Annotated in this window: 72 protein-coding genes and 1 pseudogene; 50 read left to right on the top strand and 23 right to left on the bottom strand. The window is 41.4% G+C overall.

The window, feature by feature from the left end; translation table 11 throughout:
- The first annotated feature begins 4 nt into the window (after positions 1-4).
- The 4 genes from AC5JL8_RS09330 to glgA all read left to right on the top strand — a co-directional run bounded on the left by AC5JL8_RS09330 (position 5) and on the right by glgA (position 3,755).
- The gene (locus AC5JL8_RS09330; RefSeq protein ID WP_495879571.1) at positions 5-403 is read left to right on the top strand and encodes a hypothetical protein; all 399 of its coding nucleotides are present in this window, start codon (positions 5-7) and stop codon (positions 401-403) included.
- A gap of 82 nt (positions 404-485) precedes the next feature.
- Positions 486-908, top strand: a complete 423-nt coding sequence (locus AC5JL8_RS09325) for a lysozyme inhibitor LprI family protein (protein WP_495879493.1) — start codon at positions 486-488, stop codon at positions 906-908.
- 162 nt (positions 909-1,070) lie between these two features.
- Complete coding sequence (gene hemC, locus AC5JL8_RS09320; protein ID WP_495879492.1) at positions 1,071-2,042, top strand: hydroxymethylbilane synthase; 972 nt, start codon at positions 1,071-1,073, stop codon at positions 2,040-2,042.
- Between the two features lie 270 nt (positions 2,043-2,312).
- On the top strand, positions 2,313-3,755 hold the full coding sequence (glgA, locus tag AC5JL8_RS09315; RefSeq protein ID WP_495879491.1) for a glycogen synthase GlgA: 1,443 nt from the start codon (positions 2,313-2,315) through the stop codon (positions 3,753-3,755).
- Between the two features lie 16 nt (positions 3,756-3,771).
- On the opposite strand, the gene AC5JL8_RS09310 is transcribed toward glgA, so the two are convergent.
- Entirely contained in the window at positions 3,772-4,611 is an 840-nt protein-coding gene (locus AC5JL8_RS09310) for a response regulator transcription factor (RefSeq protein WP_495879490.1), read from the bottom strand.
- Positions 4,612-4,764: 153 nt separating this feature from the next.
- Positions 4,765-6,741 carry a scytonemin biosynthesis sensor histidine kinase gene (locus AC5JL8_RS09305; RefSeq protein WP_495879489.1) on the bottom strand — a complete coding sequence of 659 codons (1,977 nt, stop codon included), beginning with the start codon at positions 6,739-6,741 and terminating at the stop codon, positions 4,765-4,767.
- 736 nt (positions 6,742-7,477) lie between these two features.
- On the opposite strand from AC5JL8_RS09305, the gene AC5JL8_RS09300 reads away from it, so the two are divergent.
- The 21 genes from AC5JL8_RS09300 to AC5JL8_RS09200 all read left to right on the top strand — a co-directional run bounded on the left by AC5JL8_RS09300 (position 7,478) and on the right by AC5JL8_RS09200 (position 35,690).
- Positions 7,478-7,672, top strand: coding sequence for a hypothetical protein (locus AC5JL8_RS09300; RefSeq protein WP_495879488.1), 195 nt, complete (start codon positions 7,478-7,480; stop codon positions 7,670-7,672).
- 198 nt (positions 7,673-7,870) lie between these two features.
- The gene (scyA, locus tag AC5JL8_RS09295) at positions 7,871-9,718 is read left to right on the top strand and encodes a scytonemin biosynthesis protein ScyA (RefSeq protein ID WP_495879487.1); all 1,848 of its coding nucleotides are present in this window, start codon (positions 7,871-7,873) and stop codon (positions 9,716-9,718) included.
- 330 nt (positions 9,719-10,048) lie between these two features.
- Positions 10,049-11,110: a tryptophan dehydrogenase ScyB gene (gene scyB / locus AC5JL8_RS09290; protein WP_495879486.1), complete on the top strand. Its 1,062-nt coding sequence runs from the start codon at positions 10,049-10,051 to the stop codon at positions 11,108-11,110.
- Positions 11,111-11,160: 50 nt separating this feature from the next.
- A complete protein-coding gene (gene scyC / locus AC5JL8_RS09285; protein ID WP_495879485.1) occupies positions 11,161-12,129 on the top strand; it encodes a scytonemin biosynthesis cyclase/decarboxylase ScyC in 969 nt (322 codons plus the stop codon).
- A gap of 186 nt (positions 12,130-12,315) precedes the next feature.
- Positions 12,316-13,620, top strand: coding sequence for a ScyD/ScyE family protein (locus tag AC5JL8_RS09280; RefSeq protein WP_495879484.1), 1,305 nt, complete (start codon positions 12,316-12,318; stop codon positions 13,618-13,620).
- A 93-nt stretch (positions 13,621-13,713) separates the two neighbouring features.
- Positions 13,714-15,048, top strand: a complete 1,335-nt coding sequence (locus AC5JL8_RS09275; protein ID WP_495879483.1) for a ScyD/ScyE family protein — start codon at positions 13,714-13,716, stop codon at positions 15,046-15,048.
- 247 nt (positions 15,049-15,295) lie between these two features.
- Complete coding sequence (scyF, locus tag AC5JL8_RS09270) at positions 15,296-16,444, top strand: scytonemin biosynthesis PEP-CTERM protein ScyF (RefSeq protein ID WP_495879482.1); 1,149 nt, start codon at positions 15,296-15,298, stop codon at positions 16,442-16,444.
- 44 nt (positions 16,445-16,488) lie between these two features.
- On the top strand, positions 16,489-17,526 hold the full coding sequence (gene tyrA / locus AC5JL8_RS09265; protein ID WP_495879481.1) for a bifunctional chorismate mutase/prephenate dehydrogenase: 1,038 nt from the start codon (positions 16,489-16,491) through the stop codon (positions 17,524-17,526).
- Between the two features lie 15 nt (positions 17,527-17,541).
- Positions 17,542-18,189 (top strand): DsbA family oxidoreductase, encoded by a 648-nt coding sequence (locus AC5JL8_RS09260; RefSeq protein ID WP_495879480.1) that lies wholly within the window; start codon positions 17,542-17,544, stop codon positions 18,187-18,189.
- Entirely contained in the window at positions 18,183-19,448 is a 1,266-nt protein-coding gene (locus AC5JL8_RS09255) for a 3-dehydroquinate synthase (RefSeq protein WP_495879479.1), read from the top strand. The genes AC5JL8_RS09260 and AC5JL8_RS09255 overlap by 7 nt, the downstream gene beginning before the upstream one ends.
- A gap of 762 nt (positions 19,449-20,210) precedes the next feature.
- Entirely contained in the window at positions 20,211-22,436 is a 2,226-nt protein-coding gene (locus tag AC5JL8_RS09250; RefSeq protein WP_495879478.1) for an anthranilate synthase, read from the top strand.
- A gap of 127 nt (positions 22,437-22,563) precedes the next feature.
- Entirely contained in the window at positions 22,564-23,421 is an 858-nt protein-coding gene (gene trpC / locus AC5JL8_RS09245) for an indole-3-glycerol phosphate synthase TrpC (protein ID WP_495879477.1), read from the top strand.
- A gap of 319 nt (positions 23,422-23,740) precedes the next feature.
- Positions 23,741-24,694: a zinc-dependent alcohol dehydrogenase family protein gene (locus AC5JL8_RS09240; protein WP_495879476.1), complete on the top strand. Its 954-nt coding sequence runs from the start codon at positions 23,741-23,743 to the stop codon at positions 24,692-24,694.
- Between the two features lie 512 nt (positions 24,695-25,206).
- Entirely contained in the window at positions 25,207-26,034 is an 828-nt protein-coding gene (gene trpA / locus AC5JL8_RS09235; RefSeq protein ID WP_495879475.1) for a tryptophan synthase subunit alpha, read from the top strand.
- A gap of 51 nt (positions 26,035-26,085) precedes the next feature.
- Positions 26,086-27,399, top strand: a complete 1,314-nt coding sequence (locus AC5JL8_RS09230; protein ID WP_495879474.1) for a tyrosinase family protein — start codon at positions 26,086-26,088, stop codon at positions 27,397-27,399.
- A gap of 28 nt (positions 27,400-27,427) precedes the next feature.
- Entirely contained in the window at positions 27,428-28,669 is a 1,242-nt protein-coding gene (gene trpB, locus AC5JL8_RS09225) for a tryptophan synthase subunit beta (protein ID WP_495879473.1), read from the top strand.
- A gap of 6 nt (positions 28,670-28,675) precedes the next feature.
- A complete protein-coding gene (trpD, locus tag AC5JL8_RS09220; RefSeq protein WP_495879472.1) occupies positions 28,676-29,851 on the top strand; it encodes an anthranilate phosphoribosyltransferase in 1,176 nt (391 codons plus the stop codon).
- A 36-nt stretch (positions 29,852-29,887) separates the two neighbouring features.
- Positions 29,888-30,952, top strand: a complete 1,065-nt coding sequence (gene aroF / locus AC5JL8_RS09215; RefSeq protein WP_495879471.1) for a 3-deoxy-7-phosphoheptulonate synthase — start codon at positions 29,888-29,890, stop codon at positions 30,950-30,952.
- Between the two features lie 951 nt (positions 30,953-31,903).
- Positions 31,904-32,677 (top strand): hypothetical protein, encoded by a 774-nt coding sequence (locus AC5JL8_RS09210; RefSeq protein WP_495879470.1) that lies wholly within the window; start codon positions 31,904-31,906, stop codon positions 32,675-32,677.
- Between the two features lie 572 nt (positions 32,678-33,249).
- Complete coding sequence (locus AC5JL8_RS09205; RefSeq protein WP_495879570.1) at positions 33,250-33,612, top strand: allene oxide cyclase barrel-like domain-containing protein; 363 nt, start codon at positions 33,250-33,252, stop codon at positions 33,610-33,612.
- A gap of 608 nt (positions 33,613-34,220) precedes the next feature.
- A complete protein-coding gene (locus AC5JL8_RS09200; RefSeq protein ID WP_495879469.1) occupies positions 34,221-35,690 on the top strand; it encodes a PEP-CTERM sorting domain-containing protein in 1,470 nt (489 codons plus the stop codon).
- Between the two features lie 181 nt (positions 35,691-35,871).
- Here the strand turns inward: AC5JL8_RS09200 and wecB are convergent, their stop codons facing one another.
- Together wecB and AC5JL8_RS09190 are read right to left on the bottom strand one after the other, a co-directional pair.
- The gene (gene wecB, locus AC5JL8_RS09195; protein ID WP_495879468.1) at positions 35,872-36,987 is read right to left on the bottom strand and encodes a non-hydrolyzing UDP-N-acetylglucosamine 2-epimerase; all 1,116 of its coding nucleotides are present in this window, start codon (positions 36,985-36,987) and stop codon (positions 35,872-35,874) included.
- A 151-nt stretch (positions 36,988-37,138) separates the two neighbouring features.
- On the bottom strand, positions 37,139-37,513 hold the full coding sequence (locus tag AC5JL8_RS09190) for a hypothetical protein (RefSeq protein ID WP_495879467.1): 375 nt from the start codon (positions 37,511-37,513) through the stop codon (positions 37,139-37,141).
- A gap of 722 nt (positions 37,514-38,235) precedes the next feature.
- Here AC5JL8_RS09190 and AC5JL8_RS09185 point away from each other — a divergent pair.
- A complete protein-coding gene (locus AC5JL8_RS09185; RefSeq protein WP_495879466.1) occupies positions 38,236-39,549 on the top strand; it encodes a type IV pilus twitching motility protein PilT in 1,314 nt (437 codons plus the stop codon).
- Positions 39,550-39,740: 191 nt separating this feature from the next.
- On the top strand, positions 39,741-40,511 hold the full coding sequence (locus AC5JL8_RS09180) for a circadian clock KaiB family protein (RefSeq protein ID WP_495879465.1): 771 nt from the start codon (positions 39,741-39,743) through the stop codon (positions 40,509-40,511).
- Positions 40,512-40,614: 103 nt separating this feature from the next.
- Here the strand turns inward: AC5JL8_RS09180 and AC5JL8_RS09175 are convergent, their stop codons facing one another.
- The 7 genes and pseudogenes from AC5JL8_RS09175 to AC5JL8_RS09145 form a co-directional block, all read right to left on the bottom strand.
- Positions 40,615-41,796, bottom strand: coding sequence for an endo-1,4-beta-xylanase (locus AC5JL8_RS09175; RefSeq protein ID WP_495879464.1), 1,182 nt, complete (start codon positions 41,794-41,796; stop codon positions 40,615-40,617).
- Complete coding sequence (locus tag AC5JL8_RS09170) at positions 41,780-42,880, bottom strand: glycosyltransferase family 4 protein (protein ID WP_495879463.1); 1,101 nt, start codon at positions 42,878-42,880, stop codon at positions 41,780-41,782. The genes AC5JL8_RS09175 and AC5JL8_RS09170 overlap by 17 nt, the downstream gene beginning before the upstream one ends.
- A 60-nt stretch (positions 42,881-42,940) precedes the next feature.
- On the bottom strand, positions 42,941-44,218 hold the full coding sequence (locus AC5JL8_RS09165) for an O-antigen ligase family protein (protein ID WP_495879462.1): 1,278 nt from the start codon (positions 44,216-44,218) through the stop codon (positions 42,941-42,943).
- Between the two features lie 51 nt (positions 44,219-44,269).
- Positions 44,270-45,385: a glycosyltransferase family 4 protein gene (locus tag AC5JL8_RS09160; RefSeq protein WP_495879461.1), complete on the bottom strand. Its 1,116-nt coding sequence runs from the start codon at positions 45,383-45,385 to the stop codon at positions 44,270-44,272.
- A 24-nt stretch (positions 45,386-45,409) separates the two neighbouring features.
- Entirely contained in the window at positions 45,410-46,507 is a 1,098-nt protein-coding gene (locus AC5JL8_RS09155) for a glycosyltransferase (RefSeq protein ID WP_495879460.1), read from the bottom strand.
- 76 nt (positions 46,508-46,583) lie between these two features.
- Complete coding sequence (locus AC5JL8_RS09150; RefSeq protein ID WP_495879459.1) at positions 46,584-48,023, bottom strand: flippase; 1,440 nt, start codon at positions 48,021-48,023, stop codon at positions 46,584-46,586.
- An 11-nt stretch (positions 48,024-48,034) separates the two neighbouring features.
- Positions 48,035-48,458: pseudogene (locus AC5JL8_RS09145) on the bottom strand (glycosyltransferase family 2 protein).
- Between the two features lie 554 nt (positions 48,459-49,012).
- Here AC5JL8_RS09145 and AC5JL8_RS09140 point away from each other — a divergent pair.
- The 3 genes from AC5JL8_RS09140 (at position 49,013) to AC5JL8_RS09130 (ending at position 51,162) form a co-directional block, all read left to right on the top strand.
- Positions 49,013-49,750 carry a class I SAM-dependent methyltransferase gene (locus AC5JL8_RS09140; protein WP_495879458.1) on the top strand — a complete coding sequence of 246 codons (738 nt, stop codon included), beginning with the start codon at positions 49,013-49,015 and terminating at the stop codon, positions 49,748-49,750.
- A gap of 297 nt (positions 49,751-50,047) precedes the next feature.
- The gene (locus tag AC5JL8_RS09135; RefSeq protein WP_495879457.1) at positions 50,048-50,185 is read left to right on the top strand and encodes a hypothetical protein; all 138 of its coding nucleotides are present in this window, start codon (positions 50,048-50,050) and stop codon (positions 50,183-50,185) included.
- 131 nt (positions 50,186-50,316) lie between these two features.
- The gene (locus tag AC5JL8_RS09130; RefSeq protein ID WP_495879456.1) at positions 50,317-51,162 is read left to right on the top strand and encodes a WecB/TagA/CpsF family glycosyltransferase; all 846 of its coding nucleotides are present in this window, start codon (positions 50,317-50,319) and stop codon (positions 51,160-51,162) included.
- A gap of 379 nt (positions 51,163-51,541) precedes the next feature.
- Here the strand turns inward: AC5JL8_RS09130 and AC5JL8_RS09125 are convergent, their stop codons facing one another.
- Complete coding sequence (locus AC5JL8_RS09125; RefSeq protein WP_495879455.1) at positions 51,542-52,579, bottom strand: hemerythrin domain-containing protein; 1,038 nt, start codon at positions 52,577-52,579, stop codon at positions 51,542-51,544.
- 402 nt (positions 52,580-52,981) lie between these two features.
- A complete protein-coding gene (locus AC5JL8_RS09120) occupies positions 52,982-53,974 on the bottom strand; it encodes a phosphotransferase family protein (protein ID WP_495879454.1) in 993 nt (330 codons plus the stop codon).
- 49 nt (positions 53,975-54,023) lie between these two features.
- Between AC5JL8_RS09120 and AC5JL8_RS09115 the strand changes: the two genes are divergently transcribed.
- The 5 genes from AC5JL8_RS09115 (at position 54,024) to AC5JL8_RS09095 (ending at position 59,740) form a co-directional block, all read left to right on the top strand.
- The gene (locus AC5JL8_RS09115) at positions 54,024-54,740 is read left to right on the top strand and encodes an SGNH/GDSL hydrolase family protein (RefSeq protein WP_495879453.1); all 717 of its coding nucleotides are present in this window, start codon (positions 54,024-54,026) and stop codon (positions 54,738-54,740) included.
- A 138-nt stretch (positions 54,741-54,878) separates the two neighbouring features.
- Positions 54,879-55,085 carry a high light inducible protein gene (locus AC5JL8_RS09110; protein WP_495879452.1) on the top strand — a complete coding sequence of 69 codons (207 nt, stop codon included), beginning with the start codon at positions 54,879-54,881 and terminating at the stop codon, positions 55,083-55,085.
- 88 nt (positions 55,086-55,173) lie between these two features.
- Positions 55,174-55,629 carry a DUF4383 domain-containing protein gene (locus tag AC5JL8_RS09105; RefSeq protein WP_495879451.1) on the top strand — a complete coding sequence of 152 codons (456 nt, stop codon included), beginning with the start codon at positions 55,174-55,176 and terminating at the stop codon, positions 55,627-55,629.
- Between the two features lie 350 nt (positions 55,630-55,979).
- The gene (locus AC5JL8_RS09100; RefSeq protein ID WP_495879450.1) at positions 55,980-59,258 is read left to right on the top strand and encodes a non-ribosomal peptide synthetase; all 3,279 of its coding nucleotides are present in this window, start codon (positions 55,980-55,982) and stop codon (positions 59,256-59,258) included.
- Positions 59,259-59,467: 209 nt separating this feature from the next.
- The gene (locus tag AC5JL8_RS09095) at positions 59,468-59,740 is read left to right on the top strand and encodes a SemiSWEET family sugar transporter (protein WP_495879449.1); all 273 of its coding nucleotides are present in this window, start codon (positions 59,468-59,470) and stop codon (positions 59,738-59,740) included.
- A gap of 37 nt (positions 59,741-59,777) precedes the next feature.
- Here the strand turns inward: AC5JL8_RS09095 and AC5JL8_RS09090 are convergent, their stop codons facing one another.
- A complete protein-coding gene (locus tag AC5JL8_RS09090) occupies positions 59,778-60,896 on the bottom strand; it encodes an alpha/beta fold hydrolase (RefSeq protein ID WP_495879448.1) in 1,119 nt (372 codons plus the stop codon).
- 168 nt (positions 60,897-61,064) lie between these two features.
- Between AC5JL8_RS09090 and AC5JL8_RS09085 the strand changes: the two genes are divergently transcribed.
- The 9 genes from AC5JL8_RS09085 to AC5JL8_RS09045 all read left to right on the top strand — a co-directional run bounded on the left by AC5JL8_RS09085 (position 61,065) and on the right by AC5JL8_RS09045 (position 73,708).
- Positions 61,065-65,771 (top strand): amino acid adenylation domain-containing protein, encoded by a 4,707-nt coding sequence (locus tag AC5JL8_RS09085; protein ID WP_495879447.1) that lies wholly within the window; start codon positions 61,065-61,067, stop codon positions 65,769-65,771.
- Positions 65,772-66,215: 444 nt separating this feature from the next.
- Complete coding sequence (locus AC5JL8_RS09080; protein WP_495879446.1) at positions 66,216-66,932, top strand: Mo-dependent nitrogenase C-terminal domain-containing protein; 717 nt, start codon at positions 66,216-66,218, stop codon at positions 66,930-66,932.
- A gap of 133 nt (positions 66,933-67,065) precedes the next feature.
- Positions 67,066-68,094, top strand: coding sequence for a GTPase ObgE (obgE, locus tag AC5JL8_RS09075; RefSeq protein WP_495879445.1), 1,029 nt, complete (start codon positions 67,066-67,068; stop codon positions 68,092-68,094).
- Between the two features lie 158 nt (positions 68,095-68,252).
- Positions 68,253-68,522 carry a DUF2171 domain-containing protein gene (locus AC5JL8_RS09070; RefSeq protein ID WP_495879444.1) on the top strand — a complete coding sequence of 90 codons (270 nt, stop codon included), beginning with the start codon at positions 68,253-68,255 and terminating at the stop codon, positions 68,520-68,522.
- A 57-nt stretch (positions 68,523-68,579) separates the two neighbouring features.
- A complete protein-coding gene (locus AC5JL8_RS09065) occupies positions 68,580-68,702 on the top strand; it encodes a hypothetical protein (protein ID WP_495879443.1) in 123 nt (40 codons plus the stop codon).
- A 507-nt stretch (positions 68,703-69,209) separates the two neighbouring features.
- Positions 69,210-70,745: a glycosyltransferase gene (locus AC5JL8_RS09060; protein ID WP_495879442.1), complete on the top strand. Its 1,536-nt coding sequence runs from the start codon at positions 69,210-69,212 to the stop codon at positions 70,743-70,745.
- A gap of 153 nt (positions 70,746-70,898) precedes the next feature.
- A complete protein-coding gene (locus AC5JL8_RS09055; protein WP_495879441.1) occupies positions 70,899-72,020 on the top strand; it encodes a carboxylate-amine ligase in 1,122 nt (373 codons plus the stop codon).
- A gap of 13 nt (positions 72,021-72,033) precedes the next feature.
- Positions 72,034-72,819 (top strand): SAM hydrolase/SAM-dependent halogenase family protein, encoded by a 786-nt coding sequence (locus AC5JL8_RS09050; protein WP_495879440.1) that lies wholly within the window; start codon positions 72,034-72,036, stop codon positions 72,817-72,819.
- A gap of 337 nt (positions 72,820-73,156) precedes the next feature.
- Positions 73,157-73,708, top strand: a complete 552-nt coding sequence (locus AC5JL8_RS09045; protein ID WP_495879439.1) for a cysteine hydrolase family protein — start codon at positions 73,157-73,159, stop codon at positions 73,706-73,708.
- A 213-nt stretch (positions 73,709-73,921) separates the two neighbouring features.
- On the opposite strand, the gene AC5JL8_RS09040 is transcribed toward AC5JL8_RS09045, so the two are convergent.
- Positions 73,922-75,049: an acyltransferase family protein gene (locus tag AC5JL8_RS09040; protein ID WP_495879438.1), complete on the bottom strand. Its 1,128-nt coding sequence runs from the start codon at positions 75,047-75,049 to the stop codon at positions 73,922-73,924.
- 140 nt (positions 75,050-75,189) lie between these two features.
- On the opposite strand from AC5JL8_RS09040, the gene AC5JL8_RS09035 reads away from it, so the two are divergent.
- The gene (locus AC5JL8_RS09035; protein ID WP_495879437.1) at positions 75,190-75,651 is read left to right on the top strand and encodes a peroxiredoxin; all 462 of its coding nucleotides are present in this window, start codon (positions 75,190-75,192) and stop codon (positions 75,649-75,651) included.
- 92 nt (positions 75,652-75,743) lie between these two features.
- On the opposite strand, the gene hpf is transcribed toward AC5JL8_RS09035, so the two are convergent.
- A complete protein-coding gene (gene hpf, locus AC5JL8_RS09030; RefSeq protein ID WP_495879436.1) occupies positions 75,744-76,409 on the bottom strand; it encodes a ribosome hibernation-promoting factor, HPF/YfiA family in 666 nt (221 codons plus the stop codon).
- 636 nt (positions 76,410-77,045) lie between these two features.
- Between hpf and lipB the strand changes: the two genes are divergently transcribed.
- Positions 77,046-77,693, top strand: coding sequence for a lipoyl(octanoyl) transferase LipB (gene lipB / locus AC5JL8_RS09025; protein ID WP_495879435.1), 648 nt, complete (start codon positions 77,046-77,048; stop codon positions 77,691-77,693).
- A gap of 34 nt (positions 77,694-77,727) precedes the next feature.
- On the opposite strand, the gene AC5JL8_RS09020 is transcribed toward lipB, so the two are convergent.
- From AC5JL8_RS09020 to AC5JL8_RS09005, 4 genes are all read right to left on the bottom strand, one after another.
- The gene (locus tag AC5JL8_RS09020; RefSeq protein WP_495879434.1) at positions 77,728-78,990 is read right to left on the bottom strand and encodes a hypothetical protein; all 1,263 of its coding nucleotides are present in this window, start codon (positions 78,988-78,990) and stop codon (positions 77,728-77,730) included.
- A 310-nt stretch (positions 78,991-79,300) separates the two neighbouring features.
- Positions 79,301-80,968, bottom strand: a complete 1,668-nt coding sequence (locus AC5JL8_RS09015; protein WP_495879433.1) for an FAD-dependent oxidoreductase — start codon at positions 80,966-80,968, stop codon at positions 79,301-79,303.
- Positions 80,969-81,215: 247 nt separating this feature from the next.
- Entirely contained in the window at positions 81,216-81,485 is a 270-nt protein-coding gene (locus tag AC5JL8_RS09010; RefSeq protein ID WP_495879432.1) for a hypothetical protein, read from the bottom strand.
- 520 nt (positions 81,486-82,005) lie between these two features.
- Positions 82,006-83,262 carry a DegT/DnrJ/EryC1/StrS family aminotransferase gene (locus AC5JL8_RS09005; protein ID WP_495879431.1) on the bottom strand — a complete coding sequence of 419 codons (1,257 nt, stop codon included), beginning with the start codon at positions 83,260-83,262 and terminating at the stop codon, positions 82,006-82,008.
- 586 nt (positions 83,263-83,848) lie between these two features.
- Between AC5JL8_RS09005 and AC5JL8_RS09000 the strand changes: the two genes are divergently transcribed.
- Positions 83,849-84,049, top strand: a complete 201-nt coding sequence (locus tag AC5JL8_RS09000) for a hypothetical protein (RefSeq protein ID WP_495879569.1) — start codon at positions 83,849-83,851, stop codon at positions 84,047-84,049.
- A gap of 15 nt (positions 84,050-84,064) precedes the next feature.
- Here AC5JL8_RS09000 and AC5JL8_RS08995 read toward each other — a convergent pair whose 3' ends face one another.
- Complete coding sequence (locus AC5JL8_RS08995; protein WP_495879430.1) at positions 84,065-84,826, bottom strand: amino acid ABC transporter ATP-binding protein; 762 nt, start codon at positions 84,824-84,826, stop codon at positions 84,065-84,067.
- A 95-nt stretch (positions 84,827-84,921) separates the two neighbouring features.
- On the opposite strand from AC5JL8_RS08995, the gene AC5JL8_RS08990 reads away from it, so the two are divergent.
- Positions 84,922-86,424: an ABC transporter permease subunit gene (locus AC5JL8_RS08990; RefSeq protein ID WP_495879429.1), complete on the top strand. Its 1,503-nt coding sequence runs from the start codon at positions 84,922-84,924 to the stop codon at positions 86,422-86,424.
- 285 nt (positions 86,425-86,709) lie between these two features.
- On the opposite strand, the gene AC5JL8_RS08985 is transcribed toward AC5JL8_RS08990, so the two are convergent.
- Complete coding sequence (locus AC5JL8_RS08985) at positions 86,710-87,450, bottom strand: type I restriction enzyme HsdR N-terminal domain-containing protein (RefSeq protein WP_495879428.1); 741 nt, start codon at positions 87,448-87,450, stop codon at positions 86,710-86,712.
- Positions 87,451-87,621: 171 nt separating this feature from the next.
- Complete coding sequence (locus AC5JL8_RS08980) at positions 87,622-89,634, bottom strand: hypothetical protein (RefSeq protein WP_495879427.1); 2,013 nt, start codon at positions 89,632-89,634, stop codon at positions 87,622-87,624.
- A 261-nt stretch (positions 89,635-89,895) separates the two neighbouring features.
- Here AC5JL8_RS08980 and AC5JL8_RS08975 point away from each other — a divergent pair, with 261 nt between their 5' ends.
- On the top strand, positions 89,896-90,969 hold the full coding sequence (locus AC5JL8_RS08975) for a DMT family transporter (protein WP_495879426.1): 1,074 nt from the start codon (positions 89,896-89,898) through the stop codon (positions 90,967-90,969).
- 169 nt (positions 90,970-91,138) lie between these two features.
- Positions 91,139-92,233 carry a peptidoglycan-binding protein gene (locus AC5JL8_RS08970; protein ID WP_495879425.1) on the top strand — a complete coding sequence of 365 codons (1,095 nt, stop codon included), beginning with the start codon at positions 91,139-91,141 and terminating at the stop codon, positions 92,231-92,233.
- Positions 92,234-92,333 lie beyond the last annotated feature (100 nt).

Genomic DNA, 92,333 nt, shown 5'->3' with positions numbered 1-92,333 from the left:
TGCGATTGTATCGAGTGACAATTCAATTGCATCGACTGACAATGCGATTGTATCGAGTGACAATTCAATTGCATCGACTGACAATGCGATTGTATCGAGTGACAATTCAATTGCATCGACTGACAATGCGATTGTATCGGGTGACAATTCAATTGCATCGACTAACAATGCCATTGCATCGGGTGACAATTCAATTGCATCGACTGACAATGCGATTGTATCGAGTGACAATTCAATTGCATCGGCTGACAATGCGATTGTATCGGGTGACAATGCTATTGCATCGCCTTGCAAAAATTATAAGAGTGCGATCACACACCCGACATATCGCCGCAAGCTAGAAGCCTGGAGCTTTGTTCAATTAGCCGCACCATTCTATGGTGATGGCGAGATTTCGGGATAATGAGAGATTTAAATCCAGCTTATTTCAGTGCGATCGCATCCTCAATACCCAACGGACAAGAATCTGGTAGGATGCAATTATTATGAATAACTTATTACTTACTTCTTTGAGTATTCTTGCCCTCAGCAGTTTGTCTATTGCTGCTGTGGCAATGGCAAGCACAACACCGGAAACTACAAAGATACACTTAGCGCAAAAGTTCAACTGTAATAACGCTCAAACTCAAGTAGAAATCAATCGATGCGCTCAGTTGTCTTATCAGAATACTGATAAAAAATTGAATCAAGTTTATAAACAACTTCTACCAACTTTATCTAGTTCTAGAAAACAGAAATTAATTAATGCACAGCAAGCATGGATTAAGTTTCGAGATACTAATTGTGAGTTTGAAAGAAGTCAATATGAGGGTGGAAGTGTTGCACCTACTATTTATTTTGGTTGCCTAGAACAGACTACACAACAGCGTACCCAGCAGTTACAGCAATATCTCAAACCCGACCCTTAAGAGAACTGCTACCCGGTACTCCTGTAGTTACAAAAATGTTAATAAATGTAAATAATAAACAGAATAAACTTTATGTGAATTCGGCAATTACAACCCGGTAAGTCACTCACTGCGGTAGTCTAGATGAAAGTGAATTTATCGCCCGGTTTGACATATTGTTTTATGACTTCAGTTATTTCCAGCCCCGCACGCACAATTCGCATCGGTTCTCGTAAAAGCCAACTCGCCCTAGTTCAGACCTACTGGGTACGAGAGCAACTTCAAAAAAGCTTTCCTGATGTTTGTTTTGAAGTCCATACCATGTCTACCCAAGGCGACAAAATCCTGGATGTAGCATTAGCCAAAATTGGTGATAAAGGATTATTTACCAAAGAACTAGAAGTGGGAATGCTCAATCAGGAGATTGACTTTGCGGTTCATTCCCTCAAGGATTTGCCAACGAATTTACCACCAGGGTTAACTCTAGCAGCAATTACAGAGCGAGAAAACCCAGCAGATGCATTGGTGCTGCATGAAAAGTACAAAGGTCAGCAAATTGATACCCTACCAGAGGGTGCAGTAATTGGCACATCTTCTCTGCGGCGATTAGCACAGTTACGCCATAAATTTCCCCACTTTACTTTTAAAGATGTGCGGGGAAACTTGAATACACGTATGGCAAAATTAGATGCAGGCGAATATGATGCCTTGATTTTGGCAGTAGCAGGGTTAGAAAGATTGGGAATGAGCGATCGCGTTCATCAAATCCTACCCAAGGAAGTTTCTCTGCACGCCGTTGGTCAAGGAGCATTGGGTATAGAATGCCGTGCTGATGATACCGAATTGATATCCTTGCTCAAAGCTATTGAGCATCCTCAAACACGCGATCGCTGTCTCGCTGAAAGAGCTTTTTTACGGGATCTTGAAGGCGGTTGTCAAGTACCTATTGGTGTAAATACTGAAATTAACGATGAAGAGTTAACATTAACGGGTATAGTCGCTAGTGTAGATGGCAAAAAACTGGTCAAAGATAGCGTCACAGGCAAAGCCAGTAACGCCGAACAGCTAGGTACAGAACTAGCTAATCTCATGCGCCAACAGGGAGCGCAGGAAATTTTGGATCAAATCTTTACCGAAATCCAACGGGGTGCATAAGGGATTGGGGATTAGGTACTGGGTACTGGGGATTGGGGACTGGGTACTGAGGACTGGGGGACAAGGGGATAAGGAGAGAAATTCTTATTGTTCACGACTCAGCACTCAGCACTCAGGACTCACAACTCACGACTGTTTTGGTAACCAGATGTGATTAGATCAGAATTGATTGCCGTTGCACAAAAGTGTGCCAAGTATGTTTGGTCACGTTTGCTGCGATCGTGAGGTGACATTGACAATATTCGCAGAATCGGGGGAATAAAATTTACCATGCGGATTCTATTTGTAGCAGCAGAGGCAGCTCCCGTTGCAAAAGTTGGAGGGATGGGTGATGTTGTGGGAGCATTGCCCAAAATCTTGCGAAAAATGGGGCATGATGTGCGGATATTCTTGCCTTACTATGGCTTTCTACCAGACAAAATGGAGATTCCTCAAGAACCCATCTGGCGGGGATATGCCATGTTCCAGGATTTTGCAGTTTATGAAAGCATTCTGCCTGGTACAGATGTTCCTTTGTACTTATTTGGACATCCAGCTTTTCTCCCCCGCCGCATTTATTCTGGAGAAGATGAAGACTGGCGGTTCACTTTGTTTGCCAATGGTGCGGCTGAGTTTTGCTGGAATTACTGGAAGCCAGAAATAGTCCACTGTCATGATTGGCATACTGGCATGATTCCTGTGTGGATGCACCAAGATCCAGATATTATGAGCGTTTTTACTATTCATAACCTGGCTTATCAAGGGCCTTGGCGTTGGTATTTGGAGAAAATTACTTGGTGTCCTTGGTATATGCAAGGTCATAACACCATGGCAGCGGCAGTGCAATATGCCGATAGGGTAAATACAGTTTCCCCGACTTATGCCGAGCAAATTAAAACACCCGCTTACGGTGAAACGTTAGAAGGTTTGCTATCTTTCATTAGCGGTAAGTTATCTGGGATTATTAACGGCATAGATACCGAAGTTTATAACCCAGCAGATGACAAATATATCGCCCAAACCTTTACTACCGAATCCCTAGACAAACGCAGAGCTAACAAAATTGCCCTACAAGAAGAAGTGGGGTTAGAAGTTAACTCTAATGCCTTTTTAATTGGGATGGTAACACGGTTAGTAGAACAAAAGGGTCTGGATTTGGTGTTGCAAATTTTAGATCGCTTCTTGGCTTATACTGATGCCCAATTTGTATTACTGGGAACAGGCGATCGCTACTACGAAAGCCAAATGTGGCAGTTGGCATCCCGCTATCCTGGACGCATGGCTAGTTACCTACTGTATAACGATGCCCTGTCTCGTCGCATTTACGCCGGTACTGATGCTTTTTTGATGCCTAGCCGTTTTGAACCCTGTGGTATTAGCCAAATGATGGCTTTGCGTTACGGTTCTGTACCGATTGTGCGTCGTACAGGCGGATTAGTTGATACTGTATCGCACCATGATCCAGTTAACGAAGCAGGCACTGGTTATTGCTTTGACCGTTATGAACCGCTAGATCTGTTTACCTGTATGATTCGCGCTTGGGAAGGCTTCCGCTTTAAACCTCAATGGGGCGAGTTGCAAAAACGCGGTATGAACCAAGACTTCAGTTGGTATCAATCTGCCAAGCAATACGTCAAACTGTACAGAAATATGGTCGGCTTGCCAGAGGAAGAAGAACCTACACCAGAACCAGAGCTAGTGTTAAGTGAAGCGGTAGCTAATAGCAAATCCTGAGATGCTTTTAGCACTTCTAGCATGGTTGCGGCTGTTTTTCTACCATAATTTGATGCTGTTTGCGCCAAGCATGGGGAGGTAAACCGTGATGTTGGCGGAACTGGCGGGAAAAATGAGACACATCTTGATAGCCCAATGCTTTAGCAATTTGCTCGACTGTCTGGTTACTATTGTCGAGTTGAAGCAAGAAACGGGCTTCCGCCATCCGCCGTTTGACAATCCAGTTGTTGACAGTATCTCCTGTCTGCTTTGATACTCTGTTAGTTAAATAAGCAGGCGAATATCCAACTGCCTCAGCCACATCACATAGAGTAATTCCTTCGTCATAGTGCTTTTCGATAAAGTCGAAAACTTCTTTTAATTGGGGAATACTGGGAAAAATCGACTCAGACGGGACAGTTGGTGCAATTTGATTAGCAATTACTGGTTTAGGTGTTGTCTGGAATTTAGTAGCCCACCAGTATTCGATAGTAGCTTGCTTTTGCAACCGGGTAGCGATCGCAGCAAGCAATTCGTCTAGCGTAGAAGGTTTAGTAAGAAAGTCATCAGCTCCCAACTCCATACCTTTGCGAACAGATGCCTTAGCGTCGCTGCCAGTGAGAAAAATGAAAGGTATGATTGCTGTCAGGGGTTCTTGGCGCAGCTGAGTGAGAACGCTGTAACCATCTATATCGGGCATCAAAATATCGCAAATTACTAAGTCGGGTAAATGCTCTTGTGCTAGCTGGATACCAGCAATACCGTTTTCAGCACCTATCGTGTCGAACCCTTCAGCCTCCAGTCCACATAAGAAGAGATTGCGGGTAATAGCATCATCTTCAATTACGAGAATTTTTTTTGGCGATTCGTACATCATTGTTTATATCACTAGAATGTTCGGCAGGAAATGGTTAGCAAGCTCTGTACTGAGAGTTAATTATGGCGATGAGATGAATTATTTCCTTCTAACAGTTATCATTGTTGAGTTTATTAACAAATGAATACTTATAAATCACACTCTGGTACTGTTTTATGTGACTGATGGCAGCATCACAGTAAAGGTTGTGCCTACACCAACTTCACTCTCCACACTAACTTGACCGCCATGCAAGTCCACAAGGGTTTTGATAATCGATAACCCTAGTCCAGTACCGGGTACATGGTCGATATTTGTGCCTCGATAAAATGGTTCAAATATTCGTTGTTGTTCCTCTACGGGAATCCCAATACCGCTGTCTTTGACTTGGAAAATTACTTTTTCATTTTCAATAGAAAGTGTAAAATCAATTGCACTACGATTTAACGAATACTTAATTGCATTTTCGAGCAAGTTCTTGAGAATCGGCTCTAGCAGCTTTTTATCTATGCAGGCTGTTAAACTTTGCGCTTCACTAACAAAATTAATTTGGTTGTGCCTACTGCTCATCTGCATTTGCGCCACTAAACCATCGCAGAACTGAACTAACTCAAGGGGTTTTGGCTCAAAATTTATTTTTGCTGATTCTGCCTTGGCAAATAACAGAATATCATCCAATAGATGGCTAATCTGTTCGACACCTGCTTGAATATGATCGAGTAAGGGTAGTATTTTTTCTTCCGTCCATTCGTCGATATGCCGTTTTAATAAGCTATTAGAGAATGAAACAATATTCAGTGGCGTGCGGAATTGATGGCAGACCATAGAAAGGAAACGCGCTTTGAGTTCGCTGAGTTGTTTTGCTTGTTTTAAAGCCTGGATAAGCTCCGATTCTGCATGTTTATAATCGGTGATATCAATACCTGAGATCAGTTCAACGGGTTTTCCCCCAAAATCCAGCCCGTCGTTAAGGATTGTTACCGCGCAAGCTAGCCAACGCTCCGCGCCATTTTTTGTCAGGATAGAAATTTCTTGGTATTCAAAGTTAGTTCCTTCACTCTGGCGACTTCCCAGCCTGCGTTTTTTGCTCTTGATTAATCGACGAATATCAAAACTAGTTAGTAGTTCTTTTCTGGTATAGCCAGTGAGTAGCTCCACAGCCGGATTTATGTAGCAAAGTCGCGTGCCTTGAATCAAGAAAGTGCTAGCGTCTGTCGTTTCTGCCAAAGTCCGAAATCTCGTTTCGTTTAAGCGTAGTGCTTCCTCAGTCTGTTTGGACTCAGTAATGTCCCAAATGCTCCACACTCTGCCAATAATTTTTTCACCAAGCCATTGAGGTTTAGAGTAGTGTGCGAAGAATCTTCCATCCTTTAACTCCAGAATGTCGTAACTCTCGAAATCAGATTCGCTAGAGACTTCCCATAAAAGTCGGCTAAAGGCTTCTGGCTCTTTAAGTTGGGTTTCAAAAAAAGTTTTACATCGAGGACATTTCTTGGAGAGGATCAAAGACTCTGGAATCTGCCACATATCCAAAAATTTCTGATTAACGCTGAGAATATCTCCTTCAAAGCTAACTGCAATGATCCCGTTGGCAGTAGATTCCAAAGTAGAGCGAAGTAGAGACAGAGATGTTTCCAGTTCTGCCTCCTTCGCCTTGAGTGTAGAAACTTCCTGTTGCAAATGGACTTTAGTATCTCTTAATTCATCAGTCCATTTTTGTACGCTCATCTCTACAACTTCATTACCCTTCTCCCGAATAAAGGCACAGCAAAACTTCCTACCCTGGTGTTCTATATAAGTGAGTGATACTTCCGCCAGAAATATTCGCTGTCCCTTTGTGCGATAACGTGATTTAAAGGTAAGTAAATTTCCTGTGCCGCTTGTCACTAGCGTTTGCCATTTCTCTGACCAATTGTGTAGCGCAAAGTCTAGATCTATGTCACTCAGCGTCATGGATAGTAATTCTTCACGGGAATACTCGCTCATGAAGCAGGTTGCGTTATTTACGTAGATAAACTGCGCGTTTGCTCCTAAACAAAAGGCTGCTTCTACGGAATGATTAATTAGAAAATAAGCAAATTCTAACTCCGCTTCTGACTGCATCGCCAATTGAGATTTGGATTGAATTAATGGATACCCCTCACAATTCATATCCCTAATTGCTCCCTATAATAAGTAGGCAACCTAGCCATTTATGAGCTAATAATCACAAATTTAACTAACCTTTAATTTGCTAATTAACTTTAATTTAATAAAGTTAATTAGCAAATTAAAAAAAGTTTACTAATAGTTGGATTGATTATTATTTTACCAACAAATACTGAATGATCTACCTTAAAGTTTAAAGTTTAGATGAAGCTGTTGGTGATAATTATTAATTTAAACAGATTTTAAAAATAAGGAAAACAAAAAATAGAGTATACAATTTTTTTACCTGTAATTATTGCCAGATAAAGGTTTTAACTTATTAATTTTTAGCTAAACAATATATTTGATTAAGAGAAGATTAAGGTATCTATCTATGACAAGTAAACTTTTAATTAACAATGTAAATACATTTCTCCTATTAACTCTAACTTAAATGTACTGGTAATTTTTCGTTCATTAATCTAAAGTATTAACTTTTATTAAGTCCTTCTCAGGAATTTAACTATAAAGCAATCTGCTGTGCCATCTACCAGAAGGAATAGATTTTATTTGAAGTTATCTTGAAGATTTGCCGTAAGAATGTATTTAAAAATACATCAAGTCAAGTAAATTCTTGTATTGCGCTGAGTCATCTATCATACGAAAGAAATTTAATTAAAAGATTATGCGTAGATTGCTTATGTATCTATCAAAAGACATAGTAATGTTGAATAATATATATGTTTTTCAACATAAATAATTGACTGAAAAATATAGAACAGCGATACAGATTACCCCGGATCGCCAGGTATCAATTTCCAATATTGGCGAAGTAGCTAGTGTAGCGATCGCAACAAAAGACAAAAACGAAAAAATTGATATTCCCATCAAAAGATTTTTCATTGCTAATGGGTCTTTATCTCTTCTATTCTGCTTGTTAGAAGCACATTCTTGATTGTATTGCTTATTTTGTAAAGTTTTTGGTACTAGTCTCACAAACAGCAATCGCAAGTAATCAAATATCTCAACTGTTGACTAAGCTCGTTCATAACCGAGAAAGCCACAAAATATTTCGTGCTAATGCTAAATAGCACAATAGTTAAATTTTAACATCAAGAGCCTTTGTGCAAGTTTCTGGAATTATGTGAAAGCAATGAGTCAAAAATCTACTGGTTCAAACTCTCCTCTAATCACCACCGATCAATATAGGGAATTGTCACCGAACAGCTATATAGAATCTGCAAATGGCAATTCCCATCAACTTAACGGAACAGCCCCAACACTTTCAGTTGCAGATGCAGCTGCCCAAATGCTGGAAGAGTTAGGAGTGGGCTACGCTTTTGGCGTCGCGGGAGGTGCGATGGCCAGCCTTTGGAATGCGCTGTCGAATAGCACCATGCAGGTGCTGAACTTCCGCCATGAAGCGGGAGCCGCTTTTGCCGCAGTCGAAGCATACTTTGCTAGTGGTCGTCCAACTGTAGTGTTTACCACAGCAGGGCCAGGTATCACCAACGCCCTCACCGGGTTGTTTGCTGCCCGTGGAGAAGGTGCAAAAGTGATTCTGCTGTCAGCTTGCACCTCAGCACCACAACGCGGACGTGGGGCGATTCAAGAAACCAGCTCCTACACATTGCCCAGTGGCGGTATTTTTACCTCAGGTGCGCTATTCAACTATGCAATCACCGTGGAATCTGCTGCTCAACTACCGCAGATTTTTCGCAAACTGGCTCTGGCGTTAGCTCAACCAGGAGGATTTGTTGCCCATATCAGCATTCCCACTGGTGTGCAAACAAGTTTAGCTGATGATATATCCTTGCCTAAACTCGATATTTCTTACCCAGCGATCGCACCTCACAAAGAAGCGATCGCCAAATCTGTAGAGTTACTATCTTCTGGGCCTTTTGCTATCTGGCTTGGTTTTGGCGCTCGTAACGCAGCAGACGAGATTCGTCAACTCGCTGAAAAAACAGGGGCAGCAGTGATGTGTTCACCCCGTGCTAAAGGCATCTTTCCCGAAGATCATCCCCAGTTTGTGGGTGTTACAGGTCTAGGCGGTCATACTTCCGTCTTGACTTATATGGAACAGGAACCACCACTACACACACTCGTACTAGGAACTCGTCTGAGTGAACCGACTTCTTTTTGGAGTTCGGCAATGGTTCCCAAAGGAGGCTTTATCCATGTAGATATTGACCCAGAAGTACCAGGGGTAGCTTATCCACACGTTGAAACTTTCCCGATTCAGTCTGACATCAAAGAATATGTGCAGGAACTATTGCAGCAGTTGCCAGATACTCCTGCTATTTACAAACCTTTATCCCTACCTCGTCCAGAACCCAAAGTAGTTGAACCAGACGCAGACATAGACTATCCTGTGCGGCCAGAAGTATTAATGGCAGCGATTCAAAAAATCATTGTTGAGGGTAGCGATGCGGTAGTCATGGCAGAGTGCGGTAACTCGTTTACTTGGTCAACTCATCTACTGCAATTTGCCCAAGCCAATCGTTATCGAGTCAGCACCGGTGTCGGGGCAATGGGTCATGCGGTCACAGGAGTATTGGGTGCAGCAAAAGCGCGGAATGGCAAAGCTGTAGCCATTGTCGGCGACGGTGCAATGCTGATGAATAACGAAATCAGTACAGCCGTAAAATACAAGATTCCTGCCATTTGGATTGTACTCAACGACGCTCGTTACAATATGTGCCATCAAGGGATGAAAGTATTGGGATTAAAAGGCGCAGATGCAACCATGCCACCAACAAATTTTGCGATGATTGCTCGTGGTATGGGAGCCGAAGCGATCGGAGTCGTCAGAGAGTCAGATATTGAAGCGGCCCTAGAGCAAGCGATCGCTTCATCTGTTCCCTTTGTCATCGATGTCGTGATTGATCCTGATCGACTTGCACCTTCTGGCGCTCGTAATAAGAGTTTGGCAGCACAAGGAGTTAAATCAACTTCAGGTAAAAGTTCAGCCAAACCAGTTTCGTTTCCAGCGGTTTGAGTTGAAAGCACGATGATTTTGTGCAGTTGCTGGAAACACTAAAACGCCACCAATAATCTGGAGTTTACCACTCATATTGAATTGGTAGATTCGCAATTTTCATCCCGACAGATAAAGAATGAACTTAGAGGCTACAAGCTTTCCATCCTAGCAATTACTACGCCACACCAACTGGGATTCAACATTTTAATTTCTCAGCATTCTTTTTTCATACTTTATCTTTGTTTGCGGGAACTCCTCAGCGATCGCCGTTATCCGGGTGTCCACATTCCTTTATTGGTCGTTCATTACTTGCTTGAATTAATCCCAAATCAATATTGAGAGACCAAGATGCTGCTATTTGAAACTGTTAGAGAAATGGGCCACGAGCAAATTCTCTTCTGCCATGGAAAAAATCCGGATATTAAGGCAATTATTGCCATCCATGACACAACCTTGGGGCCAGCAATGGGGGCAACAAGACTATTTCCTTATGTCAGCGAAGAAGCTGCTTTAAAAGATGCACTGCGTCTGAGTCGTGGTATGACTTATAAAGCTGCCTGTGCCAATATTCCGGCTGGTGGAGGCAAAGCAGTAATTATTGCTAATCCCGAAAATAAGACAGATGACCTGTTGAGAGCTTATGGACGTTTTGTTGATAGTCTCAATGGACGTTTTATTACAGGGCAAGATGTCAATATCACCCCTCACGATGTGCGGACAATCAACCAAGAAACTAAGTATGTAGTTGGGGTATCGGAAAAGTCTGGTGGGCCTGCTCCGATCACATCTTTGGGGGTGTTTTTAGGAATCAAAGCTGCTGTAGAGTTTCGTTTGCAAAGCAAACAACTAGAGGGGCTGAAAGTTGCAGTTCAAGGTCTAGGAAATGTCGGTAAAAATCTCTGCCGACACTTACATGAACATGGGATTAAACTTTTTGTTACCGATGTAGATCCAGTTAAGACCGAAGAAGTAAAAAAACTTTTTGGCGCAACTGTTGTAGAGCCAGATGAAATTTACGCTCTTGATGTAGATATATTTGCTCCTTGTGCTTTAGGAGGAATTATTAATAGTCATACAATTCCTTCCCTACAAGCTGCAATTATTGCTGGTGCTGCTAATAATCAGTTAGGCGAAGAACAATTACATAGTCAAATGCTTGCAGATAAAGGAATTCTTTACTGCCCTGATTATGTAATTAACGCTGGAGGACTAATCAATGTCTACAACGAAATGATTGGTTATAACGAAGAAAAAGCCTTCAAGCAAGTAAATAACATTTATGACACGCTGTTAGCAATTTTCAATATTGCTAAACAGCAGGAAATTACTACTAACGATGCTGCTAAAAAATTAGCAGAAGAACGGATTATGAGCGTTAGCAAAAGCAAGCTTAAAGAAATTGCTGCTTAATTGTTATTTACTAACCGCGAGCTATCAACTGTTTATTTAGAGAGTAACTAATGGAAAAAAATACATTTGCGACATCAGCTTATATTGCTACCTCACCTGAGAGCGCCTTTGAATATCTTTGCAGTCTCAAAAACTTAGATGAATGGACGCTCTTTAGCCGGATGAAAGAGCAAATTGACGAAGACACCTGGCTTGGAACTGCTTCTGGATACCACAAAAACCTTTATTATCATGTAAAAAAGCTACAAAATCCGCTTTTTTACGGTATTGAGTGGCACTGTGGGCTAGAGTATCAAAAATATTTTCAGGTCTACCCTGTCTTGCTTTTTCCTACTGACTATATCGAGCCAGGAACAGATGAAAAAGGCGTGTACTTTCACTGGCTCAGTTTTGTCGATCCCAAACGGCAAACCCAAATGATTATGCAGGGAATTCACACGGTACACACTTCCGAGTGTCGTTCTCTCAAAGGTCATTTGGAACGCAAGGCTGGTCTGACCGCAGCCGCGAAAGGACGCTACTTTATCGATACTGACACTATCTATGTTGATGCCCCCATTGATATCGGGATTGACTACTTAAAAGACTTACGAAACATAGATGAGTGGGCGCATCTACTGCGACCAAACGGAGAGATTACTCCTGAGTCGGGTGAATTTAAGGATGAATATAACCAGAAGGTCAAAGTTTCTGTACGGCTACATAGTTTGAGCAAATACTACTTGCTGGAGCAGGAACACTTTTATCCTGAGTACGAATATTATCAGCGCTCTGTAGCTCTACTCATCCCAACCGCCTATGCTTTCGCTGACCCAGAGGCTTCTGGTTTTATCCTGCATCGGATCACATTTTGGAAAGTAGATCAACCTCTTGCTCACGGCAAACTTCAGATTGAAGACTTTGGGGCTGAGAGCATGAATATCAAACGTTTGCTTGAAGCCAAAGCTGGTAACCTCCAGTCGTTTGACCGTGGGATGAGCTATCTACCAAAAACGCAAGAACTAGTCACTAGTCGCTAGTCAATCGATTTTGGATTTTGCGAAAAGTTGCGTGCGGGGGTTCCCCCTGTTGAGCAAACTTTTCAAGACGAATTTTGGATTAGGAGAATCTTTCAATCTAAAATCGGCAATCTCAAATCTAAAATTGGCACAGTCAAAGGGTAAAGACAAATTGACAAAATGCGCTCAGGGCCAATATCGCAACACATGAAACTCAAACAACTTACTATTACTTTTCTCACTTTTTGTGTTGCCGCTTTTTCTGGAATGAAAGCTGCGGAAGCTGCATCGTTTTCGGTACTTGCCGATGGTCTAGATAATGCAGGAGGTCTGAGCTTTGGCCCTGATGGTGGTCTCTATGTTACAGAGGCGGGAACTGGAGGAAATGGAGCTTGTGTTCCGCCACCTAGCGGCCAAGGGGATTCTTTATGCTATGGCACAAGTGGTGCAGTTAGCAAAATTGAGAATGGTAAGACCAAACGTGTCCTGACGGGACTTTCTTCCTTAGCATTACCCGATGGTACTGGAGCCGCTGGCCCACGTGATATTAAATTTGATGCCACAGGTAAGCCTTATGTTCTAGTTGGGTATGCGGCTGATCCAGCTTTTCGCGATCGCAATCTTGGTAATACTGATCTAGGAAAAATCATCACTCCTGACTTTAAAACAAATTCTTGGACAAGTGTTGCCGACCTAGCTAAATATGAACTCGCTAACAACCCTGATGGCGACAATTTAGGTAGCAATCCCTTGGGTTTGTTAATAGATGGCAATAAGTTAGTTGCGGTTGATGCAGGTGCAAATGACTTGCTTAGTGTGAAGTCTGATGGCAGTAATTTGCAGGCAATTACGGCCTTTCCTCAACAGATATTGAGTAATCCCGTCTTTCCACCTTCCGGTTCCCCATCTAACGAACCTAACCAAGTACCATCTCAAGATGAACCAACCACATCGGAGTTTGCAACTCAAGCAGTACCCTCAGGTGTAGCACAAGGCCCCGATGGAGCCTATTACATCAGCCAATTTACTGGTTTTCCCTTCCCAGAAGATGGAGCAAACATCTATCGAATTGGTGCTGATGGTCAACCAACAATCTATGCAGATGGTTTGACGCAACTAACAGATTTGGAATTCGATAGTGCAGGCAATTTGTATGCTTTGCAGTACGCCAATCAGCCAGCTTGGAAGGGTGATGTAGATGGTTCGTTAATCAAAATAGCTCCTGATGGTACTCGCACAACCATCCTCAGTGGCAATGGCTTAGAGTCTCCTAGCGCTCTGACTATTGGCCCTGATGGTGCAATCTATATCACGAATCGAGGCGATCGCCCAGGACAAGGACAAGTTCTCAGAATAGAAAATACAAAGTCCGTACCTGAACCTAATTCTGCTTTAGGCGGATTATTGATGCTTGGCGCTTTAGGTGTTCATCGTTTTCGGAAAATTAGAGCCACAAAACCGCTCTCAGGTAAAGAGTTTCAACCTAATCATAGCGCTTCTCAACAAGCGTAATGTCTTCCCCACGTTCCCCTGGAACCTAAACCCGTTTATCCAAAACTATAAAAATTTCCACAACTTACTAACTCTTAATCTCCATCGAATGGTATGAAACTCAAATCATTTGCTCTAGCACTATTCACATTTTGCCTTGCTACTGTTGCAGGAACCAAAGCTGCCCAAGCAGCAAGTTTTTCGGTAGTTGCCGATGGTTTGAACAATCCACGCGGTATCGGCTTTGACAATAGCGGTAATCTTTATGTAACAGAGAGTGGCTTCGGAGGTGACGGCAAAGACGGTAGATCCATTCCATCACCTAGCGCCCAATATATTCCCTTAAGCGCTGCCGAAAATGGCACTCTTCTCAAAATTACTCCAGACGGGAAGAAAGAAACTATACTTTCAAATCTCACATCTTTAGCATTAACACCCTCTGGAGAACAAGCTGCTGGCCCTGCGGACATCAAATTTGATTCTCAAAATAACGCTTATTTTCTCACGGGTTATGCTGGTGATCCGAGTTCGCGGGATAGTGTGTTAAAAAGCCCTTCACTAGGACGACTATACAAACTCGACTTAAACACCAAGGCTGTGACGAGTCTTGCTGATTTTGCACAGTATGAACTTGATAATAATCCCGACGGCAGCGATATAATCACCAATCCCTATGCTCTGGCAATTAAGGGTAGTACAGGTTACGTCGTTGATGGGGGTGGAAACACAATATATTCTGTAGGGCTTGATGGCAGTGGTATTAAGAACGTAGCTAAAATACCTGAAAAACTAATATCACCAGATAAACTTGAATTTCCAGAACTTCCTGAAGGAACCGTAGACCCAACAGGAGGCGCACCATTACCCCCAGGTTATTCAAGCGCTCCCAATGGTCTGCCGGTATCTAATCAATCAGTACCTACAGGTATAGCAGTTGCTCCAGATGGCAGTTTAACAGTCAGCGAATACACTTATTTTCCTTATCCCGAAAATGAAGCTCGTATCTTGAGCCTTGACCCCGAAACCTTGGAATCAACAGTCCTTGCTGATGGCTTTACACAATTGACCGGCGTGGCATACGACCCTGAAGGCAATTTGTATGCATTGCAACATATGAACAGTGCAGAATGGAAAGAAATTCAACAGGGCGGTATTATCACGGGTGATATCAGTGGTTCTCTAATCAAAATAGGTAAGGATGGTACTCGCACAACTATCTGGGATGGTGATGGCTTAGAGGCTGCTTCGGGCATAACTTTCGGCCCTGATGGTAGTTTATATATCGCAAATCGAGCCAGATTAGCAGGAACAGGACAAGTCATCAGAATTGATCCTAGAGACGTTCCCGAACCCACTTCTATGTTAGGTGTACTAACTGCGGCTGCTTTAGGCGCAAGTTTAAAGCAAAAGCGCAAACACAAAGAATTAGCTAAGGCAGAGATAGTCTAATACCTTCTAGATTTTGGCTAGTAGTAAGGGCCAGAACTTACGCACTCAGATCCCCCAACCCCCTTCAAAAGGGGCAGCCCTGCGCCCTTGCGGGTTCCCCGACTCCCTCAGTGGCGTGGCTTTAGAAATTCCCCCCTTCAAAAGGGGGGTTAGGGGGGATCAGGGTTTCAGGCTTCAGTGCGTAAGTCCTAGGGCTTAAGCCCTTACTACAAAAGTATTCAACCTACACAACCAGAACTTCAAAATCATGGGATTAGTAAAAAATTTATCAATCGCCATTCTTGGTACCGGATTTACGGTATTGGCAACAGCTGCCCCAGCCAAGTCCTTAACCTTAACTTACGACAGTAGTATTGGCAGCCCTGGCTTCGGCCCTGGGCAGCTTTTTGTTCCCCAGGGTATAACAGTGAATGACTCTGGCAATATCCTTATAAGTAACGGTCGTGGCCTTAACCCGGACGGCACTTTTAACCCAAACATCGGCAATAAAGTTGAGGTATTCAATCCTCAGGGTCAGTATCTGGGGGCAATTGGTAAGGGCGGCAAAGGCCCCGGAGAATTTGACGAGCCGTCAGCGTTAGAAATTGACCCGCAGACCAAGAATCTATATGTAGGTGATGTGTTCAACAACCGCGTCAATATCTACGATCCCAAGGGTAACTTTGTTAAATCATTTGGCTCATTTGGCGGTCTGATACCAGGTAGGGCTTTCTTTGGCCCATCTGGCGTGACATTCGATAAAGCTGGCAATGTGTATGTAGGTGATTTTAGCGGCGATAAAATCAATAAATACACTAAAGACGGCGAATTGATTGGGAGCATTGGTAGCTCTGGTACCGAACCTGGGCAATTCCAAGGGCCAGCGGGTGTAAGAATTTCCCCAGTTAGTGGAAATTTCTTTGTTAGTGACCAGTTTAATAACCGTATTCAAGTACTCTCTCCAGAAGGAGAGCCGATCTTGACATTTGGTAAAGAAGGCACCGGGCCGGGAGAGTTTAACCAGCCAATCGGCATCGAAGTAGACGAGTTTGAAAATATCTATGTAGCAGATTCGATCAACAGCCGTGTTCAGGTATTTAATAAAGATGGCAAGTTCTTGACGGCATTTGGTAAACCTACCGCAGCGCCACCTCCCCAACTAGGCGAGCCACCCTTTGGTGACCCTCTCGACCTCACACCAGGCACATTTAACTGGACAGCTGGCACAGCATACAACGATGGAAAATTGTATGTAGGTGACTTCTTCCAAGGTCGTGTTCAAGTGTTAAAAGTAAGCGGTGCCGAAGTGCCTGAACCTAGTTCAGTATTAGGTCTAGTCTTATTTGGGGCTGGGGCTACTGCTGTCAAATTGAAGAAACGCCAGTCGCAAAAGGTAGCCATCAGTTTAGCGAAGTAACTGGAAAAAATTCAGTGCAACAAAGCAAATTGGGGGCAGGGAAAATGGCTAGGAAATCCTCTTATTCAGATAAGCTGAAACAAACTGACCAAAGCTTAATTGCTCTATTGAGCGATCGCCTATCGCTGCTATCGGGTTCAGAACTTCCTTCTTTAGAAGAACAACTGGCTGGTGTGGCTCCTCTACTCGCTCAAGCTGGTATTCCTGAATCTGTTTGGGCAGATGTGGTAAAAAGTTGTCATGCCACAATTACTCCTGAATCTGCATCAGTAAATCATGCTAGACCCCGACAAATTACTATAATCGGTGGACGAGGCAGGATGGGAAGATTTTTCAAAGAGCAGCTTACAGCCATAGGTCACAATGTTAATATTCTCGAACATGAGGATTGGGAGTACGCTGACCAACTTCTGAGTCAAGCAGAACTAGTCTTAGTAAGTGTTCCCATTGAATATACGGTTGATGTCATCAAGCGTGCAGCCAAATACCTGTCCCCAACTACTGCTTTGTGCGACATCACGAGTATTAAGACTCAGCCAACTCAAGCAATGCTTGAATACCATTGCGGCCCTGTAATGGGATTACATCCGATGTTTGGGCCAAATATTAAATCGTTCTTAGGACAAAAAGTTGTGGTATGTCCAGGCCGGAACGATGATTCTTTTCAATGGTTTTTAGACTTCATCAAACGTCAGGGTGGAGAAATAATCATCTGCACACCTGAAGAACACGACCAAATGATGGTGATTATTCAAGCAACGCAGCACTTCTTACGATTTAGCCTTGGCGTTTTCTTGACCCAAGAAAGGATTGACATAGAGCGTAGCTTAATCATGTCCACTCCCAACTACCGTCAAGAAATTGACATTGTTAAACGTTTGTTTTCTCAAAGTCCTTGCCTATGCGTTGACATTATGCTGGCTACAGAAGAAAGATGTCAGGCAATTAGTTCTTTAGCTAATACATACAGCCGTTTAGCTAAATTGGTAGCAAAGAAAGACCGAGACGCACTAATTCAAGAGTTTGAAAGTACTCAAAGATTTGTAGGGCATAGGGCATGGGGCATGGGGCATAGGGCATGATCTGAGTAAAAAACTATGTTGATAGATATTTTTCACGATACTGTTTGCCCTTGGTGCCGAATTGGTAAAAAGCATCTTTTTGATGCACTGGCACAATGGCAAGAAGAAGCAATTAATATCCGCTGGCATCCCTTTCTTCTTGATGATAGCGTTCCTGCATCTGGGTACGAATTCCGCAACTTTATGCAAGCGAGAAAAGGGTTTGGAGAGGCAGAACTACAGCGTTTGTTTAACTATACGCGACTCAAAGGTGAGGCGGCTGGGGTCAAATTAGATTTTGATAAAATCCATTTGGCTGTCAATACCAAGCTTTCTCATCGACTGATTGAAATTGCTCCAGAAAATCTCAAAAATGATGTCGTAGAAGCAATTTATAAAGCTTATTTTGAGGAAGGTAAAAACATCGGAGATATTGAGGTTCTTGTTGCTATAGGTATAGCCCATCAAATGGATGCTACAGAATTACGACAACAACTAAATGATAATGTGGCGCTTAATGCAGTTGTCACTGAATCAAAATTTGCTCGAACAGATGGCATCACTAGTGTTCCATTTTTCATCATTAATAACAAAGTCAAGATAGATGGTTCTCACTCGGTGGAAGTGTTTCTACAAGCTTTGAATCGTGCCGCACTTATAGATATATCAGCAAAAATATGGTAGTAGATATTAAGAAAAAAAGTAAATTTAATCTGCAACCGATTCATCAAAGTGTGTCGGTTAGCTTTAATTATGGAACTTACTTTACTAACAATCTGTTTGAATTGAAAAATCCCACGTTAGCCCAAGTGATTACGGCGGATGGGGAGGCAAAACCGAAGAAAGTTGTAGCAGTAGTGGATGCAGGATTATTGCACTTCCAACCAGGATTGCTCAGACAATTAGTAGCTTATACCAAATTTTATGCAGAGATTATAACGCTGGCTATTGAGCCGATGATAGTTTCGGGAGGGGAAGCCGCCAAAAATGCTCCTGAGTTAGTGGAGGAAATTCATCAATTTATAGATGCTGCTGGATTGTGTCGCCACTCTTATATATTGGCTGTTGGAGGTGGTGCTGTGTTGGACTTAGTAGGATATGCAGCCGCAACCGCACACCGGGGAATTCGCCTCATCCGAGTTCCGACAACAGTGTTGGCACAAAATGATTCGGGTGTAGGAGTTAAAAACGGCATTAATGCTTTTGGTAAAAAGAACTTTCTCGGCACATTTGCCCCACCTTATGCAGTGATCAATGATTCTGCCTTCTTGACAACCCTAGACGATCGCGACTGGCGTTCAGGAATTGCAGAAGCAGTTAAGGTGGCGCTGATTAAGGATGCTCAGTTTTTTGATTTTATCCACTCTCACGCCGCAGCCCTTGTCCGACGAGACATGGACATCATGCAACAGGTAATCTATCGTTGCGCCCAGTTGCACCTAGAACATATTGCCAACAGTGGCGATCCTTTTGAAATGGGTTCATCCCGTCCTTTAGATTTTGGTCATTGGGCTGCTCATAAACTAGAGCATTTGACAGACTATAGTTTACGTCATGGAGAAGCAGTAGCGATCGGCATCGCTTTGGATAGCACCTATGCCTGTCTCTTAGGACTGCTGAGTTGGCCAGAGTGGCAAAGGATATTGAAAACACTGTTGGCACTTGGTTTTACATTGTATGTGCCAGAACTGGCAGAACAATCATCACAGCTCAACCATCCCCGTTGTCTATTCCAAGGTTTGACCGAGTTCCGAGAACATTTGGGTGGAGAATTGACCATAACATTGCTGCAAAGCATTGGAAAGGGAATTGAGGTTCACGAGGTAGATTTGTCTTTGTACAGGCAAGCAATATTGCTTCTGCGCGAGTTTACGATTTCTTACTCTGCTGGAGTACGCAAAATAATGCTGCCAAGTAATGAAGCAATTACGTCATTTGGCTGAGTCCATGTATTTATCAAGAAAGGCAGAGGGCAGGGAGCAGGGAGAAAGAAGCTTTTCCGATTTTTGCACAGATGTGTTAATCACTAATGATTAACCGGACTTGATATAACTCTTAAGTGTAGGGTGGGGAATGCTAGCCCTGTCAATGTGAATGCAATTTCTGATCGTTCGAGCTTAGAACTCGGAACTTCTAGATTAGTTGTAAGGGCACAGCAATGTTCTCTATAGCGTGGTTTACCTGAAAATAGTTGTAAAACCCACCTTGGTAAGACTAGCAATGCCCACCCTACTGCGCTATTTATTTGGAAGAATTGGTGTTATATGCTCAAAATGTAATGTTTGCCAATTACTCTTCAGACATCTATTTAAATAGTTTAAATAACAATAATATTGCTTATTCTCTGGCTTTGCTAGGGAATTTTTATTACCAAGGTTTGGCTAATATTATATCTAGAGGTAGAGGCGAAAAAGCTTTAATATTTTCTCGCAAATTGCATCAATAAAGAAGTATGGAAAGCAAATAAATTGATATTTCTATCTAAAAATTATTCATATATCAACTGCTTGACATTTAGTAGGATCGAGTAAGAATTAAAAAATCTTTAAATACCTCAAATTCAGCAAGGATAAGCAGATTAGAACAGCTTTAATTATGTTGACATTGAAGTGTCTAAATTTTTCCTTGCTCCAAATTTATTTACTAATAATGATTAATGGCTCTCAACTAATGACTGACTAATAACTATTCTAGAGAAATTACCCATGATTGTTGATTCCCACTCCTACACAACCTTTGGCGGTGTGCATGTATCTCGCTCGGTTACCGAAGTTAAGATGGACACTGCCCTTGAAAATATTCTGTTCCACCTAAATTCTCAACGTGGAGGGTTGCTGAAAAGCAGCTATGAATATCCAGGGAGATATAAGAGATGGGCAATCGGATTTATTAATCCACCACTGGAATTGACAACAACAGAAAACACTTTCATTCTGACAGCACTTAACGATCGCGGCAAAATTCTTTTACCATTGCTATTCAAACGCCTATCCCGCTCAAAGCAACTTCAGGAAGTTACCCTACAGAACAATTGCATCGCAGGATTTATTAAACCTAGCCAACAATTATTTGCCGAAGAAGAGCGTAGTAAGCAACCTTCAGCATTTACAGTTATTCGGGACATTTTACATACTTTTTCTAGCCAAGAAGACGAGCATCTAGGATTATATGGTGCGTTTGGTTACGATTTAGTTTTCCAGTTTGAGCCAATTTCTCAGCATTTGGAACGTCCCAGCGATCAGCGGGATTTGGTACTTTACCTACCTGATGACCTGATAGTGGTTGATTACTATCAGCAACGCGCATTTCGGTTCCAATATGAATTTGCCACAGCTAATGGCAGTACTAATCATCTTCCTCGAACAGGTGAGTCTATTGATTATCGAGGTAAGCGACTTCTCCCAGAACAAACTGCTGATCATCAAGTAGGTGAGTATGCCAAGCAGCAAGTAGAAGCTGCACTCGATTACTTCCGCCGAGGTGATTTATTTGAAGTCGTTCCCAGCCAAAACTTTTTTGAAACCTGCGAAGAAGAACCTAGTAAGCTATTTGAAACTTTAAAGCAAATTAATCCTAGCCCTTATGGTTTCATTTTTAATCTAGGTGGAGAATACCTGATCGGTGCATCTCCAGAAATGTTTGTGCGGGTTGAAGGTAGGCGGGTAGAAACCTGTCCGATTAGCGGTACTATTTGCCGAGGACAAGACGCGATTGACGATGCCGATCAAATTCTTCAGTTACTCAACTCACGCAAAGATGAAGCTGAGTTGACGATGTGTACTGACGTCGATCGCAATGATAAATCTCGAATTTGTGAGCCAGGTTCGGTACGAGTTATTGGTCGTCGGCAAATTGAATTGTACAGCCACTTAATCCATACAGTAGATCATGTTGAAGGTTTACTGCGATCGCAATTTGATGCTTTAGATGCGTTTCTCAGTCATACTTGGGCAGTCACAGTCACTGGCGCACCCAAAAAAGCAGCAATGGAATTTATCGAACAGCATGAACGTAGCGCTCGACGCTGGTATGGTGGTGCTGTTGGCTACTTAAACTTTAATGGTAATTTAAATACTGGGTTAATTCTGCGGACAATCCGCTTAAAAGACTCAATTGCTCAAGTGCGAGTTGGTGCTACTGTCCTGTATGACTCTGTGCCACAAGCAGAAGAACAAGAAACAATCACCAAAGCTGCGGCACTATTTGAAACGATTCGGCGTGCCAAGCAAAAGAACGAAACAACTCAGGAGTGCCGTTCTCCAAAATTGAGCAAATACATCTCAAATGTTCAATCTGGCAAACGCATCTTATTAATAGACCATGAAGATTCATTTGTTCATACCCTAGCTAATTACATTCGCCAAACTGGTGCTAGCGTCACTACACTACGTCATGGCTTTCCAGAATCGCTGTTCGATACAGAACGCCCTGACTTAGTTGTTTTGTCTCCTGGCCCTGGTAGACCAAATGATTTTAAAGTGCCAGAGATTGTCCTTGCCTGTGTCCGTCGCCAAATTCCCATTTTCGGAGTGTGTCTGGGACTGCAAGGCATCGTTGAAGCTTTCGGGGGAGAATTAGGAGTTCTCAACTATCCCCAACATGGTAAATCTTCAAAAATTTTCGTCACTGATTTAGATTCCGTGATGTTCAAAAATTTACCGGAATCCTTTACAGTCGGTAGATACCATTCATTGTTTGCTCTGCCGCGACACTTGCCAAAAGAACTCAAGGTAACAGCGATTTCTGATGATGACGTAATTATGGCGATTGAACATCAGACACTTCCCATCGCTGCCGTTCAGTTTCACCCTGAATCAATCATGACTCTAGCCGGAGAAGTTGGTCTGACAATGATTAAAAACGTAGTGGCTGCATACACGCAAAATAAAAAGTCATTGGGCATAGGGCATGGGGCATTGGGCATTGGGTGAAGAGGACAAGGAGCAGAGAGCATGGGAGAAAGTCTTTCCCCCTTGCACCCTGCCCCCTGCACCCCTGCCTCGAAGCTGCTCCCCAGCCTCCTCATCTTCCCCAGCCTCCCCAGCCCTCTATCAACTTATGACTAACCAAGTTGCCCCTCCCCGTAATATTCTCGAAGTAATTGTGTGGCATAAAAGGCAAGAAGTCGCACAGATGAAGCAAGAATTGCCTTTAGCTTTTTTGCAACAGCAGCTAACTACTGCCCCGACTGTGCGAAATTTCCTGAGTGCTTTGCAGCAAAATCCTAGCAAACCTAGCTTAATTGCCGAAGTTAAAAAAGCATCACCAAGTCGCGGGGTTATTCGGGCAGACTTTAACCCAGTGGCGATCGCCACCGCTTATGAACGAGGTGGTGCAGCTTGTCTATCAATCCTCACTGACCAAAAGTTCTTTCAAGGCAGTTTTGATAATCTGCGTGCTGTGCGTCAGCGAAGCTCACCGAAGGTATCGCAGGTTGCATTACCCCTACTGTGCAAAGAGTTCATCATTGACCCTTACCAAATTTATTTAGCACGGACAGCGGGCGCAGATGCTGTACTATTAATTGCCGCCATTCTTTCAGATCAGGAACTCCAGGAATTTTTACGCGTGATTCATGATTTAGGCATGAATGCACTAGTAGAAGTTCATACCTTGGCCGAACTCGATCGTGTGCTAAAGCTTGACAACGTACATTTGATAGGAATTAACAACCGCAATCTCGAAGATTTTACTGTTAGTTTAGAAACTACACAGCAACTTTTGGCACAGCGCCAGCAACAATTGCAAAGCTTGGGTATTACTGTCGTCAGTGAGTCGGGATTGTATACACCTGCTGATTTATCTTTTGTAGCTGAAGCTGGTGTTCGTGCAGTTTTGGTAGGAGAGTCTTTAGTTAAACAAAGTGATATAGAACAAGCTGTGCGTACTTTGTTAAGACATGATCCCCCCGCTTAAGGCGACCCCTTTTTAAGCTACGGCGTACACACATCTCTGTACTAAACCGAAATCATTGGAGATCCTCCTAAATCCTCCTTAAATAAGGAGGACTTTGAGGGGTTTTAGCCCCCCCTTTTTAAGGGGGGTTGGGGGGATCGCCTCCAAGCAAAATAAACTTCTTGCAGAAGTTGGGTAAAGGGGAAAGATTTAAGACCAAAGAAAATTATTCTCTCCTTTCTCCTTCCCCCTTAACCCTTTCCTTACAAAAAACAATAAAAATCCCCAATTCCCAATCCCCAATCCCCAATCCCCAATCCCAATGCTTTGAGGCAATTATATGAAAGCGATGGCGATCGCAAACTTCGGAGGCCCAGAAGTTTTTACAGAACTTGAGGTAGATAAACCGTCACCTAGCCATAACGAAGTTTTAGTTAAAGTTTATGCCACCTCAGTCAACCCAGCCGACTGTGGAATGCGCCAAGGATTCTTTGGCCCAAGGGTAAAACTCCCTGCAATTATTGGCTTTGACGTTTCCGGTGTCGTTGAGGAAATTGGCGAAAGTGTCAGAGATTTCCGAGTAGGTGACGAAGTTTATTATGCGATCGCCCATGAGCAAGGTGGTGGTGCTAATGCAGAATATCATGTTGCTAATGAAGCAATTGTTGCCAAAAAGCCAGCAAATATATCTCATCTAGAAGCGGCTAGTGTGCCTGTGGCAGGGGGTACGGCCTGGGCTGCACTGATCACCAGAGCAAATATTAAAGTTGGTGAAACTATGTTGATTCATGGTGGTGCAGGCGGTGTTGGTACATTCGCCATCCAAATAGCGAAAGCTGCGGGTGCTTATGTTTACACAACTTGCGGCGGCTATGACACCGAGTTTGTCAAGTCTATCGGTGCAGATAGAGCGATCGATTACCGCAACGAAGACTTTATTAACATAATTATGCAGGAAACCAGGGGTGAAGGCGTTGATGTGACGTTTACTACCGTTGGCGGTGAAATTTTAGCCAAGAGTTTGATAGTAACAAAAGCTGAAGGTCGTGCGGTTACTGTCACAGGCGTTGCGGGTGACCTGAACACCGCCATTTTCAAAAATATTACCATCCACTTTGCACATTTAGACCAGACACGCCCCAAGCTTGATGCTTTGAGAAACCTAATTGAGCGCGATCAAATTAAGCCCGTTATCGGGGCAACTTTTGGGCTGCATCAGATGGCGGAAGCACATAAAAAGCTTGAGGAAGGCGGTGAGGGTATGCGCGGCAAGATTGTTGTACAGGTTGCATAAGTTAACGTTTATGTTTTATCCCTCATGATTAATTTCTTTCCTTTCAATTATCTTCTTCCTTTGTGTTCTTTGCGTTCTTCGTGGTTCGTTAAAAAAATTAAGTAATCTAGCGGCAAGACAAAAGTAAAGCTCATTAATGGAGTTCAGAACCTCATTAACGGAGTTCAAAGACTCATTCACGGAGCTAAAAGCCTCATTAACGGAGCTAAAAGCCTCATTAACGGAGTTCAAAGACTCATTCACGGAGCTAAAAGCCTCATTAACGGAGCTAAAAGCCTCATTAACGGAGTTCAAAGACTCATTCACGGAGCTAAAAGCCTCATTAACGGAGTTCAAAGACTCATTCACGGAGTTCAAAGACTCATTCACGGAGCAAAAAGCCTCGTTGTCGGAGCTAAAAGCCTCGTTGTCGAAGTAAAAAACCTCGTTTACGGAGTAAAAAGCCTCGGCATCGCTAATTACTAATTGTTGATTATTATTCGCCAACCCTTAACCAATAACCATTTTTTAGGATGACTTCTATCTCTAATCACTTTCAAACTTTACGCGATCGCAAACAGTGTGCTTTGATTCCCTTTATCACAGCTGGCGATCCTAACTTACAAACCACCGCCGAGGCTTTACGCATCTTAGATCGCAATGGCGCTGATTTTATAGAGTTGGGTGTTCCTTACTCCGATCCTCTGGCAGATGGCCCTGTAATTCAAGCAGCAGCAACTCGCGCCTTACAAAAAGGAACGAAATTAGAGCAAGTGCTAGAGATGTTGCAAGCTGTAAGTCCCAGCTTGAAAGCACCAATAATTTTATTTACTTACTACAATCCCATATTGCACCGGGGTATTAAGTCGTTTTTAGCAGACATTGCTGCTGCTGGGGCACGAGGGTTGGTAGTGCCAGATTTACCCTTAGAAGAAGCAGAAGAATTAATCCAAACTGCTGCTACTTTTGATATTGAAGTAATTTTGCTTGTAGCACCCACTAGTTCTAAAGATAGGATAGAAGCGATCGCTCGCAAATCCCAGGGTTTTATCTACCTTGTGAGTGTAACAGGTGTGACGGGTATGCGTTCTCAAATCCAAGACCGCGTGCAGCATCTACTAACAGATATGCGTAGCGTCACCGATAAACCGATTGGTGTTGGCTTTGGTATCTCAGCACCAGAACAAGCACATCAGGTAATGGAATGGGGCGCAGATGCAGTGATTGTTGGCAGTGCTTTTGTGAAACGGTTAGCTGAAGGAAATTCAACTGAAGGACTGCAAGCTGTAGAACAACTTTGTCGAGAACTTAAAGCAGCAATTACCTCTGCATCGCTGCAACAAGTTGCTTCCGCTAGGTAAAAAAGTGATCAACCATCAGCTTCCTGAACTCTCTGCGGTTGAATTAAGGCTATGAAACTCCTGCAAATACTGGTCAAAAGCTTAATTTCTAGCGTAATTATAGTTGATGTCATCACACTTCCAGCCTTTGCTCATAATGGTATGGATCATGAACACCACGAACATCAACATACCGCCAAACCACAGACTCGCCTAGCTGTCAGAAAAGATGTCACTGACCTAAGTTCAGCAGAGAAAAAAGACTTAGTTCACGCCATCAAAACCTTAAAAACCACAATTCCCGCAGGTAGTCAACTTAGCATTTACGACCAGTTCATTGCCATACATTTAGGAGCAACACGCTTAATTCATAATCATCACGGGCATTCCCATAGTTCTGTTAAAGAACTTGCTCATGAAAATGCAGCATTTTTGCCTTGGCATCGACAATACATCCGCAGATTTGAACAAGCCCTACAAACTGTAAACCCCAAAGTCAGCCTTCCTTACTGGGATTCGACAAACCCGAAAGCGCTTGACGTAATTTTTAAAGATGACTTTCTCAGCCCCAACGGCCGAGGCGTAACTATTAACATCCCAGGTAGGGGGAGTTTCACAGGTGGCCCTGTTCAGTCTGGCCCTTTTTCATCTGCGAATGGTTGGGTGCTGAAACCAGAATTAAACTTCGACCCCGTAACAGAACAATCGTTGGGCACATCACTTGTACGTTTTCTGCAAGCACCTCCCGCAAATGATTATCCCTTGCCTCAAAGAGATATTGATCGCGTCCAAGCTCTTGATGACTATTCCCTGTATCGTGCAGCTTTAGAAGGATTTATTTCTGTAGATGAGCAGGGTAACATCACTCGAGGTGGCTTCACCCACAATTATATTCACGGCTTAGTTGGTGGAGTGCAGATAGACTTAACCACAAACCCTGTGTCATTTAAGGGACTTGGCACAATGAGCAATATCCCAAGTTCACCTTATGATCCTGTGTTTTGGTTACATCATGCGAATGTAGACCGCCTCTGGGCTGAATGGCAAGCCAACGGACATGAAGGGATCGATTTTTATCCGGCTGATGGTCAGCCTTATGGACATAATCTTGATGATTTGATGTGGCCTTGGGATGGCGGTATGTCTACCCCCGAAGCAACAGCGTTAGCAGATTTGCTATCTCTCCTACCAGATGTTGATGCTCAGGATTTGGTGCGTCCTAGAGACGTTTTGGATTATACAAAGCTGGGCTACATCTACGATAGGCATCAAATGAAGGAAGTTCCCGAACCCACTTCTACATTTGCTTTATGTAGTCTTACGGCTTTAGCTGCTATTTCTTTGCGAAAGCGTAAACAACAACAAATTAAGTATAGGCAACTCTAGCCCTCATTAAAATAAAGGATTTTAACCGATGGTAAGCACTCCAGACATCAAAAATATCATTTCCCAGCCGGAAACTGCGCGGCCTGATTCCTTGGGCAGGTTCGGGCGTTTCGGCGGTAAATATGTGCCGGAAACTTTAATGCCAGCCTTAACTGAGTTAGAAGCAGCATTTTATCAATATCGCCACGAGCCAAGTTTCCAAGCCGAACTGCAAAATTTACTGCGGGATTATGTGGGACGGCCCAGCCCTTTATATTTCGCGGAACGCCTGACAACACACTACGCTAGACCTGATGGTACAGGGCCACAAATTTATTTAAAGCGGGAAGATTTAAATCATACAGGCGCGCACAAAATTAATAATGCCTTAGCTCAGGTGTTGCTAGCTAAACGCATGGGTAAGCAACGGGTGATTGCAGAAACTGGAGCCGGTCAACATGGGGTGGCGACTGCAACTGTGTGTGCGCGGTTTGGTTTAGATTGCGTAATTTACATGGGCATCCACGATATGGAACGGCAAGCCCTGAACGTGTTTCGTATGAAGCTGATGGGGGCAGAAGTTCGACCAGTGGAAGCCGGAACAGGAACTTTAAAAGATGCGACTTCCGAAGCAATTCGTGATTGGGTAACGAATGTGGAAACAACTCACTATATTTTGGGTTCCGTTGCAGGCCCTCATCCCTACCCAATGTTAGTCCGTGACTTTCACACTGTAATCGGTGTAGAAACTCGCGCTCAATGTCAAGAAAAATGGCAAGGATTACCAGATATTCTTCTGGCTTGTGTGGGTGGCGGTTCCAACGCGATCGGCTTATTCCATGAATTTGTCGGTGAAGCATCCGTGCGTTTGATTGGAGTAGAGGCGGCTGGTGAAGGTGTAGATACAGACAAACACGCCGCAACTTTAACACATGGCAGAGTGGGAGTTTTGCACGGTGCAATGAGCTATCTCCTGCAAGATGATGACGGTCAAGTAATTGAAGCACATTCGATTAGTGCTGGATTGGATTATCCTGGCGTTGGCCCTGAGCATAGTTATTTAAAAGATATTAACCGCGCCGAATATTACAGCGTCACCGACAAGCAAGCATTAGAAGCGTTTCAGCGACTTGCACAGCTAGAAGGAATTATTCCCGCCTTAGAAACTGCTCATGCGATCGCTTATCTCGAAACCCTTTGTCCTCAGTTAGATGGCAATCCCCGCATTGTGATTAATTGCTCTGGCAGAGGCGACAAGGATGTGCAAACCGTAGCTAAAGTTTTGGGGTAATAAACAATGATAGCTGTAACTAAAACTGCACCTCAAAATACTTCGGTCATCCCTGAATCTTACAACTGGTCAGCTTTATTGCAACAATTGCTGAATCGGCAATCTTTGACAGTTTCCCAAGCAGCGGATTTAATGCAAGGTTGGCTTACAGATGCCATTCCCCCCGTATTAACCGGAGCAATTTTAGCCGCAATTCAAGCCAAAGGTGTATCCACCGAAGAATTGGTAGGCATGGCCAGCGTCTTGCAATCCCAATCTCAGGGAACTGGGGAGCGGGGATTAGGGATTGGGGAAGAAGCAATAAAGGGGGAATTTTCCCTATCTTCCACCTCTTCTCAGTCCCCAGTCCCCAGTACCCAATCCCCAACCCCCCTAATTGACACCTGCGGAACTGGTGGAGATGGCGCTTCAACTTTCAATATTTCTACTGCCGTTGCTTTTGTTGCTGCGGCTGCTGGGGTGAAAGTTGCCAAGCATGGCAATCGTTCTGCATCTAGCAAAACTGGTTCTGCTGATGTATTGGAAGCTTTGGGTATTAATCTCAACGCCAGTCCTGAGAAAGTGCAAGCGGCAGTGGGTGAAGTGGGAATTACCTTTTTGTTTGCCCCTGGCTGGCATCCAGCACTTAAGGCGGTTGCCGATTTGCGAAAAACTTTGAAAGTGCGGACTATTTTTAACCTGCTTGGCCCTTTGGTGAATCCGCTACGACCGACAGGGCAAATTATTGGTGTAAATGACCCGCTTTTACTAGAGGAGATCGCTCAAGCTTTATCGCAATTAGGATGTCGGCAAGCGATCGCACTCCACGGAAGAGAAAGATTAGATGAAGCGGGTTTGGCTGATGTTACTGACTTGGCTGTACTTCAAAATCAAAAAGTCCGTTCCCTCACACTCAATCCAGAAGAACTTGGTTTAACTCCTGCACCGACTGCGGCGTTGCGGGGTGGAGATGTCCAAGAAAATGCAGAAATTTTAAAAGCAGTTCTTCAAGGTAAAGGCACTCAGGCACAGCAGGAGGTTGTCGCTTTAAATACAGCGCTAGCCCTGCAAGTAGGTGAAGCCCTTGATGGCACAACAGATATTTTAGAAGGCTGCGTCAAAGGCATTGCCCTTGCGAAGGACGTTCTAAGAAGCGGTGTTGCTTGGACAAAACTAGAACAACTAGCCAAGTTTTTGCACTAATCAAATAGCTACTCAATATAGGAAAGGAAAAAGAACATGATTGTAGTACTGAAGACTGGTACGCCTGTTGACGAAATTACACGCATTACTCAAGAGCTAAGTGAAACCTGGGGAGTCACAGTAGAAAAAAGCGTCGGTCAACACAAAGTTATTCTGGGGATCATTGGCGATACTATTAGCATCGATACATTGCAGGTTCAAGAGATTAGCCCTTGGATTCAGCAAGTATTACGAGTGCAGCAGCCTTTTAAGCGAGTTAGTCGAGAATTTCGACATGGAGAAGCGAGCGAAGTTGTTGTACCCACACCTAACGGTCGCGTTTATTTCGGAGAACATCATCCCATCGTAGTTGTAGCTGGGCCTTGTTCGGTTGAGAATGAAGCGATGATTGTGGAGACAGCAAAGCGGGTGAAGGCAGCAGGAGCCAAATTCCTGCGTGGCGGAGCTTACAAACCGCGTACTTCACCTTATGCCTTTCAAGGTTATGGTGAAAGTGCCTTAGATTTGTTAGCAGCAGCACGTGAAGCTACAGGTTTGGGGATCATCACAGAGTTGATGGATGCTGCGGATTTACCAGCAGTAGCTAAGACAGCCGACATCATCCAAATCGGAGCGCGGAATATGCACAACTTCTCGTTGCTCAAAAAGGTAGGCGCTCAAGATAAACCTGTGCTGCTCAAGCGAGGAATGTCAGCCACAATTGACGAGTGGTTAATGGCAGCAGAATACATTTTGGCATCAGGAAATCCAAATGTGATTCTTTGTGAGCGGGGAATTAGAACTTTTGATGGCAAATATGCCCGTAATACTTTAGATTTATCGGTGCTGCCAGTCTTGCGATCGCTCACCCACCTACCAATTATGATTGACCCCAGCCACGGTACGGGTAGATCCGAGTATGTTGCACCTATGGCAATGGCTGCGATCGCTGCTGGTACAGATGCCTTGATGATTGAGGTTCATCCCAATCCTGCTAAGGCTTTATCTGATGGCCCCCAATCTTTAACCCCTGAGAAATTTGATCGCTTGGCTCAAGAAATGTCCGTTATTGGCAAAGTAGTCAATCGCTGGCCAGTCCCTGCATTAGTCGGTTCTGTGTAGTCGCTCTGCGATCGAAGACTGGTACTGGGAAAAATTCCAAAATATGTATTCCGGGGTCAAAACCCTAGACAGCGTGAGTTCGATGAACCTCTCCCCAACCCCTCTCCGACGCGGAGAGGGGCTTAAATATCTTGGTTTTCAACGAAAAAATCCAGCTTTTAAAGCCTCTCCCCTAAAAGGCTACGGTGTACACACATCTCTGTACTAAACCGAAATCATTGTAGATCCGTCATTATCCTCCGATAAATTGGAGGACTTTGAGGGATTTTAGCCCCCCTTAAAAAGGGGGGTTGGGGGGATCAAAAGCCTGTGGGACAACTCTCAAAGACTTGTGTGTACATGGTAGCCCCTAAAAGGGAAGAGGTTTAGAGAAAGGTTTTTAATCTGTCGAACTCACGTTGGACATAATTTTTCCCCATTCTTTAACCAATCCCCAGTTTCTAATCCCTAATTCCTTTTACAGTTAAAATTTGTAGCGCAGATATCTTCGCCGTCTGCTCTTGTCATCTGCCTTACGATTTATATTTGAGCGCAATTTTGTATTAAGAATTGGGCATGAGTATCGGATGTACATCATGCGCTAAATAGCAACAACCTATAGTATTTAAAAGTTATTTTTCCTAAAATTTCTAAGTACATTTATCCTAATTACTAATAGGAAAATAAATATATAAAATATTGACCTTTTAATCTAAATATTCGTCATTGTAATACCTATCAACCATACCTAATATGTATGTGGCTAGCGTAATTTTAAGCTTAGTTTTGGTTTTCAAATATTAGATAAATTACTCAACGTGCAATCAACTAAGCTCAATACGTTAATAGCTCATAACTAGCTACGGCAGTGAAGAAAGACAAAAATAAAGCCGTAAAGCTAGTTAAATTTTGTCTATTTAATATTCCAGCACTAACGTAATTTTGACCCAAAAGATAGGAGGATTATTTCTGATGGCAGATTCGATTGGTGGTGGTAGCAACAATTCCTCTGCTGGTGGTGGCAATTCACTTGGGAGTTCACCTTGGGCCCGCTTGCAGGAGGTTGGTATTAAAGATATCGCCGATCTATTCAAAGGCGTTGGTGGTGGACAAGGTAGCGCTCCTCCATCTGGTGGCGGTGGTTCCTCACCTGGTGGCGGTGGTTCCTCACCTGGTGGCGGTAGTCCCTTCAGTCGCTTTGGCGACCCGAATGCTCCTGGCAGCCCTTTGACTGGCGGTGTCAATCCTTGGGCTACTGGCGGTAGCCGTGGTAGTGGCAGCGATTCCTTGACTGGTGGTGGTAGCCGTGGTAGTGGCAGCGATTCCTTGACTGGTGGTGGTAGTGGCAGCAACCCCTTAACTGGTGGTGGCGGTGATTTCTTGGCTGGTGGTGGCAGCAGCACAACTCAACCGCCAGATGGGTTTAATTTGAGGATGGAGATTGACAAACTTGTTAACTCTAGGCTTAAAAACGAACTTGGTGATGACGTGCCCTTAGAGCAAGCATTTGGTGGTGGCGGTATGCCATCATTTGGCGGTGGTAGTGGTGGCGGTATGCCATCATTTGGCGGTGGTAGCGGCGGCGGTATGCCATCATTTGGCGGTGGTAGCGGCGGCGGTATGCCATCATTTGGTGGTGGTAGCGGCGGCGGTATGCCATCATTTGGCGGTGATAGCGGCGGCGGTATGCCATCATTCGGTGGTGGTGGCGGTATGCCATCATTTGGCGGTGGTGGCGGTCGCTAGGATTCCTGTAACAAACCGCAGATGAACAATGATATTTCATCATTGTTCATCTGCGGTTTATTTTCAATAATAAGAAATTTTGACTTATAAACTTATTTGTGTAAGCAGGCAACAGGGAAGTGTAGGTAATTTTTTCAAAAATCATATATTATTCCTATAGTTAATAACTATGATTTCCGAACCCAGGTGTCTCGGAAAAACTACCTTATATCCCTTGATAAAATATGACAATGGCTCAACGAAATTTTGTTTGCTCTGCCGATCAACTCTTGCTTATGGTTGGTGTTTTCAGGAATTTCCACCGTAAAACCGCTTTTATTACCACTTTAATGATTTAATAACCAGACTCTTCCATATTTTTAAGAGGAGCATGATTTATAAGATTTATAAAAATAAAAATAAGTAATCATATATTTTTTTATTCTATATATATTTAGGTACAAAATAAAATTAAGCCTGAGGGTACGGCTATGACTAATTCCGATCCTTTTACTGGATACAACGATACCATAGTCGGTGCGGCAGCAGCCAAAACACATACAGTTTGAAATTTTGATCAAAGGGCAACATCTATAAAATATACAGATGGAGGGGAACCAGGGCGTGGTGTTGGTGACGTTATAAATGTAACATCTAATTTATTCCTTGAAGGTACAAATACACTAATTGGTACAAAGCAATCTGAATTCACAGCAATTAGACAACTAGGAAATGGTGAGATTATTGCTGAGGGTAAGGAGATTATCCACTTACCTGATGGAGATATCTACACATTAGGACAATTTAGTCAGACTGCTAATGAAGCAGGGGCAACCAATAGGCTTAAGATCGTGGGTGGTACTGAGGCCTACTCGAAAGCAAATGGCTTTGAGTACTTTACACAAGCAGGCAATGCAGGCACTGGTTTATACAATACCAGTTTAGTAATTCTCTAAATATAAAAGTTACTCACGGGTGGAACCGGACATATATTGGCATTGCACTGAGATGTTTGCAAAAACCTGCTATATGCCTTTGAAAAGCTTGATTTTTTGTTGTATATCAGGGCTTTTTTGATTCTAATGTAGCAAATTGCCAAACCTGCGAGATAGCCTGAAAAAGCCTATCTCGCAGATTTATAAGGTAGGCTATTCCAAATTCTTAGTGGCATACAGTCAGCAAATAACCTATTTACTGATGCTCGCTTTGAATTTTGAATTACTAAAAGTATTGCTCACTGTTTTACTAAATACTTAAATCATCAAAACATCAAAAATATTGATATAAAAAGCTAAAAATTGTTCATTCCAATGGGAAGGAAATTTTTATAAGATTTATGTCTAGAGTAAACTTGTGGTCATGTGGTCAGTTCAACTGCTTTCATCAAACCTACTTGTCTTGGATACATTATGTTGATGCCTATCAATATTAATGCATGATTAGGTAAGAATTAGTTTGCACTATAAAATACTAAACAATTACATCGTCAAGTTAACTTAATTGGTCTTTGAGATGCTCGTTTTTTCTGCCAAATTTTTAAACTAAAAATAGGAGATTAGTGCTGATGGTAGCCTCTGCTGTCAACCCAATTAATGGTGGGAACAACACCTCCACTGCTGGTAACCCCTTCGCTAGCACTGGTGGCAATCCTATTCCAGGTGGTGGTATCAACCCTTTTGCAGGCGATGGCGGCAGTAAGCTTCAGCAATTAATCTTTGATCGCTTGAAGTTAGTTCTTGGTGACAACTTTTCCAACAATGCTAACAGTCCATTTGCAGGTGGCGGTAGTCCCATTGCAGGTGGCGGTAACCCATTTGCAGGTGGTGGTAACCCATTTGCAGGTGGTGGCAGCCCCATTCCAGGTGGTGGCGGTAACCCGTTTGCAGGTGGCGGTAATCCATTTGCAGGTGGTGGCAGCCCCATTCCAGGTGGCGGTAGGCCCATTGCAGGTGGCGGTAGTCCCATTGCAGGTGGTGGCAGCCCCATTCCAGGTGGTGGCGGTAATCCATTTGCAGGTGGCGGTAGGCCCATTGCAGGTGGCGGTAGTCCCATTGCAGGTGGTGGCAGTAACCCATTTACAGGTGGTAATCCCATTGCAGGTGCTGGAAGTTTGCTTCAGCAATCACCTTTTGATCCGTTGAGAGAAGTTCTTGGCAACAACATGGCCTATTCTGGCGGTAGTAGCCAGCGTTTTAATGCAGGCAATGCACCTGTTGGTAATGGCAATAGAGATTCTGGTAGCAATAATGCAACCATTGGTAATGGTAACTCAAACTCTGGTAGTGACAGTGCAACTATTGGTAATGGCAACTGGAACTTTAATAGCAACAACGCAACCATTGGTAATGGCAATTGGCTATTTGGAAGTGGCAATACAAATCTTGGTAACGGTAACTGGTACTGGGACGATGGAAGTAACAACTCAACCTTAGGTAATGGTAATTGGCACTTCAACAGTGAAAACGCAACCATTGGAAACGGCAACTGGAACTTCGGCAGTGAAAACGCAACCATTGGAAACGGTAACTGGGACTTCGGTAATAACAATACAATCATTGGAAATGGCAACTGGATATTTACGAGTGGCAACACAGTTATTGGCAATGGCAACTGGCTAGTTGATGTTGACAACGAAAATATCGGCAATTTAGAGGAATTACCTGAAGGCATCCAAGCTGATATTGACAACCTGATTGACTCCCTCGTAGGCAGAATAGGTAAAGATTTTGTTGTTTTAACAGGGAATTTTGGGGCGTCAGAAAATCAGACCTATAACCGACTCATCCTTTCTAAAGGTGCTGGTACTGACTTTAATAATACATTTACGAAAATTGAGCAGCTTTTGGCATCAGTGGGCAGAACTCAAGGGAATATTTACCAGCCTGTGCAAAACCCCCACTCTGTCCCAGAACCTTCAGCAATACCGCTGGTAATAATAGGACTTTTATATTTGCTGATGTCGAGGTTTAAAAAAAGGTTTCGTCACAAAAACGGTTATGTTGCAAAAACTGTGGAAGTTGGGGCACATATGTAAAAATACTTCCTCGCCAGGAACTATAGCTCGATTTGACGTGAGAACAACTTTTCGATAATAGTTGTATGGTTTCTCGTGAGAATATTTTCGAGCTTCATTTCTGTCAAATATGTACTCAAGACATTGCCAGTTTTTGCAACACAACTAGATTTTTGTATCAATCAGACTAGGATATTGTAGTTTAGCTAATCCCTAAATAATTTTGCACAATTTGCAATATTCGTTCTGCCGCCTTCCCATCTCCAAAGGGATTAATTGCATTTGCCATTGCTTCATAGGCAGCTGGGTTACTCAGTAAATCAGTGGCGGCTGCAATAATGTTTTCGCTGTTAGTTCCCACAAGTTTGGCTGTACCCGCAGCAACAGCCTCTGGCCTTTCTGTCGTTTCTCTCAAAACCAGCACGGGTTTTCCTAGGCTAGGTGCTTCTTCTTGCAAACCACCAGAGTCAGTGAGTAAAAAGTGCGATCGCCCAATTGCTCCTACTAATTCTGCATAATCTAAAGGTTCTGTCAAAAAAATTCGGGGATGATCCCCCAAAAGCGCTTGTAACGGTTCTCGGACTGTAGGATTGCGGTGTAATGGCAATAACAGAGCCGTATCAGGAAACTTATCTAGTATCTGTAAAAAACCCTGAGCAATTCCTTGCAGCGGTTCACCCCAATTCTCCCGACGATGAACTGTCGCTAACAGAGTACGGTATGAGTCCCAGTCTAAGCCAGGTATATTACAGGCTGGTTGAGCCGCAGCTACATTTAACAGTGCATCAATCACAGTGTTACCCGTTAGATGAATTTCACCTAAAACGCCAGAACGTTGCAAGTTTTCTACAGCCAATGGCGTTGGTGCAAAGTGCAACTGGGTGATCTGAGAAATCAGCCGTCGGTTAGCTTCTTCAGGATAAGGATTAAATAAGTCATCAGTTCTTAACCCAGCTTCTACATGACCTACAGGAATTTTTTGGTAAAATCCCGCCAAAGCTGCGGCAAAAGCTGTAGTAGTGTCTCCCTGCACTATGATTAAATCTGGCTTACTCTCGTGGAATAATGCTTCTAACCCTCGCAGACTGCGACAGGTAATATCACTAAGAGATTGTTGAGGCTGCATAATCTCCAAGTTACCATCTGCCTTGAGGTTGAATAGTTGCATTACTTGCTCAACCATCTCACGATGCTGTCCAGTCAAAATTACTTGCAACTCAAAATCTGGAGACCTTTGAAAAGCCTGAATTACCGGAGCTAGTTTAATTGCTTCCGGACGAGTACCTAAGATAATGTAAACTCGTTTTTGATTAGTCATTAGTCATTGGTCATTGGTCATTGGTCAATAGTCAATAGTGATTAAGATTTAATCATCCGTCAATCCCTACAATTAATCACTGACGGCTGATTAATAAACATGAAAAAACCCGGCTGAACCGGGCAGATGCACTGTTTGTCGAAGTCAGCACTTATATTTCGATATCACAAGTCAAAGGACAAGCAGCATAGACGGTAGCCTGCATTTCCTCTGCTTCTCCGTGCAACCAACTTAACCATTTGATTTGTGTCGGATGTACTCCCTTAAGAGTTAGCACGCCAGCAGCTAGTACAACTGCCATGACATTAAACAAAATCAAACCACCTGCTACAAGCAAAACTGCACTAACAGGCATTACAGATTGCAGAACAATCGACAACAGGCACCCGACCGTAGCCATCAAAACCACTAATGGAAAGCCGACAACCAATAAGCATACTGCCAAGGTGAAAGTCCAAATCAAAAAGCTTTTGATCATCAACAAGGAGTAGGTCTTTCCTAGATTAGAGCTTTGAGCCGAAACCATGACTTTTCCTCCTAAAAAATACACGTCAAGAATTTAATTTCAGATAAATCTCGCGTTTGCAAGAAAACTGAACTGTTTAATTAGAAGTTAAGTATATAAAAACTAGCTGAGAAGATGAGCATTTGGTTACTAAACTTTACAGTTAGTCTTTTATAAATATGAATGTAAAGCCAAGCTTATATCTACGTAAAAAGCTTGCTTCCAGCATCTACCCTAAGAGATAGAAGCACTAACCCAATAGCTGCTGAGGTCGCTTACATCTACTCTATTTCGATCATGCTTAACATTTCTTATAAAAATCAGATGAGATTCTCATAATTCTCAAAGTGGTCTGAATAAATTATCTGCTGCTGATTTTGCTGTTAATTGCTAACAACTCTTGCCTATATCCAAGAGAAATTTCTCATCTAACAAGATAAGGTATTTGTAATTAAGCTTAATGTTTTATATAACACTTAATATCATCAATAAAATTACTGATGCTTGTTAATGGTTTAAATGTGTTACACCAGTTGATATCTGGTTACAAATCTTCTCTTGAATTAATGGTTGGCGTGAAAAACAGTAAAAAAAATACTAGTACAAGTTGTGAAATGGAACTGACTGTTGCTTTCAATTTCTGAGGCAACAGACACCCACTACTCTGGCTCTCGCCGCCACGAGGTCATCTACGGATGATTTCTCCCGGATTTAATTTTTTGCCTGCTACATTTTAAAGATTTATGACAGAATCACAGCATCCATCTAGTACTAATGCCGCTACACGTAATGTCCCGCCAATACCACCACCACCGCCAGCGCCAACGTTAATTACACAACGCCAAGCTACACAAACGTTGGATATGTCAAGGAATGCCAACACTCCTGGTATCCCTGCTGCACCACCGCCACCACCAGCTTCTGCGCCTGTTGCGGCTCATCGTCCAGGTTCTCCACCACCGATGCCTAATATCCCAAATAATAAGAGCAGCAGTTCAGGTTTGACTTTAGAAAAGCTAATTAAAGAAGCTTACGATAAAGGATTTTCTGACATTCACCTGGGTGTAGGTGAAGTACCCCGCTTCCGCAACCGAGGAGAAATTGAGACAACAGATTATCCAGAAACAGATAGAGAGACTTTTGTCAGTTGGTTGCGGGAAATCTTAACTGAAGCAGAAATTCAGCGCTTTGAAGAATATCTGGAATTTGATGGAGCAACTCAATACGATTTTGCTCGTGTGCGGATCAATATCTTTGACTCTCTGCGAGGCTATGCAATGGTATTGCGGTTAATTCCGCTAAAAATCTTGACTATGGAACAGTTGAGGTTACCGCCTATTTTTCGAGATATCTGTCATGCCCACAAAGGTTTAATTTTGGTAACTGGGCCTACTGGTTCTGGTAAGTCCACAACGATGGCGGCGATGATTGACTACATCAATAAAGAGATGCCTAAGCACATCATTACCATCGAAGACCCAATTGAATTTGTTCATAAAAGCCAAAAATCTTTAATCAAACAACGGGAAGTGGGAATGCACACCCGCAAATTTGATAATGCTTTAAAAGCAGCTTTGCGGGAAGACCCAGATTTGATACTGGTGGGAGAAATGCGGGATAAAGAAACAGTCAACACTGCTTTGAAAGCCGCGCAAACTGGTCACTTAGTAATGGGAACTCTGCATACCAATAGTGCTGTGAAAACTATTGAGCGTATACTTAATCTTTACTCAGGTGAAGAACAAGATGCCATGCGGGTGGCAATTTCTGAGTCTTTAGTAGCAGTAATTGCCCAAGGATTGTGCCGTACGACTGATAGCAAGCGGGCTGCATTCCACGATATTTTGATCAACACTGAGGCAATCAAAGAATGGATCAAAGATGGTAAGTATGATGAAATTACCGAACTGATGAAGCAAGCCAGTTTTGATGGCATGGTTACCATGAATCAGTCGCTGCTTAACCTCTACCAAGATGGGCGCATCACTGAAGAAACAGCCTTGGAAATGTCACCAACTCCTAACGAAATGGCCCAATTTCTCCGAGGACGAGTTTAATTACAGTAAAAGGTAAAAAGTAATAATAACTTTACCAAAATCCACACCCTTCTAGGGTGTTGCTATACGAACAAAGGCTGCTTCCGCAGCCTTTTGTGGATTTCAGCCTGTGGGCGTTTCACAAAATTGGCTAAGGTATTGAGGTAAAAGACAAAACTTTTTACTTTGCACTGTTTACTTCTCTTGTTCCTGTGACTGATTTAACTACAAACAGACTATCTAAACCCCAGTTGTTCAAAGGTATTGCCCTATTTACACCTGGAGGAGATTTAATTTACTGTATCGATCCAAGTAAGCAAGGTCGATGGCACTTACATTTGTGTGCAGCTTTGCAAGAAATTTTAGACTTACCAGAACTACCTCACTTTTTAGTACCTTGCTATACGGCGACTATTGACCACTGGTTAGATCCTCGCTCTCAACAGGTGCGAACTTTTGCGGAAGCATATCCGGCAATTATGCGACATCAGGCTGTGCTGAACGCCATTTTTGACGCAGGGGATTTAACATGGCAAGCAGCGCCTTGGCAGGATGGGTTGTGCGATCGCATGGTGTTGGAAACTTATCGCTCTTCATTTCCGCAACTTTGGGAAGACCACGATTTGATTGTACGTTTAGGAATTGCCGAAACAGCAGTGAAGTACCATCACCCGGCAACCAGGACACAAAAGTTGCAAGTAAAAACACAAGCTTATGTCCTGCGCCTGTTTGTTGCAGGGCATAGTGCAAATACTGAACGTATCCTTCATAATCTACATGAACTGTTAGAGCAATCGCTCTTGCAACCTTATACTTTGAAAGTTGTTGATGTTTTAACTAATCCCGAACAAGCAGAAATCGATCAGGTTTCTGCAACTCCTACCCTTGTCAAAGTTTGGCCTCATCCAATCAGGCGGCTTGTTGGAGGTTTGGATCAGGTGGAAAAGATTTTACAAATGCTGGGTACTCCACAACAGTTGTAAGTTTCATAAAAAGTATCAATGACAGACGGTGTATGTTGGGCTGTGCTAGTAGAACTTGTAACAATGACCTTAGAGGATGTTTGAAAAGTTACAAGGCAAAATTTTAGTTACGTCTGGGAGCGTGGTCAAAAGCACGAGCGATCGCATTCCAAGCTAGCTTGGGCTGCATTTGAGCATCAAGGGGTAGAGGACGAACTGGAGCACGATCAGATCTGGGTTGAGATTGGCTGACGTAAGAATAGCGATCGCTCAATCCCCACGTGATTACAGCAATAACCGCTTGTTCGTCGAGTACGGTTGAGAGATAATCTTCGTAGACTCCAGCGATGATGCGATCGCGGACTTTTACATCTGTAGGCAGCTTTTTATCAGCTACATCCATTTCTGTAATCATAATTTTTAATCCCATACTGGCTACATCATGCAGAAATTTTCGTAGCTTGCTTGGGTTAAATTTATTCTCACCAGGGAACAAGTGAGCTTGAATACCAACGGCATGAATCGGTGTACGCTTAGTCTGTAAACGCTCTAGTAATTTTAGTACCGCCGTTCTTTTTGCTTCCTGTTCAGGAGTGTCATAATCTAAATCAAAATCGTTGTAAACTAATAATGCTTGAGGATCAGCCGCAGCAGTGAGACGAAAAGCTAAGTCAATATAATTTGGCCCCAACAATTCTAACCAGGGAGTGATTCGCCAGCCGTCATTTCTGCCATCTTCTGTTCTAATAGCCTCATTCACTACATCCCAAGAATGTATTTTTCCGGCGTAGCGTTTCACAACTGTTTGAATGTGCTTTTCTAATAGCTGTGCTGCATTTCGACTATTAACACTTGTTTTAAACCATTCTGGTAAAGAATCATGCCAGACTAAAGTGTGACCGCGCAACAATTGGTCGTGAGTTGCAGCAAAGTTAGCCATCCAATCGGCTGCGCTAAAATCAAAACGATCTGGACTTGGACGAAGTGTTGCATTGCCGGCAGTCCATTTAAATTCCCATTCTGGTACGAGCATACTGCAATTTTGAACTATAGCAGCAGCATATGAAGCATTTGATGAGAGATCGATCTGCCGAGCCGCTGCTCCATAAATTAGTCCTTTCTTAGCAGCACGTTCTTTTAAAGAAAATCCCTCAGTAATTATAAAATTCCTGTCGGGATCATAAAGCGCTTGTATCTGCTGATTTTCATAAGCAGCTTTACTCGTTGCTACAGCACTCATAGTTGCTAAGCTACCTAAGCCGAATAAAAAACTGCGTCTGCCAATTAATCTATGCCTTTGATTCATAAAGACTGTGTTTTTTTGCCTGTGTCAATACTGAGTTATAGACATTGAACAAAGAATTGAGATAATTTTTAATGTCGTATGGCATCACACGTTCTCTTGCAGTTTTTCCCAGTATCAACCTTAATTCCTCATTAGTAATTAAAGATAGTATTGCTGCTGATAACTGTTGAATATCGCCAGGTTTAACCAGCAAACCATTCTCATTATGAACTACTAGCTCAGGAATTCCTCCAACTGGTGTAGTAATTACAGGCAATCCCCAACTCATCGCTTCAAGTATTGCCATCGGCAAACCTTCATTGTAAGAGGGCAATAGGAATACATCCGCTTTAGCTAACAGCTTGTCTCGTTGTTCTGAGTTTACCCAACCCGCAAAAGTAATATGTTCTGTAAGATTTAGTTTCTCAATTAACTTGCGCCCTTGTTCTATATCTCCATCTCCGGCGATAATTAGCTTTGCACAGTTTTTTTGTTCAGCAGGTAGATTGGCAAACGCCTCAATTAAATCAAATGTTCCCTTGCGTTGACCAACACGCCCGCAAAAGAGTAGAGTGACTTGATTGGCATTCATCCGTTGGGGAATTTCTACAGGCAATTCAGCAGGATTAGGTAGCACAAAAACTCTTTGTGGGTTTAAATCTAGATTCAGAACGTAGTAATCTTTCCACGTTTTTGATAAAACAATCAAACCGCTGCAACGACGAAATATGCCGCTCAACAATTGCTTTGCCCATTCAGGAAGCCGAGAGTAAGTGAGATGAAATTCAGCTCCATGAGCGTGCAACAATACTGGCTTGCGAAAAATAAAAGCAATCAGGGCAAAAATGGATTTTCTTAGAAGGTTACCACCCTCTGAAATCTGAAGATATATAATATCTGTTTGCTCAAATATCAGTCTCCACAAAAACTTTACTAAAGCTTTTACAAATATTATCAGTCTATGTGCAATAGAACCTTCATCATGGCTAGTAATATGCTGAATTTCAATATCAGTAGGAGCATGTTTTAATATAAGTTTTTCAAAGCTTGCAATTCCTCCATTTTGTTCTAGACTAGAGCCAACCATAATAATTTTAAGTATCATCACTTTTCTATTCCTATGAATAATATTGTTAGATTCAATATTACAATCGAATTCAAACTATTAAGTTTTAATTAATATTTTTTCTTTAGTATAGATTGGTTCTTGAATAGGTAACAGCACAGAGTAAGCTACCGCTACGTAAAGTACCCAAAAAATATCATTTTGCAACATTAATGCACTCTCAGTCAGGTTAGACTGAATCATATATACGATAAATATTAATGGCCAAAATCCTTCTGACGTTTTACTATACCGCAACCAGATAAAGGCTTTAGTTAAAGTTTTACAAAAGCTTAGTGCAAATATAATGACTCCGAATAATCCAACATTCAGCCACAGATCTAAAAGCCCGTTGTGGGAGTTTGGAGGTATCCAACCAGCAGCATTCCAAAGCTCGCTAGATACACTACTTTCTCCTCCAAACCAAAAAGCACCATAGCCATAACCTAACCAAGGCCTTTTCCAAATCATATCCCATACCAAATTCCACAAATCTGTGCGCCCTGTTAGAGTTGCATCCTTACCAACAGCAGCAAATATCGCCTCAGAATTATCTATTAACCAAATATAAATACTGCTAATTAAAGTGATTATGGTTATGAATGTGGGAACCAAAACTTCATAGCGCCATCGCCAAGTGTGAGATATCAAAAATAGAGCAATAATCATTATCGAATTTATCATTGCTGAAGAGGATCTTGACAGTAATATAAGGATTATTGATAAACTCAAACCTAAATATAGTATTAATCGATTTTTAGTTGCACTAATAGAATTTAAGATAAAAATGGTTGTGCTAATAACCATCATTTTACCTAAAACATTCTTATGGTTATATATTCCTCGCCAAGCTCCTGCATGAATGCCTCCCATAATTCCATATTTGGGTAATCCCACAGCAAACAGAAAACTTAGCAATAATACTATTGCAAACATCCAACCTAATAAACCTATCTGCTCTTTCAAACTGTAGCGAGTAGCTAAGTAAAGACCAAATAAGGTTGTCCCAGTTATACCTAGAGAACGCACTATTGTTGCTTCTGGCCTAGCAGACCACAAAATTGAAGTTAAGGCGATGCCTAGTAGTATTAATATATATTTATCTTTACTTAGCATATAAACCACCTTTTTCCACCGAGCAGTTAATAGCACAAAGGTGATAAAATAAATTGCCAAAAATACTATTTTTACAAGAGAATTATTATCGCTTCCTGAATAAAATTCGGCTTCTCCTTCATTCACACCCCCAGAAGTAAGGACAGTGAGGGGGCCTCCCGTATAAAGCATTAATGATAAAATTGTAAATCCGTATTCTGCTAATGCCAAAATTTTTTTCATTTGTTTGCAGATACTATTAATTAAATCAAATATTATTTGCGAAACTCCTATTTATTTAGATGATAATATATTTAATATTTCCTTTGCTATATTTTCCCATTTATATTTGGTTATCATTTTGCATCTAGCTGCTTTAGAGAAAGATTCTAGTAAAGTAGGATTAAGCAATAGATTGATAATTTCTTCTGCTAAAATATCTGCTTTCATTTCAGATATGACAATACCATCGACTTGATGCTCAACAATTTCTGGCATTCCATCTTTATTAGTAACTACGCAGGGAACTCCATAATTCATTGCTTCCAATAAAAATGTTGGAAAAGGGTCACAATATGCAGGAGCAACAACTAAATCTGTTTTTAAAAATAGATCTTGTAATTCGGAAATAGATATCTTGCCTGGATTAATGATTCCAGTAATTCCAGATTCTTCAATCAGTATTTTTTTACCAATTATGACTAGCTTTGCGTTAGGAATTATCTGCTTAACTTGTTTAAAGGCTGCCAAAACTAGATTGCCACCTTTGCGTTCAAAATCTGAACCATTAAACAAAATTTGCTGGCTACCAAAAGTTTTTTCTCCTTTATAAGATTCTTGAAAGTTACCAGAAGAACCTACAACATTTATTTTGTATGGCTGTATATTATAATCTGCAATCAGAGATTTCTTTGCTACATTGCTAAAGGTGAAAATATGATAAGCTCTTTCATAAGCTTGACGCTCACATTCCATCCAATCTGCTAGTTCTTCCTGATTTTTAAAAGGAGCCCAGGGAGACCAATTTTGAGCAGCCAAATTCATGGTGTAATCTATATACATAACATAAGGAATGTCTGATTTATGCCAAAATGGGCTGTACATACCAAAAATATGAAATACTAAATCTGGAGTATATTCTAGCTGTCCGATCTTAAACTCTAGTTTCTGCGATTTAGCTATATATGCTCGCTTGGTTTTATGAAACAATCTGTCAGCTGTACTTAAAGAGAATTTGTAAATAAATCTATACAAAAATTGCATAAAGACATCAAAAAAATTATCTTGATATACTTTGCTTAACGGAAGATAATCTAATTCAATGGCATTTTTGGAGATAGCTGTAAACAAAGATTTATAGCGGTAGATGAAATTATCATCTCCTGTAACTAAAATTTTTTTAAGTTTCATAAAAAACCTCCTAAGTATAAGCGTCTAATTAAAATTAAAAACTTGTTGATACTGTGCTAAATTCGCTTCTAGAGAAAATTCACGCCCCCTTTGTTCGAGTAATTCAGAGTCAGGAGGATTGTTTAATGTGTTAATCATTGCTTCTGCCAAACCATTAACGTCTCCTACAGCTACTAACTTGCCGTACTTTCCGTTTTCTAAAATTTCTGCTGGGCCACTTTCGCAATCAGTGGAAACTACTGGAGTACCTGCCAACATAGCTTCTACAAGCACATTGCCAAAACCCTCAAAACTTGAAGAAAGTACAAATAGTTTAGCTTGTGCCATGTAAGCATATGGGTTAGCAACAAAACCAGGAAAAGCCACATCTTCTTCCATATTTAGTTCTTTGACTAGCGTTTCTAAATAAGGAAGTTCCTTACCTTGACCTAAAATCATTAATCTAGCTGGGTACTGCTGTCGGAGTAGAGCAAAGGCACGAATGAGAGTAGGAAAATCCTTCTGTTTTTCCAAACGTCCTACACCTAAAATTACAGGGTGATGCTTGTCCAAAAACCAAGGATGATTGACAGGTTGATGATATTTTTCTATTAAGTCTGAGGTATAAATGGGGTTGTGAATGACCTTGATTTGTTCTAAAGCTAAACCACTAACTTGCGCGGCATCTTCAGCTACTCCCTCAGATACGGCTACAATTGCGTCAGCCCAAGGGTAAAGCCAACGAACGAATAAAGGTGTTAGTCGCCGTTTTAGTTGAGTAGACATTTGGCAACTACGAGAAATATGGTTATGTACAGTAACAATTACACGAGTAGAGACACTAGCTAACTTTTTAGCTAAGAGGGCGATAGTATTTGTATCCTCTAAAGCAGAGATTAAGATTTTGGGTTGTTCCTGTTTTAAATAATTCACTAGTAAAGTAAGGCTCGTTATTAGCCGTTTACCTTCCAGTTTTACTAGTCGTACTTTGGGAGATATAAGTGATAAGTAGTCTCCTTCAACTTTCACTAACACAAAATCTACTTTTAGCCCTTGTTCTGCAAATCCATCTGCTAAAGTCAGCATCACTTTTTCGGCTCCACCACCACCAAGATCCATTAAAAAAAAGGCAATGTCTGTCATTTATACCTCTGTAAAAAACCAATATTACTGCAACGTTATAGTCTTTATAATGGAACTTTCAAATTATTAAATACATTTATCTGTTAGGTAAAACTTTTGCTAAAACTACCTTTGGGCCACCAACAGCATAAGTAGCCATAATAGTCACAAAAAAAGTGTAAGCCAAAGTAGCACTAAGCATCTCCGTAATAATATTTGCGTTCATTAATTTTAAAATTAGAAATATAAATACTATAAAAATACTAATTATTAATGGACGAACTAAAAGTCGCCATATATGTAAAGTGAATAGGCGATTAAAAACGGCATATATATATTGAGCAGAGGTAGCAATTTCGATTATCAGAACAGTTATTGCGGCTCCCATCAGCTGATATTTCGATATCAGTAGTATGCCAACTAAGCCAGTTAATACGCTTGTGCTAGTTACTTCAATTAGATTAACACGCTCAAAACCATTAGCTACTAGCAAATAGCCCAAAGGACGCGTAAATGAAGCTGCTACCAGCCCCAAGGCAATTATATTAAGTGGTACAGCGCCCTCAACAAATTTAGGATCGCCATAGATTAAAGTTAATATATCTCCTCCAATAAACAATAGTCCGACAATTAATGGTAATCCTACGCCTTGCAATATCTCAATTACACTTTCAGCTATGAAACGCTGCTTTTCTTTTCCTAATGTCACTGCCTTTGACATACTAGGAAATACAGCTACTACAAGGCTAGAAGCAATAATTTCAAATGGCTGCATCAATTGAACTACTGAGCCATACAAGCCAACTATAACTTCACTCGACAATAAAGATAAAATGATAACTAGCATTCTACCTTTTAAAATAGCTATACCCTCAATAGCTAAAAATGTCCGAGAAAATTTAAAAGTCTGCCAGATAAAATTCCAGTCAATCCGCCATTGAGGGTTGATAAACTGTAATATAAGTCCCCATTCAAAAAATAGAATTAATGCTTCTGAAATCACTAGACCTGCACACACAAAATTTATGCCATATTTGAGCTTCATTGCCCAAATCATGATTATTGTACGCAAAATATAAACGGGAACTGTACTGATAGCAATTAAATACATTTTCTCTTGAGCTTGAAAGATTGCTTCGGTAACGTTAGAAACAGAAAATGGAATAATCATCAAGCCCAAGATATAACAAACAATTGATGTGTCAGCATTATAGGGTAATGTAAATACTAGCAACACCATTGCTACATAACCGATGATGCTGAAAACAAACTGCAATAAAGTACCATTTACTAAATATACTGGTGTTTGCTGCGGGTTGCATGATAATTCCCGCGTAAACAAGGTTTTAAACCCTTGCGATGTCAGGGTCATGAAAAGAATATAGTAGGTGAATGCAAGCGTATATTGCCCCAGATTATAGGGGCCTAGAATACGAGCAATAGATGCAACTAATATAAAAGTTGTAATACTTTGAGTTAATCTACTAATTAATAGCGAAATAGAATTTTCTATAATTTTTCTGCGTTCTGATGTCATAAGTATATTTTTTATAAAAGTCTAATTTTATTTTCTTGGTTATATTTAGAGAATAAATAGTACTTTATTCGCCTTGATAATATTTTTGGAAAAAGCAGTTTGTCGTAACCTTTGACATCATATGAATTATCTGCAACCAGCACAAGCCTTTTCAACCTTTGTGGATCACACCAATCGTCGGAGTCTAGGAGAGCAATCCATTTGCCCTTGGCTTCTTTGAGGGCGCGATTACGTGTCTTGACCGCCCCAAATTTTTTGATTAGCTATAATCTTGAAACGCTTGCCAGTCAAACTTTTAGCCGCTGCTAAAGTCCGCTCGGTGGAAGCATCATCGACAACAGTGACTTCAATATTATTGAGAGTTTGCTTTAAAGCTGACTGTATTGCCTTACCATCACCAATATAAGCTTCCGTATTGTACGCAGGTATAATCACTGTTACCTTTGGATTTTTCAGAACGGTCTATAAAATCTTGATTTTCAGATTTTATTAGATAAGCTGATTACAGTATCCTCTCAAATAGTGATAACCAATACTATCTGGCGGTTAATGATAACCCTATGCATACACTATCCTCAAGGAAGATGAAATTGTCCACATGACTATCCACTAGGGGGTAGCGTGTTGAAGCTCTAAAGCTAATTCTAGAGACATCTCCGAAAACTATCAAACTTTGTTTGTGGCTAGCTTATATTGTTTACTTTCCAAAATGGTCACCTTTCATATTTATACTCTTAACAACGATGTCACTTCTGCCAGTTTTAGGAATAGAGATATTGGGTTATTACTTTATAAAAGTTAAGCAAGTATTTGTAAAAGAAAGGATTGAGTAAAGATGAATTTGATGCTTTACCTGAAACCATAAGTGTGCGAGAAGAAATATACTATTACATTGTTATTCCTGGGTCTTTTGGCAGCGCTCCTAAGCGCTAAAAATGTGGATAGCAATGATTACTAAGGCTTACCAATATAATTACAGGAAGTTTGTGATGTTGCTTCAAGAAGACATTGATTATTTCAATAGAGGTGAGGCTGAAAACAGTAAGTTTTGGAATAGACTTGGTGGAATGCCATTGCTTAAAGGCTTGACAGTGCTAGACGTAGGTTGTGGGCATGGTAGCCTCTGCATAAACGCTGCTTTAACTGGCGCTAGGAAGGTCGTCGGGCTAGATACAGATTCTCATAGAATTGATTTTGCTAATGAAAACCTAAGACAGAATTATCCACAACTAACACACATAGTCGAGTTCAAAGATATAGATTTACGGCACTATGACGGCTTATCCTTTGACGTTATTCTTTCCAAGGATTCGTTTGAACACATCCTTGACCTTGATATAGTAATGGCAGAGATGACAAAGCGTCTGAAAAGTGGTGGAAGAATATATATAGGCTTTGCTCCGCTCTATTCAAGTCCTTGGGGTGATCACCATAGGACGCAAATTCCGATTCCATGGGGACACCTGATCGTAAGTGAACAATTTATTATCCAAAGATTAAATCGCCAGAGAAAGCAGAAAATCAGCTCTATCTACGATCTCGGTTTAAATAAGATGACCCTAGCTGATTACCGAAGCCTATTCAGCAATTCTGGTCTCTATATTGTCTACTTGCAGACAAACGTGAGTAAAAATATAGTGATGAAGCTTTTCTCTTTGTTCAGCCGAATCAAATTCCTAGAAGAGTATTTTACTCATAATTTATACTCTATTCTGGAGAAGCCATAGAGCTGAATACAGCATCATATGGGAACTTTAAAAATTAAATTATCCAATTTCACTCCTTCAAAGCGACTTTCCCTCTCCCTGCTTCCTGCACGAGTGCCATAACAGCGATGGGATATTTTTTACTTGGAAGTCCCTATTGCATTACCTTACTCAGCACTGGTGCCGCCTGAACGAAAAACAACAGTGCTCGCATCAATACATACATGGATGTACTCTGGACTCAGTTACCTTAAAATCTTTCACTAGCAAAATATCTGGTTCTTCCGTACCTATAAAATAAATTTAGCATTAAAAATAATGAAACCCTTTATTTATAAAGGTTCTGGGGTAAGTAAACTCATGTTTGGCATAACAGGTTTAAGTACCAGTGGCTTAATGTATTTCTACGATACGGCCAAGTGGATAGCTAGGTGGACAATTTTATCTTCATACTAGGATGCTGTAGATATCAAACTTTAAGTAGCCATCAGATAGTATTTGCAATCGCTGTCTGAGGAGGAAACTACAAGAAGACTTAAAAATAAAGTTTCAACCGAATTAGTTTCCTCAATACAGGGTTTGGAAAGATGTCAAATTCCAAAGCGTTTAGGTCGTTACCGACGCAGTTTTTGCAACAGCAAAATAATTCTGTAACTCGATATTTAACCAAAAAAGTTAATATCTTAAATATTGATATTGATAATTTATTGAAAACAGAGGTTTTAGAAAAACTTCAATCTGGTGTCGTATTTACGCCTAATGTAGATCATTTGATGAAGTTGCAAAATGACCCAGAATTTTTACAAGCATATACTAGCGCTGATTACAAATTATGTGATAGTCAAATTTTGATTTATGCTTCTAAATTTTTGGGTAACCCCATCAAAGAAAAAATATCAGGTTCTGATTTCTTTCCTGCTTTTTATAATTTTCACAAAAAAAACAAAAACATTAAAATATTTTTATTAGGTGCAGCTAAAGGTGTGGCAGCTAAAGCCCAACAAAGAATAAATTCTCAAGTTGGTAGGAATGTTATTGTAGGTTCGTATTCACCTTCTTTTGGATTTGAAAAAAATGAACAAGAATGCAGAGATATCGTTGACTTAATTAACAAGTCAGGAGCTACAGTATTGGCAGTTGGATTAGGTGCACCGAAACAAGAAAAGTGGATATATAAATACAAAAATGAACTGCCAAATATCAAAATATTTTTGGCGATAGGAGCCACTCTTGATTTTGAAGCTGGCAATATCAGTAGAGCGCCAAAACTTATGAGTGAGATGGGACTTGAATGGTTATATAGAATGACTACTGAGCCTAAAAGGTTATGGAAAAGATACTTAATAGAAGATTTACCTTTCTTTTGGCTTATTTTGCGACAAAAACTTAATTTATATTCAATGCGAACTAGTGAGAATCAAAGCGGTGAGTAAAGAGAGAAACCCAATGATAATTCAAACTAAGAGAACTCTTTTACAATTATTAAACGCTTTATTATCTCTTATGATAGACATTTAACACCGGAATCAATAGGGAGATTTATGGCTCTCGCACAAGAATATCAATTGATTGTGCTTCAACCGCAGGGACATTTAGACCTGAATCTTTACCAACCACCAAACACCCAACACTTATAGCCTTGATATTCAGGATTGGCAGGAATTGACTCCACCCAGCATCGGTTACGGACTTGGCAAATTTAGATTTTGCCAGTCCTTTGAGATTTAAGTTTTCATGAGCAATGACTTTGGCTTTGGTTAATAACCATAGACAAGTTTTGTCTTTACGCCAAGATGCTTGCTGTTATCGCAATTAGACTGCCATTTCTTCCTGAATTTTGCTCTTGGCGGCTTTGAATTCAGTAGCCATTTGCTCTTTTTGCTCATCACTACAATTATTGTCAATTGCTGCAAACATCGTAAATTCTTCTTGGCGAATGTGATCGCCAACCACATCCATCAGCTGTTTAACTTTTGATCTGAATTCGTCGGCTGAAGCGGGGTTAATAGACTTAATTTCATCTAGCATCTGCTTCATTTGGGCTTGCTCATTGTACAGTTCCTGAGTGTTGTCCGAGCCGTAGAACGAGCGAACTTTTGGATAGACAACTTCTTCTTCAGCTATTGCGTGTGCTAATAGATCTTTGTAGAGTTGCCCAAAATACTCTTGGAGTTTTTGAGGATCTTTAGTAGCTCCGATTTCGGTGAAGATGGTATTCACCTTGTTATGATCTAGCCGGATCAGGGTCTGGATGTTCATATCCTGTTTGTCAGTGTTTTGGGTAATCACACTGCCAGCTACACCCGATAATGCAGCGATCGCATCTTGCACCCGTGCCCAAATTCCCTGATCGGCATCAAGACCCGTCATTTCGCGGACACCTACCTGTTCGAGTATGCCCTTGAGCTGTTCTTGGTGAGCGCGACCCTCAAAGTTGACGGTATTTAAAGGCGCAATTGCCACTTCAATGTCTGCTCCTACTTTTTGAGCAGCTTTGTGGATAACGATTCCACTCATGGCTTGACCATGCTTCATCAGTTCATGGTGAATGAGCTTCTGGTAAAACGTAAACTCATTACCTGACATCATCTGCTCAAACTGCGGAATAAATATCTTGGTTGCAGCACTAGGTTCAGCTTGAATGCCGTATTGAACGATTACAGTGTCTATAATGCCCAGGTTCTTCTGGTCATCAGAGAGCATATTCAAAAGACGCTCGCGAACATCTTGATCAGGGCAAGCATCTATTAGTTTTTGATCATTAGAGATAATTAAATTTTGAAATGCTCTAAGGTCTGCCAATCTTTCACCGATCGCAAGCCGCTTTGTATCATCTAGCGTTGTAACCACGTTTAGTTCTCCTCTATGAAAATAATCTGATTGATACCCTCTTCATCGCAAAGTAACGTAGCTAAACACGAGTGCCCCAAATATTCCTCATAAAACTTCCATAGACGTTGTTCACGCCTCGCTTTGAGAACTTGATCGAACACAATCACTAAAAGGAATAGAAATCGTGCTTATTAACCAACCTTAAAAGAAGCATCAGGGGCAACGAGCAAGAGCCACATTGGATTTTATGTTTTCAAGCGATAAATAGTTGGAATACTCTGATTTTGCTAGTAATCCAGTTTAAATCCACCTAACCCTGGTTAGATGTTTTGGCTTAAATTTGTATTGCAAAAAAATTTTATGTTCTCAATAAGTTTTAGTTGTTGAGAGGCAAATTGTTTTTTCCAATGCCTAGTGCAACTAAAGGAGATTATTCGCTAACGCTAAACTTTTGTGCTTGAAGGACAATGCCCGAAGTTCATCTCGCCTTCGCCAAACTGCGATCGCTATATACTTTTGCACCTCATATAGCAGATAAAACCGTTGACGAATCACAGCAGAGGTAGACTGATCGCGTTCCCTGCCATATCCTTTCCAGAAAGCAGGCTCGCTAATTCCACAATAGTCTAACACCGCAAATTCAATCTCTGGATCGCCCCAAAGGGCACGGTCGAAGTCTACTAATCCGGTCACATTACCTGCTGGGTCTACCAAAATGTTTTGAGACCAGACATCCATGTGAAGTAAGCGAGGGGATTGTGTGTAATCAAAGTGAGCGATATGTTGCTCTAAAAGATTAGACATCAACTGGCGATCGCTCAATGTATAGCATCCGCTTGCAACCACATCATCCAATAGCAGATTCCACATGACACGGAATGCTTCTGCCCAGGTTGGTTGAGGTTCCATTGGATGGTGTAGACCGATATATCCATAAGCCTCAATTCCGAGGCAGTCAGGAGCCGTCAGTTCATGCAACTGACGCAGGTAAGAGCCGACTTGGTAAAGAGTTTGATCGTGCTGATCGCAACTGAGAGAAGGAGCATCACTTAGGGGAACGCCCTCAAGGGCTGTCATCAGCAGATAATCTTGGTCTAGGTGAACACGACTAAAATCAGCAGCGATAATTTGTGCAACTGGAATGGTTGTGCGTGAGCGGATAAGTTCGTGTAGCGATGGCTCCTGACGCATCATGCGGCGTTCGTAAAACAGCAACCCTGTCGAATCTCTTGGAGCTACCCGCAATACATAGCGCTTTTGAGGAGCAAATACCCAGAAGGAAGAATTATGTTTACCCGTAGGAATCGGCACAAGCTGAAGCTCTGCTGGATCAACGTTGAGATGGGTGGCGATCAGTGCAAGGAGTTTTTCGAGATTTAGGGCTTGTGACAGTAAATCCATCTTCTGATTCATATCGTCTACCATGTCCTCATGCTAGCGTCGGACAAACAAAGAGAGTGCTATGGCTTTGTTTCAACCTACGCGACGACGGTTTATTCAAGTAGTTGGAGGGGCAAGTGTCCTGACTCTCTTTGGCTGCAATCGACGGGAGCAAGCAATGGTCACGCTATATACCTTTGGCGACTCAATTTTAGATTGCGGACGATATAACGAGTTTGGCGTTCATCCAGGGCAACTCCTCGTCCAGAATGACGATCGCCTGTTTCCCGAATTTCAAGGTCAGGATCTCAAATCACGTGGCTCTGCTCGCCTGGAACATCGTGCCCGTGATGGTGCAACAGTTGAGGGGTTGCCTTCTCAGGCTCACCGATTGCGGGTGGAAGGAAAAGCGATCGCACTAATCACTATCGGTGGTAACGATCTACTGCAAGGATTAATTCGAGATACTGGTGGAGGGATTGCAACCTTTGCTAATGCTCTCGACACGTTTGTGCAGCAGTTGCCGATTCGCCCCGTTCTGTTGGGTAATGTGTACGATCCTACCTTTGGAGATGATAGACGCAACTTTGTAGGGGTTGAGCCGACGATCGCCCGCAAGAATCTCCAGCGCATGAACACTGCAATTGGAGAAATCGCTAATCGCTATGGGCAATTTGTCGATCTCCACGCCCATTTTCTCAAGGGTGATCCATCCTGGTTCACAGCGACGATTGAGCCAAGCCTGCGCGGTGCATCGGAAGTGCGGCGGGCTTTTCTGCCTTATGTTCTCGGTAAATAAGAATAATTTTTTTTGTATCGAAATTAATTGTTGAGCGTTACCAAAGATATAGATCGAAGACGCTCCTAATGGCAGACCAGTATCGCAAATTTAGTCGATAGCATGAGAGCAAAACAAGATTATTGAGAACTAACCATCATGAAAACTACAGCAATTAACACCGATCAAGTCCCTACTGTTACCCCAGCTTACAATGGAGCCGATCGCAACGCCTGGATCTTTGGCTGGAATCCACAGCAGGAGCTATGGAATGGTCGTTTAGCAATGCTTGGTTTTGTCAGTTATCTTCTTTGGGATTTGGCTGGTTATAGCGTTCTTCGAGACGTACTTCATCTGCTCCGCTAAGGAATTAAGTTAGTTACAAAAGACCTGTGGTTGCCTAAAACCACGCTTTAATTCTGCAACAAAAGACTTTAAAACCAAAAATACTGCCATGCAAACATCAACATTTTCAAATTCCTCGATTCGTTACTGTGCTTTGTGTCTGGGTCTGTTTTTCTTGCTGCTCGGTTTAGCTGGATTTGTGCCTGCTTTTGTAGCTCCCGGAGCGAACGCTACGGCTGTAACAGGTTCTGGCTATTTATTTGGGGTATTTCCTACCAACTACTTTCATAATGCGATTGGTATCTTAGTTGGTATCTGGGGAATTGCTGCATTTACTAGCTTAACCGGAGCAATTGTGTTCAATCGCATCTTCGCTATCGTCTATGCAGCAGGCGCTATTTTAGGGTTGCTGCCTTTTACAAATACTCTGTTTGGGATTACACCGCTTTTTGGCAATAATATCTGGCTCAATGCGATTACTGCTGCGATCGCTTTCTACTACGGATTTGTGAAGTCAGCAGAAATTAATACACCAAGTTCATCTAGTGTTCAAGCTAGCGTGTAACGAAAATACCTTTTCCAAGTAGGGAAGTGTTCTAATACTTATCGTTAGGAATTATTTTGTCCGCACTCCTTAACGCTTATCTATGATGCAAAAGTAGTCTCACAAGGGCTACTTTTTTTATGATCGTTTTAGTATTTGTGGCTTTAATACCTTGCTAATGTATTTGCAAATCGGAAATAAATGAACAAAATCTAACCTACGGCAAGCTGTTAATTTTCTGTTGATGCGCTGTAATTGTCAGAGTCAGCCTTGTGGCTGTCCGATTTACCGGGAGCGAGCTAAGAAATTATCTCTTAAGAAAGCAGCATCAAGCCTTTTGAGAATTTTGTTAGTAATTAGGAGAGATAAATATGTCTTCTGAAGAGGTTTTCGTTTTTCCTGCATCTTTTGCCCAACAGAGGTTGTGGTTCCTTGACCAGCTGATTCCCGGTAATGTCATTTATAATGTGCCGACAGCAATTCGCTTGAGAGGTTCGCTTAACATTTCGGCACTAGAGCAGACGTTTAACGAAATTGTGCGTCGCCACGAAGTCTTACGCACCACATTTCAAGTGTTGGATGGTCAACCTTTACAAGTCATATCTCCCAACTTAACCATACCTCTTTGTGTAGTAAATTTGCGGCATTTATCCACAGATGAACGCGAAGCTGAAGCAAAGCATATCATCACCGCAGAGATAGAATGTCCTTTCGATTTATCCTCAGAAGCGTTGCTGCGGCTGATGCTACTGATGCTTTCCGAGACAGAAAATATTTTATTACTGAATATGCACCACATTATCTGCGACGATTGGTCTATTGGGGTGCTGATTCAAGAAATGGGAACACTTTACACAGCTTTTGCACAAAAACAAGCTTCACCTCTATTAGAACTGCCTCTTCAGTATGCCGACTTTGCCCACTGGCAACGTGAGTGGTTGCAAGGCGAAATCCTAAAAACTCAGTTAGCTTATTGGCGGCAACAATTAAATAACATTTCGATGTTGCATTTGCCTACCGATAAACCACGACCAGCTATACAAAGCTATCAAGGAGCAACAGAATTTATAGAGTTACCGAAAGACCTAACTGATGCACTACAAGAACTGTCGCAGCAAGAAGAAGCTACTTTATTTATGACATTGCTGGCAGCTTTTCAAACATTGCTCTATCGCTATACACATCAGGAAGATATTGCTGTAGGTTCACCAATTGCTAACCGTAACCGCAGTGAAGTTGAGGAAATAATTGGTTTTTTTGTCAATAGTTTATTGCTACGCACTCACCTCAACGGCAATCTAACTTTTCGAGAATTATTAGGTAGAGTAAAGGAAGTAACGCTAGGCGCATTTAGTCATCAAGATTTACCTTTTGAGAAGTTAGTAGAGGAACTACATCCAGAACGCAACTTGAGCTATCATCCACTATTTCAGGTAGTATTTGGTTTTCAAAATGCGCCAATGTCGGCTTTAGAACTGCCTGGGTTAGTGCCTAGCTTTATGAAAATTGACTTTAACAAGACGCGGTTTGATTTGGAATTGCACTTATGGAGATGTTCTGAAGATTTTAGGAGCTTATGGGGTGCAAAGTGGGAGCATTCTGAAGGTATCAGAGGTGTGATGGTTTACAACACAGATATATTTGATAAAGTCACCATTGTTCGGATGCTAGGACATTTTAAAACATTGTTGTCGGGCATTGTTGCTAATCCAGAACAACGTATCGCAAATTTACCGCTATTGAACGAACAAGAGCTACACCAGATATTACAAGAATGGAATAATACCCAGAGTGAGTATCCTCAAGATAAGTGCATTCATCAATTATTTGAAAATCAGGTGAAGCAGCGCCCTGATGCTATAGCAATAAAATTTGCAACCGAGCAACTAACTTATAGAGAATTGGATAATCGCAGTAATAATTTAGCGCATTACCTACAAAAAATGGGGGTATGCTCTGAAGTTTTAGTGGGTATTTGTGTTTCTCAGTCTATAGAAATGATAGTCGGCTTGCTAGGAATTTTGAAAGCAGGAGGAGCGTATGTTCCTTTAGACCCTAACTATCCTCAAGAACGCCTCAATTTTATGCTTGAGGATGCAGAAGTTTCAATATTGCTGACACAGGAAAACTTATTGAGAAATTTTGAGAATTTTTCTAATAAAGTTATTTGTATAGATAAAATTTGGAATATTCTTACCCAAGAAAGCGAAGTAAGTATTAATAATAGTGTAACCAGTGATAACTTAGCTTATGTAATTTATACTTCTGGCTCTACAGGAAAGCCCAAAGGAGTTGCTGTAACTCATAAAGCTGTAAATCGGCTGGTGTGCAATACAAATTATATAAAAATAGAACCTAACGATAAAATCGCCCAAGTATCTAATACTTCTTTTGATGCAGCGACATTCGAGATTTGGGGAGCGTTACTTAATGGTGCTGAACTTGTTGTAATTAGCAAAGATGTTATCCTTTCGCCTCACGAATTTGCATTACAACTACAACAAAAAGACATCAGCGTTCTGTTTCTAACTACTGCGTTATTTCAACAAATAGCTAGAGATGCTCCGCAAGCTTTTAATTCATTACGCTATTTACTATTTGGTGGCGAGACTATTGATACCAGATGGGTTAAAAAGGTAATGAAAAATGGTGCGCCTAAACAATTGATTCATGTTTATGGCCCTACTGAAAGTACTACATTTTCTTCTTATTACTGGGTGCAAGATTTACCAGAATCAGCCACATCTGTTCCCATTGGTTGCCCGATTACAAATACTCAAATTTATTTGCTAGATGCCCATTTGCAACCTGTGCCAATTGGTGTTATTGGCGAGTTATACATTAAGGGTGATGGACTAGCGCGAGAATATCTTAACCGTCCTGAATTAACTGCTGAAAACTTCATTACTGTTCCAGAAACTGAGTTTATTCCTAGAGTGAGGCTTTACAAGACAGGTGATTTAGGCCGGTATTTACCTGATGGCAATATTGAATTTTTAGGTCGCGTTGACAATCAAGTAAAAATTCGTGGCTTCCGCATCGAATTGGGAGAAATTGAAGCAGCGCTGAATCAACATCCAGCAGTGAGAGAAACAGTAGTAATTATTGGTGAAGACATACCTGGTGAGAAAAACTTGGTGGCTTATATTGTTCCCAACCAGGAGCAAATACCAATACAGGAAGCACAAGGCTTTATGTCTGGATTACGACAATTTTTAAAAGAAAAGTTACCAGAATACATGATACCAAAAGCTTATGTGCTACTGGAATCTCTACCATTAACACCTAATGGTAAAGTAGACCGTCGCGCTCTACCTGCACCGAATACAGTTATTTTCGATAAACAAGATTATGTAGCACCACAGACGCAAATTGAAGAGTCGCTAGTAGAAATCTGGGCTAAAGTTTTAGGAAAAGAGCAGGTAGGGATTCATGATAATTTCTTTGAATTGGGTGGTCATTCTTTACTAGCAACTCAGTTAAGTTCACGAATACGCGATACTTTCCAAATAGATATGACTGTACGCAATTTGTTTGAAGCACCGACTGTTGAACAACTTGCTAGGTATATTGAAACAATGTGTTGGGCAACACAGGGTTTAGATAAGACTGGAACTATGAAAACTCAGCGTGAGGAAGTAGAATTCTGACATTAATGGTTCATCGCATTAATTATGAAAGGCAAAAAAACGAACCGCAAAGGGCACAAAGAACGCAAAGTAAGAGGGGAAATAAGAGGAATGAAAAATAGGTTAACCTAGCAAATTTAATGCGATAGACCACTAATATAGTATGTATAGCCAAAGCTTAAATGCTTGTACTGAATCACTCAACTGAAAAACTAGAGGTAGGGAAAAAAATGGATGAATCTAATTTCATCACAATTTTAGGGTTAACAGCAGGAGTGCTTACTACAATCGCCTATTTACCCCAACTAATCAAAACCTGGAAGTCAAAATCAGCTGATGACCTTTCTTGGAGTATGCTGGTTGTTCTGTGTGTAGGTATTATCTTATGGTTGGTGTATGGCACTTATGTTCACGATATTCCCATCATTGCCGCTAACATTGTTACCTTTGTGTTTGCTGGGATGATTTTGGTATTGAAGATTAAGTACAAGTCAGTTAAATAGATACTTGCAATCGACGTGGTACTGGTTAGTAACCTGTCTACTCTCCGACTTTGCAAGTAGCACAAAAGGCGCTGACGGCTTGGGAAAACTGGTGGTTCTGCTCCATTAATGCCATGTGTCCACCAGGGTTGATCGTGACTAGTTTAGCTTGTGGTATTTCGGCTTTCATGCGATCGCTTGCTACAGGTTTAGTCGCTATGTCGGAAGCGCCACAAACAACCAACACCGGAACATTAATTCTGGCCAGTGTTTTAGTCTCATCATATTTGAACATTGCCAGTGTACCGCGAGCTAGAACACCAGGTGAACCTAATGCTGATAAGAAAGCTGCAAAATTAAGTTGTCCACGGGTTTCTCTACCCGTAAATCCTGATAATTCTACGCTAATGTACAGCAAACCATTGAAATACGAAAGCCAAGTCATCAACCAAAAAATCGGTGACAGCAGAATAGTAAGATACAGCAGGGGTTCGATTAGTGGCTTCTGCAACTTGCGGATCAAACCGCTAAATATACAAGTTTTTACGGGATTGGTGTAGGTGGTATCCACAAGAATTAAGCCAGCCACCCGCCGCCTTAAATGCTCAGGGAATAGCCGACAAAATGTCAAGTTAATCATTCCACCCATACTGTGTCCTAGCAAAAACACAGGCTGATTTCCTGCGATCGCAATAACCGCTTCTAAATCGCGGGCATATTTTTCTATAGAGTAATCGTTGTTGTCTGGTCTAAAGGATTTTCCCAACCCTGGTAAATCCCAAACAATAACTCGAAAGCGATCGCTCAGTTGCCGTTTGGCATAATACCATATAGTGCTATTCGGCCCCCAACCGTGCGACATGATAATCGGTTGACCATCTTCAGGGCCATAAAACTCTACTTGCAGTATGCTACCATCTGGTCTTGGCAGACGCTGCACAGTTTTAGTACGCATAAATTTGGGTTCGTCAGAACCATGACGACGCAGCAAAGGCAAACTGATAAAACGGCCGGCAAAAGACCACAGAACCATTGCTAGTCCAGCCACCAAGTAGGAAGTTCCTACCAATTCCCGTTCGTACCACTCATAGAGAATATAAATCCCTCCACCAAGTACCCCGATAGACAGCAGTTGAAATAGCCATACAAGCAGGAAATTAGGAGGCATGAATAGCATAAGCTTAAACCTGGCGATCGCCGATTAAATACATTCTCTCTCAGCTTCATACCATAGTTATAATCATGAAATTTTCAACCCCAGGAATGATTTATACAGCGTTCTAGATATGTTAAAAATGCTGAGTTAATAACTAGTCAGCAACAACTGTTGCGACAGGGTATAATTTTGAAAACTGTTGAGTTCTTAACTTATCTTCGCAGCTTAGATATTCAAGCTTTTGTTGATGGAGAAAGGTTGCGCTGTAATGCTCCTGAAGGAACCATAACGCCAGAATTGGCCGCAGAAATTCAAAAGCGCAAAGCAGAAATTGTTAACTTTTTAAAAGTAGCTAATCATACGGTCAACAACACTTTAACACCACTCGTACCCATTTCTCGCAGCAAAAACCTTCCTCTCTCATTTGCTCAACAACGGCTGTGGTTTCTTGACCAATTAGTACCCAATAATCCCTTCTATAACGTCCCAACAGCAATACATTTAACTGGTTCACTCAATTTAGCAGCACTAGAACAAACTTTTAACGAAATTGTCCGCCGTCACGAAGCTTTACGTACCACTTTTGCCGTGGTGGAAGAGCAACCAATTCAGGTAATTGCAGCAAGTTTAAAAGTCTCTTTACCAATCATTGATCTGCGGCAACTGCCAGAAACCGAACGTGAACAACAAGCGCGAAAAATAGTTACCCAAGAAGCTCAAAGACCTTTCAATTTATCAACTGAGCCGTTGCTGCGAGTCACACTGCTGCGGTTAGATGAAACCGAACATATTTTGGTGCTGAATATGCACCACATTGTCTCTGATGGTTGGTCTATTGGGGTGCTAATTCAAGAAATAGCAACACTCTACACAGCCTTTGCCAATAATCAGCCTTCTCCTTTGCCAGAACTTACCATCCAATATGCAGATTTCGCCCATTGGCAACGCCAATCTTTACAAGGGGAAAGATTGCAAACTCAGTTGAATTATTGGCAACAACAATTAGATGGTATTTCTATACTAAATTTATCTACAGATAGGCCTAGACCAGCAATTCAAACTTATCGGGGTGCAAGGCAACTTCTACAATTGCCAAAAAATCTTAGCGAAGCACTTTTAGCTCTTTCCCAGCAGGAAGGAGTAACTTTGTTCATGACCTTATTGGCAGCATTTCAAACTTTGCTCTACCGCTACACACAGCAAGAAGATATTGCTGTAGGTTCACCAATTGCCAACCGCAACCGCAGCGAAATTGAAGGATTGATTGGGTTTTTTGTCAATAGTTTAGTTTTGCGTACTCACTTAAATGGGAACCTAAGCTTTAGGGAATTACTAGGTAGAGTAAAAGAGGTTGCTTTAGGAGCTTATGCTCATCAAGATTTGCCTTTTGAAAAATTGGTAGAAGAACTACATCCAGAGCGAAAATTAAATCAAAATCCATTATTTCAAATGGTATTTGCGCTACAAAATGCACCTATAGCAGCGCTAGATTTACCTGGATTAACTCTCAGCCCCATGCCATTTGATAGCGAAACCACGCGGTTTGATTTAGAATTTCATTTGTGGGAGCCGGATCTGCAAAATGGATTGTGGGTAGATAGTTCAAAAGGAATTAGTGGTTTTGTTATTTACAGCACTGATTTATTTGATGAGGCTACTATTACCCGAATGCTGGGACATTTCCAAATATTACTAGAGGGTATTGTTGCTAATCCAGACCAGAGAATTGCCAATTTACCACTATTAAGCGAATCTGAATTAAATCAGTTATTATTTGAATGGAATAATACCCAAGTAGGCTACCCTCAAGATAGATGTGTTCATCAGTTAGTTGAAAGCATTGCCGAACAAAATCCTGATGGAATTGCGCTTGTATTTGAAGATAAGCAACTCAGCTACAAAGAATTAAATCTCCGCAGTAATCAACTAGCAAATTATCTCCAAAAATTAGGTGTTGATTCTGAAGTAATAGTAGGGCTTTGTGTCGAACGCTCTTTTGATATGGTAATTGGAATGTTAGCCATCCTCAAAGCAGGCGGAGCGTATTTACCTTTAGATCCAACATATCCGTCTGAGCGTTTAAACTTGATGCTGGAAGATGCTCAAGTTTCAGTTTTATTAACTTACACACAATGCTTAGAGAGTTTTAAAAACTCTAACTATCAAGTAATCTATTTAGATAAAGATTGGGAGATTATTGCTCAAGCAGTTCAAGATAATCTTCCCAGCAAAATAACAGCAAACAATCTCGCTTATGTTATTTATACCTCTGGCTCAACTGGAAAGCCTAAAGGCGTTAAAATTGAACATAGAGGATTGTTAAATTTGGTTTTTTGGCATCAACAAGCGTTTGCAGTTTCACACCTTGATCGAGTAACTCAAATTGCCGGAATTGCCTTTGATGCTTGCAGTTGGGAAATTTGGCCTTATCTGAGTGCTGGAGCAAGTATACATTTTGTTGATGATGAAATTAAGCGATCGCCTGAAAAACTACGAGATTGGCTAGAATTAAAAGCAATAACAATTAGCTTTCTACCAACACCCTTGGCAGAAAAGATTTTAGCATTAAATTGGCCAAATAATATAGCTTTACGCCTATTACTAACAGGCGGTGATAAACTAAATCAATATCCTTCATCTTTTCTTCGTTTTCAAGTAGTTAATAATTACGGCCCAACTGAGAATACAGTTGTCACAACTTCCGTTGATGTTACTGTAAGTAATCAAGTTAATGTAGCACCTGCAATTGGTCGTCCGATCGCTAATACACAAGTTTACATACTTGATAGATATCTGCAACCTGTACCTATTGGCGTTGCGGGTGAGTTGTACATCAGTGGTGATGGATTAGCGCGAGGTTATTTAAACCTTCCAGATTTAACTGCTGAAAAATTCATTTCTCATCCTTTTAGCAATCAGCCAAAAGCACGTCTTTATCAAACAGGTGATTTAGTTCGTTATCGTTCAGATGGTAACCTGGAATTTATCGGACGTATTGATGAGCAGATAAAAATTCGCGGCTACCGTATTGAATTAGGTGAAATAGAAGCGGTACTGAGTCAGCATCCAGCAGTGCTGCAAACTGTAGTGATGTTTCATGAAGATACAAATGAAAAGCGTTTAATAGCTTATGTGGCGCTGAATGCAGATTACAGTAGCCAGCAGGAAATACCACAGCAAAAATTGCAGCAAGAGCAGGTTTTGCAATGGCAGATGCTTTACAACGAAACTTATAATCAACCTGCTGTTAATTCCGATCCAACATTCAATATTATAGGTTGGAATAGTAGTTATACAAATCAGCCTATTCCAGCAGAACAGATGCGTGATTGGGTGAATAATCAAGTGGCGCAAATTTTGGCTTTGCAACCCAAGAAAGTATTAGAAATTGGTTGTGGAACAGGTTTAATGTTATTTAGGGTTGCACCCCACTGCACTAAATATTGTGCAACAGACTTTTCTGCTGCTTCACTTAACTATATTAAACAGCATTTAGCAACGCAAGATTTGCCGCAGGTAAAGTTGCATCAGAAGTTAGCTAATGATTTTGCAGGAATAGAAAAAGCTGCTTTTGATGCAGTAATTCTCAACTCAGTTGTGCAATATTTTCCTAGCATTGATTATTTAATTGGCGTATTAGAAGGTGCTTTACAGACAGTTGTTCCTGGTGGCTATATCTTCATCGGAGATGTGCGTAATCTGCCACTATTGACAGCTTTTCATGCGTCGGTACAACTGTATCAAGCTGAACCTTCTCTTACTCGTTCTGAGTTGCAGCAACGGGTAGAAATGCAAGTTTTTCAAGAAACAGAATTAGTTATCGATCCAGCATTCTTTAGAGCATTACAGCAGCGCTTTCCCCAGATAAGCCATATACAAACTCAACTAATTCGGGGACGAGATTACAATGAGTTAACTCAGTTTCGTTATAATGTAATTCTTCATATTGACGGTGAAGGAAATACTCAAAATTCCTCAAATGAAGCGTGGCTAGACTGGCACAGAAATAACTGCACAGTCTCAACAATACGTCAATTATTGATTGATAACCAACCAGAAATTTTAGGTATTACTAATATCCCTAATGCGCGAGTGATAGCAGCAGTTAAAACAGCACAATGGCTATCAGGTGTAGAGGATTTTAAAACTGCGGGTCAAATGCGCCAAGCTTTGCAAAATCTCCCGAATTTAGGCATAGATCCAGAAGATTGGTATGCTTTGGATTTACCCTACAATGTTGAGATTAGTTGCTCAAATTCTAATATTGAAGCACGCTATGACGTAGTTTTTGTACGTCAAAATATAACAAATAAAAAAATAATTTTTCCACTTAGCATTGACTCACACCCGTGGCAATCTTATGCTAATAATCCCCTACAAGCAAAAGCAGCGCGTAAGTTAGTACCACAATTACAAACTTATTTAGCACAGAAATTGCCTGATTACATGATACCATCGGCTTTTGCCGTATTGGAATCTCTACCTCTCACACCAAATGGCAAAGTTGATCGCCGCGCCTTACCTATACCCAATGCAATCAAGCCAGAATTAGCAGATACTTATGTTGCGCCTCGGACTGCTGTTGAAGAAGTACTGGTGAAAATTTTTGCTGAGATTTTAGGAATAAAGCGGGTAGGTATCCACGATAATTTTTTTGCATTAGGCGGACATTCATTACTAGCAACTCAGCTTGCTTCTAGAGTACGTGACGCTTTCAAAGTAGAGTTGCCTTTACGTAATGTCTTTGAAGCATCGACAATTGCAGAATTATCTAAATTGATAGAAAGTTTTCAAGATAGCAATGTGAAAAATCAAGCTCCAGCTTTAGTGCCACTATCGCGTGAAAGTCGGCGGATGAAGTTATCTGCTTTGAATAAAGAAACGAAAGAGAAATAAGAGGCGATCGCTTGAGTGGTTTTTTCTCGGTTGCGTCTACTGCTTTCATAGTTTCACTTATGTTGATCATATTGAAAAAATGTGCTTTATATAGCAAAAAAAACACAGAAATATGTATATGTAAAGATGAAACTTGCTGCGTAAAATATAAATAAGTATTTCACAAGCTAAAGTCAAAATCAGAGGCTAGTACCGCAAGGCGAAATTCAAAATTTGCTCATTTAAAATGAATACAGCGTAAGCGTTTCATTTATTTAAAATGGGTGGTTTATTTACGCCGCAGTGTACTAGAGAATGTGTTGCCTTGAGCGTCAATCATTGTCTTAATTGCCCAACAAAAAACAAATTTTAAGAGCCTCTAAGTTAAATATGTAACAGTTTAACTACCTTTCAGGTAGCTTAGTATGGACTATATAGACTGAGGAGAGCTTAAGGCGGAAGTTTATGAAAAGTGTCGTTCAATCGCCCTATAGCAGTGAACAAGTTGGCGCTTGGTTACGTGGATTGCTCACTATTGCTTGGGCAGACGGTAACTTTGATGAGCAAGAGCAGCAATTGATTGCCAGCATCACTGAAGATGAGTTGGCTCCTGGCATTAAGTTCGATTCGCTCGAAGTTATTACACCAGAAGAATTAGCCACAACTTTAGGTAAAGGTACGCCAGCAGCCGAAAATTTTCTACGCACCGCTGTAATGGTAGCGATCGCAGATGGTACATATTCTCCGAGCGAAGATCAAGTTCTTCAACAGTTGTGCCAAGCACTGGGGCAGCCAAAGGATTTATTAGAAGCCCTTCGTCATACTCTAGAACACATAGAACATCAAGATCCTGCAATAGACAGTTTCCTGCAACGAGAAGCACCCGCAACACTGTCCTTGTCAATTGCACCCCATTTACCTACCCAGAATGCACTCAAACCGCTGCGCGAATGGATGGATGGGTTAGATATCCAAGATCCCAGAGTTGCTCGTTTTTTATGTAAAATGATTCCTTCCCAGTGTCCCTTTGAGCGGGATGTCACTTTGTTTGGACACAAAATTGTGCATATTCCACCATTATGTAAAATCAACCCGCTTTACGAACAAATGGTAGGCTTGCGTTTCCGCGCTCTCTCCTATTTGGCAGATGAGTGTGGTGAAGATATTTCACCATATATCTGAGTAGTGAGTGCTGAGTGCTGAGTGTTGAGTGCTAACTTAAAAGTATAGAGTGAGGAGTGAAGAGTTAATTAAAAACTTATAATTTATAACTCTAACTCAGTACTCAAGACTCAGCACTCAGCACTCTAAGAATATGCAATTTATTGATCAAGCACAAATTGAAGTAGAAGCCGGCAATGGCGGTGATGGTATTGTCGCCTTCCGACGAGAGAAGTATGTGCCAGCTGGCGGCCCCTCTGGTGGCAATGGGGGACGAGGTGGTTCAGTAATTTTTGTTGCTGCCGAAAACTTACAAACCTTGCTCGACTTTAGATATAACCATCTTTTTAAAGCAGAAAACGGTGGACGTGGCGGGCCAAATAATTGCACTGGCGCAAATGGTAAAGATTTAATTATCGAAGTTCCCTGCGGTACAGCTATTTATGATGCGGAAACTGGCGAACTTTTAGGAGATTTAATCAAACCTGAACAAACTTTTCGTGTTGCCGAAGGTGGTAAAGGCGGATTAGGAAATCAGCATTTCTTGAGCAACCGTAACCGTGCCCCAGAATACGCTTTGCCAGGACTCCCAGGAGAAAGAAAGCTGCTGCGCTTAGAGTTAAAACTTTTGGCTGAAGTAGGAATTATTGGATTACCAAATGCTGGAAAATCAACTTTAATTTCATCTTTATCAGCCGCACGCCCGAAAATAGCTGACTATCCCTTTACTACTCTTGTACCTAATTTGGGTGTAGTACGCAAACCTTCTGGTGATGGTACAGTTTTTGCCGATATTCCGGGACTGATTGAGGGTGCTTCTCACGGTGCAGGGCTAGGACACGATTTCTTGCGCCACATTGAGCGCACACGGGTATTGCTACACTTGATTGATGCCACTAGTGAAGATGTGGTGGGTGATTTCAACATGATTCAGCAGGAATTAAAAGCATACGGAAGAGGTTTAGCACAACGTCCGCAAATTCTGGCGCTGAATAAAATTGATGCAGTAGATAGGGAAACAGTGGATTTAGAAGCATTGGCTACCCAATTAAATCACCTCTCCTATGCCCCGGTTTTCTTGATTTCAGCAGTTGCCCGTACTGGATTAGAGCCAATGTTACAAGAAATTTGGGGTATTCTTGACCAAATCAATGCTGCCGAAGAAGTCGAAATATTGGGGTAATTATTGACGCCATCCCATCTGCCTGTAGAGCGAGGCGTATCCTTTGGTATGCAGCGTATCCTGATGTGTAATTGAACAAAAACCCTGTCTACTCACTAAGAAAGTGACTCAACAAGATTTGGGTAAGAATTGTTGCGAATTTAAAGAAGAGGCTCAAAATGGACGTATCGCAGATTAAAGAACACATGCCCGTCTACGCAGAAGGCCCCGGTGGTTTAGAAGGGGCATCTGACACACATATTGGCAATATTGACTCAGTGGAAGAGGGTAAGTACCTCAAATTAACAAAAAATAACGCTCCTGATGGACAACACCACTGGTTTCCAATCGATTGGGTAAGAGCAGTGGATGAACGAGCCGTCTACCTCAACAAAACGATAGACGAAGTGAAGGCAGAAGTGCTTAATGAGCAGCCTTCTGGCAATTAAATTAATAAAAATGATTTGTTTGCTACTGGATAATTAAGCCAAAGGTCAGAAACGCTTATGGTATCAAAATTACAAACGTTCTGCCGTAAGCGTTTCTGTTCGGTAATCTTGTTTAAAACTTTTGCAAGCAAATACCGCAAAGGATGTGCGATCAATCATAGCGATCGCTCTTACACTTAGAACACAAATATATATCTCGTCTTTAGGGAACTCCAAAAAATAAATTATTCCAATTTCTGGTTCAACACGACTGTTCCTTCCCCCTGCTCCCCTGCCCTCAATGCGATGGGATATTTTTTTATTTGGAAGTCCCTTATCCCTGAAACTCCATCTGTACCAATATCTTTTTAGTGTTAATTTCTCTTGCGAGTCTGTGGATGAATTTATCTTCTCTCCAGAAACAGACTAATGGATAAAAGAGGGCAAACAGATTATGTCATCCGGTATATGTGAGCGAGCCGCACTAGGGATTAATTTAAGCATTAGGAAAATGAGCGAATCGGCTGGATGTAAGCCAAAGGGAACCATAAAAGCCCTTTGACTTACTTTTTGATGATGCTCATGTACAGCCTCACTGCCTGCACTTTTCGGTCTTGGGAAGTCTAAATAGCCTTACCAAACTGTTCTGCTGTCTTCTTCAGGCAGAAGTTTAAACGCGGAATTCAATCTGATACTAGGAAGTAGGCGATGCACATTGGATTTCTCAACCCTCAAGGCAACTTTGATTCAGCTAACAGCCACATCACAAAACATCCAGATTTTGGGGGTCAGCTGATTTACGTTAAGCAAGTCGCAATAGCAATGGCTCAACAGGGTCATAAAGTTGATATTCTCACCCGTCAAATTATTGACCCGGAGTGGCCAGAGTTTGCTGAACCGTTTGACACTTATCCAGGCATCGAGAATGTCCGCATTATCCGATTACCAGCCGGGTCAAAAGAATTTCTGCCTAAAGAGCTATTGTGGTCTCATTTAGTTACTGATTGGGTACCCAACATCCTGAAATTTTATCAACAGGAGGGTGGTTTACCCGATGCAATGACTGCTCATTATGGCGATGGAGGGTTGTGCGGCGTTCTGATTGAAGAGGAAACTGGCGTACCCTTCACCTTTACTGCTCATTCTCTCGGCGCTCAGAAGATGGACAAATTTGAGGTCACGCCAGAGAACCTGACAGAAATAGACGAGAAATTTAATTTTCGATACCGCATCATCGCCGAACGCCTAAGCATGAATCGCTCGGCTGTCAATATCACAAGTACACGACAAGAACGCTTTGAACAGTACTCTCATCCTGCCTATGATGGTGCAGTAGATGTAGACAACGATAACTGCTTTACAGTGATTCCACCGGGAGCAGATTTCTCCATCTTTGGTAACCAAGCGCGTGCCCAAAACGAGGAAGCTATCTACCAATTGATTCAGGAGCGATTGGCACGAGACATCACTGAGTCACGTCGAGATTTGCCTGCTATTGTCGCAGCCAGCCGATTAGCTCCCAAGAAGAATTTATTAGGGTTAGTACAAGCTTTCGCAATGAGCCAAACGCTTCAGGAACGAGCTAACTTGGTGCTACTGACAGGGGGACTGGATGATCCCCTGCGTGAAGAGGCTAACCATGATCTAGCTGAACAAGAGGTTTTAGCCCCTATCCGTGAGGTAGTGGAAGAAAACAACTTGTGGGGCAAGATCAGTGCCTTTGGCTTGCCAGATCAATCGCAAGAGTCGCTAGCTGCGGCTTATCGATTTATGGTTAAACGGCGCTCGGTGTTTGCGTTGACCGCACTCTATGAACCCTTTGGCTTGGCTCCCTTAGAAGCAGCGGCTGTAGGCTTACCAGTGGTAGCGACTAAGAATGGTGGCCCCAGCGAGAGCTTCCGAAAAGGAGATATAGAATATGGCGTACTCGTTGACCCTGAAGACGCTGCTGATATTGCACGGGGCTTGGAGCGGGTGATCTGTGATGCTGATGAGTGGGAGCATTTTGCCCAGGCTGGTCAGCAACGGGTACTGAAGAAGTACACCTGGGAAACTACTGCTGAAGACTACCTGACTTTGCTCGAACAGATTGTATCCTCACCAAAGGCACGCCGTCGGGCTGAACTCCTGCCAATTCATCCCTACTTTCTCAATCCCCAAGCAAATACTGATATTTCCCTGGAAGAATTGAGCCGCCTGTATTTTGGTTCTAATCAAAGGGCATTAAGTACATCTAGCCTTTAGAAGGGAACAGGGCATTGGGCATTGGGCATGGGGCATGGGGCATTGGGTAAAGAGGACAAGGGGAAAGAACTATGAATAACTCTTGCTCCTTGTCCTCTTCACAGCCCTCAATCTCTGGCCAAGGTTTGTAAACAAGCAAAGGAGGCACTAGATATGCCATCCCAGACTGAAGAATTTACTATTGGTGTTGAAGAAGAATATCAAATTATCAACCCGGTGACGCGGGAGTTGAGTTCACGTGTGGAACACATTCTCCCGAAAGCTCAAAAAGCACTTGGTGAAGAGGTGCAGCCAGAAGCCCAGCGATCGCAGATAGAAATTGGTACGCCAATTTGTCACACACTGGCAGATGTGCGCTCTGAGCTTGTGCGTTTGCGGGGCGAAGTGATTGCAGCAGCTGCCAAGGACGGTAACCAAATTGCCGCCGCCGGTACACACCCGTTCTCGCACTGGGACGAACAGCAGCTGACGCCCAAAAAACGTTATCAAGCGCTGATGCGAGACTATCAACAACTCACCCGTGAATTAGTTATATTTGGCTGTCACGTGCATGTGGGAATCAGCGATCGCTCCGCTGCCATCAAAGTGATGAATCGTGCCCGTGTTTGGTTAGCACCGCTCTTGGCACTGGCAGCATCCTCGCCTTTTTGGTTAGGTACAGATACAGGCTATGCCAGCTATCGTACTGAGAATTGGAGCCAATGGCCTTTATCTGGGCCGCCACTGATTTTCGAGTCATTAGCCGAGTACGAAGGGCTTGTACAGGCTCTGGTGGAAACCAAAAGTGTTGAGGAAGCAACGAAGATTTACTGGGATGTGCGTTTGTCAGAGCGCTTTCCAACGATAGAGTTTCGCGTTACGGATGTCTGCCAGACGGTAGACGAAGCGGTGATGGTGGCGGGGCTGGTACGGGCATTGGCACGAACTTGTTACGAACAAGCAATGCGTGATGAACCATTTCCTGCTGCACGCCACGAACTTATACGTGTTGCTCACTGGCGTGCCGCACGCTACGGATTAGATGAGGATTTAATCGACGTTGGCGCGATGAAAGCTGTCCCAGCGCGTGATTTGGTTGAAAGCTTGCTCACCTTCGTGCGTCCTTCGCTGGAGGAATATGGAGAATGGGATGAAGTCTCGTCTCTTGTACATAAAACGATGCAGCAAGGAAACGGTGCAACCCGGCAGCGTGAAGTTTACAAGCAAACAGGGCGCTTGGAAGATGTCGTTGATTTAATCGTCCGAGAAACAGCACAAGGGATAAAGCCAGTATAGGAGACAGGACTTTATGCTAGTTCATATCATCGCTGATTACGGCTTTGGCGACCTTGCCTTTGCAGAAGTAGTGCAGCATCTTAAACTCTATCTACCGGATGCTGAACCGATACTTACACCCGTGCCAGCTTTTGCCACCCTAGCAGCAGGATTTTGTATCGCGCAGTTAGGCTTGAATAAAGCCCCCGCCGGGACAATCATTTATCACAACGTTGCACCCCGCGAAGATGATGAACAGGCGCGTGTTGGTAATGCGGGTGAACGTCTGGCTTTTGCACGTCTGCCGACGGGTGTGCGCGTGATTGGCGTTAATGCTGGTTATGCTTTCTCATTTGTACGCGATTTAGCAGTCGAGTTGCGTTGGGCTGCTGTCGCGGCTGAAGGTTCTCAGTTTCGTTCTCGTGATTTGTTTCCAGAGGCAGCAGGGGCGATCGCACTAGGTCAACCCGATGCATTAGATGAAATTATTCCCTCTTCTGATATACCCGACGTACCATCCAACTGTATTGCCTATATTGACGGCTACGGCAACTTGAAAACCACTATTAAACATGAAGCTGACAAGACGCCGGAAGGTCAAACTGTGCGTTTGCGGATCGGTGATAGGGAACAAGAAGCCATATCCAGCAATGGCAGCTTTGCTGTTGAATCTGGACAGTTAGCTTTTGCACCTGGTAGCAGTGGCTGGGCTAATGCACAAGGCGAACAAATGCGCTGGATGGAAGTTTTCCTACGTGGTGGTAATGCCTGGGAATCGTTTAATCGTCCCGCGATCGGCACGCATATAGAAATCAGTTAAGGAACATCTAGAGAAAGAAATATCAGAATTTAATCTTTACAGGACTTCCAGAAAATTATGAAAAAACGAACCGCATAGACGCAAAGCGGCTACTCTACCCTTCGGGAACGGCTTCGCCGAACGAGAACGCTTTCAGCGAACCCGCAGGGTAGGGCACAAAGTACACGAAGAAATAATGTCCTGTCCGTTCAAATAACCGTCATTGCGACCATAGGGAAGCATAAGTCCTTCGGACACGCTTCTCCTGACGGAGACGCTACGCGAACGCAAAGCTCTTTTTTTCGTTGCGAATGCGTAAGTTCTAACTTATTCACTATCGTTTTTTATCGGTTCTCCCATGTCTGAGCCATTAATTATTGTTGATGTGCAATCCGGTTTTATCAACGAATTCACTCATCACATCCCGCAGAGGGTTGCCCGTTTAATCCAGCGAGATGATTACGCACCAGTTTTATTCACTCGTTTCATCAATGCACCTGATGGCCCGTACCAGAAATTCCTTGATTGGCACAGTTGTGCTAATGAGCCAGAAATTAATATTGCCCCAGAACTACAACCTTGGGTGCAACCGGAAATAGTTTTTTCTAAGTTGGGGCTGTGCGGGATACCGCATGAGTTAGCACACTACCTTCATCAGCAGTGTTTTAAACGGGTTTTCATAGTCGGCATTGATACTGATATGTGTGTGTTAAAAATAGCGATGGATTTTTTCGACATTGGCATTGAACCCATCGTACTAACTGATTGCTGTGCTAGTACGGCTGGTTTACAGGCACATCTAGCAGGGTTAGCAGTACTCAGCCGAAATATCGGTGCTTTTCGTCTGCGTGAAGCTGGTCTTTCTGAAGGATCGCTAGCCGCACCAGTAGAAAACCCCCGCAAGTGCTAGACAATTTAAAATTCAAAATTCAAAACTAAGAATAGGACTTACGCACAAGTTACGGAAGGATCGAACCGCGGAGGCACAGAGAAGCCAGTGCGTTGCGGGGGTTCCCCCCGTTGTAGTAACTGGCGTGACACCGAGGAATGAGAGTTAGAGAAGTATTTTGCGTAAGTCTTAAAGAAATAAGGTTTTTAGAGTATCTCTTAATTACGAATTAGTTTAGACTTTAAAAAACCAGCGTTGGCGATACAGAATAACTGCAACTAGCCACCACAACAACACGGTGACAATGGCAAACAATAGCGAACCGTTAAACGTACCTGCCCAAGATGCGAAAACATTTTGGTAAATCCAATTGAAGGTGCTGGGTGCTTCTTCGCCAGTGCCAATCTTGGTTCTAACTAAGATTTTAATTAGTAAAACCGATGCAACAAAAAGGGCGATCGCATTTAAGCCCATAATTTCAAATGGTTTACTCCAGCGACGTATGCGCCGTACTTCGATAAGTTCGTAACAAGCAGCTAACAAAAGTAATGCCCAACCACTTGTGAATACAACATAGGAACTTGTCCACAGCTTTTTGTTGATGGGAAATGTCCATCCCCAGGCCCAACCAATAATTAAGCAACCAATGCCAAATAATGCCAAACCTATACTCGTGCGTGATTGTACTGGCTGGCTGCGTATCCACTGCCCAGTAAAGTAGCCAGCAAGGACATTAACAATAGCGGGAATTGTGCTGAAAAGCCCCTCTGGGTCTCCCATAAAATTGAAGCCATCACCCTTATACAGATGTGCTTTGGGTATAATTAGTCGATCAATATAAGCGCCGAAATTGCCTTCCCGCGTTAGTACACCAGCACCATGGCCGGGAACAGGTACATACATCATCGCCAGCCAGTAACCGATAAGTAGCAGTGCTGCCAGTATCCATTGCCCTTTACGCGGTAAATTGAGAACTGATAAGGAAGCAAACAGATAGGCAAGGCTGATCCGCTGCAACACTCCCATAATTCGGATACTACTTAGATCGAAAGTCCAAATACCTCGATTCCAAAAGCCATTTAGTAACAATCCCAAGGCAAAAAGAATAGCCGCGCGCCGCAAGATGCGTCCATAAACAGCTGAGTTTGCTTTGTGGTCTTCGGTGTACTTTGACAAAGAAAAAGTCATTGCAACACCGATAATGAACAGGAAGAAGGGAAATACTAGATCAGTTGGCGTGCAACCGTGCCAATCTGCATGGGCTAAAGGAGGATATACATCATCTGCTACACCCGCCATGTTGACAAGAATCATGCCAGCAATGGTAATGCCACGAAAAACATCCAGTGAAGTTAGGCGCATAGGCGGAATTTTATATTTGAGGATCTAACAGTAACCCTCCTGTTGCAGACGAGCAAGCAAAGTTTTTAGACCAACACACAAGTTAAAATTTTGTAAAGGACTTTTGCGACAGCATCAAAATTTTGAATTTTTTAATAACTATGCCAGTTAAAGTTGGAGATACCGCTCCTGATTTCACTCTACCAGCCCAAAACGGCTCAACAGTGAGCCTTAAAGATTTCCGCGGTAAACAAGCCGTAGTTCTCTACTTTTATCCTAAGGATGACACACCTGGATGTACGGCTCAATCCTGCGCCTTTCGCGATCAATATGAGGTGTTTAAAACCGCTGGCGCTGAGGTTATCGGCGTAAGTGGTGACTCTAACGAATCGCACCAAAGATTTGCCGCGAAGTACAATCTACCATTTACTCTTTTGAGTGATAAAGGCAACCAAGTTCGGAAGTTATACGGTGCAACAACAGCCTTTGGTTTAGTCCCTGGCCGTGTTACTTACATCATTGACCAACAGGGAGTTGTGCAATATGTTTTTGATTCGATGTTTAACTTTCAAGGTCACGTTGAGGAAGCGCTGAAAACCTTGCAACAGCTTTCAGCGAAGTAAGGGATTGGGGATTGGGTATTGGGTACTGGTGATTGGGTATTGGGAAAGATTTTTCCTAGTCACCAGTCCCTAGTCACCAGCACCCGATCGCCTTATTTATTCAAATGCGATTTTTCTGGCATGACAAAATTAGCATGGGCTGCTTTGCCATTCTTGCCATTGTTATTACCGTTAGTGTTTGCATTATTATGACGGGGTTGAATCACACCATAACCGCCGTGATTGCGTTCATAAATAACGTTGATTTCGCCAGTTTCAGAATTGTGGAACATATAAAAGTCATGTCCCACCAGTTGCAGTTGTTCTAAAGCTTCTGCAACAGTCATTGGTGGCATAGAGAAATATTTAGTGCGGACGACTTCATTAGGTAGTTCGGGAGTGCGATCGCCTATTAAATCTGTAACTACTACTGCTTCTGGGGTTAATACTTCGTTAGTGGGTTGGGCATGAGTTTTCTTATCTTGACGCCTTTCCTTATATTTACGGAGTTGACGGGCAATCTTATCTGCAACTAAATCAATACTTGCATATAGGTTTTCGCTGCTTTCCTCGGCACGGATGACGCTACCATTGGCATAGATAGTGACTTCAGCCGCTTGTCTGGGATTAATTCGCGGATTGCGGGCTACGCTTAAGTGGACATCCACTTCATTTGTGATGTTCTGAAAGTGACTAACTGCCTTTTCTATTTTTTGATGTACATATTCCCGAATCGCATCGGTAATTTCAATATTTTTGCCGTGGATGACAAGCTTCATGTAAACTCTCCCGCTCAATATTTAATGTGAATTTGTAATGTATGACATGAAATTGCGGTAAGGTCTATCACTGCCGCCAAAACAATATGTAAATTATTGTTATGTACTTTTGATGTGCCTACTATCATATTGCTGTTTCTTTTTTGTTATTACGCATCCCTTTGATTAATTCCTCTATCTCTGCACTAGTTTCCAATTGTTTGCAAGGCAATTGAATACCCACACAAATGCCTGAGTGAGGCAGTCTGAGCAGCAAATATTTGACCTGCCTTTTGTGTTGGAGCAATGCTTACATAACTGTTGGTAGTTGTTCCTTTTGAGTTCCAGGGGTTCGTTTGCTTTTGATAGAGAATATTAGATTTTTGGGAATGTAAACAATTAACAAACAATTTATTAGACATCATTAGCCAGTACATTTTTCCTCTTGTTTTGGCGTGATGCTTATTGCAGATAATTCCTCCCAACACCATTGAGGTTATATATTCAAACTAGCACTTTGTATTTTCTAAAGTGGGTTCCCTTGACTTTCCTTTAAAATCCTTTGCAAAGCTTGACATTTATTGACTCTCTACTGGCGACTTGAAATATATTTGTCCCCAAAACAAGTTGATTTTTAGGAGAATTTGTAGTAATAAAATGTACCGACGCCGCTGTTTACTATATAACAAAGGATTATTGCCCTACTTGGACGCGCTGCAATGGCAACGATCGCTTGTGGGCGATCGCATTCAACAACCCAGCCTGGATGACGTGTTAATTTTACTAGAACATCCCCCCGTCTACACTTTAGGACAAGGAGGTAATTCAGAGTTTCTCAAATTTGACCTTGATACAAGTAAGTTTGATGTACATAGAGTTGAACGCGGCGGCGAAGTCACTTACCATTGCCCCGGCCAACTTGTGGGCTATCCAATTTTAAATTTGCAACGTTATCACAAAGACCTACACTGGTACTTGCGGCAATTAGAAGAAGTCTTAATCCGGGTATTAGCAGTTTACGGTTTGCAAGGCGATCGCATCCCTTCTTTTACAGGTGTTTGGTTAGAAGGACGTAAAGTTGCTGCTATTGGTATTAAAGTCAGCCGTTGGATTACTATGCACGGCTTTGCATTAAATGTATGTCCCGATATGGCAGGCTTTGAGCGTATTATTCCCTGCGGCATTGCTGATAAGTCTGTAGCTAGTTTAACCGAATGGATTCCTGAGATTACCTGTCAAGAAGTACGTTTTCATGTAGCACAGTCTTTTGCAGAAGTTTTTGGCATCGAATTAGTCGAAGCATAGCCTTGCTTCTTGCAATCAAATACTTAAAGCGGAGTCAAAGCTTGGGAACCCATTTATTTCTAACGCACTGTACTTGTACTCCATCACTACCTTTAATCACTGAACCTTCACTACATCGCTTCGTGGATCTCAACTTTTTTTTATACTTAGTGATTCGTTGTTGTCCTGTTGCATCATTAGGGTTAGCAGGTGGCACTGTTTTCATGAGTGAGGTTGCTGCTTGCCATTGAATTATTACTTTTTTCCATTCTTTTTCAGGGATTGTTGATTGCGCTAAGTTGGCTGTACTAATTGCTTTATTACCAGCTTGTTGGAATACATCAGGATTAAACGTGATTTTTGATGATATATTAGGAGAAGAAATATAAAGTGACAAATTATTTTTTATTAAAGGAACTTTAGTAAATAAAAATAGTCCTGTGCCACCTATTGCTAATAAATTAAATATTAGTTTAACCAACTTATTATTTTTACTTTTATTATAATATTTCTGGCTGGCTTCTAGTATTTGACGCTGATGTTTTTTGTTTTTGTTATCTTGCTTATCATTCGGTAAATCAGTATTTTCTAGCCTAACAGCATCATTTTTATTAAATTTATATTTATTTTTCCATATTAATTTTAGTTGATTATTCAATATTTTTTTGAATAAAAGCTCTAATTGAAAAAGATAACTGACATTAAAAATCCAAATTATAAACCAAGGTTGTACAAAAAACTTTTTATTTTCAATACTACTAAAAATTGATTTGATTGTACGTTCAGTTAAATATTTATTACATATATTTAAAGATTTAGCTATTTGAGAGTATTTGCATTCTAAAAACGTCAATTCTGTAAACAAAGCTACTATAATAATAAAGGACAAAGCTAATACGAATGTAGTATAAAAACCTTGCCAAATGCTGCTGCAACTAGGTATCAGTTTAGATAAAGTGTTTTTTGAGTTTCGCCTCTGCCATATATACCAAATAAAATGATATAAAAAAGCTAAAAAAACTGTTGGTAGGAATATTCCAAACCAAAGAGAAAACGATAAAAGTAAAGGTCTATTTTCAACAAAAGATATAATTATTCCCGTTAATCCCCACACTATTAAATGTGTACCAGGCAATGCGATCGGAACTAAAATTAACGCTCTGAACCAAGAACTAGGATATGGAAACCATGCAGGCCAGTAAAACCCTTGTAGGTTCTGCTTTGCCAGTTCTAAAAAATTCTGCTTTGTCATGATCAGTAAATGCTCAAACTGGAGCAAATAATTTTTAGTTTTTATAATTCCCTCTTTATATGCCATTTATTAAGCACATAGGGTACTTTGTAAATTTTTAAGGCCAAACTTACCCAAACTTAGCTCTATGGGCGGCAAATACATCGATATGCGTATTTAACCAACGAATGCACGAAATTTTACTAAAGTACGGAATGCTACCAAAGTTTTAACCCATGTCGGCAAAAGTTTGGTATTCCACCGATGACGAAAGCCTGTGGTAAGCTGATGCTAAAAGCGGAGATTGCTTCGCTCCACTTTGTTTCGCTCGCAATGACAGTTGCTACTTTTGATTGCAACTTGGTATGAGCAACCCACTCGGCAGGACATCCTTCTGTTACGCAAGTTGCTTTTTCAAGTAATCTGCCAATCTTAAGGCAAACGCCACAATCATAAATGTGGGGTTTGCCTGACTGGATGTTACGAAAACCGAACTACTTGCAACAAACAAATCATTAAATCCATGAATATTGCAATTTGGCCCGACAACACCAGTTCTTGAATTATCGGACATTCGAGTCGTGCCAACTTGATGAAACCCATCTTTGGTTTGATCCCATATACTCGCTTTAGGATCATCACTTAGGTACTTCAAATAACCGCAGCCGTGCTTCCTCAAGTGTGCATCCCAGTACTCGTGAGATCTCAAAACACTTTCAATGTCTTGGGAGGTACAGCGACGATTGATCTTGAGTCTACGCATCCCCAACTCATCCCGCTCATCGGACAGGCTAACCGTACTATCTGGATTTGGTACTTGCTCACTGTGGTAGTGCAAAGGATATTCGTTAGCAGCACTGTAAACAAATAATGCGGGGATTTTTCTTTTGGCAATAAACCGCGCATAACCGAAGCAAGAGACAAAGGAAGGTATTTTTGCGAAATCCTTAAGCATATTCATTATATGCGCCTGGTAGATCCCTTTAACTTCTCCTATCAATGACTTTCTAATGGCTTTGGCAGTCAAGTACTTTCCAAGCGTTGGTGAGTTCAATGCCAGATATGCGAGCGATAATATGCCGTTTCCGTGCGATGGATCGTAAAATTTTGGGGTTCCGAGCCAAGCCACAATGTTTGTCAGTTCTTTCTCATGCAGGAACTTCCGAGTGAACGAGAAGCGCCGTCGCAAGTAAATATTATCTGAATCTCGGTCAAACCCGAAAATCGTTTCTCTGGGAGAGGTATTAAAATGAACAACTGCAATATCTCCAGAAAGATGCCCCATGTAAAACTTTCCCAAAACCCCGCTGTGATTTCCGATACCGCCAGGGTGCTTTTGGTCAGATGCTAGAAGCAAGCGTGTGGTGTTCAAACCACCGCCCGCCAATACATATTTGCGAGCTTTCACACGAAGGGTTTTGCCACCAAGAGTTTTTGTTTGAAGTGCTTCTACCTGAGATCCTGAGTCGTTCGATTCAATCTCGGTACACGTTAAACCGTAAAGTAGCTTGATTTGCTTATACTGCTTCAACTCATTGAAGTACTCTTTAGCAAAATTGGTGGGAAGAGACCACCGTTCTAAGGTTGAGGTGAGTACTTGTTCATCAGGCAACCCCGGAACAATAGACTTGTGCTTGATATTTGGGATATTTTTAATATTAAATTCTGCTTTACCGCACAAGAAATAGTTACATGCCCTTGCGAAGTAGGTTTGGATCTCTTCATAGGTGACGGGCCAGGATGAGTGAGGAATATAGCTTCGTTTATCGAAATCTACGGGGTCGTAAGGCACACAACGCCCGCCCCATATTACAGATGTTCCTCCTACCTGTCGGCGGGTACATTCTGACATTGACTGATGGAATTTCGGATCGAAGTAACTGGCTTCACCTAGATTCTGAATCGCTTCTGAGAAACAAAAACGTCCACTTTCTAGAAGGGCAACATTGTATCCAGCCTTAGCTAACTCTAGTGCCAGAACAATACCTGCCGGCCCAGCTCCAACCACTGCAACATCTGAAACAAAGGTAGTTCCATCCTGAAATGTTTCAGCATCAATCAACATCGTTTCACTACCCACAAGCTAAATGAGAACTGCATCAGAAATAAATTGGCGGTTTTTGTTTTTTGAAAATTTTACAAATCAAGTAGCAACAGCATCAAATTAAGCAAACACAGAATCAACATCTAGTTAATAAATCAGTTATTAAATTCAATCAATACCTTTGCAATCTACTAAGGTGTAACAACGAGTGTAATGGAGTAAATATGACTTAAAAAAGTGAAATTGTGGAAAATTTTGCTCAATAAAATTAGCTTATGTTATTAGTAAAAATACAAAATAAGAGTAATGCTGTTAGTACAATTTTGGTACATATCACTTTAATTTTTTTATAAAGTTTATTTATTGCATCTAATTCATCAGTTATAGAAGGTTCGATTAACCACTTGTGATTAGGTAGGCGTAGCTTTACCAAAGGGTATAAAGCGCCAAGGATGGCAAACTCAAAATTACTGCGATCGCTGCCTCGCTTCGCTATCGTTGCGATATAATGACAAATTGTAAGTAATTCAGCGGTCATAATATTACCTGCTTCATCACAGAAAATTTATTAACATTAATATCAATTGTTAGCAATAAACTTGTTACTAAATTAGTATAAATTTTACACAAATTAATGCTGGATTCTATTAGTTTTTACATAACCCATAACTAATCTTTTTTAACTCTTCATACCTTTTCTATTGGCAACGTGGCTCTAATATGGTAGGTTGAGTATTTGCTATATAGAAAATTTCATAGCGCATACCTAAAATTGAATTTTTCATAAATTTAATTATATATATTCTCACAGATTTAATTAATCTCAAATATGGCAAATCTTTTGCTATATCTAAGTTTTAGCTGTCTGCCATGATTAATTTTGAGTCTTTTATTTAAACTAATTTACTCTTCTTGATATATTTATATAAAGGAGAAGGTGGAAGGCTTTTTGTTTCGCAACCTACAGATAATTCTGAATTCTGAATTACAACAAGCTTGATACTTGGCTTGGAAAACTAATTGTATACTTCACTAACTTGAAACCCGCTGTATCGCACCTAGCAATGAAAATATTGTCGAATTACTTGAATGTTTTTCTCAACTTCACTGCGAGAATAGCGAGGATAGGTTGGCAGATAGAATAGCTCTTTCTCAACTTTCCTAGAATTTGGACAATCACGATAAAATTCTTGAAACATGGGTGAATCAGCAGTGCTGGTAAAATGACCAGCTGCTATATCTCGATTATGACTGTACATAAATCGCAGAAGCTCATCCCGATTGGAATATTGAACTGGAAACCAAAGATATGTATGAGATCCGTCGGTTCGCAGAGGAGGCAAGATTAATTCATCAATATCTTTGAGCTTCTCGTAATAAAGCAGGGCGTTGTCAATCCTCGTTTTGATATCACGATCAATGTTATTAAGCTGTGATAAACCAAGGCGAGCCTGGAATGGTGTATACCAGGACTTATATACTTCAGGCAGATGTTCTGCTGGCTTGCTTTCCTGGGGTTTTCTGCGAACTTTTTTGTTCACAAATTCAATATCTTTAAGATAACTAGCTCGAACAATCGGGTAGGTCAATAACTGGAACAGAACAGGAAAGCCAGCAATGTCGTGTATCAATCCTGACTTGACTTTGCGAGTAATGCCGGGGAGTGGGGGATAGGAAAAACCTTCTAACTCAGCACGGATCTTTTCTACCACATCTCCTCGGTTGGAAATTACCGCTCCTCCAAGCCAAGTAGTTAAATTTTTATGCATTTCAAAGCTGAAGACACCAGCATCGCCAATTGTGCCTACGGCTTTTCCTTGCTCGTAGACGCCAAACGATTGAGCGCAATCTTCAATCATTGGGATATTGAAGCGATCGCAAATTCTCTTAATATCATGCGCCTTGGCAGCAAGTCCATGCAAATGAGTAATCAAAACTGCTCCCGTATTCGGGTTAATCAGACGCTCTACTTCAGCAGCAGAGATATTGCAGGTTTCGCGCTCAACATCTGCAAATACTGGACGTCCTCCCGCGAAAATCACCATATTGATCACGTCAGCAATGGTGTAAGGCGACAAAATCACTTCTTGTCCAGGCTTGACTAAAGCTTTGACGGCAAGATATATGCCAACTCGACATTGATAAACGCAAACTGCGTGCTGAGTATCAAATTTTTCGCAAAGCGCCTTTTCAAAAAGTTCAATATCTTTTTTATCTCGCTTTAACCGTCCTCCCAGAACATAACCCAAAAATAAAAGGTAACTGTTCAGATTCGTATAAAGGCGGTTTTTAGGATTAGGCCCAAAACTCAGCATATTTTTCTTTGCCTGTAAACTTCTGTTCTCAAAAGTGGGCTATTTTCGCCATCGCTGCGTTATTTGTAAATGCGATCGCTTTTCTCAATAGTCTTTTTAGCTACATTCTGAAGCTTTGGCATTGGGTAAGCCTCGAAAACAGGGCATCAAAATCAATTTTCAAAGCATTTAGGCATTGCTGCCGCAACTTGATGTTTGATTTTACGGTGCTTACTCGCTAAATTGGGGTAAACACAAATCTAAGGGTTCATTTTAACGTGCTTTGGCGCTAGTTCTTTACAAAGTTCCAGTGAGTAACTACAAAATCTGGTTTGACCGAAGAAAGGCAGAGGGCAGAAGGTAATACCATTTTGGATTTTAGATCCTGAAAGAGTTAGTTACTAAGCTTTTTGGCGATCCATCTGTCGCAATCATTTTTCAAATTGGTATAAGAATTTATTTTCCCTCTGCCTCCAGTATAGTTGCCTTCTTATGACATCTATATCCATCTATTTATTAGCATCTTAGTAGCCAGTCTAAAGCTAGAATATGATTGTTGAACAGCCACGAGACTAAACTTTTACGACAGTCAACTCTAATCTCGCGCGTGAATTATCCACCAAATCTACACATACATACCCCATTAATTACGTCCATTGCAGAACGTGATTGGAAAGCAATGACAGAACTTTTTGACAGGGAAGACGGCGATGAAATTGAAGCGGATATCCACACCAATCTGCTGTTGATGACACCTGAACCATGTTGGGGCGATGATCCGTTTGAGTTCTTGCGTGAGTATCTCTAAAGAGCGCTGAGTAATCTAAAACTCTCTGGGGTTGAGGCGGCTGAGGAAAGTACGTAAGCGATCGCTTTGTGGATTTGTCAGAACTTCATGCGCTGCACCTTGTTCTACCACAAGACCTTGATCTAAAAATATTACCTGATGTGCCACTTCTCGCGCAAATTGCATTTCATGAGTGACAACTACCATCGTCATGCCTTCTGCGGCTAATTGTTGCATGACTTGCAAAACTTCCCCGACAAGTTCTGGATCTAGGGCGCTGGTGGGTTCATCAAATAGCATAATCTGAGGATTCATACATAAACTACGAGCGATCGCAACTCGTTGTTTTTGTCCCCCAGAAAGTTGTTCGGGATAAGCTGATGCTTTGTCAAAAAGTCCGACTTTTTCTAAATACAATCCGGCTAATTGGGCGCTTTCTTTCGGTGTTTTTCCTAAAACTTTACGCGGGGCAAGTGTTAAATTTTCCAGGACGCTGAGATGAGGAAACAGATTGAATTGCTGGAAAACCATTCCTACTTGGGTTCTTAGCTGCCGTAGTTGATTATAGTTGATGGCAGAACGGGATAAATCGATACCATTAACTACTAAGCGCCCACGATTAATACTTTCTAAGCGGTTGAAGCAACGTAGGAGTGTACTTTTACCACAACCAGAAGAACCAATAACTGCGATAACTTCTCCCCGCTTGATTTCGCCAGTGATTCCTTTGAGGACTTTTAGGGAGCCAAAGCTTTTTTCGATATTGTCAAAAATGATCGCGGGGGTGGAATTGTTCATTGCCTGTGTCAACTGTTCTAAAGTTGATTTTAATGTTTTTATTTAACCGCAGAGAACGCAGAGGGCGCTGAGGGAAGAGAGGGAAATAAAAAAATATGGCTGGATTTGGTTTTGTTGGTTGGCTGCGTTTGTTTGTGGTGGTTGGCTGGAGTTTTCTGTTACTTACAGGCTGTAGCGTCAATCCTAGTGTAGGAAAAACTTTGCGGGTTGCAAACGAACCGGCATTTCCGCCTTTTGAGTTTTTGGGAAGTGAGGGTAAATCGCAAGGCTTTTCTATTGATTTGATGAATGCGATCGCACAGGCAGCTAATTTTAAAGTAGATTTTCAAAGTGTGCCTTTTGATGGCATTATCCCGGCTTTGCAAGCCAAAACGGTAGATGCGGCAATTAGTTCGATGACAATTACCGAGGAGAGGGCTAAGACTGTTTCGTTTTCTCGTCCTTATTTTAAAGCGGGGTTGGCGATCGCAGTTCGTACTGACAATCAAGAGATTACTAACTTTGACAGTCTCAAAAATAAAAGAATTGCAGTGCAAATTGGCACAACTGGCGCTAAGAAAGCTCAGGGTATTCCTGGGGCACAAATTCGCAGTTTTGACTCTGCACCTATAGCTTTGCAAGAATTAGCTAATGGAAATGTAGATGCGGTAATTAACGATGCGCCAGTTACTTTGTATGCAATTAGTACAGGCAATCTCAAGGGATTGAAAGTAGTAGAGCAATTGCTAACAGAGGAATATTACGGCATTGCAACACCGAAAAACTCGGTCAACTTAGCACTAATTAACGATGGTCTGAATCGGGTGTTGAGCAATGGCACGTATTCCCAAATTTACCAAAAATGGTTTAAAGCTGATCCCCCGAATTTACCTGCTAAATCACCCTTTGAAAACCAGTCTGGTGCTGGTGAATCAGGAATATTTACCTCCGTTGGCATTATTTTGCGGTCTTTCCCCGCTTTATTACAAGGTGCATTGGTGACTCTGCAACTTACAGTACTTTCTGTAGTGTTGGGTTTAGTTGGCGGTTCCCTAATTGGGATTATCCGCCTTTCCCGCACCAAATCTGTGCGGTGGGTAGCGAGGGCGTATGTGGACTTCTTCCGGGGGACACCTTTATTAGTGCAGATTTTTATGATTTACTTTGGGTTACCAGCGATCGCTCAAGAACTTGGTTTTACTTTTAGCTTCAATCCCTTAGCTGCTGGTGTACTGGCATTAAGTTTGAATAGCGCCGCCTATATTGCCGAGATTGTCCGTGCCGGAATTCAATCGATTGAACCAGGACAAGCAGAAGCTTCACAATCACTCGGCTTGAGTTCTGTGCAAACGATGCGCTATGTAATTTTTCCTCAAGCTTTCCGGCGGATGATTCCACCCTTGGGTAATGAGTTTATCAGTTTGTTGAAAGATACCAGCTTAGTTGCAATTATCGGTTTTCAAGAATTATTCCGCAAAGGCCAGCTGATTGTTGCTGATAACTATCGCGCTTTTGAAATTTACGCGGCGGTAGCTGTAGTTTATTTATGTTTGACGCTGCTTTCTTCCCAAGCATTTAGTCGGTTGGAAGCGTGGATGAATCCGGTGAAGCGTTCTTAATAAAATGCAGGATATAGGACAATACGGTTCAGTTAAGGACAGGACTTACCCAAAATTAAGAAAAAACGAACCACAAAGAGCGCAAAGGACACGTAGACACGAAGTGGCTTCCCGAAGGGTAGAAATAAGAGTTTCAGACAATTTTTGCACAAGTCCTGAAAGGTTTTTGGCGCTAACTGAACCGTATTGGGATATAGAATTCCTACTAGAATTGTACGGAATTATTCCAAAAATAAACCGGATTCCTATATTTCCTTGCTTGTAAAAAAAACTTAGAGTGTTTTTTCAATAGATGATATAAATTAGTTTTTCAAAATCTTGGGAATCAAAAGTTTGGTATTTTTGGGAATATTTACCACACATTTTATACTCAATTTTATTTTCTTTTACATTAAATAAATATCCGTCTATTGCAGATAGCTGATGTTTCAACTTAAAAGCTACTGTATGATTAGTATATTTGGCGTATTTATTAATAAGATAAACAAAACTCTGACTATTTCCATTTTGAGCATTTTCAAATTCTAATAAATCATCGTCAATACTGCTATCTGCTTGTAAAATTAATTCTTTTATTTTTCTCAAGTTTTCGGGATAATAAATTTCAAACTGATTACTCTTTCTAATAAAAATAATAATTTCGTGATAATTATATAATATTCCGATATTACAACCAGAATTTATTAAATATCTTTGTATCTGATTATAGTAATTTTGCAAGTTTACATCTTCTCGTTTTACTTCTACAATTATTAAAGGATTTTGATATGGTTTAAACTTCTCATTTTTTTGCTTCTTATATATTTCTATATCATGATTGTTAGATTCAACCTTAATATTAATTTTATCTGGAAATAATCCACTTTCTTTAATAAGAAAATGAAGAAACATTTGTCTAACTAACTCTTCTGGCCTTCCATCAATTGGAATTTCTAATCCCCTAATCAAACATTTGGTATATTTTTGATTATATTGTTTAATATATATATTGAGCTTTTCCTGCATCTCTTCATTTAAATAAATCATAAATATTTTCTTTGATTATATTGTTTAATATATATATTGAGCTTTTCCTGCATCTCTTCATTTAAATAAATCATAAATATTTTCAAAATAATTAATGGTGAATAAAGCAGTTTTAAGGGCACAATATATTGCGCCCTAAGCTGTGTATTAACTGTGCAACTGCAAATTTTTCTATTTTTGTCCAAAGAAGCTTAGTATTTGATTGACTAATTTCTCCCAATGCTCTTCAGCTTTGCTCTGGAAAAATTTATTCAAGTTTGTTTCTATTTCTAGCTCTCGCCTAAATATCTCACATACGTTACCTGCAAAAGTTTCCCCTTTCTTTCTTTCTCTACCTTTCTCAGCAATTAGAGCCTTCCAAAACTTAGAATCTTCACTTTGAGGTAGTAGTGTTCTTGTAAGTTCATCTTGAATTTCTGTTCCTACATCGTATACAAACTCGTCATATAATCCATAAAACTCTTTTATTAATTCAGGGATAAGTGTCTTTAAAGATTCGTTAGCAGATGTAAGTTCATACAAAATATTTTCTAGTTCTTGCTTGACTTCTCTAGTAAATTTTTTCAGCATCTCATCTTCATCTATACCCTCAGCAAAAACCTTCGCATCGTAGTATATATCTATATCCCTTGGTTCATAATATCCGAAATTTCTATGGATAGCGTGTTTAGTATTCCATGCTTTATAAGTTGTCCGGTAGCATTCAAGATATTTATCAATAAAATTTTCATAAACAAAACTAGGTACTCTTTTACGCAAGTCTCGTATATTCTCTATCTTAGAAATTGCATTTTCAATTGCTTTGATTTCTGCTACTGTTAAAGCCTCACCATTTTTTATTTTTCCAAAGCTTTCTCGAATATTCTTGATTTCGTCTAATAAAAGATTTCGTCTACGTTCTATTACATCTGCTATAGCTTTGATAAATTCATTTTTATCTGCCTGCACATCTTCTTCATCGTAGATTTCATTGAGCTTGACTATATCATCACGGTAGTACCGCAAAGAATCATAAGACAAGATATTGTCTTGGAAAAAATCTAAATTTAAACGCCTGAATGTAGCTTGAACTTCGTCCTGTCTAATTTGAATTCCTAACTCCCTATCTCCATCAGATCCATGTACTTTTTCAGCTTCGCCTTTGTGAGGTAATACCAAAGTGACAAATCTATGATGAAATTCTTTAGATTTGGATGTCAGATGATAACCTATTAATTTTGTAATATTAGCTTCAGGAGCAGCATTGAAGGGAGTTACAAAGATACAGATGCTATCTTGACTGTCAATATATTTTTGTAAGTCTTTACGAATTGGGTTTTCATCAAGTCCTTTAGTATCAATAACGGAATCGAACTGAGACAAGTTTGAGCCAGATAAAACATCATGGCTCACATAAAGATATATTTTTCTTGGTATAGCAAAGTCTTTCAACCGGACATTATTGATATCATCAAAGGTATATTTTATCCACTCTTGCTCTTTACCTTGATTATCAAACTCAACTTGAGTGGAAGTTCTTGATTCAAGGTTCGCATTATTCAATGCAGTCTTTTTCAGTACCTCGATTCCTGCTTCCTCAAATAATTCCTTAGCAGTATCAATTCTACTAGTTTTAGTTTTTTCACCATCAGGAACTGATTTATTAATTTGTTTGAGTTCTATAATATTCCTAATGGCTCTATCAATTTCTTCAGAAATAATTATTCTCTGTTCTAACTGAGGATTATCTTTACTGGCAATGTAGTCGCAGAATTCTAAAATTAGATTCTCCATTTCATCAACGGTATAAGGCTCTATCTCTATGTAAGTTTTATCCGCAGCTTTGATAATTACTTCACATATAGTAGTTTTGCCTGATCCCGTTGAAAGTAATTCTCTAGTTTCGATTACATCTTTAGTTTTACCATTAATATTTTTGGAAACTTTGAAATCACTGATTAAATTAAAAAGATGACAAATAGCTGTTGTCTTTCCTTGCCCAATAGTACCGATAAAAACAATTTTATATTTTTCTATATTTAGAATTTTTTCAATTTCTTCTAATCGGTCTAATTTTGATTTTAAGTTATTAATACAAATATGCTTAATTACATTAATTTCCGAACCACCTGATATTTTGGTAATTTCACGTCTCAAGCTTTGCTGTAGTAATGCGATTTCTTCTTGCCACTGTATAGTCAACATACTGTTCACGCTGCTTTAATGCTACTTGCTGGATAATTAAATATGCCCAGATAGCATGAGAATCTAACAACAAGCCTGACAGCACCCCTCACTTTGCTGCTTTCTTCCCAAGCATTTAGCCGCTTGGAAACCTGGATGAATCTGGTGAAGCGCTAATGAGAGCAATTCTAATGAGTATTCCTTCCTTCATAAAAAGACACAATTAGGTAGAATTGGGTAAAGTAATTTCTGCGTTTGTTAAACCAAGGCATCAGCAAACCCATGCAACTGAAACTCAGTGCATCTCGTTTTCCCGTAGCTACCCTACTGCTAATTGCTCCCTTTTTCCTTTGGGGTACAGCAATGGTGGCAATGAAAGGAGTAATTCCCCACACCACGCCGCTATTTATGGCGGGAGTGCGTTTGCTACCTGCTGGGGTGTTAATTTTGATTGCAGCGGCATTTATGGGTAGACCCCAACCTCAAGGATGGGTTGCATGGTTGTGGATTGCCTTGTTTGGATTAGTTGATGGCACTTTGTTTCAAGGCTTTTTAGCAGAAGGATTAGTCAGAACTAGCGCCGGGTTAGGGTCTGTGATGATTGACTCTCAACCTTTAGCTGTCGCCTTGCTGTCGTTATGGCTATTCAAAGAACGTATTGGTTTTTGGGGATGGCTGGGGCTAGGATTGGGAGTTTCAGGTATTAGTTTAATTGGCTTGCCTGATGAGTGGATATTCAATGTTCTTGGTTCTGGGGCAAGTTTCACAGTTGGTAATTGGCAACAGTTATTTATCAGCGGCGAGTGGTTGATGCTATTAGCAGCGTTGTCGATGGCAGTAGGAACAGTATTGATTCGGTTTGTGTGTCGATATGTTGATCCGGTAACAGCTACAGGATGGCACATGATTTTAGGGGGATTGCCATTATGGGGAGCTTCGTCAGTTGTAGAATCCCAGCAGTGGCAAAATCTTGTAGCATCTGATTGGCTAGCCTTGAGTTATGCAACAATATTTGGCAGTGCGATCGCCTACGGATTATTCTTCTACTTTGCTTCTAGCGGCAATCTCACAAGTCTTAGTTCCCTTACCTTCCTGACACCTATCTTTGCCTTAGTATTTGGTAATATTTTCCTCTCAGAAGTTCTCAGTCCGTTGCAGTGGATAGGAGTTTGCCTGACTTTAATCAGTATTTATCTCATCAACCAGCGTGATACCTTGGCAGGAGAGAATAACCAGGTTGCTACGGGAGAAAAAACTACTACACATCAACAACCATTGTTAGAAGCAACTACTGCCAAAAAAGTAAACCCTGTAACATTATCTGTAAGAGAATCCGAACCAGAAACTCTACCTTAAAACGTTTGACTTTAAACTCAAAATTTTTTGTTGAGATCAGAGTTACCTTTTAGACCGCTTGAAGTTATCGTGGTAGCGACAAATAAAACAGCACTTTCTGCCCGAAACTTGCAATATGCGGCCATGCAACTCCTCAATCCCTGTATTCGCCTATTTTATATGCCTGGGTTTGTACCAGAGTCCCGCGAGTCCGGCGACACCTGAGTTAACCCTTGAAATATTACAACTTGCACAAGCCAGTTCCACTGAAGTTGCCCAGCCGACTACTCTTAGACCCGGTAATACCGGAAAGGATGTGCAGGCTTTGCAAACTCAATTAAAGCTGTTGGGATATTACAATGGCTTGGCTAATGGTCAGTATCAAGAAAGTACGGAGATTGCAGCCTCTAAATTTCAGAGAGCGAAGAGTTTGACAGTAGATGGTATTGCTGGCAACACAACTAGAAAAAGCCTGCAAGCCGCAGTAGCCGCTAAAAAAGCTTTAATTGCCTCTTCTTTTCCTGCACCAACTGCCAAACCCAGTACCCAGCCGAAGCCAACACAACAAGGGTCTAGTTGGTGGCCACTATTAGGGCTTGGGGTTCTAGGGAGTATTGGTACAGTTTTTTACTGGCTGAGATGGATGAATCGAGTCAAACCAGGGGAACAGCCTACAATCTCAGAAGAAAAAACTGAAAATGCAGCCAACAAAGATGCGATCGCACAGACAATAGAAGAGTCGGATAGCACAGCAGATCAACATGAGAGCAATACCGCCACAGCATCAATCTCCACAAAATTGTTGCCACCAGAAAAAACTTCTCGTCTGGCTAAACTTAATATTGTTGATGAATTGATTAAAGACTTATATAGTGCTGACCCAGCGAAGCGGCACAAGGCTATTTGGGATTTGGGACAGCAGGGAGATTCACGAGCAATTCAGCCACTAATAGACTTGATGATGAATGCTGATTCGCAACAACATAGCTTGATTTTGGCAGCTTTAAGCGAAATTAGTATCCGCACACTCAAACCAATGAACCGTGCTTTAGCCATCTCAATACAAGATGAAAGCCCACAAGTGCGGCAAAATGCTATCCGTGACCTAACTCGTGTTTACGATATGATGGCACAAATTAGCCAGATATTGCGCCACGGACTCGAAGACCCTGATGCTGAAGTACAGTCAACAGCAAGGTATGCTCTGAATCATATTAATCGAATTCGTGTTTTGCCAGATTCCGAGAGTCTACCGGAACATCAGCAGCAAGATCCATCCCCATAAGCCAATATGGTTAAGTTAAGGAAAATTATCTATTGAGGCAGGGGAGCAGGGAGCAGGGAGCAGGGAGCAGGGAGCAGGGAGCAGGGAGCAGGGAGCAGGG

It is taken from the genome of Mojavia sp., assembly GCF_059505145.1.
Note: the sequence above shows the minus strand (reverse complement) of the source record. Positions and strands in the feature narration are given on the sequence as shown.

What these genes read in the sequence shown, in the direction of transcription:
- AC5JL8_RS09110 (WP_495879452.1), top strand. Translation starts at nt 54,879, where the DNA reads ATGAAAACTACAGCAATTAACACCGATCAAGTCCCTACTGTTACCCCA.
- scyA (WP_495879487.1), top strand. Translation starts at nt 7,871, where the DNA reads ATGAGTCAAAAATCTACTGGTTCAAACTCTCCTCTAATCACCACCGAT.
- AC5JL8_RS09190 (WP_495879467.1), bottom strand. Translation starts at nt 37,513, where the DNA reads ATGGTTTCGGCTCAAAGCTCTAATCTAGGAAAGACCTACTCCTTGTTG.
- AC5JL8_RS08980 (WP_495879427.1), bottom strand. Translation starts at nt 89,634, where the DNA reads ATGTTGACTATACAGTGGCAAGAAGAAATCGCATTACTACAGCAAAGC.
- AC5JL8_RS09005 (WP_495879431.1), bottom strand. Translation starts at nt 83,262, where the DNA reads ATGCTGAGTTTTGGGCCTAATCCTAAAAACCGCCTTTATACGAATCTG.
- wecB (WP_495879468.1), bottom strand. Translation starts at nt 36,987, where the DNA reads ATGACTAATCAAAAACGAGTTTACATTATCTTAGGTACTCGTCCGGAA.
- AC5JL8_RS09210 (WP_495879470.1), top strand. Translation starts at nt 31,904, where the DNA reads ATGGCAGATTCGATTGGTGGTGGTAGCAACAATTCCTCTGCTGGTGGT.
- AC5JL8_RS09115 (WP_495879453.1), top strand. Translation starts at nt 54,024, where the DNA reads ATGGCTTTGTTTCAACCTACGCGACGACGGTTTATTCAAGTAGTTGGA.
- AC5JL8_RS09155 (WP_495879460.1), bottom strand. Translation starts at nt 46,507, where the DNA reads ATGACAGACATTGCCTTTTTTTTAATGGATCTTGGTGGTGGTGGAGCC.
- AC5JL8_RS08990 (WP_495879429.1), top strand. Translation starts at nt 84,922, where the DNA reads ATGGCTGGATTTGGTTTTGTTGGTTGGCTGCGTTTGTTTGTGGTGGTT.
- hpf (WP_495879436.1), bottom strand. Translation starts at nt 76,409, where the DNA reads ATGAAGCTTGTCATCCACGGCAAAAATATTGAAATTACCGATGCGATT.
- AC5JL8_RS09060 (WP_495879442.1), top strand. Translation starts at nt 69,210, where the DNA reads ATGCACATTGGATTTCTCAACCCTCAAGGCAACTTTGATTCAGCTAAC.
- AC5JL8_RS09200 (WP_495879469.1), top strand. Translation starts at nt 34,221, where the DNA reads ATGGTAGCCTCTGCTGTCAACCCAATTAATGGTGGGAACAACACCTCC.
- AC5JL8_RS08975 (WP_495879426.1), top strand. Translation starts at nt 89,896, where the DNA reads ATGCAACTGAAACTCAGTGCATCTCGTTTTCCCGTAGCTACCCTACTG.
- AC5JL8_RS09170 (WP_495879463.1), bottom strand. Translation starts at nt 42,880, where the DNA reads ATGATACTTAAAATTATTATGGTTGGCTCTAGTCTAGAACAAAATGGA.
- hemC (WP_495879492.1), top strand. Translation starts at nt 1,071, where the DNA reads ATGACTTCAGTTATTTCCAGCCCCGCACGCACAATTCGCATCGGTTCT.
- AC5JL8_RS09015 (WP_495879433.1), bottom strand. Translation starts at nt 80,968, where the DNA reads ATGTTGATTGATGCTGAAACATTTCAGGATGGAACTACCTTTGTTTCA.
- AC5JL8_RS08985 (WP_495879428.1), bottom strand. Translation starts at nt 87,450, where the DNA reads ATGATTTATTTAAATGAAGAGATGCAGGAAAAGCTCAATATATATATT.
- AC5JL8_RS09260 (WP_495879480.1), top strand. Translation starts at nt 17,542, where the DNA reads ATGTTGATAGATATTTTTCACGATACTGTTTGCCCTTGGTGCCGAATT.
- AC5JL8_RS09095 (WP_495879449.1), top strand. Translation starts at nt 59,468, where the DNA reads ATGGATGAATCTAATTTCATCACAATTTTAGGGTTAACAGCAGGAGTG.
- AC5JL8_RS09010 (WP_495879432.1), bottom strand. Translation starts at nt 81,485, where the DNA reads ATGACCGCTGAATTACTTACAATTTGTCATTATATCGCAACGATAGCG.
- AC5JL8_RS09020 (WP_495879434.1), bottom strand. Translation starts at nt 78,990, where the DNA reads ATGGCATATAAAGAGGGAATTATAAAAACTAAAAATTATTTGCTCCAG.
- AC5JL8_RS09035 (WP_495879437.1), top strand. Translation starts at nt 75,190, where the DNA reads ATGCCAGTTAAAGTTGGAGATACCGCTCCTGATTTCACTCTACCAGCC.
- AC5JL8_RS09130 (WP_495879456.1), top strand. Translation starts at nt 50,317, where the DNA reads ATGTCAAATTCCAAAGCGTTTAGGTCGTTACCGACGCAGTTTTTGCAA.
- AC5JL8_RS09185 (WP_495879466.1), top strand. Translation starts at nt 38,236, where the DNA reads ATGACAGAATCACAGCATCCATCTAGTACTAATGCCGCTACACGTAAT.
- glgA (WP_495879491.1), top strand. Translation starts at nt 2,313, where the DNA reads ATGCGGATTCTATTTGTAGCAGCAGAGGCAGCTCCCGTTGCAAAAGTT.
- AC5JL8_RS09325 (WP_495879493.1), top strand. Translation starts at nt 486, where the DNA reads ATGAATAACTTATTACTTACTTCTTTGAGTATTCTTGCCCTCAGCAGT.
- AC5JL8_RS09160 (WP_495879461.1), bottom strand. Translation starts at nt 45,385, where the DNA reads ATGAAACTTAAAAAAATTTTAGTTACAGGAGATGATAATTTCATCTAC.
- lipB (WP_495879435.1), top strand. Translation starts at nt 77,046, where the DNA reads ATGTACCGACGCCGCTGTTTACTATATAACAAAGGATTATTGCCCTAC.
- trpC (WP_495879477.1), top strand. Translation starts at nt 22,564, where the DNA reads ATGACTAACCAAGTTGCCCCTCCCCGTAATATTCTCGAAGTAATTGTG.
- AC5JL8_RS09105 (WP_495879451.1), top strand. Translation starts at nt 55,174, where the DNA reads ATGCAAACATCAACATTTTCAAATTCCTCGATTCGTTACTGTGCTTTG.
- scyC (WP_495879485.1), top strand. Translation starts at nt 11,161, where the DNA reads ATGGAAAAAAATACATTTGCGACATCAGCTTATATTGCTACCTCACCT.
- AC5JL8_RS09150 (WP_495879459.1), bottom strand. Translation starts at nt 48,023, where the DNA reads ATGACATCAGAACGCAGAAAAATTATAGAAAATTCTATTTCGCTATTA.
- AC5JL8_RS09040 (WP_495879438.1), bottom strand. Translation starts at nt 75,049, where the DNA reads ATGCGCCTAACTTCACTGGATGTTTTTCGTGGCATTACCATTGCTGGC.
- obgE (WP_495879445.1), top strand. Translation starts at nt 67,066, where the DNA reads ATGCAATTTATTGATCAAGCACAAATTGAAGTAGAAGCCGGCAATGGC.
- AC5JL8_RS09090 (WP_495879448.1), bottom strand. Translation starts at nt 60,896, where the DNA reads ATGCTATTCATGCCTCCTAATTTCCTGCTTGTATGGCTATTTCAACTG.
- AC5JL8_RS09250 (WP_495879478.1), top strand. Translation starts at nt 20,211, where the DNA reads ATGATTGTTGATTCCCACTCCTACACAACCTTTGGCGGTGTGCATGTA.
- AC5JL8_RS09255 (WP_495879479.1), top strand. Translation starts at nt 18,183, where the DNA reads ATGGTAGTAGATATTAAGAAAAAAAGTAAATTTAATCTGCAACCGATT.
- AC5JL8_RS09045 (WP_495879439.1), top strand. Translation starts at nt 73,157, where the DNA reads ATGTCTGAGCCATTAATTATTGTTGATGTGCAATCCGGTTTTATCAAC.
- trpB (WP_495879473.1), top strand. Translation starts at nt 27,428, where the DNA reads ATGGTAAGCACTCCAGACATCAAAAATATCATTTCCCAGCCGGAAACT.
- AC5JL8_RS09140 (WP_495879458.1), top strand. Translation starts at nt 49,013, where the DNA reads ATGTTGCTTCAAGAAGACATTGATTATTTCAATAGAGGTGAGGCTGAA.
- AC5JL8_RS09065 (WP_495879443.1), top strand. Translation starts at nt 68,580, where the DNA reads ATGGTATCAAAATTACAAACGTTCTGCCGTAAGCGTTTCTGTTCGGTA.
- AC5JL8_RS09055 (WP_495879441.1), top strand. Translation starts at nt 70,899, where the DNA reads ATGCCATCCCAGACTGAAGAATTTACTATTGGTGTTGAAGAAGAATAT.
- trpA (WP_495879475.1), top strand. Translation starts at nt 25,207, where the DNA reads ATGACTTCTATCTCTAATCACTTTCAAACTTTACGCGATCGCAAACAG.
- AC5JL8_RS08995 (WP_495879430.1), bottom strand. Translation starts at nt 84,826, where the DNA reads ATGAACAATTCCACCCCCGCGATCATTTTTGACAATATCGAAAAAAGC.
- AC5JL8_RS09240 (WP_495879476.1), top strand. Translation starts at nt 23,741, where the DNA reads ATGAAAGCGATGGCGATCGCAAACTTCGGAGGCCCAGAAGTTTTTACA.
- AC5JL8_RS09310 (WP_495879490.1), bottom strand. Translation starts at nt 4,611, where the DNA reads ATGATGTACGAATCGCCAAAAAAAATTCTCGTAATTGAAGATGATGCT.
- AC5JL8_RS09070 (WP_495879444.1), top strand. Translation starts at nt 68,253, where the DNA reads ATGGACGTATCGCAGATTAAAGAACACATGCCCGTCTACGCAGAAGGC.
- AC5JL8_RS09100 (WP_495879450.1), top strand. Translation starts at nt 55,980, where the DNA reads ATGTCTTCTGAAGAGGTTTTCGTTTTTCCTGCATCTTTTGCCCAACAG.
- AC5JL8_RS09175 (WP_495879464.1), bottom strand. Translation starts at nt 41,796, where the DNA reads ATGAATCAAAGGCATAGATTAATTGGCAGACGCAGTTTTTTATTCGGC.
- AC5JL8_RS09080 (WP_495879446.1), top strand. Translation starts at nt 66,216, where the DNA reads ATGAAAAGTGTCGTTCAATCGCCCTATAGCAGTGAACAAGTTGGCGCT.
- AC5JL8_RS09305 (WP_495879489.1), bottom strand. Translation starts at nt 6,741, where the DNA reads ATGAATTGTGAGGGGTATCCATTAATTCAATCCAAATCTCAATTGGCG.
- AC5JL8_RS09120 (WP_495879454.1), bottom strand. Translation starts at nt 53,974, where the DNA reads ATGAATCAGAAGATGGATTTACTGTCACAAGCCCTAAATCTCGAAAAA.
- AC5JL8_RS09230 (WP_495879474.1), top strand. Translation starts at nt 26,086, where the DNA reads ATGAAACTCCTGCAAATACTGGTCAAAAGCTTAATTTCTAGCGTAATT.
- AC5JL8_RS09165 (WP_495879462.1), bottom strand. Translation starts at nt 44,218, where the DNA reads ATGAAAAAAATTTTGGCATTAGCAGAATACGGATTTACAATTTTATCA.
- AC5JL8_RS09275 (WP_495879483.1), top strand. Translation starts at nt 13,714, where the DNA reads ATGAAACTCAAATCATTTGCTCTAGCACTATTCACATTTTGCCTTGCT.
- scyB (WP_495879486.1), top strand. Translation starts at nt 10,049, where the DNA reads ATGCTGCTATTTGAAACTGTTAGAGAAATGGGCCACGAGCAAATTCTC.
- AC5JL8_RS09280 (WP_495879484.1), top strand. Translation starts at nt 12,316, where the DNA reads ATGAAACTCAAACAACTTACTATTACTTTTCTCACTTTTTGTGTTGCC.
- trpD (WP_495879472.1), top strand. Translation starts at nt 28,676, where the DNA reads ATGATAGCTGTAACTAAAACTGCACCTCAAAATACTTCGGTCATCCCT.
- tyrA (WP_495879481.1), top strand. Translation starts at nt 16,489, where the DNA reads ATGGCTAGGAAATCCTCTTATTCAGATAAGCTGAAACAAACTGACCAA.
- aroF (WP_495879471.1), top strand. Translation starts at nt 29,888, where the DNA reads ATGATTGTAGTACTGAAGACTGGTACGCCTGTTGACGAAATTACACGC.
- AC5JL8_RS09135 (WP_495879457.1), top strand. Translation starts at nt 50,048, where the DNA reads ATGAAACCCTTTATTTATAAAGGTTCTGGGGTAAGTAAACTCATGTTT.
- AC5JL8_RS09050 (WP_495879440.1), top strand. Translation starts at nt 72,034, where the DNA reads ATGCTAGTTCATATCATCGCTGATTACGGCTTTGGCGACCTTGCCTTT.
- scyF (WP_495879482.1), top strand. Translation starts at nt 15,296, where the DNA reads ATGGGATTAGTAAAAAATTTATCAATCGCCATTCTTGGTACCGGATTT.